At 63.3% G+C, this 112182-nt stretch carries 107 protein-coding genes, 1 rRNA gene and 2 pseudogenes (2 of these 110 cut by a window edge); 73 read left to right on the plus strand and 37 right to left on the minus strand.

From position 1 onward, the window contains the following. The 3 genes and pseudogenes from Q0X18_RS00470 to Q0X18_RS00480 all read left to right on the plus strand — a co-directional run. Window positions 1–1325 (plus strand): 16S ribosomal RNA (locus Q0X18_RS00470); it begins 164 nt to the left of the window's first position. 189 nt (window positions 1326–1514) lie between these two features. Continuing rightward, complete coding sequence (locus Q0X18_RS00475; protein ID WP_297557245.1) at window positions 1515–1673, plus strand: hypothetical protein; 159 nt, start codon at window positions 1515–1517, stop codon at window positions 1671–1673. Window positions 1674–1681: 8 nt separating this feature from the next. Continuing rightward, a pseudogene (locus Q0X18_RS00480) lies at window positions 1682–2830 on the plus strand (cytochrome P450). A 165-nt stretch (window positions 2831–2995) separates the two neighbouring features. Here the strand turns inward: Q0X18_RS00480 and Q0X18_RS00485 are convergent. The 3 genes from Q0X18_RS00485 to Q0X18_RS00495 are packed head-to-tail and all read right to left on the minus strand — an operon-like array spanning window position 2996 to window position 6098. Beyond that, a complete protein-coding gene (locus Q0X18_RS00485) occupies window positions 2996–4225 on the minus strand; it encodes an MFS transporter (protein ID WP_297557247.1) in 1230 nt (409 codons plus the stop codon). Then, window positions 4218–5270 (minus strand): nitronate monooxygenase family protein, encoded by a 1053-nt coding sequence (locus tag Q0X18_RS00490; protein WP_297557249.1) that lies wholly within the window; start codon window positions 5268–5270, stop codon window positions 4218–4220. The genes Q0X18_RS00485 and Q0X18_RS00490 overlap by 8 nt, the downstream gene beginning before the upstream one ends. Before the next feature lie 36 nt (window positions 5271–5306). Further along, window positions 5307–6098 (minus strand): HAD family hydrolase, encoded by a 792-nt coding sequence (locus Q0X18_RS00495; RefSeq protein WP_297557250.1) that lies wholly within the window; start codon window positions 6096–6098, stop codon window positions 5307–5309. Window positions 6099–6303: 205 nt separating this feature from the next. Between Q0X18_RS00495 and trpE the strand changes: the two genes are divergently transcribed. Genes trpE through Q0X18_RS00535 form a run of 8 tightly spaced genes read left to right on the plus strand, consistent with a single transcriptional unit; the run spans window position 6304 to window position 13316 of the window. Beyond that, window positions 6304–7719 (plus strand): anthranilate synthase component I, encoded by a 1416-nt coding sequence (gene trpE / locus Q0X18_RS00500; RefSeq protein ID WP_297557251.1) that lies wholly within the window; start codon window positions 6304–6306, stop codon window positions 7717–7719. Then, complete coding sequence (locus tag Q0X18_RS00505; protein WP_297557253.1) at window positions 7716–7985, plus strand: chorismate mutase; 270 nt, start codon at window positions 7716–7718, stop codon at window positions 7983–7985. Before trpE ends, Q0X18_RS00505 begins: the two co-directional genes overlap by 4 nt. Further along, window positions 7982–8560, plus strand: a complete 579-nt coding sequence (locus Q0X18_RS00510; RefSeq protein WP_297557255.1) for an aminodeoxychorismate/anthranilate synthase component II — start codon at window positions 7982–7984, stop codon at window positions 8558–8560. The genes Q0X18_RS00505 and Q0X18_RS00510 overlap by 4 nt, the downstream gene beginning before the upstream one ends. A 14-nt stretch (window positions 8561–8574) precedes the next feature. Beyond that, a complete protein-coding gene (locus Q0X18_RS00515) occupies window positions 8575–9393 on the plus strand; it encodes a glycosyltransferase family 2 protein (protein ID WP_297557256.1) in 819 nt (272 codons plus the stop codon). After that, window positions 9369–10256 (plus strand): glycosyltransferase family 2 protein, encoded by an 888-nt coding sequence (locus Q0X18_RS00520; RefSeq protein WP_297557258.1) that lies wholly within the window; start codon window positions 9369–9371, stop codon window positions 10254–10256. The genes Q0X18_RS00515 and Q0X18_RS00520 overlap by 25 nt, the downstream gene beginning before the upstream one ends. Beyond that, the gene (locus Q0X18_RS00525) at window positions 10253–11110 is read left to right on the plus strand and encodes a glycosyltransferase family 2 protein (protein WP_297557260.1); all 858 of its coding nucleotides are present in this window, start codon (window positions 10253–10255) and stop codon (window positions 11108–11110) included. Before Q0X18_RS00520 ends, Q0X18_RS00525 begins: the two co-directional genes overlap by 4 nt. Window positions 11111–11127: 17 nt before the next feature. Next, window positions 11128–12153, plus strand: coding sequence for an anthranilate phosphoribosyltransferase (gene trpD, locus Q0X18_RS00530; protein WP_297557262.1), 1026 nt, complete (start codon window positions 11128–11130; stop codon window positions 12151–12153). Further along, window positions 12150–13316, plus strand: a complete 1167-nt coding sequence (locus Q0X18_RS00535) for a lipid-A-disaccharide synthase-related protein (RefSeq protein ID WP_297557264.1) — start codon at window positions 12150–12152, stop codon at window positions 13314–13316. Before trpD ends, Q0X18_RS00535 begins: the two co-directional genes overlap by 4 nt. Here Q0X18_RS00535 and Q0X18_RS00540 read toward each other — a convergent pair. Further along, a complete protein-coding gene (locus tag Q0X18_RS00540) occupies window positions 13279–13698 on the minus strand; it encodes a hypothetical protein (protein WP_297557266.1) in 420 nt (139 codons plus the stop codon). The genes Q0X18_RS00535 and Q0X18_RS00540 overlap by 38 nt on opposite strands. Window positions 13699–13710: 12 nt before the next feature. Next, window positions 13711–15339, minus strand: a complete 1629-nt coding sequence (locus tag Q0X18_RS00545; RefSeq protein WP_297557268.1) for an amidase family protein — start codon at window positions 15337–15339, stop codon at window positions 13711–13713. A 158-nt stretch (window positions 15340–15497) separates the two neighbouring features. Between Q0X18_RS00545 and Q0X18_RS00550 the strand changes: the two genes are divergently transcribed. Together Q0X18_RS00550 and Q0X18_RS00555 are read left to right on the plus strand one after the other, a co-directional pair. Then, window positions 15498–16415, plus strand: coding sequence for a hypothetical protein (locus Q0X18_RS00550; protein ID WP_297557269.1), 918 nt, complete (start codon window positions 15498–15500; stop codon window positions 16413–16415). Window positions 16416–16652: 237 nt separating this feature from the next. Next, on the plus strand, window positions 16653–18584 hold the full coding sequence (locus Q0X18_RS00555; RefSeq protein WP_297557270.1) for a DNA topoisomerase subunit B: 1932 nt from the start codon (window positions 16653–16655) through the stop codon (window positions 18582–18584). Window positions 18585–18702: 118 nt separating this feature from the next. On the opposite strand, the gene Q0X18_RS00560 is transcribed toward Q0X18_RS00555, so the two are convergent. The 3 genes from Q0X18_RS00560 to nikB all read right to left on the minus strand — a co-directional run bounded on the left by Q0X18_RS00560 (window position 18703) and on the right by nikB (window position 22139). Then, the gene (locus Q0X18_RS00560) at window positions 18703–20220 is read right to left on the minus strand and encodes an ABC transporter substrate-binding protein (RefSeq protein ID WP_297557272.1); all 1518 of its coding nucleotides are present in this window, start codon (window positions 20218–20220) and stop codon (window positions 18703–18705) included. Between the two features lie 41 nt (window positions 20221–20261). Next, window positions 20262–21122 carry an ABC transporter permease gene (locus Q0X18_RS00565; protein ID WP_297557275.1) on the minus strand — a complete coding sequence of 287 codons (861 nt, stop codon included), beginning with the start codon at window positions 21120–21122 and terminating at the stop codon, window positions 20262–20264. 66 nt (window positions 21123–21188) lie between these two features. Then, on the minus strand, window positions 21189–22139 hold the full coding sequence (nikB, locus tag Q0X18_RS00570) for a nickel ABC transporter permease (protein WP_297557277.1): 951 nt from the start codon (window positions 22137–22139) through the stop codon (window positions 21189–21191). A 109-nt stretch (window positions 22140–22248) separates the two neighbouring features. On the opposite strand from nikB, the gene Q0X18_RS00575 reads away from it, so the two are divergent. The 7 genes from Q0X18_RS00575 to Q0X18_RS00605 all read left to right on the plus strand — a co-directional run bounded on the left by Q0X18_RS00575 (window position 22249) and on the right by Q0X18_RS00605 (window position 25951). Continuing rightward, window positions 22249–22830 (plus strand): peptidoglycan-binding protein, encoded by a 582-nt coding sequence (locus Q0X18_RS00575; RefSeq protein WP_297557279.1) that lies wholly within the window; start codon window positions 22249–22251, stop codon window positions 22828–22830. 3 nt (window positions 22831–22833) lie between these two features. Beyond that, on the plus strand, window positions 22834–23277 hold the full coding sequence (locus Q0X18_RS00580; RefSeq protein WP_297557281.1) for a hypothetical protein: 444 nt from the start codon (window positions 22834–22836) through the stop codon (window positions 23275–23277). 2 nt (window positions 23278–23279) lie between these two features. After that, the gene (locus tag Q0X18_RS00585; RefSeq protein WP_297557283.1) at window positions 23280–23696 is read left to right on the plus strand and encodes a DUF6636 domain-containing protein; all 417 of its coding nucleotides are present in this window, start codon (window positions 23280–23282) and stop codon (window positions 23694–23696) included. An 84-nt stretch (window positions 23697–23780) separates the two neighbouring features. After that, window positions 23781–24197 (plus strand): PaaI family thioesterase, encoded by a 417-nt coding sequence (locus Q0X18_RS00590; protein ID WP_297557285.1) that lies wholly within the window; start codon window positions 23781–23783, stop codon window positions 24195–24197. 14 nt (window positions 24198–24211) lie between these two features. Continuing rightward, entirely contained in the window at window positions 24212–25126 is a 915-nt protein-coding gene (locus Q0X18_RS00595) for an ADP-ribosylglycohydrolase family protein (RefSeq protein WP_297557287.1), read from the plus strand. 341 nt (window positions 25127–25467) lie between these two features. Further along, on the plus strand, window positions 25468–25704 hold the full coding sequence (locus tag Q0X18_RS00600; protein WP_036199308.1) for a DUF4160 domain-containing protein: 237 nt from the start codon (window positions 25468–25470) through the stop codon (window positions 25702–25704). Next, the gene (locus tag Q0X18_RS00605) at window positions 25685–25951 is read left to right on the plus strand and encodes a DUF2442 domain-containing protein (protein WP_081985563.1); all 267 of its coding nucleotides are present in this window, start codon (window positions 25685–25687) and stop codon (window positions 25949–25951) included. Before Q0X18_RS00600 ends, Q0X18_RS00605 begins: the two co-directional genes overlap by 20 nt. 68 nt (window positions 25952–26019) lie before the next feature. Here the strand turns inward: Q0X18_RS00605 and Q0X18_RS00610 are convergent, their stop codons facing one another. The 7 genes from Q0X18_RS00610 to Q0X18_RS00640 form a co-directional block, all read right to left on the minus strand. Further along, window positions 26020–26832, minus strand: a complete 813-nt coding sequence (locus tag Q0X18_RS00610) for a carbohydrate ABC transporter permease (RefSeq protein WP_297557290.1) — start codon at window positions 26830–26832, stop codon at window positions 26020–26022. Beyond that, window positions 26829–27953 carry a carbohydrate ABC transporter permease gene (locus Q0X18_RS00615; protein ID WP_297557291.1) on the minus strand — a complete coding sequence of 375 codons (1125 nt, stop codon included), beginning with the start codon at window positions 27951–27953 and terminating at the stop codon, window positions 26829–26831. The genes Q0X18_RS00610 and Q0X18_RS00615 overlap by 4 nt, the downstream gene beginning before the upstream one ends. A 118-nt stretch (window positions 27954–28071) precedes the next feature. Continuing rightward, complete coding sequence (locus Q0X18_RS00620; RefSeq protein ID WP_297557292.1) at window positions 28072–29310, minus strand: ABC transporter substrate-binding protein; 1239 nt, start codon at window positions 29308–29310, stop codon at window positions 28072–28074. Window positions 29311–29329: 19 nt separating this feature from the next. Then, on the minus strand, window positions 29330–30523 hold the full coding sequence (locus tag Q0X18_RS00625) for an ROK family transcriptional regulator (protein WP_297557293.1): 1194 nt from the start codon (window positions 30521–30523) through the stop codon (window positions 29330–29332). Between the two features lie 141 nt (window positions 30524–30664). After that, window positions 30665–31129, minus strand: coding sequence for a D-aminoacyl-tRNA deacylase (gene dtd / locus Q0X18_RS00630; protein WP_297557294.1), 465 nt, complete (start codon window positions 31127–31129; stop codon window positions 30665–30667). Between the two features lie 103 nt (window positions 31130–31232). Further along, the gene (locus tag Q0X18_RS00635; RefSeq protein WP_297557295.1) at window positions 31233–32063 is read right to left on the minus strand and encodes a DegV family protein; all 831 of its coding nucleotides are present in this window, start codon (window positions 32061–32063) and stop codon (window positions 31233–31235) included. Window positions 32064–32104: 41 nt separating this feature from the next. Further along, window positions 32105–32944 (minus strand): DegV family protein, encoded by an 840-nt coding sequence (locus Q0X18_RS00640; RefSeq protein ID WP_297557296.1) that lies wholly within the window; start codon window positions 32942–32944, stop codon window positions 32105–32107. 258 nt (window positions 32945–33202) lie between these two features. Between Q0X18_RS00640 and serA the strand changes: the two genes are divergently transcribed. Continuing rightward, window positions 33203–34768, plus strand: coding sequence for a phosphoglycerate dehydrogenase (gene serA / locus Q0X18_RS00645; RefSeq protein ID WP_297557298.1), 1566 nt, complete (start codon window positions 33203–33205; stop codon window positions 34766–34768). 17 nt (window positions 34769–34785) lie between these two features. On the opposite strand, the gene Q0X18_RS00650 is transcribed toward serA, so the two are convergent. Then, complete coding sequence (locus Q0X18_RS00650) at window positions 34786–36369, minus strand: S8 family serine peptidase (RefSeq protein WP_297557300.1); 1584 nt, start codon at window positions 36367–36369, stop codon at window positions 34786–34788. A gap of 121 nt (window positions 36370–36490) precedes the next feature. Continuing rightward, on the minus strand, window positions 36491–38590 hold the full coding sequence (locus Q0X18_RS00655) for a tetratricopeptide repeat protein (protein ID WP_297557301.1): 2100 nt from the start codon (window positions 38588–38590) through the stop codon (window positions 36491–36493). A 94-nt stretch (window positions 38591–38684) separates the two neighbouring features. On the opposite strand from Q0X18_RS00655, the gene Q0X18_RS00660 reads away from it, so the two are divergent. The 12 genes from Q0X18_RS00660 (at window position 38685) to Q0X18_RS00715 (ending at window position 54482) form a co-directional block, all read left to right on the plus strand. Further along, window positions 38685–39242: a hypothetical protein gene (locus tag Q0X18_RS00660; RefSeq protein ID WP_297557303.1), complete on the plus strand. Its 558-nt coding sequence runs from the start codon at window positions 38685–38687 to the stop codon at window positions 39240–39242. A gap of 53 nt (window positions 39243–39295) precedes the next feature. Next, a complete protein-coding gene (locus Q0X18_RS00665; protein WP_297557305.1) occupies window positions 39296–40096 on the plus strand; it encodes a hypothetical protein in 801 nt (266 codons plus the stop codon). A gap of 24 nt (window positions 40097–40120) precedes the next feature. Further along, on the plus strand, window positions 40121–42910 hold the full coding sequence (locus Q0X18_RS00670; protein ID WP_297557306.1) for a hypothetical protein: 2790 nt from the start codon (window positions 40121–40123) through the stop codon (window positions 42908–42910). A 187-nt stretch (window positions 42911–43097) separates the two neighbouring features. Further along, a complete protein-coding gene (locus Q0X18_RS00675) occupies window positions 43098–43643 on the plus strand; it encodes a hypothetical protein (RefSeq protein ID WP_297557307.1) in 546 nt (181 codons plus the stop codon). Between the two features lie 125 nt (window positions 43644–43768). Then, a complete protein-coding gene (locus Q0X18_RS00680; RefSeq protein WP_297557310.1) occupies window positions 43769–44200 on the plus strand; it encodes an NBR1-Ig-like domain-containing protein in 432 nt (143 codons plus the stop codon). A gap of 274 nt (window positions 44201–44474) precedes the next feature. Beyond that, window positions 44475–45071, plus strand: coding sequence for a hypothetical protein (locus Q0X18_RS00685; RefSeq protein ID WP_297557312.1), 597 nt, complete (start codon window positions 44475–44477; stop codon window positions 45069–45071). 313 nt (window positions 45072–45384) lie between these two features. Next, complete coding sequence (locus Q0X18_RS00690) at window positions 45385–48264, plus strand: BTAD domain-containing putative transcriptional regulator (protein ID WP_297557313.1); 2880 nt, start codon at window positions 45385–45387, stop codon at window positions 48262–48264. Between the two features lie 232 nt (window positions 48265–48496). Continuing rightward, window positions 48497–48688: a hypothetical protein gene (locus Q0X18_RS00695; RefSeq protein WP_297557315.1), complete on the plus strand. Its 192-nt coding sequence runs from the start codon at window positions 48497–48499 to the stop codon at window positions 48686–48688. Window positions 48689–48741: 53 nt separating this feature from the next. Then, window positions 48742–51528, plus strand: coding sequence for a hypothetical protein (locus Q0X18_RS00700; protein WP_297557317.1), 2787 nt, complete (start codon window positions 48742–48744; stop codon window positions 51526–51528). Window positions 51529–51558: 30 nt separating this feature from the next. Next, a complete protein-coding gene (locus Q0X18_RS00705) occupies window positions 51559–52461 on the plus strand; it encodes a hypothetical protein (RefSeq protein ID WP_297557319.1) in 903 nt (300 codons plus the stop codon). A gap of 119 nt (window positions 52462–52580) precedes the next feature. Then, on the plus strand, window positions 52581–53639 hold the full coding sequence (locus Q0X18_RS00710) for an alanine--glyoxylate aminotransferase family protein (protein ID WP_297557321.1): 1059 nt from the start codon (window positions 52581–52583) through the stop codon (window positions 53637–53639). A gap of 39 nt (window positions 53640–53678) precedes the next feature. Next, the gene (locus Q0X18_RS00715) at window positions 53679–54482 is read left to right on the plus strand and encodes an SDR family oxidoreductase (protein ID WP_297557322.1); all 804 of its coding nucleotides are present in this window, start codon (window positions 53679–53681) and stop codon (window positions 54480–54482) included. On the opposite strand, the gene mqnP is transcribed toward Q0X18_RS00715, so the two are convergent. Together mqnP and Q0X18_RS00725 are read right to left on the minus strand one after the other, a co-directional pair. Continuing rightward, window positions 54479–55339, minus strand: coding sequence for a menaquinone biosynthesis prenyltransferase MqnP (mqnP, locus tag Q0X18_RS00720; protein WP_297557324.1), 861 nt, complete (start codon window positions 55337–55339; stop codon window positions 54479–54481). The two genes, Q0X18_RS00715 and mqnP, sit on opposite strands and share 4 nt — an antisense overlap. Before the next feature lie 33 nt (window positions 55340–55372). Beyond that, on the minus strand, window positions 55373–56209 hold the full coding sequence (locus tag Q0X18_RS00725; RefSeq protein WP_297557325.1) for a sulfurtransferase: 837 nt from the start codon (window positions 56207–56209) through the stop codon (window positions 55373–55375). A gap of 69 nt (window positions 56210–56278) precedes the next feature. Here Q0X18_RS00725 and Q0X18_RS00730 point away from each other — a divergent pair, with 69 nt between their 5' ends. From Q0X18_RS00730 to Q0X18_RS00740, 3 genes are all read left to right on the plus strand, one after another. Beyond that, window positions 56279–57259, plus strand: a complete 981-nt coding sequence (locus Q0X18_RS00730; protein ID WP_297557327.1) for an MDR family oxidoreductase — start codon at window positions 56279–56281, stop codon at window positions 57257–57259. A gap of 62 nt (window positions 57260–57321) precedes the next feature. Further along, window positions 57322–57963 carry a 1-acyl-sn-glycerol-3-phosphate acyltransferase gene (locus Q0X18_RS00735; protein WP_297557329.1) on the plus strand — a complete coding sequence of 214 codons (642 nt, stop codon included), beginning with the start codon at window positions 57322–57324 and terminating at the stop codon, window positions 57961–57963. A 107-nt stretch (window positions 57964–58070) separates the two neighbouring features. Next, window positions 58071–58373, plus strand: a complete 303-nt coding sequence (locus Q0X18_RS00740; protein ID WP_013012479.1) for an HU family DNA-binding protein — start codon at window positions 58071–58073, stop codon at window positions 58371–58373. Window positions 58374–58432: 59 nt separating this feature from the next. Here Q0X18_RS00740 and Q0X18_RS00745 read toward each other — a convergent pair whose 3' ends face one another. The 4 genes from Q0X18_RS00745 to Q0X18_RS00760 all read right to left on the minus strand — a co-directional run bounded on the left by Q0X18_RS00745 (window position 58433) and on the right by Q0X18_RS00760 (window position 61213). Then, the gene (locus tag Q0X18_RS00745) at window positions 58433–58876 is read right to left on the minus strand and encodes a hypothetical protein (RefSeq protein ID WP_297557333.1); all 444 of its coding nucleotides are present in this window, start codon (window positions 58874–58876) and stop codon (window positions 58433–58435) included. A gap of 43 nt (window positions 58877–58919) precedes the next feature. Next, window positions 58920–59540, minus strand: a complete 621-nt coding sequence (locus Q0X18_RS00750) for a nitroreductase family protein (RefSeq protein WP_297557335.1) — start codon at window positions 59538–59540, stop codon at window positions 58920–58922. Window positions 59541–59690: 150 nt separating this feature from the next. Further along, complete coding sequence (locus tag Q0X18_RS00755) at window positions 59691–60425, minus strand: pseudouridine synthase (RefSeq protein WP_297557336.1); 735 nt, start codon at window positions 60423–60425, stop codon at window positions 59691–59693. A 143-nt stretch (window positions 60426–60568) separates the two neighbouring features. Then, window positions 60569–61213: a helix-turn-helix domain-containing protein gene (locus tag Q0X18_RS00760; protein ID WP_297557338.1), complete on the minus strand. Its 645-nt coding sequence runs from the start codon at window positions 61211–61213 to the stop codon at window positions 60569–60571. A 102-nt stretch (window positions 61214–61315) separates the two neighbouring features. Here Q0X18_RS00760 and Q0X18_RS00765 point away from each other — a divergent pair, with 102 nt between their 5' ends. The 3 genes and pseudogenes from Q0X18_RS00765 (at window position 61316) to Q0X18_RS00775 (ending at window position 64451) form a co-directional block, all read left to right on the plus strand. Further along, window positions 61316–62662 carry an MFS transporter gene (locus Q0X18_RS00765; protein WP_297557340.1) on the plus strand — a complete coding sequence of 449 codons (1347 nt, stop codon included), beginning with the start codon at window positions 61316–61318 and terminating at the stop codon, window positions 62660–62662. Between the two features lie 59 nt (window positions 62663–62721). Further along, window positions 62722–63361: pseudogene (hisG, locus tag Q0X18_RS00770) on the plus strand (ATP phosphoribosyltransferase). 73 nt (window positions 63362–63434) lie between these two features. Further along, complete coding sequence (locus Q0X18_RS00775) at window positions 63435–64451, plus strand: aldo/keto reductase (protein ID WP_297557342.1); 1017 nt, start codon at window positions 63435–63437, stop codon at window positions 64449–64451. Here Q0X18_RS00775 and Q0X18_RS00780 read toward each other — a convergent pair. After that, window positions 64448–65416, minus strand: a complete 969-nt coding sequence (locus tag Q0X18_RS00780; protein WP_297557344.1) for an NADPH:quinone oxidoreductase family protein — start codon at window positions 65414–65416, stop codon at window positions 64448–64450. The two genes, Q0X18_RS00775 and Q0X18_RS00780, sit on opposite strands and share 4 nt — an antisense overlap. A 32-nt stretch (window positions 65417–65448) precedes the next feature. Here Q0X18_RS00780 and trmH point away from each other — a divergent pair, with 32 nt between their 5' ends. Both trmH and Q0X18_RS00790 read left to right on the plus strand, forming a co-directional pair. Next, entirely contained in the window at window positions 65449–66081 is a 633-nt protein-coding gene (trmH, locus tag Q0X18_RS00785; RefSeq protein WP_297557345.1) for a tRNA (guanosine(18)-2'-O)-methyltransferase TrmH, read from the plus strand. 41 nt (window positions 66082–66122) lie between these two features. Continuing rightward, window positions 66123–67304, plus strand: a complete 1182-nt coding sequence (locus Q0X18_RS00790) for a VanW family protein (RefSeq protein WP_297557347.1) — start codon at window positions 66123–66125, stop codon at window positions 67302–67304. 6 nt (window positions 67305–67310) lie between these two features. Here the strand turns inward: Q0X18_RS00790 and Q0X18_RS00795 are convergent, their stop codons facing one another. The 4 genes from Q0X18_RS00795 to Q0X18_RS00810 form a co-directional block, all read right to left on the minus strand. Further along, window positions 67311–68117: an IS5 family transposase gene (locus tag Q0X18_RS00795; RefSeq protein WP_119342530.1), complete on the minus strand. Its 807-nt coding sequence runs from the start codon at window positions 68115–68117 to the stop codon at window positions 67311–67313. A 103-nt stretch (window positions 68118–68220) separates the two neighbouring features. Beyond that, on the minus strand, window positions 68221–69048 hold the full coding sequence (locus Q0X18_RS00800; protein WP_297557349.1) for a transglutaminase family protein: 828 nt from the start codon (window positions 69046–69048) through the stop codon (window positions 68221–68223). Between the two features lie 42 nt (window positions 69049–69090). Further along, window positions 69091–70032: a ribokinase gene (rbsK, locus tag Q0X18_RS00805; RefSeq protein WP_297557350.1), complete on the minus strand. Its 942-nt coding sequence runs from the start codon at window positions 70030–70032 to the stop codon at window positions 69091–69093. Between the two features lie 41 nt (window positions 70033–70073). Then, window positions 70074–71003: a nucleoside hydrolase gene (locus Q0X18_RS00810; RefSeq protein WP_297557351.1), complete on the minus strand. Its 930-nt coding sequence runs from the start codon at window positions 71001–71003 to the stop codon at window positions 70074–70076. Window positions 71004–71056: 53 nt separating this feature from the next. On the opposite strand from Q0X18_RS00810, the gene Q0X18_RS00815 reads away from it, so the two are divergent. The 4 genes from Q0X18_RS00815 (at window position 71057) to Q0X18_RS00830 (ending at window position 74223) form a co-directional block, all read left to right on the plus strand. Beyond that, a complete protein-coding gene (locus tag Q0X18_RS00815; protein WP_297557352.1) occupies window positions 71057–71320 on the plus strand; it encodes a hypothetical protein in 264 nt (87 codons plus the stop codon). A gap of 266 nt (window positions 71321–71586) precedes the next feature. After that, window positions 71587–72648, plus strand: coding sequence for a DUF4382 domain-containing protein (locus tag Q0X18_RS00820; protein WP_297557354.1), 1062 nt, complete (start codon window positions 71587–71589; stop codon window positions 72646–72648). Between the two features lie 98 nt (window positions 72649–72746). Next, the gene (gene alr, locus Q0X18_RS00825) at window positions 72747–73844 is read left to right on the plus strand and encodes an alanine racemase (protein ID WP_297557356.1); all 1098 of its coding nucleotides are present in this window, start codon (window positions 72747–72749) and stop codon (window positions 73842–73844) included. Between the two features lie 58 nt (window positions 73845–73902). Continuing rightward, on the plus strand, window positions 73903–74223 hold the full coding sequence (locus Q0X18_RS00830; protein WP_013012503.1) for a DUF3208 domain-containing protein: 321 nt from the start codon (window positions 73903–73905) through the stop codon (window positions 74221–74223). 143 nt (window positions 74224–74366) lie between these two features. On the opposite strand, the gene Q0X18_RS00835 is transcribed toward Q0X18_RS00830, so the two are convergent. After that, a complete protein-coding gene (locus Q0X18_RS00835) occupies window positions 74367–74942 on the minus strand; it encodes a GNAT family N-acetyltransferase (protein ID WP_297557357.1) in 576 nt (191 codons plus the stop codon). A 43-nt stretch (window positions 74943–74985) separates the two neighbouring features. Between Q0X18_RS00835 and Q0X18_RS00840 the strand changes: the two genes are divergently transcribed. From Q0X18_RS00840 to Q0X18_RS00865, 6 genes are all read left to right on the plus strand, one after another. Further along, the gene (locus Q0X18_RS00840) at window positions 74986–75492 is read left to right on the plus strand and encodes a molybdenum cofactor biosynthesis protein B (RefSeq protein WP_297557358.1); all 507 of its coding nucleotides are present in this window, start codon (window positions 74986–74988) and stop codon (window positions 75490–75492) included. Window positions 75493–75717: 225 nt separating this feature from the next. Then, a complete protein-coding gene (locus tag Q0X18_RS00845) occupies window positions 75718–76809 on the plus strand; it encodes a type IV pilus twitching motility protein PilT (protein ID WP_297557359.1) in 1092 nt (363 codons plus the stop codon). 84 nt (window positions 76810–76893) lie between these two features. Continuing rightward, entirely contained in the window at window positions 76894–77592 is a 699-nt protein-coding gene (gene deoD, locus Q0X18_RS00850) for a purine-nucleoside phosphorylase (RefSeq protein ID WP_297557360.1), read from the plus strand. 75 nt (window positions 77593–77667) lie between these two features. Next, window positions 77668–78609, plus strand: a complete 942-nt coding sequence (gene argF, locus Q0X18_RS00855; RefSeq protein ID WP_297557362.1) for an ornithine carbamoyltransferase — start codon at window positions 77668–77670, stop codon at window positions 78607–78609. A 183-nt stretch (window positions 78610–78792) separates the two neighbouring features. After that, complete coding sequence (argC, locus tag Q0X18_RS00860) at window positions 78793–79758, plus strand: N-acetyl-gamma-glutamyl-phosphate reductase (RefSeq protein WP_297557363.1); 966 nt, start codon at window positions 78793–78795, stop codon at window positions 79756–79758. A gap of 15 nt (window positions 79759–79773) precedes the next feature. Beyond that, window positions 79774–80403, plus strand: a complete 630-nt coding sequence (locus Q0X18_RS00865; protein WP_297557364.1) for a DsbA family protein — start codon at window positions 79774–79776, stop codon at window positions 80401–80403. A gap of 3 nt (window positions 80404–80406) precedes the next feature. Here Q0X18_RS00865 and Q0X18_RS00870 read toward each other — a convergent pair whose 3' ends face one another. Then, window positions 80407–81393 (minus strand): hypothetical protein, encoded by a 987-nt coding sequence (locus Q0X18_RS00870; RefSeq protein WP_297557366.1) that lies wholly within the window; start codon window positions 81391–81393, stop codon window positions 80407–80409. A gap of 230 nt (window positions 81394–81623) precedes the next feature. Here Q0X18_RS00870 and Q0X18_RS00875 point away from each other — a divergent pair, with 230 nt between their 5' ends. The 6 genes from Q0X18_RS00875 to Q0X18_RS00900 all read left to right on the plus strand — a co-directional run bounded on the left by Q0X18_RS00875 (window position 81624) and on the right by Q0X18_RS00900 (window position 86889). Continuing rightward, on the plus strand, window positions 81624–82163 hold the full coding sequence (locus Q0X18_RS00875) for a DUF3105 domain-containing protein (RefSeq protein WP_297557368.1): 540 nt from the start codon (window positions 81624–81626) through the stop codon (window positions 82161–82163). Between the two features lie 2 nt (window positions 82164–82165). Then, the gene (locus Q0X18_RS00880) at window positions 82166–83134 is read left to right on the plus strand and encodes a S9 family peptidase (RefSeq protein WP_297557370.1); all 969 of its coding nucleotides are present in this window, start codon (window positions 82166–82168) and stop codon (window positions 83132–83134) included. 169 nt (window positions 83135–83303) lie between these two features. Further along, on the plus strand, window positions 83304–83501 hold the full coding sequence (locus tag Q0X18_RS00885; protein WP_297557372.1) for a heavy-metal-associated domain-containing protein: 198 nt from the start codon (window positions 83304–83306) through the stop codon (window positions 83499–83501). Window position 83502: 1 nt separating this feature from the next. Then, window positions 83503–83787, plus strand: a complete 285-nt coding sequence (locus Q0X18_RS00890; protein ID WP_297557374.1) for a metal-sensitive transcriptional regulator — start codon at window positions 83503–83505, stop codon at window positions 83785–83787. Beyond that, a complete protein-coding gene (locus Q0X18_RS00895) occupies window positions 83778–86297 on the plus strand; it encodes a heavy metal translocating P-type ATPase (protein ID WP_297562903.1) in 2520 nt (839 codons plus the stop codon). Before Q0X18_RS00890 ends, Q0X18_RS00895 begins: the two co-directional genes overlap by 10 nt. Before the next feature lie 10 nt (window positions 86298–86307). Next, a complete protein-coding gene (locus tag Q0X18_RS00900) occupies window positions 86308–86889 on the plus strand; it encodes a DUF305 domain-containing protein (protein ID WP_297557375.1) in 582 nt (193 codons plus the stop codon). Window positions 86890–87130: 241 nt separating this feature from the next. On the opposite strand, the gene Q0X18_RS00905 is transcribed toward Q0X18_RS00900, so the two are convergent. The 5 genes from Q0X18_RS00905 to Q0X18_RS00925 form a co-directional block, all read right to left on the minus strand. After that, entirely contained in the window at window positions 87131–88558 is a 1428-nt protein-coding gene (locus tag Q0X18_RS00905; protein ID WP_297557377.1) for an RtcB family protein, read from the minus strand. A gap of 11 nt (window positions 88559–88569) precedes the next feature. Further along, window positions 88570–89016 (minus strand): archease, encoded by a 447-nt coding sequence (locus Q0X18_RS00910; RefSeq protein WP_297557378.1) that lies wholly within the window; start codon window positions 89014–89016, stop codon window positions 88570–88572. Window positions 89017–89125: 109 nt separating this feature from the next. Continuing rightward, window positions 89126–89578: a low molecular weight protein-tyrosine-phosphatase gene (locus tag Q0X18_RS00915; protein WP_297557380.1), complete on the minus strand. Its 453-nt coding sequence runs from the start codon at window positions 89576–89578 to the stop codon at window positions 89126–89128. Beyond that, complete coding sequence (locus Q0X18_RS00920) at window positions 89575–91164, minus strand: alpha-amylase family glycosyl hydrolase (protein ID WP_297557381.1); 1590 nt, start codon at window positions 91162–91164, stop codon at window positions 89575–89577. The genes Q0X18_RS00915 and Q0X18_RS00920 overlap by 4 nt, the downstream gene beginning before the upstream one ends. Before the next feature lie 11 nt (window positions 91165–91175). After that, window positions 91176–93086, minus strand: coding sequence for an alpha-amylase family protein (locus Q0X18_RS00925; RefSeq protein WP_297557383.1), 1911 nt, complete (start codon window positions 93084–93086; stop codon window positions 91176–91178). 235 nt (window positions 93087–93321) lie between these two features. On the opposite strand from Q0X18_RS00925, the gene Q0X18_RS00930 reads away from it, so the two are divergent. Further along, window positions 93322–94902, plus strand: coding sequence for a hypothetical protein (locus Q0X18_RS00930; protein WP_297557384.1), 1581 nt, complete (start codon window positions 93322–93324; stop codon window positions 94900–94902). A 197-nt stretch (window positions 94903–95099) separates the two neighbouring features. Here the strand turns inward: Q0X18_RS00930 and Q0X18_RS00935 are convergent, their stop codons facing one another. Then, on the minus strand, window positions 95100–95348 hold the full coding sequence (locus tag Q0X18_RS00935; protein ID WP_297557386.1) for a hypothetical protein: 249 nt from the start codon (window positions 95346–95348) through the stop codon (window positions 95100–95102). Between the two features lie 29 nt (window positions 95349–95377). Between Q0X18_RS00935 and Q0X18_RS00940 the strand changes: the two genes are divergently transcribed. From Q0X18_RS00940 to Q0X18_RS00995, 12 genes are all read left to right on the plus strand, one after another. After that, a complete protein-coding gene (locus Q0X18_RS00940) occupies window positions 95378–95617 on the plus strand; it encodes a hypothetical protein (RefSeq protein WP_211247175.1) in 240 nt (79 codons plus the stop codon). Next, window positions 95586–96650: a hypothetical protein gene (locus tag Q0X18_RS00945; protein ID WP_297557391.1), complete on the plus strand. Its 1065-nt coding sequence runs from the start codon at window positions 95586–95588 to the stop codon at window positions 96648–96650. Before Q0X18_RS00940 ends, Q0X18_RS00945 begins: the two co-directional genes overlap by 32 nt. Window positions 96651–96967: 317 nt before the next feature. Beyond that, window positions 96968–97441, plus strand: coding sequence for a hypothetical protein (locus tag Q0X18_RS00950; protein ID WP_013012608.1), 474 nt, complete (start codon window positions 96968–96970; stop codon window positions 97439–97441). Window positions 97442–97515: 74 nt separating this feature from the next. Then, window positions 97516–98064: a TetR/AcrR family transcriptional regulator gene (locus tag Q0X18_RS00955; RefSeq protein WP_297557393.1), complete on the plus strand. Its 549-nt coding sequence runs from the start codon at window positions 97516–97518 to the stop codon at window positions 98062–98064. 32 nt (window positions 98065–98096) lie between these two features. Further along, window positions 98097–98747, plus strand: a complete 651-nt coding sequence (locus Q0X18_RS00960) for a response regulator transcription factor (RefSeq protein ID WP_297557395.1) — start codon at window positions 98097–98099, stop codon at window positions 98745–98747. Beyond that, complete coding sequence (locus Q0X18_RS00965; protein WP_297557397.1) at window positions 98744–100012, plus strand: sensor histidine kinase KdpD; 1269 nt, start codon at window positions 98744–98746, stop codon at window positions 100010–100012. Before Q0X18_RS00960 ends, Q0X18_RS00965 begins: the two co-directional genes overlap by 4 nt. Before the next feature lie 191 nt (window positions 100013–100203). Then, window positions 100204–101739 (plus strand): GMC family oxidoreductase, encoded by a 1536-nt coding sequence (locus tag Q0X18_RS00970; protein WP_297557398.1) that lies wholly within the window; start codon window positions 100204–100206, stop codon window positions 101737–101739. Between the two features lie 171 nt (window positions 101740–101910). After that, window positions 101911–103698: a translational GTPase TypA gene (typA, locus tag Q0X18_RS00975; RefSeq protein ID WP_297557399.1), complete on the plus strand. Its 1788-nt coding sequence runs from the start codon at window positions 101911–101913 to the stop codon at window positions 103696–103698. A gap of 232 nt (window positions 103699–103930) precedes the next feature. Then, window positions 103931–104752: a sugar phosphate isomerase/epimerase gene (locus Q0X18_RS00980; protein ID WP_297557402.1), complete on the plus strand. Its 822-nt coding sequence runs from the start codon at window positions 103931–103933 to the stop codon at window positions 104750–104752. 76 nt (window positions 104753–104828) lie between these two features. Beyond that, window positions 104829–105761 carry a carbohydrate ABC transporter permease gene (locus Q0X18_RS00985; RefSeq protein WP_297557404.1) on the plus strand — a complete coding sequence of 311 codons (933 nt, stop codon included), beginning with the start codon at window positions 104829–104831 and terminating at the stop codon, window positions 105759–105761. After that, window positions 105754–106578: a carbohydrate ABC transporter permease gene (locus tag Q0X18_RS00990; protein WP_297557406.1), complete on the plus strand. Its 825-nt coding sequence runs from the start codon at window positions 105754–105756 to the stop codon at window positions 106576–106578. The genes Q0X18_RS00985 and Q0X18_RS00990 overlap by 8 nt, the downstream gene beginning before the upstream one ends. A 15-nt stretch (window positions 106579–106593) precedes the next feature. Next, entirely contained in the window at window positions 106594–107901 is a 1308-nt protein-coding gene (locus Q0X18_RS00995; RefSeq protein WP_297557408.1) for an ABC transporter substrate-binding protein, read from the plus strand. A gap of 95 nt (window positions 107902–107996) precedes the next feature. On the opposite strand, the gene Q0X18_RS01000 is transcribed toward Q0X18_RS00995, so the two are convergent. Further along, window positions 107997–108539, minus strand: coding sequence for a hypothetical protein (locus Q0X18_RS01000; protein ID WP_297557410.1), 543 nt, complete (start codon window positions 108537–108539; stop codon window positions 107997–107999). 95 nt (window positions 108540–108634) lie between these two features. Between Q0X18_RS01000 and purU the strand changes: the two genes are divergently transcribed. The 3 genes from purU to Q0X18_RS01015 all read left to right on the plus strand — a co-directional run. Continuing rightward, window positions 108635–109495, plus strand: coding sequence for a formyltetrahydrofolate deformylase (gene purU, locus Q0X18_RS01005; RefSeq protein WP_297557411.1), 861 nt, complete (start codon window positions 108635–108637; stop codon window positions 109493–109495). 58 nt (window positions 109496–109553) lie between these two features. Further along, window positions 109554–110801, plus strand: coding sequence for a S1C family serine protease (locus Q0X18_RS01010; RefSeq protein ID WP_297557412.1), 1248 nt, complete (start codon window positions 109554–109556; stop codon window positions 110799–110801). 78 nt (window positions 110802–110879) lie between these two features. Beyond that, window positions 110880–112182 carry the start of a hypothetical protein gene (locus Q0X18_RS01015; protein WP_297557413.1) on the plus strand. Its footprint extends 1403 nt past the window's final position, so the window shows 1303 of its 2706 coding nt (coding positions 1–1303); the start codon lies at window positions 110880–110882; its stop codon lies off the right edge, out of view.

The raw sequence follows: 112182 nt of genomic DNA on the forward strand, positions 1-112182 counted from the left end.
TGTGAACCTCGGTTTTGACCGATGTTTAAAGCTTCGGCGCTTTGGGATGGGCCTGCGGCGCATCAGGTAGTTGGTGGGGTAATGGCCTACCAAGCCGACGACGCGTAGCTGGTCTGAGAGGACGATCAGCCACAGGGGTACTGAGACACGGACCCCACTCCTACGGGAGGCAGCAGTTAGGAATCTTCCGCAATGGGCGAAAGCCTGACGGAGCGATACCGCTTGAAGGACGAAGCCCTTCGGGGTGTAAACTTCTGAACTCGGGACGATAATGACGGTACCGAGGTAATAGCACCGGCTAACTCCGTGCCAGCAGCCGCGGTAATACGGAGGGTGCGAGCGTTACCCGGATTTACTGGGTGTAAAGGGCGTGTAGGCGGTCTTTCAAGTCCGATGCTAAAGACCGAAGCTCAACTTCGGGGGTGCGTTGGATACTGTGAGGCTAGACGGTCGGAGAGGGTAGCGGAATTTCCGGAGTAGCGGTGAAATGCGCAGATACCGGAAGGAACGCCGATAGCGAAAGCAGCTACCTGGACGATTTGTGACGCTGAGGCGCGAAAGCGTGGGGAGCAAACCGGATTAGATACCCGGGTAGTCCACGCCCTAAACGATGAGTGCTGGGTGTCCGACATCTGTTGGGTGCCGTAGCTAACGCGTTAAGCACTCCACCTGGGAAGTACGGTCGCAAGACTGAAACTCAAAGGAATTGACGGGGGCCCGCACAAGCGGTGGAGCATGTGGTTTAATTCGAAGCAACGCGCAGAACCTTACCAGGTCTTGACATCCTGGGAACCCTGGTGAAAGCCGGGGGTGCCCGCAAGGGAGCCCAGAGACAGGTGCTGCATGGTCGTCGTCAGCTCGTGTCGTGAGATGTTGGGTTAAGTCCCGCAACGAGCGCAACCCTTGTTGCTAGTTGCCATCAGTTCGGCTGGGCACTCTAGCGAGACTGCCTACGAAAGTAGGAGGAAGGCGGGGATGACGTCTGATCCGCATGGCCCTTACGACCTGGGCGACACACGTGCTACAATGCCTGCTACAAAGCGCTGCGACCCGGCAACGGGAAGCCAATCGCACAAAAGCAGGCTCAGTTCGGATTGGGGTCTGCAACTCGACCCCATGAAGCTGGAATCGCTAGTAATCGCGGATCAGCCATGCCGCGGTGAATACGTTCCCGGGCCTTGTACACACCGCCCGTCAAGCCATGGGAGTGGGTTTTGCCTGAAGTCGCCGGGAGCCACAGGCAGGCGCCTAGGGTAAGGCTCATGACTGGGGCTAAGTCGTAACAAGGTAGCTGTACCGGAAGGTGCGGCTGGATCACCTCCTTTCTAAGGAGTTCATGCGCCCTTTGCGGCGCCAATCTGGCGGTTGTCGTAGCCGAACCAGACTTCGCGCAAGCGAAGACTCGCCTAACCTGCGCCAAGATTCATAGCCGCCCTTCGGGGCGGTTTTTTTGTTAAGCCACCTCCTCGAGGCAGTAGTAGAACCTTCCAGGCCTTGCGGTATTCTTTATCTGGATGATTCTGGATCCCACCGAACTCGAGCTACGCCAAGACCCGCTGGCTTTTTTCGTCCACCTTTCGCGCACCAGCCCCGACATCACCACCTTTCGCTTTGCTTCGGGATTCGCTTTGCTTCGGGAAAGGAAATTGTCTTTCTCAACCACCCCGACCTGATCCGGGAGGTGCTCATCGAGCGGGCCGAGCAGTTTCATAAGTCCGACCTGACCCGCTCCTTTGCCGGAGGTATGGGCAACGGTATTTTGCTTTCCGAGGGAGAGTTCTGGAAGCAGCAGGTTCGGCTGATGCGCCCGGCCTTCCACTACAAGCGCCTCCAGTGCTATGCCGAGGTGATGAGCCGCTTTACCCTGGAGATGCTCTCGCACTGGCAGAACAGCGAAATCCGGCATATTGATGAGGACATGAACGCCCTCACCCTGCGGGTGGTAGCCAAGTGCATGTTCGACGTGGAGGCCGGCGAAGACCGCGAGATTATGCACCGGGCCATCATGCTGGGGCAGAAGGTGGTGGGGCAGATGGTTTACGGCTGGCTCAACCTGCCCGACTGGCACCCTGGCCTCAACCGCGATGGCATCCGGGTGGTGCGGGCCCTGAACGACATGGTGAGCCGCCACATCGCCTACCGACGTGAGCGCGGCGACCTGGGCGACGACCTGCTTTCGATGCTGCTGGAAGCCCAGGGCCAGCCCGATGTTAAGCTATCTGACCGGCAACTGCGGGACGAGGTGCTCACGGTCATTACGGCGGGCCTCGAGACCACCGCCAATGCCCTGATCTGAACCTGGTATCTGCTCGACCAGCACCCAGACGTCAAGGCCCGGCTCAAGGCCGAAGTGGACAGCCTGGGCAAGCTACCCGGCTTCGAGGATGTGCAGCGGCTGCCCTACCTGGATCAGGTCTTCAAAGAGAGCCTGCGGCTGTACCCGCCGGTCTGGATTATCGGGCGGGAGAACGTGGAGGAGCTGGAGCTGGGGGGGATGCGCCTCGCGCCCAGAACCCAGATCGTGATGAGCCAGTGGGCGGCCTACCGCGACCCCCGCTTCTTCGAGCACCCCGACGAGTTCCGGCCCGAGCGCTGGACGCCGGAGTTCGAGAGGTCACTGCCGCGCGGGGCTTACTTCCCTTTTAGCCTGGGGCCCCGGGTGTGCACCGGGCAGGGGTTTGCGACCCTCGAGTACAAGCTGATTGTGGACACGGTTTTGCAGCAGTTTGACCTCGAGCTCACCCGCCCCGTGCCGGTGCGCCCAGAGCCCAACTTCACCCTCTGCCCCCACGGCGGGCTGCCCATGCGGGTACGCAAAAGACAGAAGTAGTGGCTTGGGGCAGGACTCGAGCTGCGGTTATACCGGTTCCGCTTGAACCCTTCACTTTTGGGTGTAATCAAAGGTCAGGGGTTCAAGCCGACCGAAGGGAGTAGGAGTGCATTCCGACAGTATCGTTTAGGCTTGCCAAAGTGAACGATACTGCTGGAATGCGTGTTATCCGTGTACCGGGGCCGGCCTGGCCGGTCGGCGGATGCCCAGCGAGAGCAGGGCGGCCGCAATCCCGATGGTGCCAGCCAGCAAAAAGGCCAGGTTGTACTCGCCCAGGGCATCGCGGGTGGCCCCCCCTGCCCAGGCCGCTGCTGCCGCACCGAGCTGATGGGCGGCAAACACCCAGCCATACACCGTGCCCACGTTCTGCCGTCCGAAGTTATCCGCTACCAGAGCTACCGTGGGGGGTACGGTGGCGATGTAGTCCAGGCCAAACACCACCGCGAAAACCAGCAGGGTTTCTGGGGTGGTTGCAAAGGGCAAAAACAGGAGCGAAAGTCCCCGGAAACCGTAGTAGAGGCTCAGAAGCACGCGGGGGTCGTAGCGGTCGGTGAGGTAGCCCGAGGCCAGGGTGCCCACAAAGTTTAAAGCCCCCATGACGGCCAGAATGCCGGAGGCGGTGGTGGGAGTCAGGCCACACGAGACCGCATAGGGGATAAAATGCACCCCAATCAGGCCATTGGAGGTGGCGCCGCAGATAAAGAAGGTAACCGTTAGCAGCCAGAAGGTAGGCGAGCGCAGAGCCTTGCCCATAATGCCGGGGTCGGCCGTGATCTTCATGGGGGCTGAACCGGGGGCCGCCCCCAGCGCCCTGAGCCCCATCTCCGCTGGGCTGTCCTTCATGAGGAGCCAGACCGGCACCAGGGCTAGGAGCGAGATGGCCGCCATGATCCAACTGGCCTCGCGCCAGCCCAGCCCGCTGGCCCAGAAGACCAGGGCCGGGATGAAGATGAGCTGGCCCGCCGAGGTGGCGGCCCCAAAAAAGCCAGTGACCAGACCCCGGTGCTGAATGAACCAGCGGTTGGCCACCGTGGCCCCCAATACTCCACCCACCACCCCGGTGGCCACCCCACTCAGCAACCCCCAGACCAGGTTGAGCTGCCAGATGTGCGTCATCAGGGCGCTCAGGGCCATGCTCAGGGTCATCAGGCCCAGGCCGAAGAGGGTGATGCGCCGGGGGCCGAAGCGATCCATCAGGTAGCCGCTCAGGGGCGCACCCAGGCCAAACAGCACCAGCCCGATGGCGGTAGCAAAGGAGATGCTCTGGATGGCCCAGCCGGTGCTCTCGTGTAAGGGTTGGATGAGCGCTCCTGGCACCGAGCGGTTACCCGCGGCAATCAGGGTGGCAATCACTGCCACCGCGACTACGATCCAGCCGTAAAAGAGTCTATTCACACTGGCTCCAGAGGGCGGTTTGGGTCTCTTGCATCAGGGTTTCTACCAACATGGCAGCGGGTAGGCTCCGGCACAGGCTGACCGCCTGCCCGGCCCACAGCGACATATATTCGGTGCGGCCGGCTTTGGCGGCGGCCTGGCGAATCTCGCTGGTCAGGGCGTTCTGGATGGGATAGGGCGGCACCTGGGCCTCGTAGGGCTGCATCCGCTCGATAAAGGCATTGCGCAAGCCCCTGGCAGGACGCCCGGAAAAGGTGCGGGTCACCACCGTGGGGTCGCCTTTGGCTTCCAGCAGGGCTTGTTTGTACAGGGGGTGAATCCCCGACTCCGGGCAGGTCAGGAAAGCTGTGCCCATCTGCACCGCACTGGCCCCCAGGAGCAGGGCCGCTGCAATACCCCGCCCGTCCATAATGCCCCCCGCCGCAATCACCGGAACTTTTACCGCATCTGCGACCTGGGGTACCAGGGCCAGGGTTCCGGTCATGGACTGCTCAAACGGGCCCATGAAAGTACCCCGGTGCCCCCCGGCCTCGCTGCCCTGGGCACAGATGTAATCGGCCCCGGCCTCTTCCCAGGCCCGCGCTTCTGCTACGTTGGTGGCGGTGCCGATAACTTTGCAACCAGCTTTATGTAAGCGTTCGACAACCTGGGCTGGAACAATATCGAAGTGAAAACTCACTACCGGTGGTTTTTCCTCGAGCAGCACCTCCAGCTGGGCCCCGAAGTCCTCGCTGAACTTTTGGGGCGCCGCAGCGGGGGGCAGGCCCAGCTCGGCCCGGATGGGCTCGAGGCGATTCAGGGCGGCCTCGAGTACACCCGGCTCAACCCCCACGGGCTCGAGCACGAACAGGTTGACGTTGAAGGGCCGGTCGGTGAGCTGGCGAATCTGGTGAATGACCTCGCGCAGCCGGTCGGGTGAAAGCAACACCCCCGCCAGCGAGCCCAGCCCACCCGCATTGGAGACGGCGGCCACCAGCTCGGGCGTGGTGGCCCCGCCGGCCATGGGGGCCTGGATGATGGGATAGCGGGTGAGGGAGAAGGCCATGCTGGATTCTACCCGCTGCCACACTCCATCGCAAAACTAAGGAAGGGAGGGGGTAGCTGGCCCTTCGGATGTGGTGCTGAGTACGGCCTGCAGCTCTTCCAGGCTGGCTACGACGTGGTCGGGCCGGGGTGGGGTCTGGGGGTGGGCCGAACTCACCAGGCCGTGTTCTTCCAGCTCTCTTTGCAGTCTGGTGGTGATGATTTTGCTGAGGTCGGGCCGCTGGGTGCGCTCGAGCACCGGGGTTTCGCGCCAGTCCTGGGGCATGCTGCGCCAGATCCAGACCGCTTTCAGGCCGGCGGCGTTGGCCCCCCAGATATCCTGACTGAGCAGATCGCCGACGTGCACGATCTGTTCTGCCGGCTCCCTAAGGATCGGCCTCCAGAAAGCAGGATCGGGCTTGAGGGCCTGCGAGATATCCGGGGCCAGCAACCGGTCGTAGGCGATATTAAGCTTATCTATCAGTACCTGCTGGTACCTAGCCAGACCATTGGTGGCTACGGCGATTTGATAGCCCTGCTGGCGCAAGGCAGCCAGGCTTGCCGACACATCGGGATAAAGCACCTCCGGCTCGAGCTCCGCCTCGGCGAGCACCTGGGCAATGTTGGGGAAGACCGGTGGAAGCCCCAGTTGCTCCCGTACAGCCCGGTGAATATCGCCCCAGTCGTACACCTTGGTGGGGTCGCCCTGGGCCAGGCGGCGCAGGTACTCCCTTCGCAGGGCCTGGCGGATGGTGGGCTCTGCCAGCAAAGCCTCCATGTGGGGCCGCAGCAGGCGGCGAAAAGGCCAGTCGGCCAGGGTGCCATCGAGGTCGAAAGTGAGCCAGCGCATCGGCTCTAGCCTATCGGTTTAGGCACGGATGGAAGGGGGAGCCGGCTTGCATTCCGGGGCCTTTTAGCGCAGACTAAGGGTCAGATGGTACGCACCGCACAGGTCAAGGGTTGGTGGTGGCCCGGATAGCCCTGGGACGGTAGCGGTCGTTACCCCTGGGGCTTTCCTCAGGGGATTTTTTTATGGCCCTTGCCAAGGAGAACAGATGCAGATTTCGGAGACAACCAAGCCCACCATCCCGGTCAAAAAAACCCTGCTGGCCGACCTCGAGACCCCCGTCACGGCCTACCTGAAGCTCTCGGAGAAGGCCAGCCCCAGCTTTTTGCTGGAGTCGGTGGAGGGGGGCAAGGCCTGGGCCCGCTGGAGCTTTGTGGGGGTGGGGGCCCGGCAGACCTGGCGGCTCAAGGACGGGGTGCTGACCCTGAACGGTCAGGCAGTGCTCACCCAGGATCCCTTGCGCACCCTCTACCAAGCCATCTACCGGCCCATCCAGCCCGACCCCGACCTGCCCCTGTTCTGGGGCGGCGCGGTGGGTTATGCCGCCTACGACCTCATCCGCTACTACGAGCGGCTGCCCAGCCAGAAGCCCGACCTGCTGGGCATTCCCGACCTGCTGTTTATCGAGCCGGAAGTCCTGATTGTATTTGACCAGTTCAAGCAGCAGCTTCACATCGTGGCCCCGGCCCTGGAGGATGAGCGGGCCCAGGCCCTGGAGCGCATCGCCTGGGCCGAGAAGAAGCTCAGCGGGCCGCTGCCGGGGGTGCCGGGCGAGCGGGCCGGGCGGCGGGTGGAGTTCAGCCAGAACGTGAGCCAGGCCGAGTACGAGCAGATGGTGGAGCGGGCGCTCGAGTACATCCGGGCCGGCGATATCTTCCAGGTGGTGCCCTCGCTGCGCATCTCGGCCCCCCTGCAGGTGCACCCCTTTGCTGTCTACCGCGCGCTGCGTTCAGTAAATCCCAGCCCCTACATGGGTTATCTGGAGCTGGGCGAGGTGACGCTGGTCTCGAGCAGCCCCGAGAGCCTGCTGCGCTCCGATGGGCAGCGGGTGGTGACCCGCCCCATCGCCGGAACCCGCCGGCGGGGCCGGGACGCCGCCGAGGATCAGGCCCTGGCCGAAGAGCTGCTGTCCGACGAAAAGGAGCGGGCCGAGCACGTGATGCTGGTGGACCTTTCGCGCAACGATCTGGGCCGGGTCTGCCGCTATGGCAGTGTGCGGCCCCGCGAGCTTATGAAGGTGGAGAACTACTCGCATGTGATGCATATCGTCTCCACCGTGGAGGGCGAGCTCTGCGAGGACAAAACCCCGCTCGACGCCCTGGCCGCGGTTCTGCCGATGGGCACCGTCTCGGGGGCCCCCAAGATCCGGGCCATGGAGATTATCGAGGAGCTCGAGCCCGCCCGCCGGGGCGCGTACGGGGGGGCTTTTGGCTATGTGGCCTACGACGGGCACATGGACATGGCCCTGACCCTGCGAACCATCGTGGTGGCGAATGGGCAGATGCACATCCAGGCCGGGGCGGGTGTGGTCTACGACTCCAACCCCAGCGCCGAGTACCAGGAGTGCTTGAACAAGGCCCAGGCCATGGTCAAGGCGGTGCGGCTGGCCGAGGAGGGTTTGTGAGCCTCGAGGATCTTCGCCTGCAGATCAACGCCATTGACGCCCGGATTGTGGTACTGCTGGCCCAGCGGGCGCGGCTGGCTAAAGAAGCGGCCCGGCTTGCGCAAGGCCAGGTGCCCACTGAGTCAAAGGATCGGCAGGAGCAGATCATTCACCATGTGCGCTACATGGCCGAGCACCAGGGACTATCCCCCAATGTGGCCGAGCGAATCTACCGCACCATCCTCAGCGAGTTTGCGGCTATGGAAAAGCGGGAGGCTGGGTTATGAAGCGAATCCTGATGATTGACAACTACGACTCCTTCACCTACAACCTGGTGCAGTACCTGGGCGAGCTGGGGGCCCAGGTGATGGTCTGGCGCAACGACCGCTTCGCCTTGCAGGACGTGGCCGACCTCGACCCCGACGGCATCGTGGTGAGCCCGGGGCCCTGCACGCCCCGGGAGGCCGGGCTGTCAGTTCCGCTCATCCAGCGCTACGCAGCCAAATACCCCATTCTGGGCGTCTGCCTGGGCCACCAGAGCATCGGCGAGGCCTTTGGGGCTGCGGTGCGGCGGCACCGGGTGATTGTGCACGGCAAGACCAGCCCTATCCTGCACGACGGCAGCGGGGTGTTTGCCGGCCTGCCCACCCCCCTGACGGCCACCCGCTACCACTCGTTGGTGGTGGAAGACCTGCCCGACGAACTGGAGGCCAACGCCTGGTGCGACGAGGCCGGGGGCCGCACGGTGATGGGGCTGCGCCACCGCCGCTACCCTACCCACGGGGTGCAGTTCCACCCCGAGTCGGTGTTGACCGAGGGCGGTCGGGAGATGCTGGCGAATTTCTTGCAGATGTGCGAATAATGCGATAGTTGACGATGATTTCGATAATCATACCCACCCACAACCGCCGCGAGCTGCTGGAAAAGAAGCTGCGCGCTTTGGAAACCCAGCCGGGCGCGTTCGAGGTAATCGTGGTGGCCGATGGCTGCACCGACGATACCCTGGAATTCCTGCAGCGCTACAACCCCCCTTACGCCCTTCGTTTTATCGAGATAACGCCAGGCCTCGGCGCGGCCAACGCCCGCAACCGGGGGGCTGGGATAGCTAAAGGCGATATTCTGCTCTTTTCCGATGACGACGTGATACCCCAGCCGGGCTGGATTGAGGCTCATCAGAAAGCGCACACCCAGCCCCGCACGGTGGCGGTGGGGCGGCTCGAGCTGCCCCCCGAACTGCGGGGCACGGGGGCGGCGGAACTGAAGGGCCCCCGGGCCTTCTGGTGGAACATCACCGGCAACAACACCTCGCTGCCCAGGGCCCTGTTCGAGGAGGTGGGCGGCTACGACCCCGCTTTCAGCGGCTACGGCGGCGAAGACCCCGACCTGGGCTACCGCCTGATGCGGGCCGGGGCCCGGCTGGTGTTTGTGCGGGACGCCCTGGCCGTGCACGAGGCCTTCGACTACCGGGGCAGGGCCCTCGAGAAGGCCCGGCAGGCGGGGGCGGCCCATGTACGGGTTTGCAGGAAACACCGCGACCCCCGCATCGCCTGGGCCCTGGGGGTGCACCCGGTGCTGGTGAGCCTCAAGCTGGCCCTGCTCCCCTCCTTCAAGGGCCTGCTGGGGGCGCGGGGCGACTACGAGCTGGCGTATGCCTGGGGAGCTTCGGAGGCATGGAACCTACCTTCAGCGTCGTGATCCCCACCTACAACCGGGCCGAACTGCTGGCCCGCACGGTGCAGGCTTTTTTAGCCCAGGAAGGGGTTGCGCTCGAGCTGATCGTGGTGGACGACGGCTCGAGCGATGCAACGCCGGAGGTGCTGGCCGGGTTCCATGACCGCCGCCTGCGGGTTTTGCGCCAACCCAACGCAGGGATGGCCTTTGCACGCAATGCAGGGCTGCTTCAGGCCCGGGGCCAGTATGTGCTGTTCAACGATGACGATGTGGTGCCTGAGGCGGGTTTTTTACAGGCTCATCTTTCTCTGCATAGGCGCTACCCTCGAGCGGCGGGGGTGAGTTATACCTATATACCGGAATCGCTGGGACAGGATTCTTTTATTCGCTTCTGGCGCGCGAGGGCCGAGTCGGGGGTGCGGGGCCGGGCCGATGGTGCGTCGCTGGGCTGGGGCGGCTTCTGGTTTGCCAGCCTTTCTTTGCCGCTCGAGCTGGCCGAGGCTTTTGCACCCATACGGGGCTACGGCTGGGAAGATCACGAGCTGGGTTGGCGGCTCTGGCGTAAGGGGGTGCGGCCCCGCCTGGCCCTGGGGGCCCGCGCGGCGCACGAGGATCGGGTCAGCCTGGACGTTATGGTAGCCAAGTCGCGGAGCCTGGGGCGGATGGCCTGGCAGTTTTACCGGTTGCACCCGCACCCCCTGGTGGCCTTCTGGACGGGTGTACACCCCCTGTCGCGGGCCTACAAGCGCTGGGCCTACCCCTGGGCCAGGGCCGAGCGGCTGTTGCAGGTGCGCGACTGGGAGGCGGGGGCGGGGGCCTTTGCAGCCTACCGGTTTGTGCTCGAGGCCGCCTACACCCAGGGGCTGCTGGAAGGGGCCACGGCATGAGCGCGCCCCTGGTGTACATCCTGATCGTCAACTACAACGCCTGGCCCGACACCCTGGCCTGTTTGCGGGCGCTGGAGCAACTCCGTTACCCCAACCACCGGGTGCTGGTGCTGGACAATGCCTCCGACAACGACGCGGTGGCCCGGCTGCGCGCGGCCTTTCCACACCTCGAGCTGCTCGAGCTAAAGCGCAACCTGGGCTTTGCCGGGGGTAACAACGTGGGCATCCGCCGGGCCCTGGCCGCGGGGGCCGACTACGTCTGGCTGCTCAACCCCGACACCCTGCCCGAGGCGGGCGCGCTCGCCGCCATGGTGGAGCGGGCCGAGCAGGACACCCGGATTGGGGCGGTGGGCGCGGTGCTCTACGAGATGGACAACCCCCAGCAGGTGCAGGCCTGGGGCGGGGGCCAGGTGGTGCTCCCCTGGGGGCTGATTCGCCTGCTAACCCATCCGCGCCAGGCCGGGCGTTTGAACTACATCAGCGGGGCCAGCCTGCTCATCCGCCGGGCCGCCCTGGAACGGGTGGGCCTGCTGGACGAGGGGTTTTTCATGTACGGTGAGGACTGCGACTACGGCCTGCGCCTGACCCGCGCAGGGTTCCGGCTGGCGGTGGCCGAGGGGGCGCGGGTGCTGCACAAAGGGGGTAGCTCCTGGTCGGGCAGTCTGCGCTCCGACGAAACCTTTGCTGCCTACAACGTCCGGCTCTTTCGCAAGCACGCTCCCTGGCCCCTGCTGGCGGTGGCCGGGTATGGCCTGTTCTGGCTGCTGGAGTACAGCCTGCGGGGCCGTTTCGACAAGGTGGGGGCCCTCGGACGGGGCCTCCGGCAGGGTTGGCGCCTGCCGCTTGATGTGTAAACTTTTGGGGAGGAACCGTGGACGAACTCAAGAAAGCCCTTCTAGCCGAGCCTTTATCCCAGGCCGAGGCCCATGCCCTGATGCGCCGGATTATGGCCGGCGACCTGACCCCGGTGCAGACCGCCGGGGTGCTGATGGCCCTGCGCACCCGGGGCGAGACCCCCGAGGAGATCGCCGGTTTTGCAGCCGGTATGCGCGAGGCCGCGGTGCGGGTGGAGACCCGCCGCCAGCCCCTGCTGGACATCGTGGGCACCGGGGGGGTGGCCCCGGAGGCCTTCAACATCTCCACCACCACCTGCTTTGTGGTGGCCGCGGGTGGGGTGGCGGTAGCCAAGCACGGCAACCGGGCGGCCTCCTCCAAGTCGGGCTCCTTCGACCTGATCGAGGCGCTGGGGATCCGGATCGATATCCCCGCCGAAAAAGTGGCCGAGGCCATCGAGACGGTGGGCCTGGGCTTTCTGTTTGCCCGCAACCACCACCCGGCCATGCGCTATGTGGCCCCGGTGCGGGCCGAGCTGGGGGTGCGCACCGTCTTCAACCTGCTGGGCCCCCTCACCAACCCCGCTTTTGCCAGCCTGAACCTGGTGGGGGTGAGCAGCCCGGCCCTGGTGGAGCCGTTCGCCCGGGTGTTGCGCGACCTGGGCAGCAGCCGGGCGCTGGTGGTGCACGGCCAGATGGCGCGCGGGGAGGGCCTCGAGGCCATCGACGAACTGGCCCTGGGCGACAACCTGGTGGCCGAGCTCAGGGACGGCCAGATCCACACCTACCGCCTCCGGCCTGAAGAGATGGGCCTGGAGCCCGCCCCCTACACGGCAATCGGCGGGGGAACTGCTGCCGAGAATGCGGCGGTGGCGCGGGCCATTCTGAGCGGCCAGCAGCGGGGCCCCAAGCGCGATGCGGTGGCGCTGAACGCCGGGGCGGCCTTTTACCTGGCGGGCCGGGTGGAGGGTGTGGCCGAGGGGGTGCGGCTGGCCCAGCAACTCCTGGACGAAGGGGCCGGGCTGGCGGTGCTCGAGCGCCTGATCCAGCTTACCCAGGCATGAAGCGGATACTGCTCATCTCCAACGGGCACGGCGAGGACATCATCGGGGCTGCCCTGGGCGGGGCCTTGCAGGCGCTGGGCTACGCGGTGCAGGCGGTGCCGCTGGTGGGCCAGGGCCAGGCCTACCGGCGGGCCGGTATCCCGAGGCTGGGGCCCTGCCAAGAGCTGCCCTCGGGGGGGTTTGCCCTGCAGAGTGCGGCGGCGCTCTGGGCCGATCTCCGGGCCGGCTGGTTTTCCATGAGCCGGGCCCAGTACCGGGCGGTGCGGGCGGCGGCCCAGGGGGCCCTGGCCACGCTGGTGGTGGGGGATGTGTACGCCCTGGGGGTGGGGGTGGTGTTTGGGGGGCGCCCGCTTTTTTTGATGCAGTGCCGCTCCTCGCTGCGGGTGGGGGGGCGCCCTTACAGCGTGACCGAGCGCCTGCTGATGCGCCGGGCGGTTCGGGTGTATCCCCGCGAGCCGGAAGGGGCGGTCTGGCTGCGGGCTCGAGGCCTTCCCCAGGCCTGCTACCTGGGCAACCCCATGCTGGATGCCCTGGACGAGGGGTCGCTCGAGGTGAGCCCCCCCTACCTGCTGCTGCTGCCCGGCTCGCGGGAGGATGCCTACCAGAGCCTGCCCCTGATGCTCGAGGCCTGCCGCCGGCTGCGCGATACCGCCCTAACGCCCGTGGTGGCCTGGGCGGGCCTGCCCCTGGACAGGCTGGAGCTGAAAGACTACCGGCTCGAGGCCACCGGTCGGAGCGAGGGCGTCACCCACCGGCTCAGCCACCCCGATGGAACCGTGGTGTACCTGGCGCAGCGGGCTTTCGGCGCGGCCCTGCGGGGCTCGAGGCTGGCCCTTTCCACCAGCGGAACGGCGGCCGAGCAGGCCGCGGGCTATGGGGTGCCGCTGGTGGGCTTTCCCACCCACGGGCCGCAGTACACCCCAGGGTTTGCCCAGACGCAAAAACGCTTGCTGGGGGACGCCTTGATGCTCACCGAGCCCAGCCCCGAGGCCGTTGTGCGGGCTGTGCGGGCCTTCCTCTCCTCCGAAACCCTGTTGCAGCGGGCCCGAGCGGCCGGGAAAGCCGCCATGGGCGAGCCCGGCGCCGCCGCGCGGATAGCCCTGGATATACACCAGCACCTCCAGGCTATTGAGCGGGAACCCGCGCAATCCCGGTCTCGATAAAGCGCCACCACAGCAGCAAACAAACCAGGCTGGCCCAGAAGAAGTACGGCCCCACCTGCTCCGGGGGCTTTTCCAGGCTTTTGCGGAACCAGCCCCCAGGCTCCAGGCCGCTCACAAACCACAGAATGCTGGCAGCCAGCAGGCCATAGACGGCGTGCAGCCAGCTCACGCCGCCCATAAACAGCGTGCGCACCAACAGCTCGACCACCACCGCTGCCACCGCAAAGCCCGCCACGAACCTGAAAAAGCGCAACTGCCGGATATGGGGCTCGCGCACCAGCAGGGGTAGGTTCCACAGGAGCGAAACCCCGATTAGGAGCAACGTGATCAGGTTGAGCAGGCCGCGCAGCCCGATGATATAGACCGGAAGGGGGGTGTCCATGCCAGGCAAAGTTTACCGAAGGATGGGGGGCCGGTGGATGCCCAGCCGCTCTACAACCGCCTGGGCCAGGCCAATCAGCAGGGGGTCTTGCAGGGCCGGGCCCACCAGCGAGGCCCCCACCGGCTCGCCGCTCTCGCGGTAGCCCGCCGGAAAATTCACCACCGGAAAGCCCGAGGTGGAGGTGAGCAGGCTCAGGCTGTTGCTGATGGCCAGCAGCACATCCACCCGGTGGGCCTGCATCAGCTCGAGCAGCCTCTCGCGGCCCTGCTGGCGGTTTTTCTGCACCAGGGCCTGGTACTCGGCGTCGGATAGGGGGTGCGAAAGCGAGACCTCGAGCAAGTTCTGCCCGTAGCGCATGGCCTCGGGGTGCTGGCGGTTGTATTCGATCACGTCCTGCAAGCCCTCAATTGCAGCCCCGGTGGTCTTTAGGTAGTGGGCCAGGTCGCGCCGCATACCGGCGTGCAGCACCGGCATCATCTCGATGGAACTCTCGGGAAAGGGCACCGGCACCACCACGGCCCCCAGGTTTTGCAGGGCCTGTGCGACCTGCTCCAGCGCTTCCTGGTCGCCCCTGCGCTGGATGTGCTGTACCCAGCCCACCCGCAGCGCGGCCGGCGGGGATGGGGATACGGTGGGGAAGGTGAAACCCCGGGCCATCTGGGTCTGGGGGTCGCCAGGGTCGTACCCGGTGAGCACCGACATCAAGACCGCCAGGTCGGGGGCCTTTTTGGTCATGGGGCCGGCGGTGTCCTGGGCAGCGGTGATGGGGATGATGCGGTCGCGGCTGACCAGGCCCAGGGTGGGCTTGAGGGTGAAAAGGCTGTTCTGGGCGGCGGGGTAGACGAGCGAGCCCGAGGTCTCGGTGCCGATGCCGGCCACGGCCAGGTTGGCGGCTACGGCCACCGCTGTGCCGCTGCTGCTGCCCCCCACATCAAACGGCCCGTAAGGGTTGCGGGTATGGCCGCCCAGCGTGCTGTAGCCGTTGACCGACTGGCTGGTCATGAAGTTGGCCCACTCCGAGAGGTTGTTTTTGCCCAGCACAACCGCCCCGGCGGCCCGCAGCCTTTGCACGATAAAAGCGTCCTGGTCGGCGATGTGCTGGGACAGCACCGCGGCCCCGGCGGTGGTGTGCAAAGGGCCTCGGGTGGAGATGTTGTCCTTCAGGCTGATAGGGATGCCGTGCAGCAGGCCACGCACCTGCCCTTGCTGGCGTTCCTGGTCGCGGGCTCGAGCCTCCTCGAGCGCCTCGGGGTTCACCTCCAGATAGGCGCGGAGCTGGTCGTTGTAGCGGCGGATGCGCCACAGATAAAAAAGCGTAAGCTCTTCGGAAGTGAGCTGCCCGGCCTGCATCAGGGCTTGTAGCTCGGCGATGGTGGCCTGCTGGGTAAGGGTTTGCAGGCGCTCGAGGGTTTCCGCCTCGAGCCGGTTCAAAGCTGCTTCAAAGGGGGTAAAGTCCAGCTTGCGCCGCAACGGGTAACTAGAAGGGGCGGTCTGCTCGGCCACCTGGCGGGCCACAAAACTCTCCCAGTCGCGCTTGTTGGGGTTCAGACGTTTTTCGGCAGCCTGGCTCATCACCCACCACACTACCAACCCCACCACCAACAAAACCAGAGCCACATACAGTCGAACGCCTCGGGACATTGCTTCTATTGTGCGGCCAACCAACATGCCCCAACTGCAATACCCTTCACCCGAAGGGGTTATTCGCATAACGCCGGTGCTTATTAAATGTCACAGGGTTTTTGCTCCAGAGGGGCTAGACTTTCCTTGGTTAGACACTGCCTCTTTTGGTTGTTATCATGCACGAACTTTATACCAACGCTCCCACCCACTGGCCCAAAGTCCGCCTCGAGGGCCTTATCAATAGCACTGCGCCCGAAGTTAAGGCAGCCAACCGCCTGATTTTCGCCACCAGCGTAGAGACCCTGTTTCGCAAATCGGGTATCCAGGTGCTGGAAGCCGATGTGCTGCGCCTGACCCGGGAAGGGGTTCTGGAAATCCCCTTGCGGGTGCGGGCCGAAGACGGCGAATACGACCTTTTCTTTTATCCTGTAGCCGACGAAAAAGCTGCGGCCCACTACGTGGCGGTGCAGGAGCTGGCCCAGCGCTGGGGGCGCATCCGCCCCATCTACTACAGCACCGACGACCTGCTATCCATCTACCCCGAAACCCTGGAACCCGTGACCTACCGCGACCGGCTTTTTATTCAGGCTTCCCTGAGCGCCCCCAAGGGCCAGTATGCCATGTGGTGGGCCGAGCAGGAGGGCGAGCAGTTTCACTACAGCCCAACCTACGACCTTATCGATCGCATCTACCGCGAGATTAATGGCCTCGAGATGCGGGCGTTTGCTCTAATTTTGCTCGAGCTCGGGATGATTCAGGAGGAATACGAGTTCACCGCCTCCACCTTTACCGACACCACCGTGGAAATCCCGGTAGAAGGTCCCGAAGGCGTGCCCATCATCATCTCTTTTTCGCAGCACCGTGGTGTGCGTTTTCATTTTCACATGGGGCGTGCCAGCGCCGAATACCGCGACCTGTTCCTGAACCTGTTTTTGCTGCGACTCAAAAGCTGGCGCAAGGAGGCCGACCTCGAGCACATCAAACGCCTGGATAGCCCCGCCTACATCTGGTGGCGTGAGCTGGGCAAGCGCCTGCGCCTGAGTACGGGCTCGAGCGAGCACGCCATTAGCGCGGTGGGTTCGGTTAAACGCTAAGGTGGGCCGGGCACTTTTTGCTTTTACCGGAATTTGCATGGGCTGCCGGTGCGGAAAACAAGACGTATAAATCTGTCGCACACGCTTAAAAAGCTCTTTATGCCTCCAATGGCAGCATGAAAACTGCTTGAGTTTTCCCAGGAAAACCACATTATAACTGTCCAGGACGCACTATTTGACGACATCCTACCCCGCTCTTTTTATTACGCAAATAACAAAACATGGTATACTGTTCAGGTGAGCACTGACCTTACCACCAGCTACGACGCATCCGCAATTAAGGTTTTGAAAGGCCTGGAAGGGGTTCGCCACCGTCCGGCTATGTACATTGGCGGTACCCAGGCCGATGGCTATCATCACCTGTTCAAAGAAATTCTCGACAACGCGGTGGACGAAGCCCTGGCTGGGTTTGCTACTGAGATCATTACCACCCTGCACCCCGACGGCTCCATCACGGTGGAGGACAACGGGCGTGGGATTCCGGTGGACATCATGCCCGAAGAGCAAAAGCCTGCAGTAGAGGTGATCTACACTGTGCTGCACGCGGGGGGCAAGTTCGAAGAGGGGGCTTACAAGGTTTCGGGCGGTTTGCACGGGGTGGGGGCCAGCGTGGTGAACGCCCTGTCCGAGTACACCCGTGTGGAGGTCTTCCGCGATGGCAAGCACTACCTGATCGAGTTTAGCCGAGGGGAGGTCACCAAGCCCCTGCAGGTGGTGGGGGAGGCCCCCAAGGGCAAGCGCGGCACCCGCGTAACCTTTCTGCCCGATCCCCAGATTTTTGGTCCCGATCAACGATTCGAGGCCAGCCGCCTGCGGGTGCGCCTGCGCGAGGTCTCTTTCTTGGTGGCGGGCCTCAAGCTGGTCTTCAAGGACGAGGTTCACCAAAAGGAAGAGGTTTTCTACGACAAAGGCGGGGTGGCCTCATTCGCCAAATTCCGCGCCGACGGCGAGGAGTTGCTTTACGACAAGCCGGTGCTCTTGCAGGGCCAGGTGGAAGCGGTGGGGGTGGAGGTGGGCCTGGTGCACACCAAGGGCTACAGCGCCGACCTGGTGAGCTTTGCCAACATGATTCCAACCGTGGATGGGGGAACCCATGTCTCGGGCTTCAAGACCGCCTACACCCGCGCCATCAACGCCTATGCCAAGAAGGCTGGCCTGGTCAAGGACCTGGAGCCTACCGGCGACGACCTGCTGGAAGGTATTTCCTGCGTAATCTCGGTCAAGATTCCCCAGCCGCAGTTTGAGGGCCAGACCAAGGGCAAGCTCCTGAACCCCGAGGCCGGTACTGCCGTAAGCAAGGTGGTGTACGAGAAGTTTTCCGAGTACCTCGAGGAAAACCCCCGTATCGCCAAGATGATCTACGAAAAAGCCCAGCGTGCGGCCCAGGCCCGTGAGGCGGCCCGCAAGGCCCGCGAGCTGGTGCGCCGGGCCAACCCCCTCGAGTCCGACGACCTACCCGGCAAGCTGGCCGACTGCCAGTCGGAAGACCCCGCCGAGGCCGAACTCTTCATCGTGGAAGGGGATAGCGCGGGTGGCAGCGCCAAGAGCGGGCGCGACCGCCGCTTCCAGGCCATCCTGCCTTTGCGCGGCAAAATTCTCAACGTCGAGAAGGCCGGCCTGAACAAAGCCCTCAAAAACGCCGAGGTGCGGGCCATGGTGGCGGCCATTGGGGCGGGCATTGGCGGCAAGGACAACGAAGAGGCCCACTTCAACATCGAAGACCTGCGCTATCACAAGATCATCATCATGACCGACGCCGACGTGGACGGCTCGCACATCCGCACCCTGCTGCTCACCTTCTTCTACCGCTATATGCGCCCCATCATCGAGCAGGGCTACCTGTACGTGGCCCAGCCCCCCCTGTACGGACTGCGGGTGGGCAAGAGCAAACACGTCGAGTACATCTTCGACGACGAAGCCCTCAAAAAAGCCCTGGCCAACATTGGCGACAAAACCTACGAAATCCAGCGCTTCAAGGGCCTGGGTGAGATGAACGCCGAGCAGCTCTGGGAGACCACCATGGATCCCGCCCGGCGGGTTTTGAAAAAGGTGGAGATGAAAGACGCCTCCTACGCCGCCCAGATTTTCGACGACCTGATGGGCTCGGACGTGCAGCCCCGCCGCGAGTTCATCGAGGAGAACGCCCGTTTCGCGCAGATTGAAGTTTAGTGTGTTCTTCCCGAGGTTGCACCAACAGGTTTCTTGTTTTTGCTGCGTGGCAGGGTTGCTATCCGGGATAGATAAACGAACAAGGCGAGCCCGATGGGCTCGCCTTATGGCTATAGGCTTACTGTAGCCAGGTGTAGCGGAAGGCCAGGTAGCTGGTGTTGGGGAAGTGCAAGAAGCCCTGCACGCGGCGGTTCATAGCCTCGTACTGGGCGGAGTGGAACAGGAAGGCCATGGGGCTATCCTGCAGAACCAGCTCCTGCACCTGGGTGTAGATGCGCTGGCGCTCGCTCTGGCTCGAGACCCGCCGCCCCTGCTCCAGCAACTGGGTGACCCGGTCGTTCTTGTACTTGGAGAGGTTCAGCGCCGAGGAGGGGTGGAAGGTGTTGAAGAGGTAGTCGTCGGGGTCGGCCTGGCCCGAGGTGCCCAGCAGGGTCACGTCGAACTCGCTCCGCAGGGCCTTGGGCAGGTACACGTTCCAGTCCTCGGCCTGGATGTTCACCCGGATGCCCACCTCGGCCAGGTTGTCGCGGATCACGTCGGCGGGGGTGCGCAGGAAGTCGTAGGTGGAGGTGACGTAGAGGTTCATGGTGAAGCCGTTGGGCAGGCCGGCCTCGGCCAGGAGCTGCTTGGCTTTGGCTACATCGCGGGTGTTGTAGGGGCTGTTGGTGTAGGCATAGGCCCCCGAGGGGATGGTGGTGCCACGGGCCACAATGCCGCCGGTGCCGAAGAGGGCCAGATCCACGATGGCCTTTTTATCAATGGCGTAGGCGATGGCCTGGCGCACCTTGGGGTTGTTGTAGGGCTCACGGGTGGTGTTGAAGTAGAGCGCCCGGAAGTTGGCCGAGGGCCCGCCCATCACCACCAGGTTGCGGTCGGCTTTGAGCGGCCGTACATCGGCGGCGGTAACGTACTCGATCCAGTCCACGGCCCCGGCCCGGAGCGCGGTGGAGCGGGCGGCGGGGTCGGGGTAGAAGGTGTAGGTGATGCCGTCCAGGTAGGGCAGGGGGCGGCCCTGGTTGTCTTTTTGCCAGTACTTATCCCACTTGCGCACCACCAGGCGGGTCTGGGGGATGTACTCCACAAAGCGGAAAGGCCCGGTGCCAATCACGGCCTTGTTGAGGTCGTTGTTGTTTTCTCTGGTTACCTTCTCCGAAACAATGGCGTTGGTGCTGAAGGCCAGCTTGGCCAGCAGGGGAGAGAAGGGCTGGGAGAGGGTGATGACCACGGTGTTGTCGTTGGGGGCCGTGACCGAGCGTACCAGGGCGAAGTCGTTGGCGCGGGGGCTCTTGGTGGCCGGGTCTTTGATGCGGTTGATGGAGAAGGCCACGTCGGAGGCCTTGAGGGGGTCGCCGTTGTGGAAGGTTACGCCCGGACGCAGGCGGAAGGTCCAGGTCAGGCCGTCCGCCGAGACACTCCAGGACTGGGCCAGCCCCGGCACAATGCGGCCTTTGCTATCGAGCATGACCAGGGTGTCGTAGATGTTTTCCAGCACGTTGCGGCTGGCGGTGGCGTTGGTGGTGTGGGGGTCGAGGCCCACCGGGTCGGTCTGCATCCCGGCCCGCAGGATGCCCCCCGTCTTTTGCGCCAGCGATACCGCGGCCAGAACCAGCACGAGCAGAACCAACAGTCTTTTCATTGCGCCTCCTTGTCGGTGATTATACCGGTATACAACCAACACTAAGCCTTTTGCAGCCGGGGGTCGAGGGCGTCGCGCAGGCCATCGCCCAGCAGGTTGAAGCCCAGCACCATCAGCACGATGGCGCACCCCGGCACCAGCGAGCCCCAGGGCGAAAGCGAGAGGAAGGCCCGCCCCTCCGAGACCATGGAGCCCAGGGCCGGGAAGGGGGGCTGGATGCCCAGGCCCAGGAACGACAAAGCCGCCTCGGCCAGCACCGCATAGGCAAAGCGCAGCGTGACCTCCACGATGAGGGGGGCGGCCGCGTTGGGCAGGATGGTGCGGAAGATCATGCGGGCATCTGAAGCGCCCATGGCCCGCCCGGCCTCCACGTAAAGTTCCTCGCGCACGGTTAGAACGGCGGCCCGGGCTACCCGGATGAAGGGCCCCACAAACACCACCGAGATGGCCAGCACCAGGTTGATGAAGCCGCCCCCCAAAAAAGCCAGAAAGGCGATGGCCAGCAGGATGGCCGGGTAGGCGATCAGGATGTCGGCCAGGCGGGAGATGGTCAGGTCGAGCCAGCCCCTGAAGTAGCCGGCCAGCAGGCCCAGGGTGCCGCCCACCAGCAACCCTGCCAGCACCGAGACCGCCGCTACCGAGAGCGAAAAGCGCGCGCCATAGAGCACCCTCGAGAGCAGGTCGCGCCCGTACTGGTCGGTGCCCAGCCAGTGCTCGGGGGAGGGGCCGCTGAGGCGGTTGGGGGGGTCGAACTTGAGGGGGTCCCAGGGGGCAATGATGGGGGCCAGGAGCGCGCCCAGCAGCACCACCAGGGTGATGAGGCCGCCAATGACGGCAGAGCGGTTGCGCAGCAAAGCCCGGACGACCAGGGCCAGATGGGAGTTGGGGGAAGCAGTGGTCATGATGGTAGGGAAAAGGGTGGGCTCGAGCGCCCGGTTTCAGCGCTTCTGAGGGGTGCCTCGAGTGGGTTACTCATACCGAATCCTGGGGTCTATGAGCGAGTAGAGCAAGTCCACCAAAAGGTTGACCAGCACCGCCGCGCTGGCTACAAACAGCACCGTGCCCTGCACCACCGGGTAGTCGCGCAGGTTGATGCCCTCGAGGGCAAAGCGCCCCACGCCGGGCAGGCTGAAGACCTGCTCGATGATCACGGCCCCGCCCAGCAGCGAGCCGAACTGGATGCCAATTACCGTGACCACCGGAATCAGGGCGTTGCGCAGGGCATGGTGGAAGATCACCACCCGCTCGGCCAGCCCTTTGGCCCGCGCGGTGCGGATGTAGTCGCGCGAGAGCACCTCGAGCATCGAGCTGCGCAGAATCCGGGTCACCGCCCCGGCCAGAATCAGGCCCAGCGAGAGGGCCGGCAGCAGCATGTGCCGGAGGTTTTCCAGGGGGTTTTCGGCCAGGGGCACAAACCCGGCGGGGGGCAGCCAGCCCAGGGCCAGGGCAAAGAGCAAAATGAGCAGCAAAGCCAGAAAGAACCCCGGCACCGAAAGGCCCAGAATGGCAAAGAGCGAGGCGAAATAATCCACAAACCCGCCCCGCCGGATGGCCGCCAGCACCCCCAGCGGCACGGCAATCAGCAGGGCGGTTAAAAGGCCCATCAGGGTGAGCTGGAGGGTGACCGGAAAGCGCAGGGCCAGATCCTGGGCCACCTCGCGCCCGGTGCGCAGGCTGCTGCCAAAATCGCCCTGGAGTACGGCCCCCAGCCACTGCCCAAACTGCACGTGCAGCGGCAGGTCGAGCCCGAACAGGCGGCGCAGCTCGGCCATGCGCTCGGGGCTGACGTTGGCCTCGAGGCCTACCAGGCTGGTGACCACATCACCCGGCACGGCCCGCATGAGCAAAAAGGTGATGACCGCCACGCCCAGCAGGGTGGGGATGGCGGCGAGCAGACGGTTCACGACGTAGCCGACCATAACGAGTAGCCAGAGTATATCGCCTTGCATGGGTTTTGCGCCCCAGACCGAAGCAAATAACCCTGGCCCGTGTCCTGGGTTTGCTAATGTTTAGTCAGAAAGGACTTCCATGCGAAACTATCTCACCCTGCTTTTCGTCGCCCTCTGCTTTTTGCTAGGCTGGCAGGTTCAGGCCCAGGCCAGCTTCTACAGCCGCTCCATCAGCCTCGAGCGCACCCGCCTGCAAGGCGAAGACGTGTACAGCGTGCAGAGCTTTTTGCTCAATGCCGGCTATCCCGAGGTAGGCGAACTCGACCGTATCTACGGCCCCCGCACCTGGCAGGCGGTAATCAACTTCCAGGAGGTTGAAGGGGTGCAGGGCGACCCCAAAGGCACGGTGGGGCCTAACACCTGGGTGGCCATGTTCTATAGCGGCAGCCCCAAAGCCCCCCTGTTCTCGCGCCCTTTGCAACTGCAAAACCCCCGCCTGCAAGGAGCCCTGGTGCGCAGCCTGCAACAGCGCTTGCTCGAGCTCGGCTACCGCGAGGTGGGCGCGGCCGACGGCGTTTTTGGCCCCAAGACCCAGGCTGCGGTGGTGGCCTTTCAGCGCCAGCTTGCAAGTGCCAGTGGAATAAAAGTGCGCACGGATGGCGTGGTGGACGGGGTAACCTGGGCTAACCTATTCAGCGACTTTGCCCCGGAGAAGAAGTAACTTATGCCCCGCTGGATATTCTGGCTCTGCCTGCTGGGCCTGGCCCTGGCCCAACCCCAGTGGACGACCTACTGCAATGCCCGCTTCGGCTTTTGCCTGCAACGCCCGGCCTTCATGACCCCCGAGCCACCCCCGCAAAACGGCGACGGGCAGGCTTTTCGCCGGGGTGCGGCCCGCCTGGTAGTTTCGGGCGCGCTGGATGCCTATGTCTTTACGCTGGAGGAGCAGTTCCAGCAGGCCCAGCAGAACCTGCGCGTGAGCTATAAGGTGCTGAAGCCCACCTATTATGCCGTCTCGGGCCTTAGGGGCAACCGCGTGGTCTACGAGTATAAAAGGCTCGAGAACGGGGTGTTTTATACCCTGTACCTCGAGTACCCCACCGCCGAAAAAAACACCTACGACCCCCTCATCAAACCCATGCTGGACTCCTTCCGCATCCGGAGATAAGCGTGAAAAGATGCGTTGTGCTGGCCCTTCTGCTCTCCACCGCTTTGGCCCAGAGCTATTTTGAGCTGGGCGGCTTCCAGACCCCTTCGGGCAACATCCACTGCGTAGCTTATGTAGACCGCCTCACCCAGGAAGCAGGCCTGCGCTGCGACCTGCTCAAAAACCAGGCCCGCCCCCCGGCCAAGCCCAAAGACTGCGAGCTGGACTGGGGCAACGCCTTTGGCCTGGGCGAGCGGGGCAAAGCCCAGCGGCTCTGCGTGGGCGATACCGTGGCCGACCCCCGGCTGCCCGTGCTGGCCTACGGCAAGGTTTGGAGCGAGGGCGGTTTCCGCTGCGAGGTGTCCCCGGCCCGGCTGCGTTGTACCAACCGGGATAAGCGCGGCTTCGAGCTGGCTCGAGCGGCCCAGAAGCTGTTTTGATGCCCCAGCGACACTAGCTGGCTGGGGGTTTTTAGCCTGCTATGTCCCTCGGCATATAATTTTGAAAAGACTCGATCTAGGCCTATGGAACCCACACTTGAAGCTGCTCAGGCCGTACTCCGTTCGCAACCGTTTAGTCTACTGCTCAACGCGCAGATCACATCGTTCGGGCCCGGTTCTGTTGAGCTACGTATACCAATAACCGATCCGTTGAAGCAGCAACACGGCTTTGTTCACGGTGGGGTGATCTCGTATGCCGCCGACAACGCCCTTACCTTTGCTGGAGGTACGGCGCTGGGCCCGGCGGTGGTCACCTCCGAGTACAAAATCAACTACATCCGTCCGGCCAAAGGCCAGGCGCTGGTGGCCCGCGCCAACGTGGTGCACGCGGGCAAAAGCCAGGCGGTTTGCCAGTGCCAGGTGTTTGTGGTTGTAGATGATAGAGAAATTCTGTGTGCGCTGGCTCAGGGAACCATCGTTTCTATGAGCCAGCCAAAGTGAGGCAGGGCTTAGATATGAGCCTACAAGACCGCTTCCGTGGCTGCCTCCTGGGCCTTGCGGTTGGCGATGCGGTGGGGGCGGCGGTGGAGTTTCGCCCTCGAGGTAGCTTCGAGCCGCTCACCGATATGGTGGGTGGGGGCCCCTTCCATCTCCTTCCCGGCCAGTGGACCGACGACACCTCGATGGCGCTGTGCCTGGCTACCAGCCTGAAGGAGCGCGGCGGGTTCGATGCCCTCGACCAGATGAACCGGTACTGCCTGTGGCAGGAAACCGGCTACCTGAGCAGCACGGGAAGCTGTTTTGATATCGGTACAACCGTCCGTACCGCCCTGGACAGGTTTCGACAAACCAAAGACCCCTATGCGGGCTCGAGCCACCCCCACACTGCGGGCAACGGCTGCATCATGCGGCTGGCCCCGGTGCCCATGTTCTATTTCCCGAACCTACAGGCAGCAGAGCACTACGCGGCCGAGAGCGCCCGAACCACCCACGGGGCCGCCGAGTGCCTCGATGCCTGCCGGCTGCTGGCCCGCATCATCTGCCGGGCGCTTTTGGGCAGGCCCAAGGACGAAGTGGTGCTGGCCGACAGCAACACCTTTACCGGGGCGGAGAAGATTGTGGCCATCGCCCAGGGGGCCTACCTCGAGAAACCCAGGGAGGCGCTTCGCGGCACCGGGTATGTGGTCGAGAGCCTCGAGGCGGCCTTGTGGTGCTTTGTGCATACCAACAGCTTTGCCGAGGCAGTCTTGGCGGCGGCCAACCTGGGCGAGGATGCCGACACCACCGCTGCGGTATGCGGGCAGGTAGCAGGGGCCTACTACGGCGCTCAAGGAATCCCAACTGCATGGCTGGAACGCCTGGCGCTGGGCTCGGAAATCACCGCGCTGGCCGATAGGCTGTACGGCTCGAGCCAGGAAAAAGCGGGCTGAACTTGATTCAGCCCTACTTGCCAAGGCACTCGCGAAAAACCAAAAGCGAACAAAAACAAGCCAGACTATTCGATGTTGTCGCCTAGAAGACGAATCCGAATGGCTTCTCATACCGGTTCCGATTGAACCCTTCACCTTTGGGTGTCATCAAAGGCGAAGGGTTCGAGCCGACCGAAGGGAGTAGGAGTATATTCCGGCAGTATCGTTTGGGCTTTCAAAAGTGAAGGATACTGCCGGAATGCGTATCACACTAAGCTCAGAAATGGGAAAGCTAAATTGTTCCTTGACTGTCAACGTCCGCCGTTGCGGTATAACCACGCGCCAGGCGCTAAGATAAATATGTGCCTACGGTTTTGCGTATCGGCCCGTATCGTTTTTTCTTCTATGCCAACGAGAATGAGGAGCCTGCACATATCCATGTTCAGCGAGACCGCGCTTTGGCAAAGTTTTGGCTTAAACCCGTGGCATATGCGAGCAGTAGCGGCTTTTCTGCGCAGGAGCTATCGAAGCTGCTCAAGCTTGTAGAAGAAAACAAGGAAGTGTTTGAGGAGGCATGGAATGAGTTCTTTAGCCGCTAAACCTATTCTTGCCAGTGCAGTCGAGTGCACCGAGGACGAACTTATCGTCACACTATCGGACGGCCGACGTTTGGCTGTGCCCATCGTCTGGTTTCCCCGCCTGGCAAAAGCCGATCCGCAGGAGCGTGCCGAGTATGAGTTGCTCGGTAATGGGGAGGGCATTCACTGGCCCAGAATTGACGAAGATATCTCCGTTGCAGGGCTTCTTGAGGGTAGGCCTTCGGTTGAGTTTCGGCGCAGCGGATGACACGTTTGGCAAAGGACGTAACCAGGCTGCTCCTGAGCGCCTTGGGCAAACCCTAAAGCCTGGCTGTCCTACCCCTTCACCGACCCCGCCAAAAGCCCCCGGATGAAGTAGCGGCCCAGGAAGATATACACCAATAGCGTTGGTAGCGCTGCTAGCAAGGCGCCGGCCATGGGGAGGTTCCACTTGACCGCCTCGCCGCCGGCGAGCTGGGCCAGCGCCACCGTAATGGGCTGGTTGGCGGGGCTGCTCACCAGGGTTACGGCGAACAAAAACTCGTTCCAGATTTGCGTAAACTGCCAGATGATCACCACCACAAACCCCGGCACCGAGAGCGGAAACACGATGCGGCTGTAGATGCCGAAGAAGCCCGCGCCGTCGATGCGCCCGGCTTCGATCATCTCGTCGGGGATTTCGGCGTAGTAGTTGCGGAAGATCAGGGTGGTGATGGGCAGGCCGTACACCACGTGCACCAGAATCAGGCCCCACAGGCTACCGCCCAGCCCAATCTCGCGCACAAACTGGAACAGGGGAATCAACACCGCTTGGTAGGGAATAAACATCCCAAAGAGCATCAGCGGGAAGACGATGTTGGCCCCAGGGAACTTCCATTTGGCCAGCACGTAGCCGTTCAGGGAGCCCAGCAGGGCCGAGAGGATGGTGGCGGTGATGGTGAGGAAGAAGCTGTTTTGCAGCTTGGGTGCAAAGGCCGTCCAGGCCTGGGTGAAGCTCTCCCAGTACCAGACCTGGGGTAGTTGCCAGGTGCTGCTCAGGGTGATGGCCGAGGGTTCCTTGAACGCGGTGACGATAACCAGGTACACCGGCAGCAGGAAAAACAGCGTAGCGATAAACAGAACTGTGTATTGCAGGACGCGCCCGATCATCGCCGCACCTCGCTTTTGAGCTGGCTGTACAGGTAGGGCACAATCACGGCAGCTACCAGCAATAGCAGAATCATGCCGATGGCCGCGCCTTTGGCAATCTGATTGGCCCGGAAGGTGGTCAGGTACATGAGCAGGGCCGGCACGTCGGTGGGGGCGTTGTCGGCCCCGGCCATGGCAAAAATCAGGTCGAAGATTTTGAGGGAGATGTGGCCCAGGATAATCATGGCCGAGAGGGTGATGGGGGCCAGCAACGGGAAGATCACCCGCTGGTAGAGCTGCCACTCCGAGGCCCCGTCTACCCGCGCAGCCTCGCGCAACTCCTCGGGGATGCCGCGCAGCCCGGCCAGGTAGAGGGCCATGGTGTAGCCCGACATCTGCCAGACTGCCGCCAGAATGATGCCGATAAAGGCCAGGTTGAAGCCGTGGGGCTCGTCGTAGGGGAGGGGTTGCAGGCTACGGCCCAGGGTGAAGGCCCACAAGAGCAGCAAGGCTGCCGAGCCGGAGGCGATGTAACCCCGCCGCCGCTCACCCCCTCTAAAGGCCGTGATAGCGATAAATATCAGCACAGCGCTCACCACCAGGGCGGTGATGAAAGGCAGGTCGTTCCAGCTTACCTGCCAGATTTGCTCGCGGCTGGTCAGCCAGGCAAACTCGCCCTTGGGCAGCCCTACCAGGGTGGGAAGCTGGTTGACGCCGCCCTGCGGCTGTAGCATCCAGCGCCAGATGGTGCCGGTGACGATGAACGAGAGCGACATGGGGAACAAAAAGATGGTGCGGAAAAACCCCTCGCCCCGGGGGCTTCGGTCGAGCACGATGGCCAGCCCCAGGCCCACACTCAGGCAGCCCAGGATAAAAAACACCGTGAAGAAAAAGGTGTTCACTAAGTCCTGACGGAAGCGAGAATCTACCAGGCCCGTAAAGAGTTCGCGGTAGTTTTCAAAGCCGATGAAGCGAATCTGCGGGTTGGCCGAGAGGGCCTGGGCCGGGTCTTTGCCCCAGTCGGTGAGGGAGGTATAAAAGGTCTGAAAGATAAAACCGTACACGAAAATGCCCAGCAGCACCAGCGAGGGCAGGATGACCAGGAAGCCGTACAGGGTATCTTTGTTGTTGAACCAGCGCATTTTCACCTCTGGGGCGGGTACTGCGTTTGAAGAAAAAATCCCGGTTCTTGGTTTGTTTGCCTAAAAATATGGCTCTTGGAAAAGAAGGGGCAGGCCTTCGGGCCTGCCCCGGCGAAGCTTACTGACCCAGACGTACCTGGGTGGCGATGGCCTGGGCAGCGTTGGCCGCGGCCTGGGCGTTGCGGCTCGAGAGGTAGATTTCCATCACGGTGCCAAACTGGCTCATGAAGGACTCGGGGGCCACCGCGCCGTGCACCAGCGAGCCTACGATGCGGTTGGACTTCCAGTCGCGCATGGCCGACTGCAGGTAGGCATTGTACTTGCTGGGGTCGGAGTCGGTGCGGGCGGCAATGGAGCCCTTGAGCGGGTTGAAGGTATCCTGGCCTTCTTTGGAGCCCAGAAGCCGCAGCCAGTTGAGCGCGTTGGTGCGGTTCTTCACGCCTTTGGGCAGGCCGAAGGAGTCGGAGAGCATCATGAACACGCCGGCGGTGCCGGGGGCGGGGGCCCAGCCGAAGCCTTCGCCGGGTTTGAGGCCCTTGGTGGTGGTCATGTAGCCAGCGGCCCAGTCGCCCATGATGTTGAAGGCGGCCTGGCCCTCGAGCACCCGGTCTACAGCCTGCTGCCAGCTCAGGCCCGAGGCGTCCTTGTTGGCGCAGTCCAGCACCCGGCCAAAGGTGTTCCACACCGCGACTGCTTTGGGGTCGTTGAAGCGCAGTTTGCCGGTCCAGAGGTTGGCGTAGTCGGCGGCGCCCAGCACACCCAGGGCCACCGACTCCCACAGGTGCTGTTGCGTCCAGTTCTCGCCCAGGGCCAGGGGGGCCTCGAGGCCCTTGCTTTTGAGGGTCTGGCAGACGGTCAGGAACTCGGCCCAGGTTTTGGGCGGCTGCACCCCCCATTCGCGCAGCTTGGCTGGGACGTACCACATTACGTTGGAACGGTGGATGTTGACCGGCACGCTGTAGATCTTGCCCTTGTAGGAGAGCAGGTCAATGAGCCCTTTGGGGAACTTGGTCATCCAGCCTTCCTGGTTGAAAAGCCCGGTCAGGTCTTCCATGCGGTCGGCCACCACCCAGGTGCCGATGAGCTCCTGCCCGGCGTGCACCTGGAAGCTATCGGGGGGGTCGCCACCCAGCATGCGGGTTTTGAGCACGGCCCGGGCATTCACGCCGGAGCCGCCCGTGACGGTGGCGTTGATGACCTCTACGTTGGGGTAGCGTTTCTTGTACAGATCAATCAGGGCTTGCAGTGCGGGGCCTTCGTCGCCGGCCCACCAGGAAAAGATCTCCAGTTTTCCCGACTGGGCCAGCCCCACAGTGCCGAGGGCCAGGGCCGCCAGGGTTAGGAATAACTTCTTCATGGGTGTCCTCCTATTAGGTTTATACGCCAATGGTTGACCGGGTTCCCAGGGGGGAGATTGGCGGGCTCCACTCCCCGGTTCCACCATTTGCTAAAAAGCGCTGCAGCACCAGGGCCGCAGCACCCATAGCCGGAGCCAGATGTCCGAACGCGCTGGGTTTGACGGGTATTTCGGCGTGTTCGGGGATAAAAGCCAGGTTGCGGATGGTCTGGCGCAGGGGGGCCTCGAGCCACTTCCAGGCCTCGGCCCCGGCCCCGCCCAGCACCACCACCGCCGGATCGAAGGCGACGCACAGGTTGACCACAAAGCGCCCCAGCTCGTAGGCCAGGTTTTGCAGGGCCTGCAGGGCGTAGGGGTCTTGTTGCTCGGCCCGCTGCAGGATGCCCCAGAAGCCTTCTTTGCGGTTGCTGGCGGCCTGGTAGCGTTCCACCATGGCCCGCAGCGACAGGGTGTCCTCCACATCCCCGGCGCGGCTGCGGCTGTGGGGCTGGCCGGTGAGCCAGTGGCCCAGCTCACCGGCAGCCCCCAGGCGGCCCCGGTAGACCTGGCCGTCCACCACCAGGCCGGTGCCCAGGCCGGTGGTCATGACCACGTAGACCAGCGGGCTTTGCTGTTCGCCCCAGAAGGTCTCGCCCAGGGCAGCGGCGTTGGCGTCGTTGTCTACCAGGGTGGGCACTTTGAGCAGGGCCTCGAGCATCTCCGCAGGCTGCTCGTTGCGCCAGCCGGGGCCCGGCGCATAAATGAGGTTTCGCCCGTTGACCACCCCAGGGATGGCCAGCCCGACCCCCAGCAAATGGGTGGAATCGGAAAGCCGGTTCTGCACCTGCTCGGCTAGCTTGGATAGCCGCTCGGCTAGCGGGGTGTGGGGGCTTTCGACCCAGTCCCATTCGTCGTGGATGGTGTTATTCAGGTCGAGCAGCACGAGCTGCGTGTTTTCTACGCCCAGCTCGACCCCCAGGGCCAGGGTGTACTGGGGGGAGAACTCGAGCGCGGTGCCCGGACGGCCCAGGCCCGGCTTGTGCTGGCTGCCTTCGTCCAGCAAGCCCTCCTCCAGCATCTCCTGCACCAGCGCGGAGACCGTGCTCTTGGTGAGGCCCACCGCCCGGGCCAGTGCAGCCCGGCTCTGCGGGCCATGGCGGCGCAGGGCCTCCAGAATCAGGCGGCGGTTGAGCCGCTTGATGGCTTGTTGGTCGAGGGGCGTGGTGCGGGCCATAATCTGCCTGCAAAGACCTGGTTACTTAGTAAGTTTAGCGAACGAACTATATCCCACCGGGCCGGGCCCTGTCAATCGCCCCACAAAACCGCGGTTTTGGTCACGGCGGATGATGCGGGGCGCAATAGGCTGGAAGCGCAGCTAGGCCCGCCGGGGCCGGAGCCGCTCGGCGGTATCGAGCCAGAGGGTGACCGGGCCATCGTTGATCAGGTGTACCTGCATATGGGCCTGGAAGACCCCGGTCTCGACATGTACGCCCTGCTGGGCTAGCAGGTCGCAGAAACGTTCGTAAAGCTGCTTGCCTTGGTTGGGGGGCGCCGCCTCCACAAAGCTGGGGCGGTTGCCCTTGCGGGTGTCGCCGTAGAGGGTAAACTGCGAGACCACCAGCACCTCACCCCCCACGTCGGCCAGGGCCAGGTTCATCTTGCCTTCGGCATCGGCAAAGATGCGCAATCCGGCAATTTTACGGGCCAGGTAGAGGGCGTCTTCCTGGGTGTCGCCCTGGCCCACCCCCAGCAGCACCAACAGCCCTCGCCCAATCTGCCCGACGGTCTGACCGTCTACTTCTACGCTGGCCTGGGAAACCCGCTGAACCACCGCACGCACGGCCCAACAATAGCAGGGGAGCGAGGAAAAGGGGAGGGGAGCCCGAAGTACCCCACGGGAGGCTTCCACCTTGCAACAAACTGCGTTTTCCAAGTGCCAGGGCTTAGCGAGGCGCTGCAAACAATGCCACCGTCCCGGGGCCAGTGTGGGCGGCCACCGCCGGGCCGCATTCGCGCACATCCTCGATGACCACACCCTCCTGGCTGATCAGTTTGCGCAATTCCTCGACCCCCTGGGGGTTGTAGGCGTGGGCCAGCACCACCCGGGCTCCTTCGGGAAAGGCTTTGTGGAAGGCCTCGGCAAGCTGCTGCAAACCTTTGTGCCAGCCCCGGGCCCGCTCGAGGGGCCGCACCAGCCCATCCCGGACTTCCAGCACCGGCAGTAGTTTTAGAAGCGAGCCTATGAAATGCTGCAGTCCGCCGATGCGCCCGCCCCGGTGCAGGTACTCCAGGGTGGCTGGCAGCACGAAGCCGCGTATGCGTTGCACCAGCGGCGCGATGGCCTCTTCCAGCCGATCCCAGGGCACCCCCGCGGCCAGCTTGCGCCGGGCCTCCTCGATCACGAACGAGAGCCCGCCGTTCAGGGTCAGGCCGTCAATCACCTTGACGCGGTTGCCAAATTGTTCGGCCACCTTGCGGGCGGTCGAATAGGTGCCCGAGAGCTTGCTGGAGACGTGCACCGAAACGATGCGGTCGAATTTCTCGAGCAAATCCTTATACAAAGCTTCCAGATCGGCTGCCGAAACCTGGCTGGTGCTCACCTTTTTGCCCGCGAGCTGGGCCTGGATCACCTGATCGGGGGTCATCTCGAGGTAGTCGCGGTAGCTCTGGCCCTCGAGGATGACCTGCTGGGGAATCAGGTAGATGCCCCGCTCGAGGGCTTCTTGCGGGGAGAGGCCCAGGGTCGAGTCGGCCACGAATGCGGTACGTTCCATGTTTACCTCCTGATTTGCCACAGGGCCTCTCCCCAGCCTAACTACAGGCTGTAGGCATAAAACCCATAGACCCCTGGCCCGGTGTGGGTCGAGATCACCCCGCCAATGCTGGTGGTGAGGCGCTCCTCCAGGGGCAGCCCGGCGGCCTGCACGGCGGCTTTGAAGGCGGCCAGATCGTCGACGCTGGAGTTGTAGAGGTAGTAAATGCGGATTTTCTGGCGGCCTGCGGCCCAGTTTTTGAGGGCTTCCACCATCTCGGCCAGGGCCTTCTTCTCGCCCCGGGCCCGGCCTGCAGCCTCTACCCGGCCCTCCTTGAGGGTCAGGATGGGTTTGATACCCAGTAGGCTACCCAGCAGGGCCTGGGCCCCGCCGATGCGCCCGTTTTTCTTGAGGTAGTCCAGGGTAGCCAGGGTAAAGCGCACGGTGTGGTCGGCGCGGATGCGCTCGAGCTCCACCAAGACCTGCCCCAGATCGGCCCCCTGGTCGAGCAGCTCCTTGGCCCGCTCGACCATCATCCCGATGCCCATGCTGGCCGCCAGCGTATCGAAGACCGTCACCTTGCCCGGAAAATCCTGGCTGGCGAGCTGGGCCGACTGCACGGTGCCGGAAAGCTTGGAGGAGATGTGAATCGAGAGCACGTGGTCGGCTTTTTGCAGGGCCCGTTCGTAAGCGGCCTTGAAGTCAACCGGGGAGGGCTGGCTGGTGCTGGGCATCCCGGCCCCGGCCTTGACCCCCTCGAAGATATCGTTGGGGGTAATTTCAACCCAGTCTTTGTGAATTTTGCCCTTGAAGTTGACGTACAAAGGAACTACCTCGACGCCCATCTCGGCAGCGCGGGTCTGTAGGTCGGAGGTCGAGTCGGTTACGATGGCTATTTTCATCTTGGCTCCTGTTTCTGAACGCGCACCCATCTAAACAGCCAGAGCCTTGCCGGTCTGGTTGGGGGATGGTGGGCGCAGAGGGTGGTACTTCTTCGTGGTGTAAGTCTAGCACAGGCTTTTGTCTTTGCAAAAGCGCGGCTTTGGGACAGTGCCTTGGTTTTATATTGTGCCAAACCGCACAAAATGATAAGGTTTGAGGCGTGTTGATCTGGGGCGCACGTCCCCAACCCATCCCAAATACAACCGAGGGCCAGAGCTATGTGGAAAGTGCTAGTGACCGACGAGATGCGGCTGGGGGAGGTTAAGCACCCCCAGGTACGCCTGGACTACAAACCCGGCATGGCGCGGGAGGAGCTTCTTCGGGTGATTGGCGCCTACGATGCCCTGATTACCCGCAGCCGCACCCAGGTGGATGCCAGGGTGCTGGAGGCTGGGGTGAACCTGAAGGTGGTGGGCCGGGGTGGGGTGGGGGTGGACAACGTAGACCTGGAAGCCGCTTCCCGCCGGGGCATCCTGGTGGTGAACGTGCCCGAGGCCAATACCCGCTCCGCCGCCGAGCTGGCCTGGGCTCTGCTGCTCGCTACGGCGCGGGGCCTGGTGGAGTCCGACCAGAAAATCCGGCAGGGCCAGTGGGATCGCAAGTACCTGGGCCTCGAGCTCAACCACAAAACCCTGGGCATCGTGGGCCTGGGGCGCATTGGGGGGCAGGTGGCCAAGTTCGCCAAGGGCTTCGATATGCGGGTGCTGGCCTACGACCCCTACATCCCGCGCAGCCGTGCCCAGACCCTCGGGGTCGAGCTTTTCGACGACCTGGCCGATATGCTGCGCCAGTGCCACTTCCTGACCGTACACACCCCCCTCACCGAGGAGACCCGCGGCCTGATTGGCCGCCGCGAGCTTTACCTGCTGCCCAAAGGGGCGGTGGTGGTGAATGCGGCGCGGGGCGGTATTGTGGACGAAAAAGCCCTGGTGGAGGTGCTGAACGACGGACACCTGTGGGGGGCCGGGCTGGACGTGTTTGTGGAGGAGCCCCCCAACGCCGAGCACCCCCTGGTACACCACCCCAAGGTGGTGCACACCGCCCACCTGGGGGCCAACACCCTAGAGGCCCAGGAGCGGGTGGGCGAGGCGGTGCTCGAGCGGGTCATCGAGACCCTGCAGGGCAACCTGGCCCACGCCCTCAACACCGGCTTCGATGCCGAGGGCCTGCAACTCTTCTCGGCCTGGCTGCCGCTGGGCGAGGCTCTGGGCAAGCTGCTGGCCCAGATCACCCAGGGCCGCCCGCAGGCAGTGGAGGTCTCGTACTACGGCGAGTTCGAGAAAAACCCCGACCCCATCGCCTCGGCAGTAGCCAAGGGCCTGCTGGAGCAGGTGCTGGAGGCCGGGGCCATCAACCTGGTCTCGGCCCGGCCGCTGCTGCGCGACCGGGGCATCGCGCTGGTGACCCGGCAGGTGCAGGAGCCGCTCGATTACCGCCAGGTGCTGGAGGTGCGCCTCGAGACCGACAAGGAGACCCGCAAGGTGCGGGGTGCGGTGCTGGGCGGCAAGCCCCGCATCGTGGGCATTGATGACCACACGGTGGAGGCCGTACCCAGCGGTTGCATGCTGGTCTGCATCAACCGCGACCGGCCTGGGGTGGTGGGCAAGGTGGGCACCCTGCTGGGCGAGAACAACATCAACATTGCGGGTATGCAGCTCGGCCGCGACAACCCCGGTGGTAAAGCCCTGTTTGTGCTGGCTATTGACGAGCGCCCCCGCGAGGCGGTGCTCTCAGCCCTGCGCGGGCTGGACGTGCTCGAGCGGGTGGATTTGGCGGAACTATAGAGCATGTATTTGCAAAATTAGGGTTTGTATTGCACCCGGCCCAGGGTGCTTCCCGTGACATCTAGGGCTACATTGGCCAGGAGCAGGTTCCGCAGGTTCTGACCGGGTTTGGCCTGGGCATACAGCGCAGCGACCGCGGTCGTGAAGGGGGTTGCGTAGGAGGTGCCGCTCAAGCCCAGGTTGTCCGGGTAGGCGGCCCCTGCTGTACAGCGGAACTGGGTAGCTGGATTGGTGCAGACGTTGATGCCCGGTGCGAGAAGCTCGAAGTTCTGGGCGGTGTTGAAGATGGCTGGCTCGTAGGCTCCGCTCGAGGCGTTTACACCGAACGCCCCCACCGATACCACGTTGGGCAGGCTTCCCGGAGGAGTCGCGCCCGGTGCATAGCCGCCCGGATAGTGTAAGACAGCTTCTTTCTGGTTGCCTGCCGAAGCGATGAGCAAGAACCGGGTGGGGTCGCTGAGCTGGGGCCTTTGCAGAATCTGGAAGATGGTATCGTCGGGCAAGGGGCCGCCGTTGCTCGCGTTGGCGATGACCCTCCCGTTGTAGGGCGGGTTCATCAGGTACATCAGGGCCATTGCGATGTAGGCCGAGCGGCAGTCGCCGACCCCGTTGCAAACCTTGAGGGGCACGAGCTGGGCTTGGGGGGCGATGCTGTGGATGATGGCGGCCACGTGGGTGTCGTGACCGGCCAGGTCGTTGGTGCCGTCGCGGTCGAAATCGCAGGCGAAATCTTCGCTGGTCGGTTGACCGGGATTGGCAAAGTTGTAGCCGCTCACAAGCTGGGGAGGATTGCCCAGCCAGGCCGGATTGACCCCGCCCCCAATCACCGCGACTGTGACACCCAGGCCGGTGGGACTGCCCACAGTGGAGAAGTTAGCCCCTACCAGCGACCTGAGGCTGGTTCCTTGGATGAGCTGGTAGTTGAGCGAGGCGGGGTCTAGGTGGTGGTAGGTCTGGCCGCAGGTGGGATCGTAGGAGTTGAGGCCCCCGCCCTGATCCATGCTGAAGAAAACATTTCGGCTTACCGCCAGCTCGCTCAAGCTGTTCTTGAGGTTCTGGAGGGTCGTGAAGGTATCACGCTGACCGATGTTCAGGGTGAAAAAGCACAACTGCCCCACGGCAAACCGGTTGACCACGGCCATACCCATAAAGCTTCCGTCTTGGGAAGGGCAGTTGCTGCTTAGCAGCAAGACGTTAACCTCCCCGGTTACTGCCGAGCCGTAGGGCGTCCAATTCCTCGTTAGGAAAGGTTGGCTCAGGTTATTACCAAACACCTCGATCTTGACCGTGGCGCGGTCGGTGTACTGGACAGGCGTGCTGGGCAGACTGGGAGGCAGGGGGGGTGGACTGGGCAGATCAAATACCACCTGATTTCCCACTCTTGTCCAAACTACAGCCACATCGTTGATCTCTACCCTGGTTATGGTTTGGTTTCCCACCTCCAGACCGACCCGTTGACCCCAAGCCGGGCGGGTGGTGGGATCGGCGGAGGTAGAGGCCGCCATAACCCCATAACCCATCTCCGCCTTTTCCGAGAGGAAGGGCGTGTTGCAGGCGATTAAGACCAGTAGCATGGTCAGCAATAACACGGTTCGACTCATCTGGGTCACCTCGTTGGGAGCGCCGATGGTTGGCTGGGCATTCCTAACTACAAAGGTAGTAGGGAGGTCTTAACAGGTTCTTAACAGCAGCCTGGGAGGTTGGCGATCCTATTTCTGGCGGTCAGTTTTGCCGGGGTGGGGGTGGTAGGACGTGAGAATCCATCGAACCATCGTCTTTTCGGTACTGCTGATACAAAGCAACCAACCGACCCTCGAGGCGCCGCACTTTTTCGTGGTGCTCGAGGGTATGCGCTTTGCCAATCAACCGCTTCAGCACACCCTCGTAGTTCACCAGGAAATCCCCCACCTCATCTAGGTGCCCACTCTGCTCCATGAGCGACAGGGCAACCTCCAATACATCGGGATCGTCGTCCAAGTCGGCGAGGTGGGCCATGGCTACGCCCTGGGTTAGCAACTCACCTGCTTTAGACGCGAAGTGCAGAGCATTGCTGAAACGTGACCTAGCCTCAGCAAAATTGCGCTGGGCGGAATAGGTGTACCCCAGATTCAAGTGCAGTCGAGCGATGATTTCCAAAGCACCGGCTGCCTCGGCAAAAGGAACGGCTTCGAGGTATTGAGCCTCTGCCCTAGCCCAGTCTTTGCGGCGCTCCCAAAGAATGCCTAGGTTGAGTAGAATTCTTGCCCGCAGAAGAGGATTCTTGCCTGCTTGATCCAAGGCTTCCAGCGCTTGGCGGTAGGCTTGTTCGGCTTCGGCTCTGGCAGACTCGAGGGCGGTGGCATCCACTCCTTTTTTTTCGGCTTCCCTGGCGATTTTGTCCAGCTCTATGGCGTAATTGTTGAGGCTTCCCACCCAGCGATCCCTGGCCCCTGCGGTTTGGAACAAGGCAGCAGCTTTTTTGAAGTAGGAGGCAGCCTCGAGAAAATCTCCGCGCGACCCAGCGAGATAGCCCAGGGTGTTGTTGGCGGTGGCCTTGGCCCACAGCCAGTTCACCCCGCTTTCTAAAACGCTCCTGGCGGCCTGCTGGGCCTCCTGGGGCATTCCCCGCCGCCACAGCAACACCGACTCGAGCGCTGTGATGTTGGGGTTGCGGAGCTTTTCTGGCAGGGCTTGGAGCAATTCGAGGGCCTCCTTGAAGCGCCCCAACCGCTCGAGCGCGTAGGCTTCCAGGAACCGGCTCTCCGAGTCGGGGTCGGTCTCCAGCACCCGCTCGACAGCGCGGATTTGCTCTAGGAGGGCTGCGGCCTCGGCAAACTTGAGCCCGACCATCAGGGTTTTGGCCCTGGTGGTGTAGGCAGTCCGGGCACGGAGCAAATCCCCCACCCCGCCAAACCCCTGGGTGTGCTCGAGAATCTGGCGATACAAAGCATAGGCCGCCTCGGGCGGGGTGTGGCGGGCCAGGGCCAGCAGCAGCGAGAGACGTTCGCTGGGATGGGCCTCGAGCCAGCCCTGGGCGCTTCCTCCGGCCAATACGCGGTTATTGGCGTCTATCAGTCCTGAAAGAATCAGGGTTTCGTGGGCCTGGGAGAGTTCACCTAAGGGGGTCTCGAGGGCACTTCGCACGATGGTGAGGTTGGGCTGTTCCTGCAGGGCTAGGGCCAGAAATACCCTGCGGGCTGTCTCGGGCAGGTCATCGAGGCTGGCCTTTGCCGCCGAGCCCACCCGTCGGCTCAGATCGCTCCCGGTCTGGGCCAGTAACTGCTGGAAGCGGGTCAACAGGGCGGGTTCCAACTCCGGGGCCTCGATCAACGAATAGGCCCGCTCGGCCAAGGCTCGAGCCTGTTTGGGCTGCTGCCCCACCAGCTCCTCGGCCCGCTCGAGCATCGCCTCCTGGGCTTTCTGTGCGAAGAACTCTCGCTTCTCCAGCACCCAGTCCAGGAGTTCATCGGAGACCTCGAGCGCCTCCACGGGTTTGCCCAGATCGTGCAGAAAAGGCCCGCCGTAAAGCCCGATGGCCCGCTCGAGATCGCGCACTTCTAGGGCCTCGAGGAACTCCAAAGCGTCGCAGCCGACCTGGCTGGGCAGGGGGTTGACCCCTGGCTTGTCGGGGAAAACCTCGGCGGCTCCCTCTTTTTTGAACTGGGCCAGCACCACCGAAAGATTGCCCAGTGCTTTGGAGCCCCCTTCTTGCCAAAACAGCTCGGCCAGTTTGCGCCGTTCCTGCGGGCCCTCCAGGGTCACGTAGGCCAGCAGCAGCAAGGGTTTGGGCCGCGAGAAAGCAACCCCCTCCAAACCCACCTTGCCGAAGCTGGCCAGCTTCATCCTTCGATTGTACCTCTGTACCAGCGCACGCTGTTAAGAGTCCGTCAAGCCCCTGTCAAGAGCCCCTTGGCAAGCTGCCATCTGGAGGTGAGCGATGACAAGCTTGGGTGGAAGTTGGCTGATGTTGGGGGCTTTGGCCCTGGGGATTTTGTGGGTGGGGCGAGGCTCACTGGGTCGCGACGACCACCTGGCTGCGTTAATGGCCTTGGCTAATACACAAGGCCTGGTCGTCACCGAAGTTAAGGTACAGATCAAAAAAATCCAATCCGCAGAACATCTGGCCATCGGTGGCGCTTTGCCAGCTTCTGCACTACAGCTTTACAGGTTTGAGGGTCGTATTGCGGGTGTCCAGGCCCTCGAGGGCACCCTGCTGGGCCGGGCAGGGCACCCCCCCCACACCCTGCAGATACAGGCCCAGGTGGTGCAAGCCATGGGCTTTACGGCCCAAGGCGCCCCGGTGTTGCTGGGCCAGGCCATAGAGGTGAACCCACCCTTCCAGCGCTACGGATTTATCGGACATCATCTTGGTTCGTCGCCGGTGGCCTTTATCGAGCAAGCCGCGTTGGAGCAGGGAGTCTATTTGCGCGATACCCAGGTGTTGCGCTTTGACCTAGGCCCAGCCCATCCAGTGGAGGCATGGATAGGCCTATGAGGTTTGGGATGTCTTCCCATTGCGGTGGGAAGTTCCAAGCAAAGGAGATCGAAATGAAAAGAACCCACGCTGTATTGGCAGTCTTGGCCGCAGTTGCCCTTGGTTTGACCGCCTGCACCCCTCCCGGATCCGATACCCCACCCGCACCGACCATGGGAGCTATTGCGGAGATTGCGGCCAACCCAGATGTCAACGGAGAGGTCGAGGCCGAACTCAGGTTCAAGGCTGTTGGCAGCAGCCAGGTCTCGAGCGCCCTCCTAGAGCTCGAGGGCATCTCCTACTTCTTCCTCGAGGCCGAGGGCAGCACCCCTGGCGGGCGGGCCTTTAAGGCCCTGTTGCTCTCCACCAGCAAGGATGCCTTGAGCCAAGAACAGCCCATGCGGATACGGGCTCGGCGGGTGGTGTCGGGTGGAATTCCGTCACTGGTGGGGGCGGCGTTTGTCAACAGCCCCCAGGCCGCCGCCACCTGCTCCAGTTGCGCGGGCGTGGCGCTGGTGCTGGTGAACAAGGACAGCACCCTCCCCGGCAACGTCCGCTCGCTCGAGCTGGAGAACACCCTCATCTCCTCGTATAGCTTTGGCGTCACCCAGACCGGCACCATGGCCTTCCTCGAGACCGCTCAGGGCGGGCCTTTCGCGGCGGGGGCGGCCCTGCTGCCAGAGCAGAAGGCCTCGAGCGCCGGTCTGCTCTCCTCGCCCATCGGCGTCGGCAGGGCCGCGGCCAGCCCGGCTTTGCTGAGTGCCAAGGTTGAGGCCGTGCGCACCATCGTCGGGGTGGTGGGCAAGGCCCAGGGCACCCTGGCCCGGCCCGACGGTGCCCCGCGCGGGATCATCGCTATTCTGATCGGGCTCTAGAGCCCGGGTAACCGGAGATTTGCTATGAGCCAATTCAAGTTTTTTCTGCTGCTCATTGTGTTCCTGATGGCCCTGGCGGCGTGCTCTCCGCCTAGAGCACCCGAGGGTGCATCAGATGGCCTCGAGGAACTGCTCCAGGGGGCTGCTGGTGGCGAGATAGACGCCGAGATCACCGTTCAGCCGCTGGCGAGCCTAAAGACCCAGACCCTCACCACCCAGGCCCTTCCCACAGCCGACACCCCGCTCCTGCTCGAGGCAACCGGCAAGACCCCCGGCGGCAAGGAGCTGAAGATGGTCTTCTACGGGGTCTCGGCGGACTCGGCCATCCTGGGTTTCCAGGGCAAGATGCGCATCCAGGCCAGGGCTGCCCAGGTTCAGGGCAAGCGGGTGCTGCGGGGTACGGCGGTGCAGGTTCAAACCGCCCAGTCGGCTTCGGTGCTCACCCTGCCCTTCCTGGCTACCGGCCCAAACACCACCTTCAGCGGCCCACAGCCGGGCACCGCCTTCGAGCTGCGCGGTAGTGGGGAGTCGGCCCTGGTCTGCGGCAGCAGCACCCTGGCCGGGGCCTTTAACCAGAGCAGCCAGGGCCAGAGCAACAAGGGCGTGCTGATCGGGCTGTTCGAGGGGCAAGCCCCCTGCGCTCCTGGGACCAAACTGGCCCCCACCCTGCAAAGCGTGCTCAACCTCACCGCCGTGCAGACCCGGATGGGCGTGCTGCTGGGCGGCCCCGGCAGCGTGGGCGGGAACAGTTTCGTGCTCCCGGTCTTCGCCCTCACGGTGGGCGAGCAACTGCCCCAGAGCATCGGCTTCGTGGACGTGGAGGCCGCCGACGGGGTGCGGGTGATGGACGCCGCCGCTACCGCGCAGCTCCTGAGCTTCGACCTCAAGACCGGCACCATGGTCTTCAAAGAGCTCGCGGGCAGCCTGGCGGGCCTGAGGGTGGGGGACGTAATCGTGGCTACGCCCCGCCCCAAGGCCCCCAACGGCTTCCTGCGTCGGGTGCGGGAGATCGGTGGGGCCAATGGGGCCATCACCGTGACCACCACCCGGGCCAACCTCAAAGACGCCCTCAAGCGCTCCAACCTGCGCATCGAGCGGCGCTACACCGCCGCCGACGTGCGGCAGGGCGCGGCCCTGGCACAGGGCCAGACCCTCTACGCGGCAGCCCCGCAGGTGAGCGCACAGGCCCTCTTCGACGACATTGTGATCAACATCAACAAGGTCATCTTCGACCAGGATGGCAACAACTCCACCACCGACGACCAGCTCAAGGTGAACGGCAAGCTGACCTTAGAGCCCAAGATCGTGATTGACCTAGACTGCACGGGCTTTTTGTGCAGCAAGCCGGATTTTCTGGCCAAGTTCGAGATGACCGAGACCACCGAGTTGACCGTCACTGGCAACCTGGTCTGGGAGGAGGACCAGACCTTCCAACTGGCCCGCATCGTGCTGCCACCCATCACGGCCGCCTTCCTGGTCTTCACCCCGGAGATTGTGGTGGAGGTGAACATGAGCGGCGAGGTGAGCGTGGGGATGGAGTTCCGTGCCGAGCAGACCATCAGCTTCGAGGCGGGGGTCGAGTACAAGTCGGGCAGCGGCTGGGATACTATTGACAGCTTCAGCAAGTCCTTCAGTGCCGACCCACCCAGTTTTGAGGCCGACCTCGAGGCCGAGGCCAGCCTGGGGGTGGAGGGCCGCCTGATGCTCTACGGGGTGGCGGGCGTCTCGGCGGGCATCGAGCTGTATGCCCACTTTGAGGCCGGTATCCCCCGCGACCCCGCCTGGGAACTCACCGGCGGCCTGCGCGGCGACATTGGCGTAGACCTCGACATCATCATCTGGCAGGAGGAGTTCTCCATCCCGCTCTTCGACACCAGCTGGACCATCGCCATCGCCCCCAACACCGCCCCGGTGGTTACCCGCCTGATCCCGGTGCGCACCTGCTCCGACGGCACCGTGCCGCGCGGCGTGCCCAGCAACCTGGTGACCCTGGACGCCAACACCGACGACGCCGAGGATGGCAAGGGCCAGGGCACGGTGAGCTGGAGTTCGAACGTCAATGGTTTCCTGGGCACCACCAGCGCGGGCAGCAAGCACCAGCCCAGCTACAACCTTTCCAATGGCCAGCACACCATCACCGCCACCGTGACCGACTCCAAAGGCAAAACTGGCAGCAAGACCCTCCAGATCGAGGTGGTGTCGGCCTGCCTCCTGGGGGACGTGCCCCCCACCGTCAGCATCACCAACAGCCCACCGCTCTTAATCGTCGAAGGCCAGCCCTTCACCCTCACCGCTACCACCCAGGCCGGTTTGAGCCTGAGCTGCTGCCAGGTTACCTGGCGCTCCGACGTGGCGGGCCTGCTGGGTACCAGCAACGGCGGCCCCTGCGCCAGCGGGCAGAACCAGAAGTGCCACAGCTTCGCCCACACCTTTAATCCAGCGGTTCCCCAAACCATCACCGCGACCGTGACCCATAACGGGGCCACCGCCACCGACAGCCTCGAGCTGGGGGCGCTCACCCAGACCCGCAGCAACCCCAACCTGGGCCAGATCACCCAGACCAACCCCAGCGGGAGTGCCTACGCCTACGAGGACGACAGCGTAAACTTCAGCGCTACCGCGACCAACGCCACCCTGCGCTGGACCTCCTCCAACAGCGCCGACACCTTCACCAGCCCCGGCAGCTCCAGCACCGGCGTGAGCTTCGCCACGCCCGGGGTTCGCACCCTGACCGTGACGGCCAAGACCCCCGACGGCGGCTTTAGTAGCAAAAGCTTAAAGGTGAACGTGCTCCCCGCACTGGCTAAACCCTAAACACAATGCCGGGGTGAGAAGGTAGGTTCTTCTCACCCCGCCATCTCAGATTCCTGGTTCCCTAGATGCCCTAACCACTGTTTACTTGGTTTCCTTGTAGCTATCCGTCAACCTGTACCGCTCATGGCAGGTCTTGCGGGGATGCCAACCTACGACAGCAAACCTGCTCCAAGAACACGAGGTGTATATGACTACAATCCGCCGCTTCATCATTATGCTGTTTGTCCTAGCGTTTCCGATGATTTCCGCCCAGAGTAGTTGGCCCCCCCACGTCGCCGTGGTTGCGCCCGTAGAGCGGGGTAAGGTGGTGGCGGTAAGCGGGAAGTTGGAGAACGGCATCGCTATCCCCGACCTCTCCTGGGCTTGGCGCTCGAGCGTGGCCTGCTTTGTCCAGTTGCAAGCCCATAAGTTTGCGGCCAAGCATGTGATTTTTGCCACCCAAACCAAGCTGACTGGGATTGGCGAACTGACGGTTAGGGTGATCCCCAGCGACCCCAACGCCAACCTCAGTTTGTGGGTCTATGCCAGCAACGGTTACCAGTTACCGCCCAACCTCCAAAGCGTGCGGAGCTGCGAGGCCGACTTCAAGTGGGATCGGCCCTTCAAAAACCAGACCCAAGACCACACCCGCTATATCACCATGGGCACCAAAAGCGAGGGCATCGTGATTGGGGTCAGTGGCCCCGCCGAAATGACGGCAGCCGACTTCACCCTCGAGATCAGCGTCAAGTAGCTGGGCTAAGTGGAAAGATGGATATTCAGTGAAGTTCCCGGAATGAAGCGCTCAAAGCAACTCCCAGGTCATAAAGGGCTAAATCCATCCCAGAAATTAAGTTACCAGAGCACCAAGGAGTCGCCATGAAGATTTTGCTCAGTTTACTAATGTCTGTAGTGCTGCAGGTCCTGCTCACGTCTGCCCTTGGTCAGACCCTACGCGACGATGCCCAGATGCGCTCGAGTGACGTAGATATTCCCAATCGGGTTCAGGTTGGGCGCACCTATCGGGTGAGCGTGAAGGTTACGAATAACGGAACCACCACGTGGCAAGCCCGTAAATACTTTCTGAGAGTCAGGATTGTGCGCGGCCCCTCTGGCAGCCCGACCCAGCGTGAGCATCTGACTCCCCATCTCGAGCTAAAGGACCCCGTGGCTCCTGGTGAATCCCACGCCTTCTCGTATGAAATCGAAGGCCCCCCCTATCTTGGGGAGTATCGGTTGGAATGGGTGATGTCCAATGGGCATGACGATTTCGGCGATCGTGTGACACGAACCATAAGGGTAGTCGAGTAAAACGGCCGTAAGAGGAGACCCGCGATGAAACCAATGCCGTACCACGCCCTTCAGGCCCAGCCGCTGGAGCCAAATCTGCCGGGGCAGAATCCAGCCAGCACCTGCTGGAAATAAACGGCTCGGCCTCGATCAAGACCGCGCTCTACAATCCCTAGTCACCTCCGTGGGTTGGGCGCTCTGGAAGCTAGGCGGGTTTCGCCTATCAAGGTGGCCTAAGGACTGCGGCTTTGTAAAGCCCTCTCTACCGCTCTGCATTGAGCCAAGGAGGAAAACCATGAACACACTTTGGAACCAAGCAGTTGGGCTGATGTCGGTGGCTTTGTTGGGTGTGGGTTTGGCCCAAAGCGGCGGGGCAATTTCCATTCGCCAAGCTTTCATCAACGGCAAGGCATTGGTAGCCATGACCGCCCCCAAGCCACTGGCCCTCAACGGGTTCAAGCAAAGCTACAGCTACGGCCTTACCCTGCGCGATGTATATACCCAAGCGGGCGTTGCTAACTTTGGACTGGTGCTGGCCTCGAGGTCGGGCACGGCCGCCGACACCATTAGCTTTTCTTTCTCCGGCCCTTATAGCCAGATTCAGGCTGCCACCGCCAACACCTTGCAACTGCTCTTTACGGCGGCGACTTGCCTGGGTGTGCCCCCATCCCAACTCAAAGCCCTCAATCAACCCGGCGAGTTTTTGAATGTGCTGCAACAGGCGTTTGGCTCGAGGCGATCCACCAGCTTTAGCAAGCGTTACAGCGGGGTGAACTTCACCCTCAACAATGTGGACTTTTCTGGGGGTGCAGCCAGATACACCATCCTCCTGAGCAACCCCGGACAGGTGGGCCAGGGGGGCTGGAACAACTACTGCGCGGTTCGGAACTAGTAGATCTTCGACGGATCAAGGACCGGCGGGTGGCTAAAAGCTTTTTTTAGCGAACTGCGTCCAGGCCACTGCCAACTTACTCACGAAGTGGAGGAATAATTCGAAGAGTAGCTTTAAGGCAAGCAATTATCGCACTCTTCACAGACGTGGTCTCCCCTCCGGGAGGCCACTGTGCTGTGCAGGACAAAGCCATCCAGTTGTATGTGGCTCAATAATTGTGAAGAGCCCTCTAGCAAGGCCCCAAGGTCGCCTTCTTTGTGCAAGGGTCGAAATACATCGCCTCAAATGGGGTTTTTCTATACAATCAAATGTAATGGAAGTGCGGCTGCGACTGCTGGGTACGCCCCGACTCGAGGCGGATGGGGTGGGGAGCGAGTTGCCCCTGGATCGTCCCGCCGCGCTGGGCTATTACCTGGCCCAGCGCGGCGACTGGGTGCGGCGCAGCGAGCTGGCTTACCTCTACAGCCCCGAGGCCGACGAGGCCGCTGCTTTTGCCAACCTGCGCAAGCTGGTCTACCGGCTGCGCCAGCAGGGCTGGGCGGGGGTGCTGGAAGCCGAAGCCACGCGCTTGCGGCTCTGCATCCCCACCGATGTGCAGGCCTTTCGGGCGGCCCTCGAGCGCCGCGACTGGGCAGGGGCCCTCGAGCTCTACGGGGGCCCCTTTTTGCAGGGGCTGGCCTTTCCCGACCTGAGCGGCTACGAGGCCTGGCTGGAGCTCGAGCGCCAGGATTTAGCGCGGGCCTGGCGCAGCGCGCTGATGGAGCAGGTGCGGCTGCTGGAAACCCAGGCCGACTGGCTAGGGGCCGAACGCTGGCTCTCCAAGCTGCTGGCCGCAGACCCGCTCGACGAGGAGGCCGTGCAGGCCCAAATCCGGGTTCTGCGCGCGGCGGGGCGGTTGGCCCAGGCCCAGGAGGTTTTCGAACGCTTCCGCCGCAGCCTGAAGCTCGAGCTGGGGGTGGAGCCCCTGGAGTCAACCCGTGCGCTCGCCGATGGTCTGGATTCCCAAAACCCAGCCGCAGCCCACCCCCGGCACAACCTGCCCGCGGCCAGCACCCGCTTTATTGGGCGAAGCCGCGAACTCCGGGCGCTGAACCGCCAACTGGCCAACCCTGACTGCCGCTTGCTGACGGTGGTGGGGCTGGGCGGCATGGGCAAGACCCGCCTGGCCCTCGAGCTGGCCTCCCAGCAGACCCAGCGCTTCGACGACGGGGTCTGGCTGGTGGCACTGGCCGGGGTGGCCTCGCCCGAGCAGTTGGTCTCGAGCATTGCCAGTGCCCTGGGCTTTACCTTTGCGGGGTCTACCGACCCCAAGACTCAGTTGCTCAACTACCTGCGCGGCAAGACGCTGCTCTTGCTGCTGGATAACTTCGAGCACCTGCTGGAAGGGGCCCCTTTGCTGGAGGAACTGCTGACCCAGGCCCCCGGCCTCAAACTGCTGGTGACCTCGAGGGCGGCCCTGGAGCTCCCCGGTGAGTGGCTCTTCGACCTGGAGGGCCTGGGCTACCCACCCCCCCAGACCGAAGAAGATCTGGACGGCTTCGACGCGGTGCGGCTTTTCATCGCGCGGGCCGAGCGGCTTTCCAGCAGCTTTGTGATCACCCCCGCGACCCTCGAGGCCATCGCCGAGCTGACCCGCCGGGTACAGGGTATGCCGCTGGCCATCGAACTCCTGTCCACCTGGGTGCGCGGCCTGGGGGTGGGGGAGATTCTGGCCCAACTGGGCCACAGCTTCGGGCTATTGCAAACCTCCCAGCGCGACCTGCCCGAGCGCCACCGCAGCCTGCGGGCCATCCTCGAGTACACCTGGCAGCTTTTGACCGAGGCCGAGCAGGCGGTGCTGGCCAAACTCTCGGTTTTCCGGGGAGGGTTCACCCTCGAGGCCGCCCAGAGCGTGGCGGGGGCGCATCTGGGGCTATTGCTGCGCTTTATCAACCAAGCCCTGCTACGGCGGGGTGAGGACGGGCGCTACGACCTGCACGAGCTGGTGCGGCAGTTTGCAGCGGAGAGGCTAGACGAACTGGGCAAAGCAGAGGAGACGCTCGAGGGGTATTTAGACTACTTTCAGGGCTTTGCACAAGAGGCCCTAAGGAACTTAAACGGTGAGCATCAAATAAGGTGGCTGTCGAAGCTAAAAACTGAACACACCAACTTGATTAACGCTTTGGATGAAGGGTTTGTAAAACTTCCCGATAAAGCAGTTGCGCTGTTGGCATATCTTGGGCCGTACTGGCATTTATTCGGATTGTATGCCGAGGGGGAACGGAGATTGCGCTCTTCACTGGACAAGCTTTCGGTACTTCAAGTTAGGTTGCAGGCGATTATTCTTATCGAATATCTGCGAATTCTGTTTGGGATCGGTAGGTATAAGGAGACTCAGGGACTGCGATCACGGATTCTTGGCTTGTGCCGGAGCGCTGGTGACCTCCGCCTCGAGGCTGAGCTATACAACCAACTCGGCTGGGCAGCGACAAGTCAAAGGCAGTTTGAACAAGCTCGAGTTTGTTTTGACAAGGCACTGTCTATAGCGGAACAACTCTCTGACTCGAGGCTGAAGGTTTCTGTCACGCTAAATTTAGCCCGCATGGCGGGTTTCCAAAATCAGCCCGATCAGGCCTTAGCTTATCAGCAAAAGGCTTTAGCTGAAGCTCGTGCAATTCTGGATACGGTTGCGCAACTGAGGTGCCTAACTGCGATGGGTTGGGCTACCTTGGTTAAGGGTGATTACATCCAGTCTGTTGAATTTAGCCAACAAGCACTGGAATTAGCTTTGTTCGTGGGATCGAAAAGTTATTTAGCCATAGTTCAAGGCAATTTGGGCTTTGCTAAATGGCAGATGGGAGAGCGCGAGGGAGGGGAGCAAGTCTATCGTCAACATCTAATTCTGCATCTCGAACAGGGCGCAATGGAGTATTTCTTTGAAAACGCTTTCGAGCTTGCTCGGTTTTGGAGTGAGCTTGGTTATTCAGATGATGCGGTTCGACTTTGGGGTTATGCTGAGGGGATACGATCTGAGTTTCAGTTTGTAAAATTCCCTGGATATGAAGAGATAAAAGCTAAAGTTCTGGGCACAATTGTTAGCAAAGAAATAGAAGAACTTTTGAAGCAAACCAAACATCCGTCGCTCCAAGAAATTTTGCATTTCTTGAAGGTAGTGGCTCGGGGCCAACCAAAATCAGCGGGCAAGTTGCAGTGAATATGCGGTGTGTTCAGAGAAGTTCTTAGTTATCGGATGACGTGATCGTTTCCCTGGGCCATTGCCGTGGGCAGAATAGGTACTAGAGCCACATAGAAACAAAGAACCCGTCTAGTGATCAACTTTATTTTGATTATTTTTCTTTTCATCATACTCACCACAGTATCGTATTGAGTTTGACAGCCCAACCCAATGGAACGCCCATGGAACGCCCGGCCACCAGACTGGGGGCATGGCCGTCGCAAAGGTTCACTCGAGTTACATCCTGCGCCTGACCCAGCGGCTTAGTCGGCTGACCTACGAGCTGCGCGACGTGCGTACGGGTCAGGTGCGGCAGTTCGAAAGCGCCAGGGAACTCTCGAGCTACCTCGAGACGATGGTCATGGAGGCTCCACCTGAACCTGTCAAGGGCAGAGGACGCTAGGGGCGGGGTGGAGCAAGGAGAGAGTTCTGTGGCTCAAGTAGGGAGGTAAGGGTATGAAGCAGTGGATTTTGGGAGCGGTATTGGGGCTGGTTCTGGCAGCTTGCGGTGGGGGCACCTCGACGCCGCCCACGCCTTCCGAGCTGGCCGAGCTAATCACGGGCGGTGATCAGGCCGAGGCCCAGGTGACGCTGGAGGTTCTGCGTAGTTTCAAGCCGGCCACCATCAGCACCCAGTTCAACCCTTTTATTGGCGGCCTGACCGTCTACGAGATTTCCGGCACCACCCCCAAGGGGCTGCCCTTCAAGGCCATTGCCCTGGGGGATGAGGGCCTCGAGCCCGATGCGCTGCGGGGGCAACTGCGCATGAAGGCCCGGCTGCGCCGGATTCAGGGGCAGGTGGTGCTGGCGGGCTGGCTGGTGCCACGGGACCCCAACTCTACCCTGAACCCCATCGCCTTTATTGCAGCGGCCCAGAACGCCAATTTCAGGGGCCCGACCGCGGGCACGGTCTACCAGTTCAGCGGGATGGCCGAGTTTAGGGGGGTCTGCGAGGAGAAGGGCCTCAGCGGTTCGTACAGCCTCAAGCAAGGCAACCTCGAGCTCGTCGGAGCCCTGACGGGCGTGCGGGCTGGCGAGACGCTGGGCTGCACCCCCGGCGAGGTGCAGGAGCAAAACCTGCCCGTCGCCCTGAGTTACACCGCCGTGGAGACCCATATGGGCACTATCTTCAGCTTCCAGGGCAGCCTGGCGCCGGGGGCTGGAGGCGCCTCAGCGCGGGGCCAGGTGCAATCGGCGATGCCCTCCCAGGGCCTCACCCTCACACCCCCCACCCTGCCGGCCAGCCCCCTTGTGGCGAACGTTGCCCTCAAGCCCAACGTCAAGGAGCTGGGCAACGTCTCGGGGGCCGAGCTGGTGAGCTTCGACCAGGACAACGGAACCCTCATCTTCAACCGGCTGGCGGGCAACCTGCGCGAACTGGCCGTGGGCGATATTGTCGCCAGCGCCCCCCGCAACGCCGCCCCCAACGGCTTTCTGCGCCGTGTAACCGGTATCGAAAACACCAGCGATGGCAAGGTGCGGGTTCGCACCGCCAAGGCCAACGTGGCCGACCTGCTGGACGAGAGCGACATTCAAATGGACCTTCCGCTGAGCGAGGCCGATGCCCAGCGGGCCACGGCCCTCGAGCGCGGCCAGATTATCTATGCGGCCCAGCAACTAGGCCCCTCGGCCCAGAGCCAGATCACCAAAAACTTTGGCCCCATAGAGGTGATAGAAGGCGTCACGGTGAGCGGCTTTGTGCGTTTTACCCCCAAAATTGTGGTCAAGTTCCAGTGCCGCAGGACTTTCTGCTCCGAGCCATACCTACTGGCCAAGTTCGTGCTGAACGAGCGGGCCGAGGTTCGCCTCAACGCCACCCTAGAAAAAACCCTGCACAAATCCATCCAGATTGCACGGGTTCCGCTGGGCACCATTACCGCAGGGCCGCTGGTGTTCTTAATTGACGTGGTCTTTACGGTGGATGTGGAGGGCAAGCTGCGGGTGGAGCTCGAGGTAGGAGCCTGGCAGGAGCTCGAAATAGAAGCGGGGACGGAGTACAACAAGGACTTCAATGGTCGCTTCCAAAAAATCAACGAGATCACCAAAAACGAGCGGGGCATCATCGGCCCGACCATCGAGGGCAGCGCTGAACTCAAGGCGGGGGTGTATGGGGCTTTGCGGCTCATGCTCTACGGGGTAGCGGGGGTCTCGGCCGAGGCTGGGCCTTACGTCCAGTTCAATGCCCAGTACCCCCGCCAGCCCTACTGGACCATGAAGTTTGGCCTCGAGGGCAATCTGGGGGTGGATATTGACCTGCTCATTTTCCGCAAGGAGTGGGACGTCAACCTCTTCGATATTGAGCTGTTTACCGAGCAGGCTCCCAACTCGCCGCCCAAGTTCGACGACATCGGCCCCAAGTATGCGTGCAACAGCGGCTACGCGGCCCGCAACGCCTCAGACAAGGTGGTGTTGTCTGCCAGCACCGACGACAAAGAAGACGGCCCCGGCACGGGCACCATCCAGTGGCGCAGGGGCAACAACCTGCTGGGCACCACCACCAAGGCCGACAAGCACACCCTCGAGGTAGACCTGCCCAACGGAACCCACACCCTCACCGCGACCCTCACCGACAGCCAAGGAACCTCGCGCACCCGCAGCTTCGAGGTAAAGCTGGCCGCCAACCAGTGCCAGTTCCCCAACGGTTTGCCGTACGTGAATATCGTAGGCAACAGCGATGAAGGGCTGCCTTCCCCGTTCCCTTATTACGCCAATCTTACCGCCCGCACTTGGCCGTTCTCACAGGCTGGTTGTCCTACCCACGAGGTGTTCTGGCGATCGAACCTGCAACGCCGTAGCCTGGGCAGCACCAATGGGGTTTTTGTGCCGGCCAGCGGAGGGGTGGGGCCATTCTGCGAGCATAGCTTCCAGGTGCAAAAGATGGCGGATCGCCAGGTGATCACCACGCGGTTCACCCTAAACGACCTTGTTGTTAAGGACACCACCGAGGTTCTGCCCTCGAGAATCCTCAGCCTGAATATCGGCGGCATCCAGTACAGCGCCCCCAGCAACAGCCGTTACATCTACGTGGGCGATCAGGTCAACTTTACCGTGAGCGGGGATAACCCGGTGTGGAGCTCGAGCGAGCCCGCCGACAACATCAACGGGCGCAGCGGCAACAGCGTGAACGCCCGCTTCAACACCCCAGGCCCCCGCACCATCGTGGCCCAGGTGTCGGATGGCAACGGCGGGTTCAACTCCAAGAGCCGCATCATCTACGTGCATAGCGGGCTGGCCCGGCCCTAGTGCAACGGCTGTGCACACCGAGGTGTCGAGATGAAACCATGCCTTATGTTTTGGGTGCTGGTGCTGCTGGGAGGGGCCATCCCCTCCCAGGCCCAGACCGCCTACCGCCCCACCGTGCAGCTCACCGACCTTTTGGGCCTGCGCTTCTTCCCCCAGAGCGGGCTGTTCCAGTTCGACGGCCTTCAGATCGCTTTTCCTAAAGCAGGGGAAACCTACTCGCTGGAGCTGCGCCGGGCCGGTGGGGCGGTGATTTACAAGGTTGGCTTAGATTTGCAAGAAGTCAGCGGCTTTCCCGCCTTTGGCTGGCTGAACCCACAGGAGCGCGGCTCGGATAAATTCAAGCTCAGCGAGGGCGGAAAGTACGAGCTGGCCGTGCGGATGGGCAGCCAGGAGATCGGGGTGGTGGCCTTCGAGGCCAGGGCCACCGACTCGGGCGATGCCTTCAACCCCGGCAAAACCTTCCGGCTGGTAGGCCACTGGGATCGATGGGCCTACCTCTACACCAGAGATGGCGAACCCAACGCCCGCCTTTACGTGGTGGGCTGGGTGACCGACAGTGAGTTTGGCCCCAACCGCAGCGACCGCTGGGTGACGGTGCAGATCACCAAAGGCGGCAGCGTACTGTGCAAGTCGGAGGTGTTTGTGGATGCCCCCCACTGGTCACGCTACCGCTTCGATGTGGCCCGGCCCAACAGCAACGCCCCCTGCACCCTGGCCGACCTTCAGAAAGCCGATGGCGAGTATGGGCTCGAGTTCCGCTCCAAGGCCAGGCTGCTGCGAAAGTTCAACTTCCGCGTGGCCAACAAGCAAATCCAGCGCATCCCCCGCAACACCCTGCCCTATCTGAGCGCCAACTGGGGCGGAATTCCCTCCAAGCTGGTCAACAGCGACTTGCAGCTACAGGAAACCTTCTGGTTTGAGGCCTCGAGGTAACTAGCCGCTCGAGACCCGAGCAGGCGGCTCGCCCAGTACGGCGGTTTTGCTCGTACTGGGCATTTTGTTTTGCACGACGGGTTTTTGTGGGCCGAGAGGGTCGCGTTACAATGGGGCCCATGTACCGCCCCCGCCTCCTCACCCCCGGCCCCGTGGAACTCCACCCCAGGGCCCTCGAGGCCCTATCCCGCCCCCAGCTTCACCACCGTAGCGAGGTGGCCCGGCAGATTTTCCTCCAGGCCAAGGCCGGGCTCGAGGCCGCCTTCAAAACCCAGGGCCAGGTCTTGCTGCTCACCGGCTCCGGCACCGCCGCCATGGACGCCCTGGTGCAGAACCTCTTTGCGCCGGGGGCGCGGGTGCTGGTGCCGGTGCACGGCAACTTCTCCGAACGCTGGGCCAAAATTGCCCAACAGGCCGGGCTAGAGGTAGTGCGCCTGGAGCTCGAGTGGGGCCGGGTGGTGCGCCCGGAACACCTGGAAAGCGCCCAGGGCCCCTTCGACGGCCTGCTCCTGACCCACTCCGAGTCCTCGACCGGGGCCCTCAACGACGTGCGCACCCTGGCCCAGGCCTTCAAGGCCCGCTTCCCCGAGGGGCTGGTGGTGGTGGACGCCATCACCAGCCTGTTTGTAAGCGAGTTCGAGCTGGAGGGCTGGGGCCTGGATGCCGCCGCCTGTGGCTCGCAAAAAGGCATCATGTGCCCCCCAGGGCTGGGCTATGCGGCCCTCTCGCCCCGTGCGATCGAGCACCTCAAGCCTCGAGGCTTCTACCTGAACCTGGCCTCCGAGCTCAAAGTGCAGAGCGCGGGCGAGTCGGCCTGGACGCCGGCCATCAACCTGGTGGCCGCCACCGCCGCGGTGCTGGCGGAACTGCTGCCCCGGCTGCCCGAGCACATCGCCCTCAAACAGCAGCAGAACGAGATCCTCTACGCCACCGGCCAGGAGCTGGGCCTGAAGCCCGTGCCCGAGGTAAAAAGCCCCGCCACCACCTGTTTTTACCTGCCCGAAGGGGTAAGCTACGCCCAGATCAAGGAGGCCTTCGCCGCGCGGGGCGCCACCATTATCGGCGGGCAGGGCCAGCTCAAGGGTAGGGTCTTTCGCCTCTCGCTGATGGGCTACTCCGACTTATACGATGCGTATGCGGTGGCCCAGATGATGCGCGAGGCCCTGCGCTTCGATTAGCGCGCTGGAAGAAGCTCGAGGCCCGAAAGGGGGTAAAGCATGAAGGTTCAGGGCAAGGTGGTGGTGGTCACGGGCGGTGGCAGCGGCATAGGGCGGGCCCTGGTCTTGCGGCTGCTTAGCAAGGGGGCCCGGGTGGCGGCGGTGGATCTCAACGCGGCAAGCCTGCAAGAAACCGCACAACTGGCCCAGGCCGCCGAACGGCTCTCGACCCACGTGCTCAACATCACCCAGCGCGAGGCGGTGGAGGCCCTGCCCGCCGAGGTGATGGCCCGGCATGGGGTGGTGGACGGCCTGATTAACAACGCTGGCATCATCCAGCCCTTCGTGCGGGTCAACGACCTGGACTACAGCGCCATCGAGCGGGTCATGAACGTCAACTTTTACGGCACCCTGTACATGACCAAAGCCTTTTTGCCGCACCTTTTGCAGCGCCCCGAGGCGCATATCGTGAACATCTCGAGCATGGGCGGCTTCTTGCCAGTGCCGGGGCAGAGCGTGTACGGAGCCTCCAAGGCGGCGGTCAAGCTTCTGAGCGAGGGCCTGTTCGCCGAGCTGCTCGACACCCCGGTGCGGGTGACGGTGGTCTTTCCGGGGGCGGTGGCCACCAACATCACCGCCAACTCGGGGGTGGAAATCCGGGCCGCCGAGGGCCGCCGGCCTGCGGCCAGGCCCCTCGAGCCCGAGCGGGCCGCCCAGATTATCGTGGAGGGCATGGAGCAGAACCGCTTCCGGGTGCTGGTGGGCTCGGATGCCCGGCTGATGGATCTTCTCTACCGCCTATCCCCGGAGCGGGCCACCCGTTTTATCTACCGGCAGATGCGTTCGCTGCTGGGCGAGTCTTAAATCCAGGTATCCAGCAGAATCACCGCCAGCATTCCCAGGCTCACCACCACATTGGCCTGGAAGAAGGCCTGGTCTACCCTGCTCAGGTCATTGGGCTTTACCAGTTGATGCTCGTACCACAGCACCGCACCCACCGCCAGCACCCCCACAAAGTACGGCCAGCCCGCGCCGCAGAGCAGGCCGGTTAGCAGAAAAAACCCGAAGGTGAGGGCGTGGCAGGCCTGGGCGATGCGCAGGGCAGTGGGGAGGCCAAAGCGGGCCGGCACGCTGTGGATACCGTTCTCGCGGTCGAACTGGTAGTCCTGGGTGGCGTAGAGGATATCAAAACCGGCCAGCCAGAAGGCCGTACCGGCCCAGAGGGCGAATAAAGCGGGTTCAAAAGCCCCGGTAACGGCAATCCAGCCCCCGGCGGCGGCGGCCCCGATGGTCAGGCCCAGCCAGAAGTGGCACAGCCAGGTGAAGCGCTTGGTGTAGCTGTAGCCCACCAGAAAAAACACCGCCACCGGCAGCAGTTGCGCGGTGAGGGGGTTGAGGTTGAAGGCGGCCAGGGTCAGGAGCAGCAGGCCCACCACGGCCAGGGCCAGCACCTCGGCGGGTTTGACCAGCCCCCGGGGGAGGTGGCGTCCGGCGGTGCGGGGGTTGGCGGCGTCAATGGCGCGGTCAATCAGGCGGTTGAGGGCCATGGCCCCGGTGCGGGCGCCTACCATGGCCACCGTAACCCAGGCGAACACCTCCCAGCCCGGCCAGCCCCGGGCGGCCAGCAGCATGCCGCCGTAGGCAAAGGGGAGGGCGAACAGGGTGTGCTCGAAGCGGACGAGCTCGAGGTAGGTTTTGAACCGATGCGAGATAGCCTGCATATCCTGAAGGCCAGTTTACCCTGGGCCGGGGGTTTATTCTGGGCCCCTGGCTACCGGACGGCTGGGGTCGGAGACCCAGTCGCTCCAGGAACCAGCGTAGAGCCGGGCCTGCTTGCCCGCCAGCTCCAGCGCCAGCACATTGGCCGTGGCCGAAACGCCCGAGCCGCAGTAGGTGATAATTTCGCCCTCGAGACCCTCGAAACGCTTTCGCTGTTCTTCGGTGGGCTTGAACCTGCCCGAGGCGTCCAGGCTGTCCAGCCAGTTGCGGTTGATGGCCCCCGGAATGTGGCCGGCCACCGGGTCTATGGGCTCCACCTCGCCCCGGTAGCGCTCGGGGGCCCTGGAATCTATCAGCACCGTACCTGCCGGGCGATGGGCTACAAAATCGGCGTCCACCACCATCTCGGGCCGGGGGTGGGGCTTGAAGGTGGTGGGGGCATACTCAACCGCCGCGGTAGAAACCTCGTACCCCGCCGCTTGCCAGGCTCCGATGCCGCCGTCCAGCACGGCCACCTGCTCGTGGCCCAGCCAGCGCAGGAGCCACCACAGGCGCGGGGCATACATGCCGCCCGCGGGGGGGTCGTCGTAGGCCACCACAATATGTTCGTTGCCGATGCCGGCGCGGCCCAGGGTCTGGGCCAGGGCCTCCGGGGTGGGCAGGGGATGGCGGCCCCCCCGGCGGTCGGGCCGCACCGGCGCCGAGAGGTCTTGCTCCAGGTCGAGGAACAGAGCACCGGGGAGGTGCCCGGCTGTGTAGGCCCGCCGACCGGCTGAGGGGTCTTGCAGGGAAAAGCGGCAGTCCACAATCCGGAGCCGCTCGTGGCCTAGGTGCTCGTGCAGCCATTGGGCACTGACCAGTGGAGAAGGCATGCCAACAGCCTAACACTGCCAGCGGAGACGGATTGTGCGCGACCAATGCCCATCGGGTAATCTAGGGCCATGCAAACCTTCAAGGCACTGGTGGTAGAGTCGGGCGACCCCTACACCGCCCAGATCCGGCAGGCCCGCCTGGACGAGCTGCCGCCGGGTGAGGTGCTGGTGCGGGTGGCCTACAGCAGCCTCAACTACAAGGACGGCCTGGCGATTACCGGCGCGGGCAAGGTGATCCGCAATTTCCCCATGGTTCCGGGCATTGACCTGGCCGGCACGGTGCTGGAGTCGGCCTCGCCGGAGTACAAACCCGGCGACCCGGTGATCCTGACCGGCTGGGGGGTGGGGGAGCGGCACTGGGGCGGCCTCTCGGAGCTGGCTCGAGTGCGCGCGGAGTGGCTGGTGCCCCTGCCCGAAGGGCTTACCTTGCAGCAGGCCATGGGTATCGGTACGGCGGGTTTTACTGCCATGCTGGCGGTGATGGCCCTCGAGGCCCACTCCATAGACCCCGCCAGAGAAGTGCTGGTCACCGGTGCGGCCGGGGGGGTGGGCAGCCTGGCCGTCGCGCTGCTGGCCCAGCGGGGTTACCGGGTGGTGGCCTCCACGGGGCGCGTGCAGGAAGAAGCCTATCTGAAGTCGTTGGGGGCTCACGAAATACTGGATCGCGCGGTGCTCGGCGCCCCCTGCAAACCCCTCGAGTCCGAACGCTTTGCTGGGGCCGTGGACACCGTGGGTGGGGCGGTGCTGGCCGGGGTGCTGCCGCGTGTGGCCTACGGCGGCAGCGTGGCGGCCTGCGGCAATGCCGGTGGGGCGAAGCTCGAGACCACCGTATTCCCCTTTATTCTGCGCGGGGTTAACCTGCTGGGCATCGATTCGGTGATGTGCCCCAAAGAAAAGCGCCTGCTGGCCTGGCAACGCCTGGCCCGCGAACTGCCCAAGCCCTTGCTGGAAGCCACCCTGCAAACCGTAAGCCTCGAGGAAGTGCCGGCGCTGGCCCAGGCCATCCTGCAAGGTCGGGTGCGGGGGCGGGTGGTGGTGAAACTGGACTGAACCCTTTTCTAATGGGCCTGCGCGGTGCTCAAACCGGGCTTTGTGCTTATGATGGTTGGGCCATGTACGAGTACGGCTTGGGCGTGTACAAGGTCTGTAAGGTAATTGCGCGGCTCTTGCTGCAGGTCTTGTTTGGCCTGAAGGTGGAAGGGGCCGAGAAAATTCCCAAGGAAGGCCCGGTGATACTGGCCTCCAACCATATGTCCTTCCTCGATCCGGTGGTGATGGGGGTGGCCTGCCCTCGGGTGGTGAGCTACATGTCGCGCGACGATGTGTTCAACTACCCCATCCTGCGCTGGCTTTTACCGCGCCTGTACGTGATTCCGGTCTCGAGGGGTTCGGGGGACTTGGGAGCGATTAAGGCCGCCATCCGCGTGCTCAAAAACGGTATGGCCTTTGGCATCTTTCCCGAGGGACGCCGCAGCCGTACCGGCTTTATCGAGCCCTTCAAGACCGGCGCGGCGGCCATTGCCCTGCGCACGGGCGCGGTGATTGTTCCAGCCGCCATCATCGGCAGCGATAAAGCCTGGCCGGTGGGCAAAGGGCCGCGCCTGCGCCGTAGGGTTCGGGTGGTGTTCGGAGATCCCATCGTGCTCCCTCCCGGCAAGCCCGACCACCAGACTTTGGAAGAGGTCACACACCGCCTCGAGGCCGCTGTGACCGCACTTTTGCCCCCCGAGTACCACAGAAAGCCCACGGTTTAGGCATTCTGTTTGAAGCAAAATTGCTTTTAACACCGCCCTGATGCTTGCAATTTGTGTATCAGGTGTGATACACTCCGTGCCGAAGGGAAAATAAAGGAGGTAACAGTATGGCACGAGCTGCAGCAAAGAAAACCAAAACCAAAGCCGACCTGATTGACCAAGTGGCCGCTACTGCTGGCTTGAAGAAGAAAGACGCCAAAGCCGCTGTGGACGCTTTCCTGAGCAAAGTCGAAGAAGCCCTCAAGGCCGGTAATAAAGTGCAGTTGACCGGCTTCGGCACCTTCGAAGTGCGCAGCCGCAAAGCCCGCACCGGCGTGAAGCCCGGCACCACCCAAAAGATCAAGATTCCGGCTTCCAAGTACCCTGCCTTCAAGCCCGGCAAAGCCCTGAAGGAAACCGTCAAGAAATAAACCAGCAGTCCCTTCCAACAGAGGAGGCTTCGGCCTCCTCTGTTGACTTGCTGAGACGACTACCCGAGGCGCAGCAGAGGTCGCCACCAGGGAATAGCCAGCAAGAGCAGCACAATGCTCGAGCCATACCAGACCAGGGCCTGACGGTGCTTGAGCAGGGCGTCGGTAGCCTTTTTGATGCGAACACTCCCCACATGGGCCAGTACTACCGCAGCCAGCATCAGTACCCAGTGCTCTGCTATGAAAAAGCGAATCTGGCTATTTTGCATGGCTGCACCAGGGTTGGCCAGCGCGCTCTGTACCACCGGGCTTAGAATCATCAGCAAAACGCCCAGCAGCAGCTGCACGTCCATCAAACCGGTATAGATTAGGCCGGCCTGACGGTCGGAGGGCTCATAACTACGGCGGCTAAGCCCAACGACGCTCCGGTAAACCAGGTATACGGCAGCGAGCAGTACCAACCATCGGGTGATGTTGTGGAAGGATAGCAGAAACTCGTACATGCCTCCATCCTACGGCATGGCCCATGCGCCAGGGCCGCTCCACCTACTGCCAGCGCACCACCCGCTGTAGGTCGTGGCGGTGGTGTTCGAAGCCGGTTTCATCGGCGATGCCAATGGGTAGCAGCGCGGTGATAGCAACATGTGGGGGCAAGTTCAGGATTTCTTTGACCTTGCTCGCATTGAACCCGCCCATTGGTACGGTGTCGTAGCCATAGGAGCGAGCGATCAACATCAAGAAGGCCAGCAGAATGAAGCCCTGGGCCTTACCCCAGTTTTCGCACTCCTCGTCGCTTTTGTTTTCCCAGGCTTTGCGCAGATTGGCGGCCCGGATTTGTTTTTGTTCCAGGGAAAAGCCAGGATGGAGGGTTTCTTCCACGTGCTCGAGGGTATCCTTCATATCGCTATATACCACCAACACCGCAGGAGCCGAGCTGACCTGGGCCTGGTTGTTGGCGGCTTCGCGCAGGCGCTCCTTAAGCTCGGGATTCTGCACCACCACCACCCGCCAGGGCTGAAGGTTGTTGGAGCTGGGCGCTTTGAGCGCTAGCGACAAGATTTCCTCCAGCACTTCTTTGGGAATGGGCTGGGCTTTGAACTTGCGGATGCTACGACGGGTAAGCACCGCGTCTTTGACCGAGAGGATGCGCTGGTCTACTGCTTCCATACAGGGGCTCACTCTACCGGATGGCTCTTAACCAACCATGCTTCACTTTACAATTTATAGTTTGGCGGCTGGGGGATTTCTTGTATATCGCTTTTCATTTTTGAATAGTCTGTTATAATTGTTTTTAACGCGGAAGATACCCCGCTTATTTTATTTTTGGCTGGGCAAGCCAACCGCCTCGTAGAGGGCTTTTATTTCATCTGGCGTAAGCTCGCGGCTGGCCCCTATGGGCAGATCGGGTGGAAGCCAGAGCGGCCCAAAGGCCAGGCGTTTGAGGTAGGTCACCTGGTTGCCTCGAGCGGCAAACATCCGCTTGACCTGGTGAAACCGGCCTTCTCGAATGACCAACTCGACCTTGCGAGGGTCGGAGCCTAGGTGCAGCTCTGCGGGCTGAAGCGGCTCACCCTCGAGCTCGAGCGTACCCGCTGCAAAGACCGCGACATCCTCGGGGGTTGCGGGGCTGGCTAACTCCACATAGTAGCGCTTGGTTACCTTCCAGCGCGGATGGGTGAGCCGGTGCAATAGCTCACCGTCGGTGGTGAGCAGCAAAAGGCCCTCGGTATCTTTGTCCAGGCGACCTACGGGCATCCAGTCGTTGCGCCAGAACTCTTCGGGCAGGAGGGTCGTGATGGGGGTGCCGCTAGGGTCTTTGGTGGAGGTGATGTAGCCGGCGGGCTTGTTGAGCAGAAGGTAAAAGAATTTTTGGTATACCAGTGGCTCCCCAGCCACCTCGATGCGGGCCTGGTCGGGGTCAAACTTGAAGCTGGCATCGGTGATGATCTCGCCATTGATGGTAATCAGACCCGCTCGAGCCAGCCGGTGTATCTCTTTGCGGGTGCCCACGCCCAGATGCCCTAACACTTTGTCTAAACGCTCGCGGGCCATGTTAAATGAAAAACCCCCGGTTGCCGGGGCTGATAAGAATAAGATACACCCATATGCGCTATGCGTCAAGGTTATGCAGGGCTGTGGGGGTAAGCTAACGCAAACCCCCGGACAGCCCCGTCCTGAGGCCATAACTTTGCGCGTCAGGTCTCGAGGGTTGGTGCCAGGCCCAGATGGAGCACATATTTTTCTGTACCATTCCGGTGAGCATAGCGTTCATAGAGTTCCCAAAGGTCGCGCTGCAAGGCTTTGGCATCGCTTCTGTCCAGCATCAGACCCCCGTTCCAGAGGTTGAGAACGGCCGGGTGCTGGGGGTTTAGGTGTTCGGGTGGGCTTGATTCATCCTCGAGGTGCGAACCCCAGACCAGCAGCCCATCGGCGTTGCGGTAGACCACGATTTCCGATCCGTACTCGTGCGCTCTAAGGGCTTTTTGCAGGCTGCGCTCGAGGCGGGCTTTCCAGAAAGCATGGCCGGTTAAGTTTTCTAGGAGGCGCTGGGGTATCAGTTCCAGGGGAACGCGGAAAGAGCTGGAGGTGGCCTGGTAGTGCTTGACGGGCCGCCCCCGTCTTTTGGAGACTGCCGCTACTTCCAATAAGCCGGCCTTGAGCATCTGCAGAACCCGGTAATGCATGGTCTGAATGGGTATTTTGAACTCCTCGGCAGCGGCTTTGACCGGGGTGGGGCCGCGCATAAAGGGCTTGAGGAATACGGCGGCCTCGGGATCGGCCAGAATGCGGGCGGCCAGCGCGTTATCGACCAAATGTGCCCTGGGTGTTGTTTGGAGCATATTTTTATGCTACTCCAGGTTTTGTATTTTTCGTGGAGTAGACTTTGCCTACACTTGAACCAGGAAAGGAATTTGGAGGTTAACGCACCTTTTGACAGCGCTATGCAGCCACACCTAACCGGGCTTAAGGGATTTACGCTGGTGGCTTTCGGGCAACTGGTCTCGCTGGTGGGCAGCGGCATGAGCCAGTTTGCTCTTACCATCTGGGCCTTCGAAAAAACCGGGCTGGCGACCTCGCTGGCTCTGATGGGCTTTTTCTATATGGTTCCGCTCATCCTGATCTCGCCCCTGGCGGGGGCCTGGGTCGATCGGGGCAACCGCAAGCTCATGATGATGGTCTCCGATCTGGGCGCTGCTGGAGGTACGCTGGCGGTATTTTTGCTTTATTTGAGCGGAAACCTTGAGATATGGCATCTGTACGTGGTAGGCGCGCTCAACGGCCTGACCAGTGCCTTCCAGTGGCCTGCCTACTCGGCGGCCATCTCCACCATGGTAGACAAGAAAGACTACGCCCGGGCCAATGGCCTGCTCTCGCTGGCCGAATCGGCTTCGGGCATTGGGGCTCCCATTCTGGCGGGTATCCTGCTGGGGCTGGTGGGGCTGAGGGGCATTCTTCTACTGGATCTGCTCACGTTTACGGCGGCTTTCACTACCCTTATGCTGGTACATGTACCGCAGCCCAAGCAAAGCGCAGCAGGCAGGGAAAGCCGGGGAAGCTTGCTGAGTGAGGCCCTGTATGGCTTCCGGTTCATTTTTGCCAGGCCCAGCCTGCTGGGCTTGCAGACGGTGTTCTTGCTGGGCAATTTGGTGGCCAACCTGGGTTCGGCCATCATGGCTGCGATGATTCTGGCCCGTACGGCCTCGAGCGAAACCGCGCTCGCGACCGTGCAGAGTGCCGCGGGCATTGGGGGCGTGCTGGGCGGGGTGCTGCTCTCCACCTGGGGCGGCCCCCGCCGCAAGGTGCACGGGGTGCTTATGGGCTGGGTGCTCTCGAGCTTTTTTGGCAGCGTGTTGCTGGGCCTGGGACAGAGCGTGTGGGTCTGGGCTACCTGCGCCTTTATATTTGCCCTGATTGTACCCATCCTGAACGGCTCCAACCAGGCCATCTGGCAGGCCAAAGTACCCCCCGATGTGCAGGGCAAAGTGTTCGCGGCCCGGCGCATGATCGCCTGGGTGGCTGGGCCTTTGGCGATGCTGGTGGCCGGCCCCCTGGCCGACCGGGTGCTGACCCCAGCCATGATGCCCGATGGGGCCCTGGCAGGTTTTTTTGGGGGTCTGGTGGGGGTGGGGCCCGGGGCCGGAATGGCGCTTTTGTTGGTGATTAGCGGTCTGCTGGGGATGGTGGTGGGCCTGGGGGGGTACTTGTTCCGGGTGGTGCGGGAGGCCGAAGACCTGATCCCCGACCACGACCATGCCCTCGAGGTTCGCCCAGAACCGGTGGCATCGTAGCCGCATTTAGAAAGGGCCGAATGGAGCGCCTGGCTTTGGTGTGATATAAGGAAGCTCGGATGATTCGAGGACGCTTCGCACTGGTGGTGGCTTTGCCCAAGGGGCGCAACTTTGCAGATGGCTACAGGGCCCTGACGCAGGCCGGGCTGGAACTGCCCCCCCTCGAGGGCGAACGGGCCTTGCTGCATGGGCAGGAGGGGGGGGGTGGCGGTGCTCGAGCTGCGCAACCACGACGTGCCCACCTACGTCGACCTGGGGATTGCCGATGTGGGGGTGGTGGGCAAGGATGTGTTGCTGGAGTCGGGGCGCGATGTGTACGAGCCGGTGGATCTGGGCACGGGGGCCTGTCGCCTTTCGCTGATCCGCCACCCGGCTGTGACCGGGCCCATCCGGCGGATTGCCACCAAATACCCCCGCTTTACCGCGCAGGTGCTGCGCGAACGGGGGATGGTGGCCGATATCATCGAGCTGGCCGGCAATGTCGAGCTGGCCGCCCTCACCGGGCTGGCCGATGCGGTGGTGGATGTGGTGCAGACCGGGGCTACCCTCAAAGCAGCGGGCTTGCTCGAGGTTGAGGTGCTGGCCCACTCCACCGCCCGCTTTATCGTGAACCGCCAGTCACTCAAGCTCAAGCGTGAGCTGCTGCGCCCCCTTATCGAGCGCCTGCGGGCCAACGCCCACAACCTGCCTGCTTCCTAAGCCCTGAGCCGCCAAGGGCAAAGATGAAAAACGTTGCAATGCTCGAAGGCCGATGGCCGTAGAATCAGGCGCTATGCGCTACCGCAAACTAGGAGAATCCGGTCTGTTCGTTTACCCCATCGCCCTCGGCACCATGCAGTTTGGCTGGACGGCCGACGAATCCACGGCTTTTGCCATCATGGACGCGTTCGTGGAGGCGGGCGGCAACCTGATCGATACCGCCGACATCTACAGCACCTGGGCGCCGGGCAACCCCGGCGGGGTCTCGGAGGAAATTATCGGGCGCTGGCTCAAAAGCCGGGGGCTGCGCGACCGCGTAATTGTAGCTACCAAGGTGCGCGGCCCGATGGGGCCGGGGGGCTCGGAGGGGCGCAACCACCCCTTGCAGCGCGAGGGGCTCTCGCGGGCCTGGATCATGCGGGCGGTGGAGGACAGCCTGCGCCGCCTGCAGGTTGACCACATCGACCTGTATCAGGTGCACTGGGTGGATAACCTGGTTCCCATCGAAGAGACCCTCTCAGCCCTGACCGATCTGGTGCGCAAAGGCTACGTGCGCTATATTGGCTGCTCCAACTTCTCGGCCTGGCGCTTAATGCAGGCTTTGTGGGCCTCGGATAAACATGGTTTTGAGAGCTTTGTCTCGATCCAGCCCGAGTACAGCCTGACCATGCCCACCCGCATGAACTTCGAGCGTGAGCTGGCTCGAGTCTGCGAGACCTACGGCCTGGGCGTCATTCCCTACAGCCCCCTGGCCGGTGGCTTTCTGACCGGCAAGTACCGGCGCGACCAGCCCCTGCCCGAGAGCGTGCGGGCCCAGGGCATCGCCAGCGGACGCTTTAGCGAGCAGAACTGGAAGATACTGGATAAGGTTCTGGAAATTGCCCAGCAGCGCGGGGCGCATCCGGCCCAGGTGGCCCTGGCCTGGCAGCTATCGCGCCCCTTCATCACCGCCCCGATCGTGGGGGCCAATACCGTGCAGCAGCTACAGGATCTGCTACCGGCCGCGCAGCTACAACTGAGCGCGGAAGAGGTGGCGGCGCTCAACGAAGTGTCGAGCTGGCCGCTCTCGCGCACCGAGCGGGAAGTTTAGGGATAAAGCAAGATTTTGCCGGTGCTCTGCCGGCTTTCCATTAGGGCCTGGGCCTGGGCAGCCTGCTCGAGCCGGAAGCGTGCGCCCACGTGGAGCTGAATCTTGCCTGACCGGAGCAGGGCAAAGACGGCCTCCACGGTGGGCCTCAGCAGCTCGGGCCGATTGCGCCGGTAATGCCCGCTGCTGTAGCCGATGACGGCTTTGGTCTGGCGGTGCAGCGGGCGGGTCTCGAAGCTACCGGCCTGCCCGCTGGCATGCCCGTACACCACCAGGCGGCCAAAAGGGGCCAGGCAGCGCATGCCCTGGCTAAAAACCTCCCCCGCCACCGAGTCGAGGATCAGATCGGCGCCTTTTTGCTGGGTTCGCTCGAGCACCTGCTCAGCAAAGCCCTCGTACCCCACCACGGCATCGGCCCCCAGACTGCGGACGAACCCGGCCTTGGCCGGATGCCCCACGGTTCCGATGACCAGCCCCGCACCCAGAGCCTTCGCCATCTGCACCGCCAGGCTGCCCACGCCCCCCGCAGCAGCGTGCACCAGTACGGTCTCGTTTGGCTGCAAGCGCCCAGCCCAGGTCAGGGTGTTGTAGGCCGTGACCAGGGCGGTCAGGCCCGCGACCGCTTCGTCGGGCAGGTCGTTGGGAACCGGGTAGGTCAGCACCGCTTTAGCCAGAACTTTTTCGGCGTACGAGCCCCCACTCGCAAACACTGCCACCCGTTGCCCCAGCGCCAGGCCCCTGACCGCTGCGCCCAGGGCTTCCACCACCCCCACTGCATCCAGCCCCGGTATAAAAGGGGGCGGTGAACCAGCCTCGTAGCCGCCCCGCCGGGCCTGTACGTCGGCGTAGTTGAGGCTGGTCAGGCTGGTGCGCACCAGCACCTCGTCGGGCCCGGGGCTGGGCTCGGGTACCTCCCGGTAGCACAGGTGTTCGGGCGGGCCGTTCTGTTCAACCACGATGGCTTTCATGCCGTCATTTTGGCACAGTACAATAAACCTCCGTGACGCCAGAACGCCTTGCCAGGATTCGCGCCGTATTGGACAAGCGCCAGCCCGACCTGACGGTGCTGATGGAACGGGTGCATAAGCCCCACAACTTTTCGGCCATTCTGCGCTCTTGCGATGCGGTGGGGGTGCTCGAGGCCCACGCCATCCCGGCCAAGCACGGTATTCCAAACCTGGAAGAAGCCGAGGATCTCAGCCTCAAAGGCAAAACCTTCAACGAGACCTCCGGCTCGGCGGCCAAGTGGGTGGGGCTTACACTGCACGCCGATACCGCCTCGGCTTTTGCCCACCTCAAGGCGCGGGGTTTTCAGGTGCTGGCCGCGCATTTTTCCGAGCGGGCCGTGGACTACCGCCAGGCCGATTACACCCGCCCAACCTGCATCCTGCTGGGTACCGAGAAGTGGGGGGTCTCGCCAGAGGCCGCCGAGCTGGCCGATGCCCACGTTCTGATTCCCATGATGGGCATGGTGCAGAGCCTGAATGTTTCGGTGGCGGCAGCGGTAATCCTGTTCGAGGCTCAGCGCCAGCGCTTGCAGGCAGGTTTTTACGAACGGGTTCGTCTTGCCCCCGAGCAGTATGAGGTTGTGCTGCAAAGCTGGATGGCCCGGCATGCGCAGGGCCAGGGTTAGTTTGCACATTTTTTGAGTACTTTGGGCCTTAAAGTGGGGATATGCGCGCTGCCACATTGGCTATTTTTTGCTGGATTTCGCTAGCTTTAGCGGGGCCAGATGGTCTTTACTACGCTTTAGAAAACCGCATTGAAAAAGGCCAGATCGCGACCGTGGGGGTGCCCCAGCGCATCAAGATTGGGGGGGTGGGGCAGCTTCCGAACCTGCTCAGTAAGGCCGCCCGGCCTGCGCTCGAGGCCCGCTGGCGCTACGACGCGGCTTTGAAGGACTGGGTGCTGCAAGACCAGATGGGCCATACCTTCGACCTGGCCGAGGCCAAGAAGCGCTATCTCGAGGCCCTGCAATCCGGCCAGACCGAGTTTTTGCTACCGGTGCGCCACACCCTGCACCCTCGAGGCACCCCTCACTTCTACAACCTTGGCATTCGCCAGCTTCTGGCCGAGGCCACCACCTCCTTTGCGGGCTCCTCCTACGAACGCCGCTACAACATTCAGCTTGGGGCCAGCCGCCTTGATGGCGTGCTGATTCCTCCAGGCGAAATTTTTTCGTTTGCCAGGGCCATGGGCGAAGTCTCCGAACGCACCGGCTTCAAAAAAGCCTTTGTGATCTCGGGCGAACAAACGGTAGAAGGGGTAGGTGGGGGGATGTGCCAGGTCTCGACCACCCTCTTCCGCGCGGCCTACTTTGCGGGGCTGCCCATCGTGCAGCGCCGGCCCCACAGCTATCAGGTGCGCTACTACCAGCCCACCGGCCTGGATGCCGCGGTTTTCTTACCCTCCCTCGACCTTAGGTTCAAAAACGATACCCCTGGTCACCTGCAGATCCAGAGTAGTGTGAGCGGCAGCCAAATTACCTTTCGCATTTTCGGTACTAAGGATCGCGAAGTCACCTGGAGCAATCCCGTCACACTAAGCCGTACGCCAGCGCTACCAACTCGCTATATTGTTAGCCCCGATCTGCCGGCTCAGCGCTTTGTGCAGGTAGACTGGGCCGCCGAAGGTGCCACGGTGCAGGTTTACCGCACCATTCGATTCTCCAATGGCAGGGTGCAGAAAGACACCCTCACCAGCACCTACCGTCCGTGGGGCGCAGTGTACCTGGTTGGTGAGGGCACCCGTCTCAAATCGGGCCGGGTTATTACCGCCGCTACCGACGACGCCCCCGACAACCACGGCTACCTCTTACCCACCCAGACCTCCCAGCGCACGACCCGTAGCCGCTAGAGCCTGCTAACTAGCTGTTCGTAAAAGCTCCACAGTTTTCGCTGTCATCAGAATCGAAAAAGCCAACCAGTGCCAACCTCGCAAGGTCTCAGCCAGCCGCTCATAGTCTCGCGCCAGCCTGCGAAACCGGGATGTCCAGGCAAACGAACGTTCCACCACCCAACGCTTCGGCAGCAGCACGAATCCTCGTTTGGCCCCTTCCACCTTGACCACACACAGGGCGATGCCTTCCGCCTCTGCCGCTTGTGCCGCTTCCTCCCCAGTGTAACCCTGATCCACAAAGGCCACTTCCACCTGCTCCCCCGTCACTTCCTGCACCTGTTGACTGAGGGCTCCCACCTGGGCCCGTTCCTGTTCACTGGCCGCCGTTACTACCAGGGCCAGCAGATGCCCCAGGGTATCTACCGCCAGGTGAACTTTGCTTCCCTTGCGTCGTTTGTACCCATCGTATCCGGCCCGCTCCCCACTTTGCGGGGTGGACTGTAGGGTGCGAGCATCGTAGATGGCAGCGCTGGGATGGGCGGCTTTGCCCTGGAGCATTCGCAGGGTCATGCGCAGGTCGTGTACCAGGTCTTCGAAGACCCCCCGGTTCATCCAGCGGTAGGCTTGCGCCTGAACGATATGGGGGGGTGGGAAGTCGTGGGGCAGGTAGTCCCACTGAGCACCGGTTCGAACCATCCAGCGCAGGGCGTTGAACACTTCGCGCAGGTCGTACTTGCGCTGGGGTGCTTCCAGCGGGGCGAGGGTCAAATAGGGCAGCACCAGAGCCCATTCCTCATCACGGACGTCCGATGGGTAAGCACGGCGGTTCATGCTCTAAACATAACTGCAGTGCCTGATTTGGGTAAGGTGGTTTGTAGATTCTAGGACTGGCGGCAAAAATTGAGGTAACGCGATAAGCAAATCCGGTACATGATCAAAAACTGCCCGACAGCACCTCGACCTGCACCAGCACGCTTAGCTGTTCCTTGCCGCCCCCACGGCGAAGCCCTTTGAGCGGTGGGCAGTCGTCGTAGTCGCGCCCGTGGGCTTTTTTGATGTACTGCTCGTTAATGGTGGAGTTGTTGGTGGGGTCGTAGCCATACCAGCCCGAGCCAGGCACGAAGGCTTCGACCCAGGCATGGCTGCCCTGTGAGCCAACCCCTGTAGCCAGATACCCCGAAACATACCGGGCCGGAATTCCCACGCTGCGTAGAACCGCCAGCATGGCCTGGGCGTAGTCCTGGCAGACCCCGGCCCGGCCTTCCACAAATTGCAGCAGTGGGGTGTTGAGCTCGGTGGCGGCGGCGTCGTAGCGAAAACTCCGGTGGAGGTGCTCCGTCACTTCCAGCAGGTAGCCGTGTAGGTTTTCGCGCGGCTTGGGGCGCCGCAAACCTAGAAGCTCGAGCCAGTTGTAATGCAGGGGCACCCTGGATGTGGGTGCCAGGAACTCAAAAAACCTGGACTCCAGGCTGCTTAAGGCCTGAACTGGTACTGGCAGAGGCTCCGGCGTGGCAAAGGTCAAAACCCTGGCCCGCATTTCTACCCGCAGTTGCGTGTGGGGGTGGGTGACGTGAAAACTGTAGATCCGGTTGTGAAAGTAATCCTGGCGGCTGCGGGGCATGACGTCGGGTGCGATGTTAAGGCGAAACTCCAAAAGCCCTTGGCGGTGATCGTCTACCGGATAAAGCCACAGCTCGTTGAAGGAGTCCCGTGCCGCGTCGGGGTAGAAATACTCCGTTAGATGATAGACCGATAACAACACCAATTGCAGCCTATCAAAAACAAGCAGGAATTGTGCGTGCTGTTAGGACTCGAGCTGGGCGTACACCTCCTCGCGCCAGGGCAATGAGGACTGAGCACCGGTTTTGGTGGTGGCCAAAGCCCCAGCCACACAGCCGCGTTTCACGGCCTGGGCCAGCGACATCCCCTCACAGAGGGCTGTGGCCAATGCCCCGATAAAGGCATCCCCGGCCCCAGTGGCATCGACGACCTCTACTTCGGGAACTGGCTGATGTCCCTGGCCCTCGGGGGATACCCACACTGCTCCCTGTTCACCCAGGGTGATGATGACGGTGGGCACTTTTTTAGCCAGTAGCTGGGCTACCTCGAGGGCTATCTCGGGCGAGTTGGGCAGTACCCCGCTCAGGCCCAGGGCTTCGATTTCGTTGACCACCAGGATGTCGATATGGTGTAGGAGTTTATCGGGCAGTTTTTGCGCAGGTGCTGCATTCAGGATGACCTGGGCGCCGGCCTGGCGGCCCAGCTCGGCTGCCCGTCGCACGGTCTCGAGGGGAATCTCGAGCTGCAAGACCACCACCTGGGCCCCCTCGAACTCGGCGGGGGAGAGGTGCTCGGGCCGCAGGCGGTGGTTGGCCCCCGGCGAGACGATGATGGTGTTCTGCCCTTCCTCGTCAATCGCAATGAAAGCCACGCCGGTGGGGGCTGCGATGGGAAGGGTGGCGCTCACATTGATCCCCTCGCGCTTGAGGGCGTTGCGCAACTGCTGGCCGAACTCATCCTGCCCCACCCTACCAATCATGCGCACCCCGGGGGCCGGGCCGGGGCTGGCGCTTTTGGTGGGCATGGGGCGGGCCAGCATGCGCGCGGCGGCCACCGCCTGGTTGGCCCCTTTGCCGCCGTGATGGGTCTCGTAGTCTGAGCCCAGAAGGGTTTCACCGGGAACCGGATGTCGCTTGACCCGCACCACCAGATCCATGTTGATGCTTCCCACCACCACAATGCTCATGGTCTATAGCTTATATCTTTACGGCCACCCGAACCCCCGTGCTACGCGTAGCGCGCAATGCGCTCCAGCAGCAGCTCGTAGAAGCCGTCTACGTCAACCTCGAGGCCCACCTCGCAGTTGGGTTGTTTGCCGGTTACACCCCAGTAGTCGCAGACCGTGCGCCCAAAGGCCAGCCCCTCATTGGCCTCGATCTCCACGTTGAACATCGCGGTTTTGAACAGCTCGGGGCGCAGCAAGTAAGCCACCGCGCAGGCATCGTGGATGGGAGCTCCGTCCCACTTGTAGCGCTTGATGTGGTGCTCGCGGAAGAACTCGAGCAGCTCCGCCGTAAACGCCCCCACCCGCGTTCCCAGGGCGCGGAAGCGCGCCACCCGTTCGGGAGGGGCGATGGTTTGATGGGTCAGGTTGAGGCCCATCATCACCAGCGGAACTCCTGCCCCAAACACGATTTTGGCCGCATGAGGGTCGCACAGGATGTTGAACTCGGCGCTCGGTGTCCAGTTGCCAATGTCAATCGAGCCGCCCATCAGCACAATTTCCCGAATCTGGGGAATGATGCGGGGCTCGAGCCGCATAGCCAGCGCGATATTGGTGAGAGGGCCTACCGGCACCAGCGTGACCTCGCCGGGATGCTGGAGCACCTGCTCAATAATGAAGTGCACAGCGTGCTTAGGCTCCGCTTGGCCGCTAGGGGTGGGCAGGTGGGGGCCTTCCAGCCCCGAGACCCCATGCACGGCCTCGGCGCTGATGCGCTCGCGCACCAGGGGCCGGTCGGCTCCGGCATAGATGGGCACGCTCTTGCCCAGCACTTCCCGCACCACCAGGGCGTTACGGGTGGTGCGCTCGAGGCCCACGTTGCCATGCACGGTGGTGATGCCCAGAACCTCGAGCTCCTCGCTGGCCAGGGCCAGCATGATGGCGATGGCGTCGTCGTGTCCGGGGTCGCAGTCGAGGATGATTTTGCGCGGCACGCTAGATAGCTTACACCTGACGCGGTATCTGTTGCGGTACAATCGCTTCATCTATGCTCGAGGTCAAGGAAGCGGTCAGGATCGCCACCGAGTACATCCAGACCCTCTTCAGCGAAAAGCAGATTCCCGAGCTGCGGCTCGAGGAGGTCGAGCTTACGCCCGACAATCAGTTCTGGGAGGTCACGCTGTCCTTCGTGGTGCGCGAACCCACAGCCTACCTGAGCCTGGGCGATGCGGCCCGCACCCGCGAGTACAAGACCTTCCGCATCAACGCGGAGACCGGCCAGGTGCAGAGCATGAAGATTCGCAAAGTTTAGCTGATTCGCCGAGTATCTAAGCCACAATCTTTAGATAGTCTTTACCTTGCGCTCACAATACCCGGGCTGTTTACCTCCGATTAATTGCCTTTTCCTAGACTTAGCTCAGTTCGGTTCCGGCCCCTAGGGTTGGGAACCTAAACGGAGCAACCATGAAAACTACAGTTCTTCGTAATTTGCTCGCGGCTCTTGTCCTGGCCGTGCTGATGGCAGGTTGTGGCTCCTCGTCTACCAGTGCCAATCAAACCAATTTTCAGGCTTTGCTGATGACCGCCGATCTATCGAGCAATTCGCTGGCCCAAGGGATTTCTTCCCTCGACCCGCTGGGCCGACCCCAAACCGACCTCTCGCAGATGGCCAAAGTGGTGGTCAACCTGAAGTGCATTGAGCTGGTGGGTGAAGGTGGCCGGGTGGCTGAGCTGGAGCCCAACACCGAGCTGGGCGATAGCGACGGTGACGGTAATCCCGACATTGACCTGATGGCCCTGTCGGGTAAGGCCACAACCATTGTCAAGGGCACGGTGCCGGCAGGAGTCTATACCCAGTTCCGCCTGTTTTCACCTGCCGAGTCGGGCGCCGATGCCCAATCGGTTTATCTGGTGATGAAGGACGGTACCAAAGTGCCGTTGCGCATACCCAGCGGCCAGCAGACCGGTCTCAAGCTGGTCATCCAGGGCGGGTTTAATGTGCAGGCAGACGCCACCACCACCCTGACACTGGCGTTTGACCTGGGCCACTCACTGGTACAGACCGGCAATGACCGCTACATGCTCAAGCCGGTGGTCAAGGCCAGCGGCGATGTGACCTCCGGGGCTGTGAGCGGCAAGGTCACCTTCAAAGGAGGCCGTGCAGCGCAGGACGCCGGTGTGGAGGCCAAATCTGCCGACAACACCTACACCACCCAGACCAACGCCCTGGGCTTGTACAGCTTCGCAGCGGTGGCTGCACCTGCTACCTACGAGTTCACTTTCCGCCTCCAGACCCCCGAGAACGTGGTCTACCTAACTAAGAAAACCGCCAGTGTCCTTGCGAATACCGTCACCACCGTTGATGCCGAGTTTGAGCCCACCGGTGGAATCACGGTTTCGCTCAAATCGGCAACAGCTCCCAGCAATGTGACGGTGGAAATCAAGGATGCCAGTAATGCTACGGTGGCCTCGAGCTCCCAGGCCGATGCCAGCGGCAAGTATGTATTCAGCACCCTTCCGCCTGGCACCTACGGTGTGAGCGTCAGCGCCACCGTGGGCAGCGTCGCGGTAAGCGGGCAGGCCGCGGGTGTGCTGGTGGAAGACTTCAAGATGTCCAGCGTTGAAGTAGAACTTAAGTAACATCGTTTTGCACACCCTCCCCAAACGTTTGGGGAGGTTTTTTGCCTTTTGTGCCGGTTTTGAAGCCTATCTTTCAGGCTGGTATTAGACTGTCGCCTATGCGTCCTGCTTGGTTGGAAGTGAATTTCGATGCTTTAGCCCACAACTACAACCTGCTGCGCTCCAGAGCCGGAAATACCCAGGTGATTGGCGTGGTCAAGGCCAACGCCTATGGGCATGGGGCGGTGGAGGTGGGCAAGGAACTGCTGCGCCTAGGGGCCTGGGGCCTGGCGGTAGCCACCACCGACGAAGCCCGCGAGCTGCGCAGGGCCGGCATTGTGGCCCGTATCTTGCTGATGGGGAGTCTGCACCCCCAGCAGGCCCGGGAGGTGGTTGAGCTGGATCTGATCCCTTCCATCTCGACCCTCGAGAGCGCCGAGGCCCTCAACGCCCTGGGCAAGCCGGTGACGGTGCACCTCGAGTTCGACACCGGTATGGGCCGGGTGGGCTTTCAGCCCGAGGAAGCTCCACAGGTCAAAGAACACTTTGCCCGCTATGACAACCTGCTCATCCAGGGCATCTACTCCCACTTTGCCGATGCTGAGGAGGATGTGCTCTGGACCAAAGAGCAAATTGCCAGTTTCAAGCAGGTGCAGCAGGTGTTTGGGCCGGGCTACTTTTACCATCTGTGCAACACCGCCGGAACTTTTAATTTTGGCGAATACGGCCTGAGTGCGGTGCGTCCGGGTATCGGCCTGTATGGCTTGCTGCCCCACCTGGGCCTGAAGCCCATCGCCCGCCTGCTGGCCAAACCCACCCAGGTCAAAGAGCTGCCACCCGGGCGCAGAATCGGCTACAGCGGCCTCTACACCACCCAGGGCCGGGAATGGATCGCCACCCTGCCGGTGGGCTACGCCGATGGCATCCCCCGCCTGGTCTTCAACCGGGCAACGGTTCGGTATTACCCGGATGACCAGCCCTGCACCTGCCCGGTGGTGGGCCGGATCTCGATGGATCAGATCACCGTGAAGCTTCCGGGGCCGGTGGGCCTGGAGCAGGTCTTTGAGGTGGTCACCCCCGACTTCGACCCCACCAGCAGCCTGTGGGGCTGGGCCGAGCTGACCGGAACCGTCAGCTACGAGCCGGCGGTGCGGCTTGCGGCCCGCCTGCCCAGGGTGTACCTGCGGGATGGGGTCGAGGTGGCGCGGGCGGGATAGAGGGCCAAAGCCACTTTTGGTTTTGCTTCCAGCAGCGAAAATCGAACCCATGACTGCGATGAAGGCCATCAAGCTGTTTCAGGGGTATCTGTGGCACCCCAAAGAACTTTCCTTTGACCCCCGCGAGGCGATTCCCCGCCAACTGGGGGAAGTGCACGTGCTGATAGACAAAGTGCGGGCCCCCATGACCTTTTTCGAGGACGGCACCCCCACCGAGACCCAGCAGTTTTACCAGGTGACCCTGCTGGTGCGCACCGAGCAGGAACCACAAGACCTGAAGCCGCTGGCGCTGTGGGTGAGCCAGGCGCTAAAGCCCTACCTCGAGGCCACCCCCAAGGAGGTGGGCTGGCAACTGCTGGAAGACCTGCGGCAGGTTTGATACCGCTTTCGCTTTAATCCTTCACCGTAGGACGTAGTCGTAGGTGAAGGATTAAAGCCGACCGAAGGGAGTAGAAAAGCATTTCGGTAGTATCGTTTAAGCTTGTCAAAGTGAACGATACTACCGAAATGCGTATGAGCTGGCTAGCGATACAGCCGGGCCTCGAGCGCTTTTTTCACCTGGGGCCACTCGTCGTCGATAATCGAGTACACCGCGGTGTTGCGGATGGTGCCGTTGGGGTAAATCTGATCCTTACGCAGGATGCCCTCAAAGGTAGCCCCTAGCTTCTCGATGGCCTTGCAGCTACGGGTGTTGCGCGCGTCGGCCCGAAACTGCACCCGGATGGCCTTCAGATCCTCGAAAGCCCTGCACAAAAGCAGGTACTTGCTCTCGGGGTTGGCATAGCCGCCCTGAAAAGGGGTAAAAATCCAGGTGGTGGTCTCTAAACCGCGGTACTCCGGGTTGACCCGCACATAACCGGTGCGTCCGGCCACCTGGCCGCTGGCCTTGTCGACGATGGCCCAGTTAACCCGATCTCTGGCTGCAAGTAAGGTGCGGATGTAGTTTTGCATGGCTTCCAGGGAGGGCTCCCTGGGTGCGTTGCTCAGGTACTGTACCATCTCGGCGTCGAAGTGCTCGAGCAAAGCCGGTGCGTGCTCCAGGCCCAAAGGCTCCAGCCGGATATAACGACCCTCCAGGGTTGGGCTATCGTGCCACATATAACCCAAAGCTAACACTTTTTTGCTCTAAACTTTGCACTAAATGATTCGAGTCGGCATCCTAACCATTTCCGACCGGGGGGCTCGAGGCGAAATTGAAGATCGCACCTACGCCGTTTTGCGCGAGAGCCTGACCCCGGGGCCCTACGAGATTGCTAATTACGAGATTATTCCCGATGAACCCGCCCAGATTAAGCGTGTTCTGCGGCTTTGGGCCGACCGCGACGGCCTCGATGTGATTCTGACTGTGGGTAGCATCCGCCTGAGCAACCGCGACCACGTGCCCGAAGCCACCCGCGAGATGCTGGAGAAGGAAGCACCCGGAATAGCAGAACTTATTCGCATCGAAACCTATAAGAAAAACCCTTTGGCGGCCCTGTCCCGTGGCGTTGCAGGGGTGCGGGGCAAGACCCTTATTGTCAACCTGCCAGGCGGGCCGCAGGGCAGCAAGGACTCCATCGAGGTGCTTTTACCACTTATCCCCGAGGCCGTGCAACGTATCTCGGGGCGTCCTGTGGCTCAGTTGGCCGACGATTTTTCCTTCGACTAAGGCCTGCTCCCATGCATACCTGGTGCAGCGGTTTTTTGCTGGGCTGGGTGGATGAGTCCGTACCGTGTGCAATACCTATGCGTGACGGAACCGACCACTGGCCCTGTCCTGGCAAAGCTGGGATAGAAGCCTTTGCCAAAGAGGACGCGAAACGCCGTAACGCCATCTGGTTTGGAAATGGGCACCGAATAGCACAAAAGATGATAACCTTTGCCTTGGTCGCTTATGCATTTTGAAGAAATGCTTATTTTGCTGGTACATAAAGGTGCTTCGGATATTCATCTTCACGCTGGTATGCCGGTGCTGGCCCGCATCGGAGACGAACTCAAAACTGTTAGTCAGAGTGTCATCACCCCCGAGTTTACGGCCAGTCTGGTCGAGAAGCTCTGTACCCCTCAACAAAAAGCCCGCCTACGCGCCTATCGCCAGGTGGATGTGGCCTATAGCCTGCCGGGCCTGACCCGCTTGCGGGTGAACCTGTTCTATCAGCGGGGTTCTATCAGCGCTGTACTGCACACCCTGAGCAGCGAGGATACCGACCTCAGCAAGGTTAATCTGCGCCCGGAGCACCTCGAGTTCTTCCGCGATCAGCGGCGGGGTCTGGTGCTGGTGACGGGGCCGATAGGTGCTGGAAAATCTACCACCTTGGCCAAACTGGTAGATGAGATTAACACCCACCACACCCGCATTATTGTCACAGTAGAAGATCCCATCGAGTACCTGCACCGCCCCAAGCGCTCGGCGGTCATCCAGCGCGAAATTGGCTCCGATGCGATCTCCTACGAGAAGGCCTTGCTGGCTGCCATGCGCCAGAATGCCGATGTGATCGTGATTGGTGAAATCCGGGACTCCGCTACCGCCGCGGCGGTGCTCAATGCGGTGTATACCGGCCATCTGGTGCTCTCGACTTTTGTCTCCAGCGATAGTGTCGGGGTGCTGAACCGGATGCTCGAGCTTTTCAGCCAGGTTGAGCGCAACATTAACCGGGTGCTGCTGGCCGAAAGCCTTTTGGGTATCATCCACCAGCGCCTGGTGCCCGCCACCAACGGCCAGCGGGTTCCCATTACCGAGGTCATCACTATGACCCCCCGCATTCGCGAGGCCCTCAAGCAGCCCGGCCAGACCGATCGCCTGCGCGAGGTGCTGCGCGAACAGGGCCTCGAGGGCTACCAGAGCTTCGATCAAAACCTGCTGGCGCTGTACTACCAGGGCCTGGTGGACTACCAGACTGCCCGCCTGCACGCCCAGAATCCCACCCAGTTTGAACTGGCTGTCCTGCGGCAGTCGAGCGGTCAGGGTTCGGATGAGCTTGCTTAATAGACCGCTTGCGGTAAAGAGCCGCGGGTGAAGCCCCGCACTAATTTCTTTGGCGATTCTGGCACAACAGGATAAAGTACAGACATGACGCCGCATATCTCCGCTCCACCGGGTGCTATTGCTGAAGCCATCCTGCTCCCCGGCGACCCTCTGCGGGCCAAGCACATTGCCGAGAACTTTCTGGAAAACCCGGTGCTGTACAACCAGGTTCGCAACATGTTTGGCTACACCGGCACCTACAAAGGCAAACGGGTAAGCGTGCAGGGCACCGGGATGGGGATCCCCTCGGCCAGCATCTATATTCACGAATTGGTTCAGTTTTATGGCTGCAAGACCCTGATTCGGGTAGGCACCGCTGGGGCCATTACCGAACGCCTGAAGCTGCGCGATCTGGTTATTGCCCAGGCCGCCTGCACCGACTCCTCTATCAACAACCTGCGCTTTGGCGGCCAGAACTATGCGCCCATCGCCACCTTCGACCTGATGCGCCGGGCCTACGAGCAGGCCCAGTCCAGGGGCATGCCGGTGCACGTGGGCAACGTGCTTTCCACCGACACCTTCTACCACGACCAGCCCGACCCCTATCAGCTATGGGCCCAGTTTGGGGTGCTGGCGGTTGAGATGGAGGCTGCGGGACTCTACACGCTGGCGGCCAAGTTTGGGGTGCAGGCCTTGTGTATCGTTACCATCAGCGACCACCTGATTACCCGCGAGAAGACCACCCCCCAGGAGCGGCAGGAGACCTTCAATCAGATGGTCGAGGTCGCGCTCGAGACCATCTGAGTAGCGTCTGGCCTGCGGCTCTGTATAATCAAACCCTATGACTGGGTTTTTATACATACAGAAGTGGAGGTGCTTGTGGCTGAGGTGATTGAGCCGCTTACCAGCCTTAAAGGTCGCGACTTCCTTTCCAACCTCGACCTGTCGCCTGCCGAGTACCGCGCGGTGCTGGATACCGCCCACGCCATGAAGCGGGGGGCTTACAGGGGGCTGCGGCCCCTCGAGGGCCAGACCCTGGCGATGATCTTCGAAAAGCCCTCCCTGCGCACCCGCACCACCTTCGAAGTAGCCATGAACCAGCTCGGCGGGCACGCAGTTAACCTCACCAACGCCGAGATTGGCCTGGGCACCCGCGAGCCGGTGCGTGACATCGCCCTGAACCTCGAGCGCTGGGTGGAGGGCATTATGGCCCGGGTTTACCTGCACTCGACCCTCGAGGAGCTGGCCCGCTACTCTTCCAAGCCGGTCATCAACGGCCTTTCCGACCTGCTGCACCCGGTGCAACTGCTGGCCGACTACCAGACCATCGAGGAGACCTTCCCCGATACCAGGGGCATCAAGGTGGCCTATATTGGCGATGGCAACAACATGGCCAACGCCCATATCCAGTGTGCGGTGCTCTCCGGGGTCAAGCTCACCATCGCCACCCCGCGCGGCTACGAGCCCAACGCCATCATCTACATGGAAGCCCTTAAGCTGGGGGCCGATATCACCCTGACCCACGACCCCCTCGAGGCCGCTAAAGGGGCCCAGGTGCTCTATACCGACGTCTGGGTCTCGATGGGCCAGGAGGCCGAGGCCAGCCAGCGGCGCAAAATCAAAGACTTCACCGGTTTTCAGGTAACCCCGGCCATGCTGGACTTGATTGACCCCGACGGCATTTTTTTACACTGCCTGCCGGCCCACTACGGCGAGGAGGTGGTCGAGGAGGCCACCCTGCACAAAAAGTCCAGGGTCTTCGACCAGGCCGAGAACCGGCTGCACGCGCAAAAAGCCCTTCTCTACCATTTGTTAAGCTAGGGGTATGGGGCAGAGCGAGCACATACGCAAGCAGGTGGGCCGGCCACAGGTAAAGTCGCCTCTGGCCCAGGTGTTTCTTCTTCGACAGATGCTCTTAGAGCTGGGCCTGGAACCAAGGCATGCGCACACACACGTTCGAAAGTCTGTTGGCCGCCCTGGGACAAGACGGGGTTGGGTGGAGCCATGAGTAAGCCCAAGGTGTTCATTGACGGCGAGGCGGGCACCACCGGCCTGCAAATCCGGGCCCGCTTGCAGCACAGAAACGATATCGAGATCATTTCGATTGACCCGGCTAAGCGCAAGGATGAGCTCGAGCGCAAGCGCCTGCTGAACATGGCAGACGTAGCCATCCTCTGCCTGCACGACGACCTGGCCAAAGGGGCGGTGGCGATGCTGGAGAACCCCGAGACCCGCATCCTGGACGCCAGCTCGGCCCACCGGGTGGCCGAGGGCTGGGTGTACGGCTTCCCGGAGCTCACCCCGGCCCAGCCCGAAGCGATTCGCCGGGCGCGCCTGGTTTCCAACCCCGGCTGCTACCCCACCGGGGTGATCGCCCTCCTGCGGCCCCTAATAGAGGCCGGGCTTTTGCCGGCGGACTTTGCGGCCTCGGTTAACGCCATCTCGGGCTACTCGGGTGGGGGGCGGCAGCTCATAGACGCCATGGAAGGCCGGGGGGAGCACCGCCTGGCCGGGGACTACCGGGCCTATGGCCTCGAGCTTACCCACAAGCACATCCCCGAGATGACCGTCTACTCGGGCCTGCGGCACCCCCCCATCTTCACCCCGGCGGTGGGGCGCTTCCGCCAGGGGATGCTGGACTTCATCCCGGTACACCTGTGGGCCCTGCCGCAAAAGGTTACCGCTGCCGAACTGCACGAAGCCCTCGCGGAGCGCTACCAGGGGCAGCGCTTCGTGCGGGTAATGCCCCTGGAGACCTACGGCCAGCACCACCCGGTGCTCGACCCCCAGGCCCTGAACGGCACCAACCTGCTCGAGCTCTTCGTCTACGAAAACCCCGCGCGCGAGCAGGCCCTGTTGGTAGCGCGTTTCGACAACCTGGGCAAGGGGGCTTCGGGCGCGGCAGTGCAGAACCTCGACATCATGCTGGGCCTGGAAGGGCCTTACACCTACGAGTACTTTGGCGACTGATGTGGGGTTACGCAGATGCAGCTGGTGAAGATCTACCTCGACTACCTGTGCCCTTTTGCCTGGCGGGGCCTCGAGCTGGCCTACGTGGTGGCCCCCCAACTGGCGCTGGAGTTGGAAATCAGGCACTACAGCCTGGAGCAGGGCAACCACCCCGAAAACGCAGGCCGGCCGCGCCATACCCCGGCCTGGAAGCTGGCCGAGCAGCCGCTGGAAAGCTCCAGATCGCTCCGGGCTTTTCTGGCCTCGCACGCTGCAAGGCAGCAGGGGAAGGCGGCCCACCTGCGCTTTGCCCTCGAGCTCTTTCGCCTGCGCCACCAAGAACGGCGCAGACTGGACGACGAGACCCTGGTTGAAGCGGTGGGCCGGGCCGGGCTGGACTTGGAGCGCTTCATGGCCGACCTGGAAGAAGAGGAAAGCCGGCGGCTCGAGCTGGCCGCCGACCTCGAGGCCGCCGGTGAAATGGGGGTCTTTGGCACGCCTACCTTCGTGCTGCCCTCGGGCGATGCAGCCTATTTTCGCTTTACTCAGCTCACCACCGAGCCTGAGCTGGCCGTGCACCTGTGGGAGCTATTCACCGCTGTACTGGAAAACGGTGCCCATATCGAGACCATCCGCCGCCCACAGCGGGAGCGGGCCTCCAGGTGAGGGTTACTCAACTGGCTGTCCGTTCAGGGTCACGCTAAACTGGCCACAGCCGCTAAACTCAATCCGCAGCGTAGACTTCTCACCCGCTGGGCTGATGTAGACGAATTCCTTGGCCCCGCTGTCGAAGTTCATCAGGCGGCCCAGGGGGTTCTGGCAGACCGCGCGGTTCCAGTGCAGGGTGGGGTCGGTGTACCAGATCAGGTTGCGGGTATTGTTGTTGCGTGTCCAGGTGGCACTGCCGGGGTTGGCCTTATCTACCGTGAAGGTGCCGGCATCCCAGGGATTGCTGTTGCCGTCGTTGTCGGGGGCATAGGTCTTGCTGACATCAAAGACCAGCGAGCCGGTGTAGGTGTTGTTGAAGACGGTCTTGGTGACGGTATGGGTGTAGTTCTTGGTGATCTTGAAGAGGGTGGCATCTTGCTTGTCGATCGAGTAGCTACCATTCAGGGTGCGCTCGACTGAGCGGTTATCGCTACTGGCGCGCGACCTAAAGTTGTCGAAGGTGACGCCGTAGCCGCTATAGGGCTGGTTGTCGTTGGTGTCTTGCAGGCTGATGGCGCCGTTCAGGCTGTAGCTAGTACCGCCGGGGCCGGTGTAGCTGCAATCGTAGGTTGTCGTGGCGTTGGCGGGCACACCGTCATCGTCGGCGTCTACCAGTGGCGAGGGGGTGGTGCTGATGCTGCAGCTTCCACTGCCCATCGCGGGCAAGTACAACACGCCCACCGCCCGCAAAATCAGATTGATGCGGCGGGGTAGACCCCAGGCTTGGGCGCTGGCGTCCAGACTGTCTACGCTGCTTTGTGTGCTCAGTGCACCTGTGCTGGCATCTCCCAGCATGGCACCAGTGAGCTGCAGATCCCCCTGCGCTGCTTCAGCGAGGGCCTGGGCATCGGCCTGGGTAAGGGTGTTGGGGGTTTGCGGCTGGCTTCCACAAGCGGCGAGAAGGCCCAAGAGGGTGAGACCGGCGAGGTTACGTAAGATCGTACGCATGGTTTTTCCTCCTGTTTTGGAGGATACTTCTCGAAACTGAAGGGGACACAGGTGAATTCTTAACTCAAGCTGAAGGAAGTGTTCGGGCTGCCTTGAAATGTGGGATGATGGGGTACTCGAGATTCTAAAGTACCCCTAAGCTATGCTTTCAAGGTGATCCGATGGCGACCCAACCTAAAAAGAAAAAGAAAGGCGCTGCAAAGTACAGTTCCCAGCCCAAGCCCTCATCCATGCCCTGGGTGCTGGGTGGGGTAGCGGCGCTGGCGGTGTTGGTGGGAGGCTTTTTCTGGTGGCAGGGGCAGCAAGCGGCGGGTAGTTTTGAGGCCCTGATTGCCCAGGGCAAGGCGGGATTGCCGGCTCGAGTAATCACCAACCCCGACGCGGGGCGGGGCCATAGCAACATCGGGGTGTCGCTTGTGTATGCCACCGACCCGCCCACCTCGGGGGTGCACTGGCCCAACTGGACGGAGCCGGGGTTTTACACCCGCCCCGAGCCCAAAGAAAAGCTGGTACACGCCCTCGAGCACGGCAACATCGTCATCTACTACGACCAACCCCCAGCCGAGGCCCTGAGCCAGATTCGCGCCTGGCAGCGCCGCTTTACCGGGGCCTGGGATGGCCTGGTGGTGGTGCCCAAGCAAGGGCTGGGTCAGACCATCGAACTCACCGCCTGGAACAAGCTGCTGCGCCTGGAAACCTGGGATGCCGCGCTGGCCGCGGCCTTTATTGATGCCTACCGGGGCCGGGGGCCGGAGAACCCGGTGCGCTGAGTATGCCGCGGCCAACCATATTCTCCAGAACAACGCTGCTGGCGGCTTTGCTGGGTACGGCGCTGGCCCAGGGAGCGCTCGAGGCCCATCCCATGTCCATCGAGGCCCTGCGCCAGGGCAGTTATCCGGGCAGCGCCATCACCCTCGAGCAAACCCTGGCCCCCGGCGCCAACTACCGCCGCTATATTGCTTCATACCGTTCGGAGGGGCTGAAAATCTACGGCCTGCTCACCGTTCCCAACGGCACACGCCCCCGGGCGGGCTGGCCGGCCATCGTCTTCGTGCATGGCTATATTCCGCCGGCCCAGTACCGCACCACCGAGCGCTATGGGGCCTATGTGGATGCGCTGGCCCGGGCCGGCTATATCGTGTTCAAGATTGACCTGCGCGGGCACGGCAACTCCGAGGGCACCGCCAGCGGGGCCTACTGGTCGCCGGACTACACCATTGATACCCTCAACGCCTTCGCCTCGCTGCGCCGGTTTCCTCAGGCCAACCCCGAGCGCATCGGCATCTGGGGCCACTCCATGGGGGGCTACCTGGCCTTGCGGGCCATGGTGGTGGAGCCTCGCATCCGGGTGGGGGTGATCTGGGCGGGGGTGGTGGGCACCTACGAAGACCTGCTCTACCGCTGGCGGCGCAGCCCCCCGGCCCAGCTTCCGCCGGGGGCCATGCGGCGGCGTGAGCTGTTTCTGGCCCGCTACGGCTCGCCCGAGAGCAACCCCGGTTTCTGGGCCTCCATCACCGCCCACAACTACCTCGAGCGGGTCGGGCCCATCCAGCTTCACCACGGCCTGGCCGATACGGTGGTTCCGGTGAGCTTTTCCCAGCGCCTGGCCCAGCGCCTGCGGGCCGCCGGACGGCCCTACGAGCTTTTTACCTATCCCGGCAACGACCACAACCTGAGCCAGAGCTTCGGCCTGGCCATGCGGCGTTCGGTGGCCTATTTCGACCGCTATCTGAAGCGCTGAGTGGGGCTTGATTCGCCCGGACACAAGCGAGCCCCCCTACGCGGCAGGACTGACGTTCTGCAAGACCCAATCCCCTTGAATCCGCTCTGGCCCGCCTCGAGCAAAAAGTGACTTTTGTCCTTACCCCACCCCAGGGGGGGGTGGGTATACTGGCGCTGTGGAGGTAACCATGACCCAACTCAAGATTGAAGGCATGAGCTGCAACAACTGCGTGCGCCACGTGACCGAAGCCCTCAAAAAGGTGCCGGGGGTCGAGCAGGTGGAGGTCTCGCTGCAGGAGGGCCGGGCCACCGTAACCGGGACGGCGCCGGTGGATAAGCTGATCGAGGCGGTGCAGGAAGAGGGCTACACCGCTCGGGTGGCCTGAGATGACCCACGAACACACCCTGCACCTCGACCCTAAGGTGCGGCAGGAGGCCCGCAACCGGCTGCTCTCGGCCAAGGGGCACCTCGAGGGCATTCTCAAGATGCTCGAGGGTGAGCCTTACTGCGTAGACGTGCTCAAGCAGATTAAGGCCGTGCAGGGGGCCCTCGACAAGGTGGGGGAGATGGTGCTCAGAAGCCACCTCGAGCACCACGTAGCCAGCGCCGCTGTGCGGGGCGATACCCAGAGGATGGTAGAGGAACTGATGGAGGTGCTCAAATACCGCTAACCAAGGAGCTACAAATTGGCGTTCAGGGCATGACCTGCGCGGCCTGTGTCAACCGGGTGGAGCGCGGGCTGAAGAAGGTCGAGGGGGTCGAGGCGGCCTTGGTCAACCTAGCCAACGAACGCGCCCGGGTGGTCTACGACCCCGAGAAGACCACCCCCCAGGCTTTGCTGGAAAAGGTACGGGAAGCGGGCTATACCCCGGAGGTGGCCGAGGTTGAACTGGGCATTACCGGCATGACCTGCGCGGCCTGCGTGAACCGGGTCGAGCGGGCCCTGAAGCAGTTGGACGGGGTGCTCGAGGCCCACGTTAACCTGGCGACCGAGCGGGCTTTGGTGAGATACCTTCCGGCCAGCACCGGGGTGGCCCAGTTCAAGCGGGCCATCCGCGTGGCGGGCTACGGCGTGCTCGAGCTGGGGAGGGGCCAGGAGCGCGCCGACCTCGAACGCGAGGCCCGCGCCCGCGAGTTAGCCAGCCTGCGCCGGGCGCTGCTGGTTGCGGCGGTGTTTGCCCTGCCCCTCTTCCTGATCGCCATGCTGCCCATGCTCTTCCCGCCCGTCGAGGCCTGGTTGATGAACACCTTTGGGCACGGGGTGATGAGCGGCCTGAACTGGGTTATGCTGGCCCTGGCCACCCCCATTCAGTTTGGCCCTGGCCTGCGCTTTTACCGCCACGGCTGGAAAGCCCTGCGCTCGGGCTCGCCCGACATGAACAGCCTGGTGATGATTGGCACCAGCGCGGCCTACTTTTACAGCCTGGGGGTGGTGCTTTTTCCGGGCCTCTTCCCCCCGCAGGCCCGCCACGTCTACTTCGAGGCGGCGGGGGTGGTTATCACCCTGATTTTGCTGGGCAAGTACCTCGAGGCCATCGCCAAGGGCCGCACCTCCGAGGCCATGCGGCGGCTGCTCTCGCTGCAGGCCAAAACCGCCCGCATCGTGCAGGATGGCCTCGAGCGGGAAATCCCGGTGGACGAGGTACTGGTGGGCGACCTGGTGCAGGTCAGGCCCGGCGAGAAGATACCGGTGGACGGGGTGGTGGTCGCGGGGCAGAGCTATGTGGATGAGGCCATGATTACCGGCGAGCCCCTCCCGGTCTACAAAACCGAGGGGGCCCTGGTGGTGGGGGGGACGCTCAACCAGAATGGAAGCCTCACCTTCCGGGCTACGGCGGTGGGCGAGGGCACCGTGCTGGCCCAGATTATCCGGCTGGTGGAGAACGCCCAGGCTTCCAAGCCGGCCATCCAGAACCTGGCCGACCGGGTGGTGGCGGTCTTCGTGCCCATCGTGCTGGCCATCGCCGCCCTTACAGCGGGGGTGTGGCTGGTATTGGGTGGCGACAATGCCCTTACCTATGCCCTGGTCAACACCGTGGCGGTGCTGATTATCGCCTGCCCCTGCGCCATGGGCCTGGCCACCCCGGTGAGCATCATGGTGGGTACCGGCAAGGCCGCCGAGCTGGGGGTGCTTTTCCGCAAGGGCGAGGCCCTGCAGACGCTGCAGGAGGCCCGCGTCATCGCGCTCGACAAGACCGGAACCCTCACCCAGGGCAGGCCCGAACTCACCGACCTCGAGGTGCTGGAAGGCTTCGACGAAGCCGAGGTGCTGCGCCTGGTGGCCTCGGTCGAGCAGAAGTCCGAACATCCCCTGGCCCGCGCCATCGTGCGCGCCGCCCAGTCCAGGGGCCTCGAGCTGGCCGAGCCGGAAGACTTCGAGGCCTTCCCCGGCTTTGGGGTGAGGGGCCGGGTGGGCCTCTACCGGGTGGAGGTGGGGGCCGATCGCTACATGGCTCAACTGGGCCTCGAGGTGCACACCCTGGCGGCGCTGGCCCAGAAGCTGGCCGAAGCCGGTAAAAGCCCCCTCTACGCGGCCATCAATGGAAAACTGGCCGCCATCCTGGCCGTGGCCGACCCCCTCAAGCCCGGCAGCGCGGAGGCGGTGGCCGCCCTGCACCGCCTGGGTCTGCGGGTGGCCATGATTACCGGCGACCATACCCGCACCGCCCAGGCCATCGCCCGGCAGCTTGGCCTCGACGAGGTGCTGGCCGAAGTTCTGCCCCACGGCAAGGCCGAAGCGGTGCGGACGTTGCAGGCCAAGGGCCACAAGGTGGCCTTCGTGGGCGATGGCATCAACGATGCGCCCGCGCTGGCCCAGGCCGATGTGGGTATCGCCATCGGCACCGGCACCGACGTAGCCATCGAGACTGCCGACGTAATTTTGATCTCGGGCGATTTGCGCGGCGTGCCCAATGCCCTGGCGCTCTCGAGGGCCACCCTCAGGAACATCCAGCTCAACCTGTTCTGGGCTTTTGCCTACAACGTGCTCCTGATTCCGGTGGCCGCCGGGGCCCTGTACCCTCTCACGGGCTGGCTCCTTTCGCCGGTGCTGGCCGGGGCGGCCATGGGCCTCTCCTCGCTGTTTGTGCTGTCCAACGCGCTGCGCCTGCGCGCTTTCAGGCCGCCCTTTGGGCCGGGTGAACAAACCACAATGGGAAAGCTGGTACGTGAGCTTTCGTAGGGAGGAAACTATGCAGAAAATGTTGGGAATGCTCTTGGCAATGCTCCTGGGATGGAGCCTGGCCCAGACCGACCACGCCGGGCACGGCGGTATGACCATGCAGGCCATGGCCGAGCTGCAAAAGCTCCAGGGGCGTGACTTCGACATCGCCTATATGTCCATGATGATTGACCACCACAAGGGTGCGGTGGAGATGGCCCAGGCCATCCTGAAGGTTTCCAAAGACGCCCGCATCCGCAAAGCCGCTCAGGAAATTATCGCGGTGCAGAACAAGGAAATTACCCAACTTACCGGCTGGCTTAGAAGCTGGTACGGCGTAGCCCCCAGCCAGCGCTACATGGCGATGATGCGCGCGGACATGCAGGCCATGATGGACACCGCCCTGATGGGTATGATGCCGGGGCACGGCAGCTCCCCCGACCGGGCTTTTTTGGAGGGCATGATTCCCCACCACCAGGATGCCGTGGAGATGTCCAGGCTGTGCTTGCAAAAGGCGGCCAGGGCCGAACTCAAACGCTTCTGCCAGGGCGTCATTACCGTCCAGAGCCGCGAGATTGAGCAGTACCGGCAGTGGTTGAAAAACCTGCCGTAACCCGAGAGCTTTTCTTCAACTATACCGGGCCTATAAAGCTAGGCTCGGTACTTCACTTTGGGTTGAACCAGAGGATTTTATGCGCATTCCGGCAGTATCGTTCCCTTTATGAACGCCTAAACGACACTGCCGGAATGTACTCTTACTCCCTTCGGTCGGCTCGAACTCTTCACCCTCGATTACAGCCAAAGATGAAGGGTTCAAGCGGAACCGGTAAAAGCCTGCTCTGTCCAAAGGATTCTTACCCTTTGATGCAAATAAGCGGCTCGAGCCTCGCCACCTTGCGCGAGAGGCCGGCGGCGTGGGCAGCGTCTACCACCGCCGAGACGTCCTTGTAGGCGCCGGGGGCTTCCTCGGCCACCCCGCGGGGCGAGGGGCTGCGCACGATGATGCCCCGCTGGGCCAGCTCGCGGACGACCTCCTTCCCGTGCCACTGCTTGAGGGCCTGGTGGCGGCTCAGGGCCCGTCCGGCCCCGTGGCAGGACGAGCTGAGCGACCGGGCCTCGCCCTCCTGGGTACCCACCAGGATGTACGAAGCGGTGCCCATGGTTCCGCCAATCAGCACCGGCTGCCCGACGGCCCGGTAGGCCTCGGGGAGGGCCGGGTGGCCGGGGCCAAGGGCCCGCGTGGCCCCTTTGCGGTGCACGTACAACCGCTCCGGCTTGCCGTGAATGAGGTGCGTCTCGAGCTTGGCGGTGTTGTGGGAGACATCGTAAATCAGGCGCAGGTCGGCCTGGGGTAGCAGGTAGGCGAAGGCCTCGCGGGCCAGGTGGGTCAGAATCTGCCGGTTGGCCAGGGCGCAGTTGATGGCGGCCCGCATGGCCCCCAGGTAGGCCTGACCCTCCTCGGACTGGATGGGGGCGCAGGCCAGCTCGAGGTCGCGCAGCTCGAGGCCGTACTTATGGGCGGCCTCGATCATCCGCTTGCTGTAGTCGGTGGCCACCTGGTGGCCCAGCCCCCTCGAGCCGCTGTGAATGCTCACCAGCACATCGCCCACCGCCACCCCAAAGACCTGGGCCACCGCGGGGTCGTACACCTCGGTTACCTGCTGCACCTCGAGGTAGTGATTGCCGGAGCCCAGGGTGCCCATCTCGTCGGCCTGCCGCCGCTTGGCCTGCTCGGAGACCCGTTCGGACTGGGCCCCCTCCATGCGGCCATGTTCCTCGATGTATTCCAGATCCTCGGGCCTTCCGTAGCCCTTTGCTACGGCCCAGGCGGCCCCACCTTGCAGCATCTCGTCGAGCTCGGCGGCCTCGAGGTGAATTTTGCCCACGCTGCCGACCCCCGCCGGCACGTGGCGGAAGAGCCCCTGGGCCAGATTTTCCTTGATGGGCTCGATGTCTGCAACGGTCAGGCCAGTGTGCAGCGTCCGCACCCCGCAGGAGATGTCGAAGCCCACCCCACCCGCCGAGACCACGCCGTCCTCTTCGCGGAAAGCCGCCACCCCCCCAATGGGAAAGCCATAGCCCCAGTGGGCGTCGGGCATGGCATAGGCGGCCTGCACGATGCCGGGCAGGCCGGCCACGTTGGCGATCTGCTCCAGCACCTTGTTGTCCATCTCGCGCAGCAGGGCTTCGCTGGCATACAGGATGCCGGGAACCCGCATGGGGGGGGTGGCCTCGAGCCACCACTCAAACTCGGATTTTTGAACCAGGCGGGATATATCCATAGGGGCCTCCTTCAAACGTCTACCACACACTGCACCACCCATTCGCCCGTGGGGTTTTGCCGAACCTCGAGCTCGCAGTAGGTAGCCCCCTTGACCTCCACGGCGGGCTGGTGCCGCGCGGGGTCCACCGGCTCCCCCCAGGCCAGGGCGTGCAGACTCAGGGCGCCCCCCAGGTCAGGCGGGCTTATGTGCACCTCGAACTGGCTGAAAAGCATCCGCCGGATCGCCATCTCGTAGACCAGTTGATTGAGAAAGTCCACCAGCAAGAGTGAGGCCCGGGGGGCTTCGCACTCGATCTCGATGGGCTGGGCAGGCCGTACCAGGGCGGGGTTGGTCACAACAGCGGTGAGGGCCAGGCCCGCCTGTTCAAAGGCTTCATCCAGGGTCGGGCCGATGCCCCGCACCCCAATATCGGCCTGGTGGTAAAAGTGCTCCCAGCGCCCCTGTGCTCTGGTCATACCACCCCCTTAGCCAAGGGGTAACGCATGACTGTTACCAGGTCATTACCAAAAACCAGTCCGCCAGGCCAGGCGCTGGGGGATTGCTAGGTTTTTCCCGAGAGCCGCTCTAGGTTGCCAGGTGGGTTTGCAGGAAGACCTCGAGCGCCTCCTCGAGCATCTCGTACACCGCTTCAAAATCCTGGGGCCCGCCGTAGTAAGGGTCGGGTACCTCGCCCCCGCCGTTCAAGTCCAAAAGCAGCCGGGCCTTGCCCCGGTGGGCGGGAAACATGCGCTCGAGGGTGCGCAGGTTTTCCCTGTCCATCACAAAGATGTGGTCGAAGTAGCGCAGGTCTTCGGCGCGAATCTGGCGGGCCACATGGGGAAAATGGGCGTTGTACTTGCTCAGCACGGCCTGGGTGCGGGGGTCGGCGGGCTCGCCCGCGTGCCAGCCGCCCGTACCGCAGGAGTCCACCTCGAACTGCCCCTCCAGCCCCCGCTCGCGCAGCTTGCGCCGGAAGATGCCCTCGGCCATGGGGCTGCGGCAGATGTTGCCCATGCAAACAAACAGCACGCGGGTCATAGCTTTACAATCAGGCCTTCGTTGGGCCGCAGCTCGAGCACCCCTTCCACCTTTCCGTAGCGATCCAGATGGGTCGAAAGCAAAATTTCCCCGCCGGGTGTCGAAAGGGTTTTGGGCTCCTGGGTAAAGTTCAACGCCACCAGCACCTCACCCCCGCGCAGGTAGGCGAACACCCCCGCGGGGGCCTTATAGGTCTGGTAGGCCCCGTGCAGGAGGGCCGGCGTTTCCCTGCGTACTACCAGCAGGGTGCGCACCAGGGTCAGCATCGAGAAGGGGTCGGCGTCCTGGGCTTCCACGTTGCGCTCGGGGTAGTCCGGGTTGATGGGGAGCCAGGGCTCGCGGGTGCTGAAGCCGGCATAGGCGTGGGGGGTCCACTGCATGGGGGTGCGCTCGGGGTCGCGGCCGGGGTCGAGGCCGTGTTCGCCGGAGGCCCCGCGCTGGCGCAGGGCCGCGGGGTCCTGCACTTTTTCGGGGGGAATCTGCCCGTCCACCATGCCAATCTCGTCGCCGTAGTACCAGGTGGGCGAGCCTCGCAGGGTAAAGAGCAGCATGGCCGCGACCCGCGCCTGCTCGTGCCCAATGCGGGTGGCCAGGCGGTGCTGGTCGTGGTTGCCCAGCACCCAGTTGGGGGTGGCAAACGGGGGCAGGCTGGCCTCGTACTCCTCCACGATGCTGCGGATGTTCTCGGCCGTCCAGTTGTTCAGGCCCCTGAAAATCAGGTGGAAGTTGAAGGGCAGGTGGCAGCCGGGCCGCTCCGGGGTGCCGTAGTAGGGTATAAGCTGTTCGTAGGGCAGGTAAATTTCCCCCACCATCACCCGGTCGCCCGGATACTCGTCCAGCACGGCGCGCATCTCCTGCACGATCTCGCGGGTCTCGGGCTGGTCTTCCTGGTAGATGTGGATATGGCGGAAGCGGTCGATGTCGCCGGGCTTGTACTGGGGGTTGTCGGGCTCGTCGCGGAACAGGGCATCCTCCACCAGCAGCCAGATCACGTCAATGCGGAAGCCATCCACCCCCTTGTCCAGCCAGAAGCGCATTACCTCGTACATGGCCTGGCGTACCTCGGGGTTGCGCCAGTTGAGGTCGGGCTGCTCGGGCAGGAACTGGTGCAGGTAGTACTGGCCGGTTTTTTCGTCCAGCGTCCAGGAGGGGCCGCCGAAGTAGGCCTGCCAGTTGTTGGGGGGGCCTCCGTCCGGGGCGGGGTCGCGCCAGACATACCAGTCGCGTTTGGGGTTGTCGCGGCTGCTCCTGGACTCCAAAAACCAGGGGTGCTGGTCGGAGGTGTGGTTGGGCACAAAGTCGATGAGCACCTTGAGGCCCAGTCGGTGGGCTTCGGCCAGGAGTTCATCAAAGTCTTTGAGCGTGCCGAAGATGGGGTCTACATCGCAGTAGTCGGCCACGTCGTAGCCGAAGTCCTTCATGGGCGACTTGTAAAAGGGCGAGAGCCAGATGCCGTCGAAGCCCAGGTCGCGGATGTAGGGGAGGCGCTTACGGATGCCCGGCAGGTCGCCAATTCCGTCGCCGTTGGAATCCTGAAAGCTGCGGGGGTAAATCTGATAGATGCTTGCGGTTTTCCACCATTCCATAACGCGCTCCTTTATACCGGGTGCTGGGTCAGCCATAGCCGGGCATAGGGCCCCAGATAGGCCGGGGCCGGGGCCTGGGTGATCTGGTCGAAGGGCTGCACGATGCCTTCCTGCCAGAGGGCCTCGAAGGGGAAGGGCTGATCCTGCTCGCTGAAGTTATACACCTGCACCAGCCGGCCCTGGGGGTGTTCGCGCCTGAGCAGAAGCAGGTGGGGGTTGGGCTGCCAGAGGGCCTGGGTGGGGAAGGCTGCGTGCATCTGAGGGGTGCGGGCTCGAGCCTGCAAGAGCCCTTTGATGCCGTGGAAAATCCGGTGCTCCACGGTGCCTTCCTGGTGGCGCTTCTGGGCTTTGGCCCAGTCCATTCTGGGCCGGTGCAGCCAGCGGTTGTCGTCCTGGTGGGCGGGCTCCTGGGCGTAGCCGTAGTCGTTGAGCATCCCCAGTTCGTCGCCCATGTAGATGAGCGGGATGCCCTCCCCATAGCCGATAAAGACCGCGTGAGCCAGCAGAATGCGCTCGACGGCCAGGTTGATCAGGCGGGGATTCCCGGACTCGAGCGCGGCCTCCAGCCCGGCCAGGCTGGCCGCACTGCCCGAGGTGCGCCGGTCGCCGGTGGCGGGGTTCTCCTGGAAGTGCAGGCCTCGAGCAAACGAGCCCGGAAACTCGCCCTTGTAGAAGTCCGATAAAAAACGCCGGTGGGCCGGGCCGCTCAGGCCCACTGCGGCGGCGTCGGTGTCGGAGATGGCCCAGCCGATGTCGTCGTGGCAGCGCAGGTAGGTGGCCCAGGCGGTGCTGGGGGGCTTTTGCGGAAAGCGCCGGAGGGCCTGGGTGAAAAGCCGGGTGTCGCGGCTGGCCAGGCTGCTCCAGATCTGCACCATCAGGGTGTTGTGGTAGGCCAGCTCGCTCACCTTGCCGTAGTGCTTCCCGCTGCCCAGGTAGGCGATCAGGTCTTCCGGGGCCACGATGGCCTCGGCCTTGAAGGCCACCGCCGGGGCGGCCATGCGCACCGCGGCCCGCAGGGCCTGGGTGAGGGCGTGCACCTCGGGCTGGTTCTGGCAGTGGGTGCCCAGGCGCTTCCAGGTAAAGGCGATGGCGTCGAGCCGGAAGACCTCCACCCCTTTGTTGGCGAGCCACAGAATCAGGTCGAGGTACTCCAGAAACACCTCGGGGTTGCTCCAGTTCACGTCCCACTGCCAGCGGTTGAAGGTCGTCCAGACCCAGCCCTTCAGCTCCTCGTCCCAGGTGAAGTTGCCGGGGGCGAAGTCGGGGAAGACCTCGGGCAGGGTGCGCTCGAAAGCGTCGGGGAGGGTGCGGTCGGGGTAGATGTAGAAGTAATTGCGGTACCTGGGGTCGCCACGCCGGGCGGCCTGGGCCCAGGGGTGCTCGCGGGCCACGTGGTTGAGCACCAGATCCAGGCAAAGGCTGATGCCTTCGTGGCGGAGCTGGGTGCAGAGGGCCTCGAGGTCGTCCATGCTGCCCAGGTCGGGGCGTACCTGCCGGTAGTCGGCCACCGCGTAGCCGCCGTCGTTCTCGCCCTCGCGCGGAAGCAGCAAAGGCATCAGGTGCAGGTAGCGGATGCCCAGCTCCTTCAGGTAGCCGATGTGCTGTCCAACACCCTTTAGCGTGCCCGCGAACCGGTCGGCGTAGGCGATGTAGCCGTGCATATGGGGTTGCTGAAACCAGTCCGGGGTGTGGATGCGCTCGAGATCCAAAGCCAGCAGTTCGGGAGAGCGCTCGGCCAGGTTCCGCCCAATCACCCGTGCCGCTCGCTCGGCCACAGCGGGGGCCTGGGGGTAGACCGCTTGCAAACCGGCCATCAGGTCGGGGAGGTGGCGGCGTACCCGGGCCTGCAGATCGGCGGCCTGGTAGGCACCCAGTGTGCCCATCTGGCCGGTAATGCCTTCAAAAAAAAGGGCCTCGTCCATGCGCCCTGTATTCTACGCAATCTTTGGGCAGGCCTGCCCCAACCGGTTTGGCCCTGGTGCGGCTTAATCTTGTAACGCTCCAGAAGCCCATTTGTGAGTTCGGTTAGGGCTTTCTGAGCCCGTTGAGCTGCCGACCTTAAGCTGTGGTTAATCCAGAAAAGTAACGGTCAAAAATCCTTGTACGTTGGTGGCTAAGGGTTGTTCATAGCTCGAGCAAGGCACAGGAGGAAGACCGATGCGACAAATCAAGAAGCTTTTTCTGCTGGGCGGCCTGGGCCTGCTGCTGGGGGCTTGTGGGGGGGAGTATACCGACAACCCCACCCCCGATAGTTCCAACGGCCCCTTCCTGGCCGAGCCCCTTACCCAGCACCCCACCAACCAGCCCCTTACGCTGCTTAGCCGGTACCTGGTGGTAAGCGAAGACAATGGGCGTTTGCGGGCCAGCTACGGCGGGCTGCGCTACTGGCCACGCCAGGCCGACAAAAACCGCAACCCCAACAACCCCAGCCAGCCCTCGGGGCCGCGCTTTACCCAGTATGCCGGTTGGGACATCCTGGACACGCCCGGCTCGAGCGCCTCGCGGGCCGACTGGCTGCGCCTGAGCCTGACCCGCCCCGCCACGGTGGTGGTGGCCTGGGAAAACTCGGCGCTGTGGCTGGCAGGCTGGCAGAAAGGGGAGACCACCACCGCCGATGGCAAGAAGTTCAACACCTACACCCGCACCTTCCGGGCCGGTGAGATCACCCTGGGCTCCCCTGAGGGCAAGGGTGAGTACTGGGTGCTGCTGGCCGAAGGCAACGGGCAGCCCTCAGCGGAACCGGCCCTGCCCAGCGGCATCACCGAACGCCCCGTGCCCAACACCACCTGCCCTTCCTGGCTCGACAACCTCTGGCAGGCCAGGGGGCCGGATGGGCGCAACTACCCGAGCTGGCACCCCCAGATTGACCCGGTCTACTGGTGCTACTACCGCCACGACCACAACGCCGACCCCGGCCTGATTGGCTACCAGGCCCCCTTCCTCTACACCGCGCAGTACACCAACAACCAGCCCGAGCGGGCCGAGGGGTTCAAGGGCTTCGCCATCCGCGACGGCGAAATTGGCTGGTACATCAACATCCACTCCGAGACCAGCACCGACCAGCGGGTCTGCGCCCGCTTCCACACCGTGGTGGTGGTGGCTACCCGCTGGCGTACCGGCGAGAAGCTGGCTGAGCTCAACTACAAGGGCGATTTTGGGGCCTCGAGGCAGAACCAGGGCGACAACCCCTTCTTCGCCAACACCTGCACCGACCCCCGCACCGGCCAGCAGGTCACCCAGGAGCAGATCGGCCAGCAACTGCAAAGCAGCACCCGGGCCTCCAAGCGCATCCGCATCGCCGCCAACAACTCGGGCTACGAGCAGTGGGATGGGGGCCTGGTCAAGGCTTTAGGCATGGAGTTTAGCGGCCCCGGTATGGGCATTGACATCCAGAACCCGGCCACCGCCTGCAACGCGCTCCACTGCACCGACCTGGTCACCAATAACTCCTCCAGCACCCGCCGCACGCTGCAAATCATGAACCTGCGGCTGCGCTACAAGCCCGAACTCGACCCCGACGGCGACGGCTACTTCGAGACCAACCTGTACGGCGATGGGCCTTACATCGCCGGCGACCGCAACTCGGGGACTGGCCCACTCAAGCAGTACATCAAACCTGGAACCGACCTGCGCCTGGACGGCTTCTTCACCACCGAGGACGCCTGGCGTGGGCTGTATGTGCGAAACGGCAGCATCCAGGATGTCGAACTCGAGGGCGCGCTGGGCACGGTGAACTAAAAATGCCCATCACCAACCGGCGAGGCACCGCCTCGCCGGTGGCTTTTGGGGGCGTGCTGTTATACGCATTTCGGCAGTATCGTTCACTTTGACAAGCCTAAACGATACTACCGAAATGCTTTTCTACTCCCTTCGGTCGGCTTGAATCCTTCACCTCTGACTGCGTCCAACGCTGAAGGATTCAAGCGGAAATGGTATTACGGCATATTCCACTGGATGGTGATGCTGCGCTGGGACTGGCTGTTGCACCCGTTGCTGGTGCAGGCGATGCCGTAGATGTAGAAAAAGGGCTTCTTTTCCATCGGATCTACACTGCGGTCGGTTACGGCAAAAGTGGCGGTCTGGGTGTTGGCGCTGCTTCGCACGGCGTTTTGTTCTACGGGGGTGACCTCGAGGCCCCCTGTGTTGCTCTGGTATCTCAAAAAAACCCGCGTCAGGGGGTGCATCTCTAAAAATCCGTATGCCAGAATAAGGCATGAAAGAGTGGAAAACGAAAGCACGCCAAGCCTTTGAGCGGTACATGGAAGACCTGGAACTAAGCCTGGAAGCGGGGAGTGGACTGGCGGAGATCGAACGGGCCATGCTGCGACATAACCCGGAACTCCTCAGGACGCTGATGCAAGGCCTGGTGGAAGAGACCCAGGCGCCTTCCCCCCCTGGAGCTACCGAAGGGGTGGAGGAGGGTGGGACAACGCACCAGCCAGGTACGCGGTAGCTGGGGGTTTATCCAGGTCAGGGTACATCGGCTGCGGGACGAGGCGGGACGGGAACACAGCTACCGGCTGGATGGGAGCCTGGACGGCAGTGGGTATACCCCCTGGGTGCTGGAGCGGCTGCTGGAGCTGGCTGGCCGACTGCCGTATGAGGAGGCAGCGGAGCTGGGCCGCGCCTTCGGCCTGGAGGTGAGCGCAGCGGGGCTGGCCCGGCTGCATGCGACCTACGGCAAAGCGTTAGAGGAGACGCTCTGTGCCAGCCTGCAGGAGCGGGCCTGGGCGGCTTTGGCCGAGGGGGAGGGACGGGTGATGGTGCTGGAGGTGGATGGGGTGCGGGTAGCGGGACAACCCCATCCCAGCACCCATCGCTGTGAAGGTATCGAGGTCAAAACCGCCCTGGTTTATCCGCAGCGGGCTCCTGGTGCGCGCACCCGTATGGCGGGGGTGATGAAGCCCGAGCAACTGCTGCCCCAGCTCTCGGGGCTGCTGCGGGCGGCGGGGGTACAGAGACAGGATGAAGTGATTGGGGTCTCAGATGGGGCGGTCTGGATCGAACAGCTCTACCAAACCCTGGGCATCCCCCAGGTGATAGACGTGTTCCATGCCAGTCAGTATCTCGAACAGGTCATGCTGGAGCTGGGCTGGTCGGAGGAGGAACGGGCGGAGGAACGTAGGCGCTGGCTGAGGGGGGAGGTGGCGGGTGGGGAGTGGCTAGGCACCTACTGCCCACCCCCTACCGCTCCTGAGCGGCAGAGCTGGTCGGAAGAGGCCCGCAGCGCAATCCAGTACCTGGAGCAAAGGGCCGATCGGATGGACTACCCGGCCTATAAAGCCCGGGGCTGGCCCATCGGTTCAGGCCAGGTGGAGGGGATGAACAAGCATGTTATCGGTGCCCGCATGAAACGCTCGGGGATGCAGTGGAGTCGCCCTGGGGCTTCGCGCACAGCAGCCCACCGCGCCCAGCTATGTAGTTCCCATCCGCTGGTGGCCTTCGAGGCCCTGAGGTGGAGGGCTTTCCCTGTACGGAATTGCTGAGATGCACCCCGCGTCAGGTTGCTGGTGTTGAAGGTCACCCGCACCGTGAGGGTGGCGGTGCCGCCCCGGGGCAGGGTGAAGGGGTCGGCGGCCAGGCTAAAGCTTTCGCCGGGGGTGGGGGGTGGGGGTGTGCTGGGGGGTCGGAAGACGCTCTGGCCGCCACAGGCCAGCAGGAGCGGGGTGAGCAGCAGGGCCAGGTACGCGGGGCGCATAATTGGCAGTCTAGGGAGCAGGCCTCGAGGGAAGTCTTAGGGCCGGCTAATGGAATCTTTATGTAACACCAGGCCGGGCTTTTAAGGCCATAGAATAGGCCCATCATGGGCAAACAAATCGCAGTGTTTTTTCTGCTGTGCCTGGGTTGGACGGCCCTTGCCCAAAGCGCCAGGCCTTTCGCGGGGGCCAGCCTGGTATTTCAGTGGGTGGAAGGAACCTCTCTCACCAGCCTGATGCTACAGGCCGGCAGCTACAACCTGGGGGGTGGTCTTGGGGCGCGGGCCAGTGTGGGCATCGGGCTGAGTCCCAGCTTCCTCGAGCTCGGCGCCGACCTGCTCTTTCCCTTTGGAACGGGACGCCTGCTGCCGTATGGGGGCCTGGGGGGCAACTGGGTGGGCCTGGGGGCGCTGAACTTTTTTGGTATTCGGGGTCTGGCTGGGGTTAGCTACAGCACCGCCAGCGATACGGGCCTGTTTGCCGAGGCCGTGCCAACCCTTTACCTGGCCAGCGATGCTACGGGCATTTACGGTACAGCCTTCGGTATCCAGCTCCGCTTTGGGGTGAACTACCTTTTCTGAAGTAAGCTGCCCTGAACGCCAGTGTTGTGGAAACCACACCCCGGCCCGAGGCAGGAGGCGTAGGCTATAGCTACATGGACACCCGCAAAGCCCTTTTGCAGAGCGCCCGTAAAGCGTTTGCAGAGCGAGGATATGCCGCTACCAGCCTGGAAGACCTGGCCCGTACCCTGGGCCTGACCAAGGCCGCGGTGTACCACCATTTCGCTTCCAAGCGTGAGCTGCTGGAGGCTTTGTTGCAGGAGGGCTTTGCCGAGACCCAGCGGGCCATTGCCCAGCCAGGCACGCTGCACCAGCGCCTGATGGCCCTGGCCCTGGCCTACCAGGGGCAGGTGGAGCCCCTTACCGCCCTGATGACCGCCTACTCGAGCCGCCGGGGCGGCGACCTCGAGGCGGTCAAGCTGGCCCGCGAGGCCATGCAGCGTGGCCTCGAGCAACTGGCCGGGCTGCTGGAGCAGGTTGCGCCGGGGCATGGCCGGGCCCTGGCGGTGATCTTTGCCTCGATTGTGCACGGGGCCTACATGACCGCCCAGCACATGCCCGGCTACTCGGCCGAGGCGCTTTTGCAGGAAGGGGTGGCCCTGTTTGTGCGGGGCTTACCGGATAAGGCCGGAGAGGCCACCTAACGGGCGGCAGGGGTATCTGCCAGAATAGAGGCATGGCCCGGGTGCTGCTTATCGAAGACGACCCTGGGGTGCGCGAGGCGTTGCGCCTGGGTTTAGAACTCGAGGGCCACACGGTGCTCGAGGCGGCCAACGGCGCCGAAGGGCTGCGCAGGCTGGCTGAGAACCCCGAGCTGGTGGTGCTGGATGTGCTGCTGCCCGGCGGCGATGGGTTTGGGGTGCTGCGCGAGATACGCCGGCAAAGCGCGGTGCCGGTGCTGATGCTCACTGCGCTGGATGAGGTGGAGTGGCGGGTCAAGGGCCTGCGGGAGGGGGCCGACGACTACCTGGTGAAGCCCTACGCCCTCTCGGAGTTACTGGCCCGCATCGAAGCCCTTCTGCGCCGCAGCAAGCGCTCAGAGGAGGTGCTTTCCTACGCCGACGTGGTGTTGTATCCAGGCAAGATGGAGGCCCGGCGGAGCGGGCGGCTGCTCGAGCTATCCCCCAAAGCCCTGCAACTCCTGCAGTGTTTCCTGGAACACGCCGAGCACGTCCTGCCCAAAGAGGCCCTGATGCAACGGGTCTGGGGCCAGGAGGTGGAGCCCAACACCCTCGAGGTGCACCTCTCGGCCCTGCGCCGGGAACTTGGCGAACCCATGCTGCTGCACACCCTGCGGGGGCACGGCTACATTCTTAAGCGGCCATGACCCTCCGCCTGCGTCTTCTGCTGTGGTTGTTGCTGGCCCTGGTGCTGCTGTTGTTTCCGCTGGGAGCCCTGACGGTACAGCAGGCCCAGCGCACCGTGCAGGAGGCCCTCGAGCGGGCGGTGCTGGCCCGGCTGGGTTTTCTGGTCAGCCAGGGGGCAGTGCGTGTTCAGGATCTGGCCCAGGTAGTGCAGGAGTTTGGCGGGGTGGGCTTTATCCTGGGCCCCCAAGGCCGCACGACCTTTACCGACCTGGGCGATTACCAGCTCCCCGAGGGCCTCGAGCAGGCCCTGCGAGCGGGGCAGGGTTTTCGGCAGGTGCGGGACAACTGGCTGTGGGTGGCGCTGCCCGGCGAGGAGGGGGGCCTGGGCCTGGGCACGCCCCTGGAGGAGGTGGCGGCCCTGCCCCAGCGGCTGTTGCAGCTTTATCTGGGGCTGGGGGGGGTGCTGGCCCTGCTGGCCTTTGGCGTGGGGGCCTGGGGCCTGACCCGCTCGCTCCGGCCCCTGGAGACCCTTTCGCGCGAGCTGGCCCGCCGCAATGCCGAAAACCTCGAGCCCCTCCCGCCCCCGGGGCTGCCCGAGGTGCGGCCGGCAGTAAGGGCCATGAACGCCCTGATGGGTGAGCTCGAGGCCGCTTTGCACCGCTCGAGGGTGCAGGAGCAGGCCGCGCGGCGCTTTGCCTATGGGGCCTCCCACGAACTGCGCAACCCCCTGACGGCCCTCAAAGGGTATCTGGAAGTCTTGCAGCGCCGGCCCGGCGAGCTCCGGGCCACCGAGGGGGCGCTGCGCGAGGCGGCCCGGATGGAGTCGCTGCTGCAAGGCCTGCTGACGCTGGCCCGCCTCGAGGGCCAGGGACGGGTGCGGGGCCAGCCGCTGAACCTGAAAGCCTTCCTCGAACAGCACGGGCTTAGGGTGGAGGGCGACGGCTGGGTGGAGGCCGACCCCGATCTGCTGGCGCTTATTGTAGAGAACCTTGTGCAGAACGCCACCAAACACGGCGGGGGCGTGGAGAAGGTGGAGCTCGAGCCCGCTCAAGAGGGCGTTTGGCTGTGGGTAGACGATAGGGGTTCCGGCTTTCAGCCTGAAGTCTTGCCCAGGGCCTTTGAAGCCTTTGTTAAAAACGACCAGAGCGACGGGGTGGGCCTGGGCTTGGCTCTGGTAGCGGCTGTGGCCCAGGTGATGGGGGGTAAAACCCATGCCGAGAACCGCCCGGAAGGTGGGGCACGGGTGGGAGTTTGGCTTCCCACAGCAAAAATCCGTCAGCCCTGAAGCGGTCATACGCATTTCGGCAGTATTGTTCACTTTTGAAAGCCTAAACGATACTGCCGAAATGCTTTTCTACTCCCTTCGGTCGGCTTGAATCCTTCACCTCTGACTATGCTCAAGGGTGAAGGATTCAAGCGGAAACGGTATCACGCAAACACTCTGTTCAAAACTCGGAGGCGCTAAAATGGCGACGGATGAGACAAGTGTACGACTACGTCATCGTAGGAGCCGGGGCAGCGGGGTGTGTGCTGGCCAACCGCCTCTCGGCCCGGCCCGATCGCACGGTGCTGGTGCTCGAGGCCGGTGAGCCCATGCAGGGGCTGTACTGCAAGGCCCCGGCGGCCTTCCCCAAGCTGTTCAAGGGGCCCTACGACTGGGCTTTTTTTACCGAGCCCCAGGCCGAGCTGGAGGGGCGCAGCCTGTACTGGCCGCGGGGCAAGGGGCTGGGGGGGAGCAGCGGGATCAACGCCATGATCGTCATTCGTGGCAACCCCCGCGACTACGACGACTGGCAGCAGCCCGGCTGGTCGTTTGCCGAGGTGCTGCCCTACTTCAAGAAGCTCGAGACCCACCCCCTGGGCCCCTCCCCCTACCACGGCGACCAAGGCCCCCTGCACGTGGAGGTGCGCAGGTACACCAACCCCCTGACCGAGGCCTTCCTCGAGGCCGCCCAGCAATGGGGCCTGAAGCGCAACGACGACTTCAACGGCCCCGAGCAGGAAGGGGTGGGCCTGTTCCATGTCAACCAGAAAAACGGGGCCCGGCACAGCGCCGCCGCGGCCTATCTGACCCCGGCCCTGCCGCGCCCCAACCTGGACGCCCAGACCGGGGCCCGGGCCCACCGCATCTTGTTTGAAGGGGCTACAGCGGTGGGGGTGGAGTACCGCCACCAGGGCCAGCGCTGGCAGGTGCGGGCCCGCCGGGCGGTGATCGTCTCGAGCGGGGCGGTGCAGTCCCCCCAGCTCCTGATGCTCTCAGGCATCGGCCCTGCCGACCACCTCAAAGCCCTTGGCCTCGAGGTGCGGCAAGACCTGCCGGTGGGACAGAACCTGTGGGATCACCTGGCCCTGCCGGTCATCTGGCACAGCACCCAGCCGGTGAGCCTGGACAAAGCCGAGAACCTCGCCAACATCCTGCGCTACCTGCTGGCCCAGCGCGGCCCGTTCGTAAGCAACATCGCCGAGGCGGGGGCCTTTTTGCGCACCCAGCCCCAGGCCCCTGCACCCGACCTGCAGTTTCATTTTGGGCCGGCTTTTTTCAGCAACCACGGCTTCGACCGCGAGGAAGGCTACTTTTTCACCATCGGCCCCACCCTGGTGGCCCCCCAGAGCCGGGGCTTTATTGCCCTCAGGAGCGCCGACCCGGAGGCCGCGCCCCTCATCCAGCCGCGTTACCTGAGCGAGCCAGAGGATCTCGAGGTTTTGCAGGCCGGGGTGGCGATTGCCCGCGAAATCGCCGCGCAAAAAGCCTTCGACCCCTACCGGGGCCAGCCCCACGCCCGGCAGGCCGGGGAGATCCGGGCTTACATCCGCCGCCATGCCCAGACCCTCTACCACCCCGCCGGAACCTGCAGCATGGGGCAGGTGGTGGACGCCAACCTGAAGGTTTACGGCACCGAGAACCTGTATGTGGTGGACGCCTCGGTGATGCCGGGGGTGGTGCGGGGCAACACCCACATCCCTACCCTGATGCTGGCCGAGAAGGCCGCCGATGGGTTGCTGAGCCTCTAGTAGGGCAGCGCGACCCGAGCGGCTGGTCGCCGAATCAAGGCGCAGGGCTCCGAGCAAACCGCTAGGAGTTCAGGCGCTTTTCGCCCAGGTTGCCTGGCATATACAAAGCCGCCCGCATCGGCTAGACTACTAGGGTTGCCCGCCGCCGCGCGAGCCTTCCCCGGAGACACAATGGAACTCAGAAACATCGCAATTATTGCGCACGTAGACCATGGTAAGACCACCCTGGTAGACGCGATGCTCAAGCAGGCCAAAGCCCTCTCACGCCACGACGAAGGGGGCGAGCGCATTATGGACTCCAACGATCTGGAGCGCGAGCGCGGCATTACCATTCTAGCCAAGAACACCGCAGTGGAATGGGGGGGCGTAAAAATCAACATCGTGGACACCCCCGGCCACGCCGACTTTGGCGGCGAGGTGGAGCGCGCGCTTTCGATGGTGGATGGGGTGCTGCTCCTGGTGGACGCCGCCGAGGGCCCCATGCCCCAGACCCGCTTCGTGCTCAAGAAGGCCATCGAGGCCGGCCTCAAGCCCATCGTGGTGATCAACAAAGTGGACAAGAAGGACGCCCGGCCCGACGAGGTCTTGAACGAGACCTTCGACCTGATGGCCGAGCTGGGGGCCTCCGAAGAACAGCTCGACTTCCCCTACCTCTACGCCATTGGCCGCGAGGGCGCGGCCTGGCTGGGCGACCAGCCCAAGCCCGACCTGACCGACCTTTTCGAGACCATCCTCAAGCACATCCCGGCCCCCCAGGTGGCCCAGGGCCCCTTCCAGCTTCGTGTGGCCAACCTCGACTACTCCAACTTCCTGGGCAAGATTGCCCTAGGCAAGGTGCACCGCGGCACGGTGCGTAAAAACCAGTTCGTGACCATCGTGGGCGAACACGGCAACCGCGACCTTAAGGTGGTGGCGGTGTTTACCCACCGGGGCCTGGAGCGCCTCGAGGTGGACGAGGCCACCCCCGGCGATATCGTGGCCATTGCCGGGATGGAAGGCGTCGAGATTGGCGATACCATAGCGGCCCGCGAAGCCCCCGAGGCCCTGCCCCGCCTGGCGGTGGACGAGCCCACGGTGAGCATCACCGTGACCCCCAACACCTCGCCTTTTGCCGGACGGGAGGGCAAGTACGTGACCAGCCGCCAGATCCGCGAGCGGCTTTTGAAGGAGCTCGAGACCAACGTGGCCCTGCGGGTCATCGAGGTCACGCCCGATACCTTCGAGCTGCACGGGCGCGGTGAGCTGCACCTGTCGGTGCTGCTCGAGACCATGCGGCGCGAGGGCTTCGAGTTCTCGGTGGGCCAGCCCAGCGTGCTGTTCAAGGAGCTCGAGGGCCAGATTCAAGAGCCCTACGAGTACCTGGTGGTGGACGTGCCCGAGGCCAAATTCGGCCCGGTGATGGAGGCCCTGGGCAGCCGCAAGGCCCAGATGGTGCACATGGAGCAGGAATCGGGCCGTATCCGGGCCGAGTTCACCGTGCCCGCCCGTGCCCTGTTCGGCTTCCGCACCATGTTCCTCACCCTTACCGCGGGCGAGGGCGTAATGAGCCACAACTTCCACGCCTACGGGCCGCACGTGGGCAGCCTGGAGACCCGTACCACCGGCAGCGCGGTGGCGATGGAGGCGGGTGTGGCCTATGCCTATAGCCTGTACCGCTTGCAGGAGCGGGTCAATTTTTTCATCGAGCCCGGCACCGAGGTGTACGTGGGCATGATTGTGGGCGAGCACGTGCGCGACAACGACCTGAACGTGAACGTCAACATCAACAAAAAGCTCACCAACGTGCGGGCCGCCGGCTCCGACGAGAACATCCGGCTCATCCCCCCGCGCAAGTTTTCGCTGGAAGAGGCGCTGGAATTCCTGGCCCCGGACGAGCTTCTGGAAGTAACCCCCCAGAGCCTGCGCCTGCGCAAGCGGGTGCTCGACCCCAGCCAGCGCAAGCGGGCCGAGACAGCTTAATCTCGTGCTCCACAGCCATTTTGGGGGATGAATAATCCACCCACCCGCTGGGCTGGGCGGCCTTTTTCAAGCGGGTCAGGTCGTCGCAGTGGATGCTTACGACAACCTAGACCTTCCGACGCGCGGGCTCCTCTGCGTAAAGGGGCGGCGCGGCTGGGGAAGCGCCGGTCAATGGCCCCTGCCTACCAGGCCTGATGCGAGGCTGACAGAGGGAGCCTAGATTTGCGGAGGTATGAAACCTTCCCTGCCCGTGCTTGGTTTAGCCCTGCCCATAGAACGCCTGCCCGAGTTTCGCCCCTGGCTTCTGGAGCATGGGGGACGCGACCTCGAGCTACAGGATGCGGTGCGCCCGGAGGTGCTGGACGGCGACTGGCAGCCCCTGGTGGCCCAAGCCCGGCAGGCCCTGGACGGCTACACCGGACGAATGGGGATTCACGGCCCCTACGACGGCCTCTGGATGGCCTCCTTCGACCCCTTTGTGCGGCGGATGATCGCCGAGCGCTACCGGCGGGCCCTGGAGTTTGCCGCCGACCTGGGGGCCAGCCATATGGTCATTCACAGCCCTTTTCTATTCTTCGGCCACCCCCAGATGGCCCATACGCCCGGTAACGGCCTCGAGCGCGAGATCGAGTGGGTGCACGACACCCTCCAGACCGTGCTGCCGCTGGCCCGCAACCTGGGGTTGGTGCTGGTCATCGAGAACATCCGCGATACCAACCCGCAGCCCCTGCGCACCCTGGTGCAGTCGTTTGGCTCCGAGCACGTGCGCATGAGCCTGGACGTGGGCCATGCCCACCTGATGCAGCAGCTCGGGGGCCCCGCACCCGACCAGTGGGTCAAAGAAGCTGGCCCGCTGCTGGCCCACCTGCACCTGCAGGACAACGACGGCCTGCTGGATCGCCACTGGAGCCCCGGCCAGGGCGGGGTCAACTGGCGGGCCCTGTTTGCGGCCCTCCAGACCCTTCAGGGCCACCCCCGCCTCATCCTGGAGGTGCGGCACGAGCAACTGCCCGTGGCCGCTCAATGGCTGGTAGCCCAGGGGCTGGCCTGCTAAGCCGCATGGTCAGCAGATTGTAAGCCCGCGGCTGATGTTTTTTTGAAATTGCTGGCGGATTCTTTTGGGTGCGGTCATGATTAATGCCAAAAACTCCGAGCGAAACCTGCAAAATTCCATCCCAACGCGCCGGATAGGGCGGCTGGGCGAGGGCCTCGAGGTGGCCCTGCTGCTGCTTCCAGCCCTGCTTCTGCTGCTGGTATTCACCGTCTGGCCCACCCTCAACGCCTTCTGGCTCTCCTTTCACCGCGAGAACCTTCTGGGCACCGAGCGGGACTGGGTGGGCCTGGCCAACTACGCCGAGATGCTGCGCGACCCGGCTTTCTGGCGCGCGGTGGGGGCCACCTTCCTGTTTGCGGCCATCGTGGTTCCGGTACAGCTTTTGCTGGGGCTGCTGGCGGCGCTGATGGTGGCGCGGCCCTTTCCCGGCGTGGCGCTGTTTCGCACCCTGTTTTTCCTTACCACGGCGGTGCCGACCGCGGTAGCGGCGGTGGCCTGGGGCTGGTATCTGCACCCCATCGGGGGGACCGTCAACCGCTGGCTGGAGGCGGTGGGCCTGCCGGCCCAGCCCTGGCTAACCAGCCCTGAGCTGGCCCTGCCCACCCTGGCGATTGTCACCGCCTGGGCCGGGGTGGGCTTTACCGCCATCCTCTTGACCGCGGGGCTCCAGCAGATCCCCGAAGACCTCTACGAGGCGGCCCGGATTGATGGGGCCGGAGCCTGGAGGCAGTTCTGGCACATCACCCTTCCCATGCTCTCGCCCACCCTGTTTCTGGTGGCCCTGCTGACGGTGCTCACCAGCCTGACCGCCTTCGGCCAGATCCACCTGCTGACCCGCGGCGGCCCCATGGAGAGCACCACGGTCTGGATTTACCGCATCTACCAGGACGCTTTCTTCAACTTCCGCTTTAGCTATGCGGCGGCGCAGTCGGTGGCGCTGTTTCTGGTTCTGCTTTTGCTGGCCGCGCTGCAGTTCCGCGGCCTGGGCCGGAGGGTGCACTATGAGTAGCCTGCCCCGCTGGTTGGCCCGCCCGTTGTTTTACCTGCTCCTGGGGGTCTACGCCTGGCTTTTGGTGTTGCCGCTCTTGAGCCTGGTCTCGGCCAGTTTTCGTACCGAATCCGACCTCTTCACCCCGGGCCTGCTGCCCCCCCAGCCCACCCTCGAGGCCTACCGGGAAGCCCTGGCCAAACACCCCATCCTGCGCTACCTGCTCAACAGCCTGGGGGTCTCGCTGGCCATCACTTTAGGGGTGCTGCTGACCTCAGCCACCCTGGGGTATGCCCTGGCCCGGGTTCGCTTTGCCGGGCAGAGCCTCTTGTTCGGCTTTGTGGTGGGGCTCCTGCTCATCCCCGACGAGGTGACCTTCCTGCCGCGCTACCTGCTGGTACAGGAGCTGGGCTGGATCAATAGCTACTGGGCGCTGATTGTGCCTTTTCTGGCCTCGCCGCTGGGCATCTTCCTGATGCGGCAGTTCATCAAAAGCCTGCCCCAGGATCTCTTCGATGCCGCGCGGATCGACGGGGCCGGCCACCTGCGGACGCTCTGGTACGTGGCCCTGCCCCTGGCCGCCCCGGCCCTGGGGGCCCTGGGGGCGCTGAGCTTTCTGGGGGCCTGGAACATGTACCTCTGGCCGCTGGTGGTGATCAACCAGAACGAGATGAAAACCGTGCAGATCGCCATCGCTCAGGTGCAGAGCGTGGAGGTCTCGAGCTGGAACGTGGTGGCGGCGGCAGCGGTGCTGGTGCTGCTGCCCACTTTGCTGGCCTTTCTGCTGGCCCAGCGGGCCTTTATCCGGGGCATCGCGCTGGGTGGGCTAAAGGGATAACGCTAGGAGGCAGATATGCTCAGACTTTGGTTGATTCTGGCAGGCATCGCACTGGGGGGGCTGGGGCTGGCCCAGCAGCGCATCACCATCGACTTCTGGCACTCCATGGGCGGGGTGCTGGGCGAGGCCACCGAGGCCCTGGTCAAGGACTTTAACGCCGCGCAGAACCGGGTCACGGTGCGCAGCCAGTTCGTGGGCTCCTACGACGACGGCCTCAACAAGCTGCGGGCCGCTTTGCAGGCTGGGGGACAGGGCCGCCCCAACGTGATCCAGGTCTACGATATCGGGGCCCGGTTCATGGCCGACTCGGGCGCGGTGTTGCCCCTCGAAGACCTGGCCCGCGCCAACAACTTCGACCTCTCCCAGTTTGTCAGCCAGCCCCGTAACTACTACACCGTGGACGGGAAGCTGTATGGACTGGCCTTCAACAGCTCCAACCCCATCCTCTACTTCAACGCCCAGGCCCTGGAGCAGGCCGGCATCCCCTACCGCAACACCTGGAGCCTGGCCGACCTCGAGGCCGCCGCGCGCAAGCTGACCATCAAAGATGCCTCTGGCAAGACCACCCGCTACGGCCTCTCCATCCCCATAGATAGCTGGTTTATGGAGCAGTTCAGCTACAACTCCGGCCAGTACTTCTGCAACAACGAGAACGGCCGCAAAGCCCGGGCCACCGAGGTGACCTTTAACAACCCGGCGGCGGTGGCCTTCCTGGACACCTGGGCCCGCCTGGTACGGGAGGGGGTGGCGGCCAACACCGGGCGCAACTGGGCCGATAGCCAGAGCCTGTTCGCCCAGGGCAACGCGGCCATTGCGGTGTACTCCACAGCCTCGCTTACCGGGGTGCTGCGCCAGGTGGGCAACCGTTTCCCGGTGCGCACCGCTTTCTACCCCTACCTGCGCGAGCGCAACGGCACGGCCATCGGCGGGGCGGCGGTCTACCTGATCCGTGGTTTCAGCGACGAGCAGAACGCGGCCTCGTGGGAGTTCATCCGCTTCTTGCTGCGCCCCGAGACCCAGGCCAAATGGATTATCGGCACCGGCTACTTCCCGGTGGTCAAAGGGGTGACCGAGCTGCCCAGCGTGCGCCAGGCCTATGTGCGCCAGCCCAACTACACCACTGCGGTACGGCAGCTCGAGACCTCCAAGGTCAACACCTCTTCGGCAGGCTGCTTGATGGGTGGATTCACCGAGATCCGCCAGATTGTACAGTCGGCCATCGAGGAGGCCCTGCGGGGCAAGCCGGCCCAGCAGGCCCTCGACGAGGCCAAGCAGCGGGCCGATCAGGTACTCGCCCGCTACAACGCCAGCGTCCGGCAGTAATTGAGCTCGCCGACCATGCCCACCCGTGCTACGGGTGGGTTTTTTGCGTGCTGGCCTCGGGTGTCTGAGAGAACATCCTTTACCAGGGCGGTGGCCTATCCACAGCGGTTGAACCGCGCGAGGGCGGCCCGTCCTTCGGGCGTTCCGCCGGGAACCTCTGCCCCCGCCAGCGAAAGCATGTAGTAGCCCGCCGCGTTCCCGGCCTCTACCACCACGTAGTAGGTTCCGCCCCGGAGCCGCTCACGTAGTTCGGGGCCTTGGCGGGCCACCAGGCCGTGGCCCCGGTAGTCGCGCCAGCCGCCTGCAAACACTTTGGCCCCCATACCCCCCGGAATGGCGAAAGGTGGGCGCTCGTTGCCCTCGAGGCCCGGCCCCACCAGCCACATCCGGGGTTGAAAGGCCGGTGGGCAGGCCGCCCCCACAAAAAGCCCCAGGTCGAGCACGAAGCCTGCGGCCAGCTCGAGCACATAAAAGCCCAACTGGCCCGCGTTCACCTGGCTCGTGACCACTTTCGAGACGGTGGGTTCCAGAATCCGGTAGGCCTGCTCGAGGCTGGGGGAGCCGGGGTTCCAGAAGGGTTGGTGGGCGAATCCTACCGAGGCAAGCAGGATTACCAGGCCCGTAAACTGCTTTTTCATACATCTGAGTGTGGGCCAAGAAAGTTCTAACGAGTGTGCCGGGGGAGCATATACGCCTTGAGCTTTGAGCCCAGAGCCTTTAGCCTGTGGCAGATATGCAGTCGGATACCACTGCACGCCTTCTGATTACCTGCCCCGACCGGCCCGGCATTGTGGCGGCGGTCTCGAATTTTCTCTTCAACCACGGGGCCAACATCACCGCGCTCGACCAGCACTCCACCGACCCCGAGGGGGGGCTCTTCTTCATGCGGCTGGAGTTCCAGACCCCGCACCTCGATGTATCGCGGGAAATCCTCGAGAAAGCCTTTGCTGAGCGGGTGGCGGCCCGCTTCGAGATGAACTGGCGCATCGCCTACGCCGCCGACCTCAAGAAAGTAGCCATCCTGGTCTCCAAATACGACCACGCCCTGCTGGAGCTCCTCTGGCGGCACAGCAACCGGGAACTGCCCTGTACCATCACCCAGGTCATCTCCAACCACCCCGACCTGCGGCCCGAGGTGGAGCGCTTTGGCATTCCCTACCACCACGTGCCGGTGGAGAAAGACCGCAAAGAAGAGGCCGAGGCGCAGATCCTGCACCTGCTGGGGGATACCGACCTGGTGGTGCTGGCCCGCTACATGCAGATTCTCACCCCGCAGTTTGTGGCCCGCTACCCCCACCGCATCATCAACATCCACCACTCCTTCCTGCCGGCTTTTGTGGGGGCCAATCCCTACAAACAGGCCTATACGCGGGGCGTGAAGATCATCGGGGCCACCGCCCACTACGTGACCGAAGAACTGGATCAGGGCCCCATCATCGAGCAGGACGTGGCCCGGGTCTCGCACCGGCACGACGTGGCCGACCTGGTGCGGCTGGGGCGTGACCTCGAGCGCAACGTGCTGGCTCGAGCGGTGCAGTGGCACCTGGAAGACCGCATCATCGTGTACGGCAACAAGACGGTGGTGTTTTCATAATTACCCTTCATGCCGTCTTCACCGAGTTTCGCTACACTATAGCCAGGAGGTTTTTGAGATGTACATGAGAAATTCTTCCATTCTCCTGGGTCTGTTGCTGATGGTAGGCGGGGGGGTGCTGTGGTTCAACCTGAGCAAGAGCCAGAGCTCCCTGCCAGCCTCGAGCGAGCCGCAGGTGCAGGCCCAGGCGCAGTCTTTCGACCAGAACCGCGCTTTTCTGGAAAATGAACGCAATACCATTGACATCGTCCAGCGCACCGGTGATGGGGTGGTGTTCGTGGCGGTGCGGGCCACCCCCAGGGTGAGCAACGATTTCGGCTTCTTTGCGCCCTTCCTGCAGCCCCAGCCCCAGGAGGGTACGGGTTCGGGCTTCGTGCTCGACCAGGACGGGCTGATTCTCACCAACTACCACGTGATCGAAGGAGCCGACCAGATCACCGTGCGCTTCCACAACGATCCCAAGAGCTACCCGGCGCGGGTGATAGGCCGGGCCGAGCCCCTGGACATGGCCCTGATCCGGGTGCAGGCCCCGCGCGATAAGCTGAAGCCCATGCGCCTCGCCGACTCCGACCAGGTGCGGGTAGGGCAGAAGGCCATTGCCATGGGCAACCCCTTTGGCCTCGAGTTCACCGTGACCGAGGGCATCGTCTCGGCCATAAGGCGCAACCCCAACGACGGCAGCGGCGGCGGTAAAGGGGCCTTCGTGCCCACGGTCATTCAGACCGACGCGGCCATCAACCCCGGCAACTCGGGGGGGCCGCTGCTCAACTCCCGCGGCGAGGTGATCGGGATCAACACCTTCATCTACAGCTCGGCGGGGGCCTTTGGGGCCGCGCAGTCGGCGGGCATTGGCTTCGCCATCCCCATCAACCTGGCCAAGCAGTACCTGAACGACCTCAAAGCCGGCAAGGACATTACCGCCGAAGAGATCGTGCGCTCCCGGCCCCGCCTGGGCGTGACCCTCTCGCTGCTCTCGATGGCCGAGTACCCCGAAAACATCCGCCGCCAGAACCGCCTGCCCGATACCGGCCTGATGATCCAGCAGGTGGAGCGGGGCAGCCCTGCCGAGCGGGCCGGGCTGCGAGCCGCCACCCGTACCGTGCAGCTTCAGCTTCGCACCGGCCAGGTGATTGAGCTGGGGGTGAACGGCGACATCCTGCTCGAGGCCGATGGCAACCCCATCAACAACATCAACGACCTGCGCGCGGTACTGCTTTCCAAAAAGCCAGGCGAAGCGGTAACCCTTAAGATCTGGCGCGACGGACAGACCCGCGAGGTGCGGGTGGTGCCACAGGTGATTCGCTAACCCCAGCCGTGCTTCCAGCCCTCCCGCGCGCGGGAGGGTTTTTTCTTTGCTTCATCTTGATTGCCTATACTGGGCCCAATGTTGCGCTTCCTGGCGGTTGTTTTGCTGGTATGTTCGCTGGCCCTGGCCCAGTTCGATCCCACCCAGCGCTGGTTTACGGTGCGCACCGAGCACTTCGACATCCACTACCACAGCGGCCTCGAGCGCGTGGCTACCGAGGCCGCCATCTACGCCGAAAAAGCCTATGCGTTGCTGGTAGAAGACTTCGAACCGCCACCGGGACGCATCAGCATTGTGCTCTCGGACGTGGGGGATACCCTCAACGGCTTTGCCAGCCCTGCCAACAACGTGGTGGGCATTTTTACCGGGCAGTTCCGCAGCTCGGACTTTTTCAACCCCCGGCTTTCCTCCTGGTGGGAGACGGTCATTTTCCACGAGATTGTCCATATGTTCGACCTCTCCCAGGTGCGCGGCCCCCTTAAAGACCGTACCCGCATCTTCGGGCAACTACCGGCCCAGAGCGCCGTTAAGCCCTTTCCCTTTGTGGAGGGCGCGGTGCTGTATCTCAAACACAAAAAGCTGGGCGAGTCGCGCCTGAACGACGCCACCACCCGCATGATGCTGCGCCAGATGGTGCTTTCGGGCCGGTTTCCCAGCCTCGACGAGATTCGCCAGGCCTACAGCAAATCCACCTGGCCCTACCTGGGCTTTCTGGTCTACAACTACAGCGCCTGGCTGGTGCAGTACCTCGAGGTGCGCTTTGGCTCCGATGCCTACCGGCGCTTTACCGAGGCCAACGCCGGGATGCTGGCCTTCAAAGACTTCAACGAGCCCTTCCTGAAGGCCTTTGGGGTCTCGCTTGACCAGATTTACGCCGAGTTTGTGCGCTGGCTGCCCGGCCAGTTCGAGGGCGAGATTACCCGCATCCGCGCCGAGGGCCTGACCCCTGTGCAAAAGCTCAGCACCTTGGGGTTTTTTAGCGAGGGCCCGGCGGATTCGGCCAACGGCCTGGTGTATGCACACGCCTCGCCGCTACGCAGCGGCCTGCGTATCATCGTCAACGAGAACGAACGCGAGCTGCTGAACGGCCCCGCCCAGCATCCACAGTGGTCGCCCGACGGGCGCTACCTGCTCTTTACCACCAGCAGCGCGACCAGCCCTTACTTTGTGGCGAGCGACCTCTACCAGTACGACCGCCTCGAGGGCCGCGTCCAGCGCCTGACCCAGGGCGAACGGGTCTACTACGCCCGCTACGCACCCGACGGCAAGAGCATCTTTTTAGCCAAAAACACCCCCGACGGCTCCACCGAGCTGGCCCGCTATTTCATTGAGCTGGGCCGCATTCAGCCCCTGCGGCGCTTCCCCTACCAGGACGGGGTGA

Origin of the sequence: Meiothermus sp. (genome assembly GCF_026004075.1) — a bacterium.
Classification (GTDB): domain Bacteria; phylum Deinococcota; class Deinococci; order Deinococcales; family Thermaceae; genus Meiothermus.

Bases quoted from the DNA above. Each gene is read 5' to 3' on its own strand.
- Q0X18_RS00995 (WP_297557408.1), top strand. From the start codon at position 106,594: ATGCTCAGACTTTGGTTGATTCTGGCAGGCATCGCACTGGGGGGGCTG.
- Q0X18_RS00550 (WP_297557269.1), top strand. From the start codon at position 15,498: ATGCACGAACTTTATACCAACGCTCCCACCCACTGGCCCAAAGTCCGC.
- Q0X18_RS00520 (WP_297557258.1), top strand. From the start codon at position 9,369: ATGGAACCTACCTTCAGCGTCGTGATCCCCACCTACAACCGGGCCGAA.
- rbsK (WP_297557350.1), bottom strand. From the start codon at position 70,032: ATGAGCATTGTGGTGGTGGGAAGCATCAACATGGATCTGGTGGTGCGG.
- Q0X18_RS00635 (WP_297557295.1), bottom strand. From the start codon at position 32,063: ATGGAACGTACCGCATTCGTGGCCGACTCGACCCTGGGCCTCTCCCCG.
- Q0X18_RS00560 (WP_297557272.1), bottom strand. From the start codon at position 20,220: ATGAAAAGACTGTTGGTTCTGCTCGTGCTGGTTCTGGCCGCGGTATCG.
- Q0X18_RS00795 (WP_119342530.1), bottom strand. From the start codon at position 68,117: ATGAACCGCCGTGCTTACCCATCGGACGTCCGTGATGAGGAATGGGCT.
- Q0X18_RS00490 (WP_297557249.1), bottom strand. From the start codon at position 5,270: ATGGCCTTCTCCCTCACCCGCTATCCCATCATCCAGGCCCCCATGGCC.
- Q0X18_RS00765 (WP_297557340.1), top strand. From the start codon at position 61,316: ATGCAGCCACACCTAACCGGGCTTAAGGGATTTACGCTGGTGGCTTTC.
- Q0X18_RS00940 (WP_211247175.1), top strand. From the start codon at position 95,378: ATGAAAGAGTGGAAAACGAAAGCACGCCAAGCCTTTGAGCGGTACATG.
- Q0X18_RS00515 (WP_297557256.1), top strand. From the start codon at position 8,575: ATGATTTCGATAATCATACCCACCCACAACCGCCGCGAGCTGCTGGAA.
- Q0X18_RS00625 (WP_297557293.1), bottom strand. From the start codon at position 30,523: ATGGCCCGCACCACGCCCCTCGACCAACAAGCCATCAAGCGGCTCAAC.
- Q0X18_RS00725 (WP_297557325.1), bottom strand. From the start codon at position 56,209: ATGCCTTCTCCACTGGTCAGTGCCCAATGGCTGCACGAGCACCTAGGC.
- Q0X18_RS00990 (WP_297557406.1), top strand. From the start codon at position 105,754: ATGAGTAGCCTGCCCCGCTGGTTGGCCCGCCCGTTGTTTTACCTGCTC.
- Q0X18_RS00890 (WP_297557374.1), top strand. From the start codon at position 83,503: ATGACCCACGAACACACCCTGCACCTCGACCCTAAGGTGCGGCAGGAG.
- Q0X18_RS00845 (WP_297557359.1), top strand. From the start codon at position 75,718: ATGCATTTTGAAGAAATGCTTATTTTGCTGGTACATAAAGGTGCTTCG.
- Q0X18_RS00475 (WP_297557245.1), top strand. From the start codon at position 1,515: ATGATTCTGGATCCCACCGAACTCGAGCTACGCCAAGACCCGCTGGCT.
- Q0X18_RS00525 (WP_297557260.1), top strand. From the start codon at position 10,253: ATGAGCGCGCCCCTGGTGTACATCCTGATCGTCAACTACAACGCCTGG.
- Q0X18_RS01010 (WP_297557412.1), top strand. From the start codon at position 109,554: ATGTACATGAGAAATTCTTCCATTCTCCTGGGTCTGTTGCTGATGGTA.
- Q0X18_RS00690 (WP_297557313.1), top strand. From the start codon at position 45,385: ATGGAAGTGCGGCTGCGACTGCTGGGTACGCCCCGACTCGAGGCGGAT.
- Q0X18_RS00915 (WP_297557380.1), bottom strand. From the start codon at position 89,578: ATGACCCGCGTGCTGTTTGTTTGCATGGGCAACATCTGCCGCAGCCCC.
- Q0X18_RS00655 (WP_297557301.1), bottom strand. From the start codon at position 38,590: ATGAAGCTGGCCAGCTTCGGCAAGGTGGGTTTGGAGGGGGTTGCTTTC.
- Q0X18_RS00745 (WP_297557333.1), bottom strand. From the start codon at position 58,876: ATGTACGAGTTTCTGCTATCCTTCCACAACATCACCCGATGGTTGGTA.
- Q0X18_RS00675 (WP_297557307.1), top strand. From the start codon at position 43,098: ATGACTACAATCCGCCGCTTCATCATTATGCTGTTTGTCCTAGCGTTT.
- Q0X18_RS00535 (WP_297557264.1), top strand. From the start codon at position 12,150: ATGAAGCGGATACTGCTCATCTCCAACGGGCACGGCGAGGACATCATC.
- purU (WP_297557411.1), top strand. From the start codon at position 108,635: ATGCAGTCGGATACCACTGCACGCCTTCTGATTACCTGCCCCGACCGG.
- Q0X18_RS00780 (WP_297557344.1), bottom strand. From the start codon at position 65,416: ATGAAAGCCATCGTGGTTGAACAGAACGGCCCGCCCGAACACCTGTGC.
- Q0X18_RS00960 (WP_297557395.1), top strand. From the start codon at position 98,097: ATGGCCCGGGTGCTGCTTATCGAAGACGACCCTGGGGTGCGCGAGGCG.
- Q0X18_RS00985 (WP_297557404.1), top strand. From the start codon at position 104,829: ATGATTAATGCCAAAAACTCCGAGCGAAACCTGCAAAATTCCATCCCA.
- Q0X18_RS00605 (WP_081985563.1), top strand. From the start codon at position 25,685: ATGAGTTCTTTAGCCGCTAAACCTATTCTTGCCAGTGCAGTCGAGTGC.
- Q0X18_RS00775 (WP_297557342.1), top strand. From the start codon at position 63,435: ATGCGCTACCGCAAACTAGGAGAATCCGGTCTGTTCGTTTACCCCATC.
- Q0X18_RS00700 (WP_297557317.1), top strand. From the start codon at position 48,742: ATGAAGCAGTGGATTTTGGGAGCGGTATTGGGGCTGGTTCTGGCAGCT.
- Q0X18_RS00665 (WP_297557305.1), top strand. From the start codon at position 39,296: ATGAAAAGAACCCACGCTGTATTGGCAGTCTTGGCCGCAGTTGCCCTT.
- Q0X18_RS00830 (WP_013012503.1), top strand. From the start codon at position 73,903: ATGAAGGCCATCAAGCTGTTTCAGGGGTATCTGTGGCACCCCAAAGAA.
- Q0X18_RS01000 (WP_297557410.1), bottom strand. From the start codon at position 108,539: ATGAAAAAGCAGTTTACGGGCCTGGTAATCCTGCTTGCCTCGGTAGGA.
- typA (WP_297557399.1), top strand. From the start codon at position 101,911: ATGGAACTCAGAAACATCGCAATTATTGCGCACGTAGACCATGGTAAG.
- Q0X18_RS00735 (WP_297557329.1), top strand. From the start codon at position 57,322: ATGTACGAGTACGGCTTGGGCGTGTACAAGGTCTGTAAGGTAATTGCG.
- Q0X18_RS00935 (WP_297557386.1), bottom strand. From the start codon at position 95,348: ATGCACCCCCTGACGCGGGTTTTTTTGAGATACCAGAGCAACACAGGG.
- Q0X18_RS00885 (WP_297557372.1), top strand. From the start codon at position 83,304: ATGACCCAACTCAAGATTGAAGGCATGAGCTGCAACAACTGCGTGCGC.
- Q0X18_RS00660 (WP_297557303.1), top strand. From the start codon at position 38,685: ATGACAAGCTTGGGTGGAAGTTGGCTGATGTTGGGGGCTTTGGCCCTG.
- Q0X18_RS00590 (WP_297557285.1), top strand. From the start codon at position 23,781: ATGGAACCCACACTTGAAGCTGCTCAGGCCGTACTCCGTTCGCAACCG.
- Q0X18_RS00615 (WP_297557291.1), bottom strand. From the start codon at position 27,953: ATGCGCTGGTTCAACAACAAAGATACCCTGTACGGCTTCCTGGTCATC.
- Q0X18_RS00610 (WP_297557290.1), bottom strand. From the start codon at position 26,832: ATGATCGGGCGCGTCCTGCAATACACAGTTCTGTTTATCGCTACGCTG.
- Q0X18_RS00650 (WP_297557300.1), bottom strand. From the start codon at position 36,369: ATGAGTCGAACCGTGTTATTGCTGACCATGCTACTGGTCTTAATCGCC.
- Q0X18_RS00900 (WP_297557375.1), top strand. From the start codon at position 86,308: ATGCAGAAAATGTTGGGAATGCTCTTGGCAATGCTCCTGGGATGGAGC.
- Q0X18_RS00925 (WP_297557383.1), bottom strand. From the start codon at position 93,086: ATGGACGAGGCCCTTTTTTTTGAAGGCATTACCGGCCAGATGGGCACA.
- Q0X18_RS00880 (WP_297557370.1), top strand. From the start codon at position 82,166: ATGCCGCGGCCAACCATATTCTCCAGAACAACGCTGCTGGCGGCTTTG.
- Q0X18_RS00545 (WP_297557268.1), bottom strand. From the start codon at position 15,339: ATGTCCCGAGGCGTTCGACTGTATGTGGCTCTGGTTTTGTTGGTGGTG.
- mqnP (WP_297557324.1), bottom strand. From the start codon at position 55,339: ATGCAGGCTATCTCGCATCGGTTCAAAACCTACCTCGAGCTCGTCCGC.
- Q0X18_RS00640 (WP_297557296.1), bottom strand. From the start codon at position 32,944: ATGAAAATAGCCATCGTAACCGACTCGACCTCCGACCTACAGACCCGC.
- Q0X18_RS00910 (WP_297557378.1), bottom strand. From the start codon at position 89,016: ATGACCAGAGCACAGGGGCGCTGGGAGCACTTTTACCACCAGGCCGAT.
- Q0X18_RS00495 (WP_297557250.1), bottom strand. From the start codon at position 6,098: ATGCGCTGGCTCACTTTCGACCTCGATGGCACCCTGGCCGACTGGCCT.
- Q0X18_RS00815 (WP_297557352.1), top strand. From the start codon at position 71,057: ATGCTCGAGGTCAAGGAAGCGGTCAGGATCGCCACCGAGTACATCCAG.
- Q0X18_RS00835 (WP_297557357.1), bottom strand. From the start codon at position 74,942: ATGTGGCACGATAGCCCAACCCTGGAGGGTCGTTATATCCGGCTGGAG.
- Q0X18_RS00580 (WP_297557281.1), top strand. From the start codon at position 22,834: ATGCCCCGCTGGATATTCTGGCTCTGCCTGCTGGGCCTGGCCCTGGCC.
- Q0X18_RS00510 (WP_297557255.1), top strand. From the start codon at position 7,982: ATGAAGCGAATCCTGATGATTGACAACTACGACTCCTTCACCTACAAC.
- Q0X18_RS00620 (WP_297557292.1), bottom strand. From the start codon at position 29,310: ATGAAGAAGTTATTCCTAACCCTGGCGGCCCTGGCCCTCGGCACTGTG.
- Q0X18_RS00750 (WP_297557335.1), bottom strand. From the start codon at position 59,540: ATGGAAGCAGTAGACCAGCGCATCCTCTCGGTCAAAGACGCGGTGCTT.
- Q0X18_RS00595 (WP_297557287.1), top strand. From the start codon at position 24,212: ATGAGCCTACAAGACCGCTTCCGTGGCTGCCTCCTGGGCCTTGCGGTT.
- nikB (WP_297557277.1), bottom strand. From the start codon at position 22,139: ATGGTCGGCTACGTCGTGAACCGTCTGCTCGCCGCCATCCCCACCCTG.
- Q0X18_RS00715 (WP_297557322.1), top strand. From the start codon at position 53,679: ATGAAGGTTCAGGGCAAGGTGGTGGTGGTCACGGGCGGTGGCAGCGGC.
- argC (WP_297557363.1), top strand. From the start codon at position 78,793: ATGAGTAAGCCCAAGGTGTTCATTGACGGCGAGGCGGGCACCACCGGC.
- Q0X18_RS00755 (WP_297557336.1), bottom strand. From the start codon at position 60,425: ATGGCCCGCGAGCGTTTAGACAAAGTGTTAGGGCATCTGGGCGTGGGC.
- Q0X18_RS00740 (WP_013012479.1), top strand. From the start codon at position 58,071: ATGGCACGAGCTGCAGCAAAGAAAACCAAAACCAAAGCCGACCTGATT.
- Q0X18_RS00930 (WP_297557384.1), top strand. From the start codon at position 93,322: ATGCGACAAATCAAGAAGCTTTTTCTGCTGGGCGGCCTGGGCCTGCTG.
- serA (WP_297557298.1), top strand. From the start codon at position 33,203: ATGTGGAAAGTGCTAGTGACCGACGAGATGCGGCTGGGGGAGGTTAAG.
- Q0X18_RS00670 (WP_297557306.1), top strand. From the start codon at position 40,121: ATGAGCCAATTCAAGTTTTTTCTGCTGCTCATTGTGTTCCTGATGGCC.
- Q0X18_RS00905 (WP_297557377.1), bottom strand. From the start codon at position 88,558: ATGGATATATCCCGCCTGGTTCAAAAATCCGAGTTTGAGTGGTGGCTC.
- Q0X18_RS00820 (WP_297557354.1), top strand. From the start codon at position 71,587: ATGACCGCCGATCTATCGAGCAATTCGCTGGCCCAAGGGATTTCTTCC.
- Q0X18_RS00955 (WP_297557393.1), top strand. From the start codon at position 97,516: ATGGACACCCGCAAAGCCCTTTTGCAGAGCGCCCGTAAAGCGTTTGCA.
- Q0X18_RS00965 (WP_297557397.1), top strand. From the start codon at position 98,744: ATGACCCTCCGCCTGCGTCTTCTGCTGTGGTTGTTGCTGGCCCTGGTG.
- Q0X18_RS00970 (WP_297557398.1), top strand. From the start codon at position 100,204: ATGAGACAAGTGTACGACTACGTCATCGTAGGAGCCGGGGCAGCGGGG.
- Q0X18_RS00710 (WP_297557321.1), top strand. From the start codon at position 52,581: ATGTACCGCCCCCGCCTCCTCACCCCCGGCCCCGTGGAACTCCACCCC.
- Q0X18_RS00980 (WP_297557402.1), top strand. From the start codon at position 103,931: ATGAAACCTTCCCTGCCCGTGCTTGGTTTAGCCCTGCCCATAGAACGC.
- Q0X18_RS00705 (WP_297557319.1), top strand. From the start codon at position 51,559: ATGAAACCATGCCTTATGTTTTGGGTGCTGGTGCTGCTGGGAGGGGCC.
- Q0X18_RS00565 (WP_297557275.1), bottom strand. From the start codon at position 21,122: ATGACCACTGCTTCCCCCAACTCCCATCTGGCCCTGGTCGTCCGGGCT.
- Q0X18_RS00685 (WP_297557312.1), top strand. From the start codon at position 44,475: ATGAACACACTTTGGAACCAAGCAGTTGGGCTGATGTCGGTGGCTTTG.
- Q0X18_RS00875 (WP_297557368.1), top strand. From the start codon at position 81,624: ATGCCCTGGGTGCTGGGTGGGGTAGCGGCGCTGGCGGTGTTGGTGGGA.
- alr (WP_297557356.1), top strand. From the start codon at position 72,747: ATGCGTCCTGCTTGGTTGGAAGTGAATTTCGATGCTTTAGCCCACAAC.
- Q0X18_RS00950 (WP_013012608.1), top strand. From the start codon at position 96,968: ATGGGCAAACAAATCGCAGTGTTTTTTCTGCTGTGCCTGGGTTGGACG.
- Q0X18_RS00865 (WP_297557364.1), top strand. From the start codon at position 79,774: ATGCAGCTGGTGAAGATCTACCTCGACTACCTGTGCCCTTTTGCCTGG.
- Q0X18_RS00730 (WP_297557327.1), top strand. From the start codon at position 56,279: ATGCAAACCTTCAAGGCACTGGTGGTAGAGTCGGGCGACCCCTACACC.
- Q0X18_RS00760 (WP_297557338.1), bottom strand. From the start codon at position 61,213: ATGCTCCAAACAACACCCAGGGCACATTTGGTCGATAACGCGCTGGCC.
- Q0X18_RS00840 (WP_297557358.1), top strand. From the start codon at position 74,986: ATGATTCGAGTCGGCATCCTAACCATTTCCGACCGGGGGGCTCGAGGC.
- Q0X18_RS00575 (WP_297557279.1), top strand. From the start codon at position 22,249: ATGCGAAACTATCTCACCCTGCTTTTCGTCGCCCTCTGCTTTTTGCTA.
- trpE (WP_297557251.1), top strand. From the start codon at position 6,304: ATGCAGATTTCGGAGACAACCAAGCCCACCATCCCGGTCAAAAAAACC.
- Q0X18_RS00790 (WP_297557347.1), top strand. From the start codon at position 66,123: ATGCGCGCTGCCACATTGGCTATTTTTTGCTGGATTTCGCTAGCTTTA.
- Q0X18_RS00870 (WP_297557366.1), bottom strand. From the start codon at position 81,393: ATGCGTACGATCTTACGTAACCTCGCCGGTCTCACCCTCTTGGGCCTT.
- Q0X18_RS00680 (WP_297557310.1), top strand. From the start codon at position 43,769: ATGAAGATTTTGCTCAGTTTACTAATGTCTGTAGTGCTGCAGGTCCTG.
- deoD (WP_297557360.1), top strand. From the start codon at position 76,894: ATGACGCCGCATATCTCCGCTCCACCGGGTGCTATTGCTGAAGCCATC.
- Q0X18_RS00540 (WP_297557266.1), bottom strand. From the start codon at position 13,698: ATGGACACCCCCCTTCCGGTCTATATCATCGGGCTGCGCGGCCTGCTC.
- Q0X18_RS00695 (WP_297557315.1), top strand. From the start codon at position 48,497: ATGGCCGTCGCAAAGGTTCACTCGAGTTACATCCTGCGCCTGACCCAG.
- Q0X18_RS00920 (WP_297557381.1), bottom strand. From the start codon at position 91,164: ATGGAATGGTGGAAAACCGCAAGCATCTATCAGATTTACCCCCGCAGC.